This window comes from Bordetella sp. 15P40C-2, from assembly GCF_009763235.1.
Lineage (GTDB): Bacteria > Pseudomonadota > Gammaproteobacteria > Burkholderiales > Burkholderiaceae_B > Bordetella_A.
Genome location: NZ_WSJA01000017.1, coordinates 1 through 115343 on the forward strand (window position 1 = coordinate 1; position 115343 = coordinate 115343).

The following is a 115343-nucleotide window of genomic DNA, read 5'->3' on the forward strand; positions in this document are numbered from 1 at the left end:
CACTTTGACCCAGCACACCTGGCGATTGCTTACCTGCCGTTTTGATACTTCCTTGCTGATCCAGCGTCACCGAACCCGCGTTGCCACCCGTACCGCCCCGGCCGCCGATGGCCAGCGATGCCGAAAACGTCTTCAATCCAAAGGCAGCCGATCGCGCCACGGCGGATCCGCCGATGCCTCCGCCGCCCCCCACGCTCTGGATGAGCATGGCCGCGGCATGGTCTCCGGCGGTTTCCAGCTGGCCGGAATTGTGGCTCTGCACCGTGCTCCCGTCCCCGCCGCTGCCGCCGGAACGCCCCAGACCTACAGCGAGCGACGCCGAGGTGAGCGAAATAGAGATGCTGGTCGCATGCGCGGTACCGCCCGATCCCCCGCCACCGCCGATGCTCTGGGCCACCAGCGCGCGCGATCCGTCACCTTTCGTTTTGATAATTTTGTGGTTATTCGCGTCGACGCTGCCGGCATTGCCTCCTACGCCGCCCACGCCGCCGATGGCCGCGGTCGCGTTACCGGAATAGTAGGGCAGCGCGATCGTGCCCAACGCCAGTGCGTTGCCGCCGGCGCCGCCTCCTCCGCCTATGCTTTGCAGCAAGGCCCCATGCGCGTCTGTGCCGTTGGTGAGGATGTCCGCGTAGTTGTTGAAAAAAACTTTACCGCCGTGGCCGGCGCCGCCCGCGCTGCCACCGGTGCCGACCGCGACAAGGCTGATGCCGGCGGTAGTACTGTCGCCGCCCGTGCCTCCGCCGCCGCCAATGGACTGCGCGAGTACGCCGCCCGCGCCGTCGCCTTGGGTTTCAATCCGACCGCGCGTGGTGATGTCCACCGTTGAGCCATGACCGCTGGCGCCCGCTGCGCCCCCCCAGGAGGCGGCCGCGATGGAGACCAAGCCGAGAGCGCCTGCCGTGCCGCCGTCACCGCCGCCGCCGCCGATGCTTTGTGCCACGATGGCCGTGGCGTCGGCGCCTTTGGTCAGTATTGTGCTGTCATTCGTCAGAGAGATGGTGACTCTGCCGCCGTCGCCGCCGGATGCTCCCTTGCCGCCATGGGCGATCGAGGGGATGAGCGTACCGATGGCTGTCGATTGCGTAGCTTTGCCGCCGCCGCCGCCGATGCTTTGGGCATGGATCCCGTAGCCCCCGGCACCGGAAGTCGTAATACGCCCGGCGCTAGAAACATTGACGGTACCCCCGTTGCCGCTTGACTGGCCATTACCACCCAAGGAATACATACCGAAGGCGCTGCCGCCATTGCCACCGCCACCGCCGATACTCTGTGCGACGATGCCGTTGGCCGATTTTCCGCTGGCTGTGATCGTGCCGGCATTTGATACCGTCAGCGCCGCGCCGTTGGCATTCGGACTATTGGAATCGCCGTCGCCACCGATCGCACCCTGTCTAGCGCCGACGCTGGTGCCACCGTCGCCGCCGATGCTTTGTCCGAACACGCCGTGACTTGCTTCGCCTCGGGTCGTGACCGTCCCCTGATTCGTCAAGTTGACCTCGGAACTGCGACTGTTCGCGCCGCCGTGGCCGCCGACGGCCACTATCGACCGTCCCTTGCCCCCTTCGCCTGCGGCGCCGCCCAGACTGGCGGCATATAGCCCATACGCATCCGCGCCGGAGGTGTCGATTGTGGCGGCGCTGGTGAGCCGCACGCTGCCGCCGGCGCCGCCTTCGCTGCCGGCGCCACCGCTGTAAAAGACCCCACCCGCTCCACCGTTGCTGCCGCCGCCGCCCCGACTGACAGCTTGCACGCCGTGAGCTGCTTTCCCAGTGGTCGTCACGCGAACACCCCCACCCAGGGTGGCGGTGACGCTGCCGCCGTCGCCGCCTTTGCCCGCCTTGCCGCCACGGGTGATCCCGGAACCACCACCCCAGAACCCGTTGCCCCCGTCACTTTGCAGCAGCACGCCGGAGACGCCATCACCCCGCGCGGTAATCTGCACCTTGTCCATCTGGGCGGAGATATTGCCGCCAACACCCCCGGCGCCGCCGTCGGCCCCGTTGAACCAGCTCGATCCCGTCACCTGGCCACCGTCTCCGCCAGCGCTGATCAGAGAAACGCCGCTGCCGCCGCGGGCGATGATGGTCGAAGCCGCGCCATTGGATTTGCCGCTCAGCGCCGCGATGATTTCGCCGCCGTGCCCGCCCGTGCCGGCGCTGCTGCCGGCAGTCTGTATCACGCCGCCGCTGATATTGCCGCCCACCCCTCCTCTGGAGCTTGCGGTGATGCCCGAGCCGGTCGCATCGATACTGCCGCTAAAGCCCAGCGACATCTGGCCGCCGGCCCCGCCAGAACTGGCTGACCAACGGATGCCCGCCGCTTCAAAGCCGCTGCCGCCCTTGCCACCGGTGCTTCGTACCTGCAGGCCATCCGCCCCTCTACCATACGTTGTCACCGACGCATTATTTAAACTGACGCCGAGCATACCGCCGCTGCCGCCGCCCGTTCCTCCTTTCATTCGTGAGCCGCTGTTGCCGCCCGTTGCCGTGACGGCAATGCCATGACCCGTGGCAGAGGCATTGCCCTGTGTGACCGAGCCCGCCACTTCGAGCGCGATTCTTCCCACGCTGCCGCCCATGGAACCGGCGCTGTCCCAGATGATGCCATCGTGACCGTCGCCCCCCTTGCCGGCGCGGGCAGTGAGGGCGATCGCCGCGGCGACATAGCTTTGCGTATTGATTGATTGATTCGAGGCCAGGGTATAGGCCAAATCCTTGGGGGAGCCACCCCGGGTCGAGCTTCGGAACCTGCTGGCATTGCGACCCTCGGAGCCGCTGACTTCCAGGGAAACGGGCGCCACCGCCTGCTGCGCATGCCCGATCGCGGGCAGTGTCAGCCAGGCCGCGAGAGTTGCGGTGATCAGCGCCGGTGACCGTGACGACGATGCATGGGCGTCTTCGGTCAGACCGAGGGCATAGGGCGCCATGGGAGCATTTTTCTTATGGGTTTTCACGTGGATTTTCCGAATGGCAGAGAACGCGGCACCGCCCAAAAGCGGCGCACTACGACAGAAAAGGTGTGTGGATGACGGCGGTCGAAAGTGGATCGTCAGCGCTTAGAAACGCCAGCGCGCGTTTAGCGATAGACCTTGATCGCTGGTGCGTTGGCCGAATTGCCCTTGGTAGGAAACGTTCAGCGAGGCGTGCTCGCTGTGATGCCAGGTCAGGCCTGTCTGCACGGCCAAAGCGTCTCGCGCCACCGGCAGGCCCGCCGTCGTGAAGGACGCGCCCGGCTGGAAACTCATCGACGTTTTAGGCGTCGTGCCACCCAAGGCATGGATCCAACCCAGGCTTGCGTCCAACCCCAGGGTGGAACGATTCGCAAGCGTCCATTGGGTGCCTGCGCGCAGGCCCAAGGTGGTAAATCCCAGATCGAAGCTGCTGCGTTTGCCACGCAGGCCCGCAGCGCCGCTTTCATCGAAGCTGTCGGCGCGGGTGTGGACGTAGGCCAGGCTGGCAAAGGGTTCTAGCGTCGCGGCGCCGAGAGTGGCCGTCGTCGCGAGTTCGATAAACGCCTGGGCGCTGCGTGCGTCATAGTCCGCCTTGACGCGCGGTGAGCCTTCCAGGGCACTACGGCGGCTATCGATCTGATGCCAGCTGTAGGCCGCGCCATAGCGCAGATTGGCCACGCCCATGCCGCTGCTGCCGTAGGCTCCCAAGGTGTAGCTGTCTATCTTGGCGTTGGCATTGCGCGAGCTAACATCAGCGCTGGAATGGCCGAATCCGAATGCCACCCCCAGGCGCGTGTGTGGGGTGACGTCGGTGTCCACGCCAAATATCGCGCCGTTGTAGTGGTTACGCAGCCCCCCGGCATTACCGTCGCTGCTCAGATGGGCACGCGAGCCGGTATAACGGCCCCAGACATCGACGCCCGCGCCCGCTTGGGCCAGCCGGCTGCGATCGGTCAGGGCGTCTCGGGTGATCGCGGACTGTGTCGTCAGCACCCCCAATAGACTGGGATGCAGATCGCCAGAGAGGCGATCCATGGCGCGGCGCGCCGCTGCCGCGTCGGTCGACATGATCAGGTTGTCGAACACGGCGTTGCCGGCGTTTAATCCGTCCATGCCGCCGCCCACCGCGCGCTGATTGCGCGACGTCCCTACGCTGCCAAAGCCGCCTTCTTGACGATCGACCGACAGCGCCAGCGTATTGCCCAGGACGACGGTATTCAAACCGATGAAAATATAGTCATTCGGCACCTGATCGAACGCGCCCGCCACGCCGCCCTGGGTCTGAATCACGGCGAACTGCTTATCGACGGTATGCGGCGAAATGCCCTGGACCTGCAGAGTGCCGCCTTGCACCTCGGCGGTGCCGCTGACACGCAGTTGCGTACTATCGCCCTGGTCCGTGATCGAGGCCAACAGGGTAGAACCCGTGAGCTGCTGATAGTTGCCGTTGACCGTCATCGTGGCGATCGATCCATCCGCGGCCGCCGGTGCGATGGTCCCTGCCACGCGCGTGCTGCCTACCGTGCCGTTGCCGGTCAGCAGCGCATCGGGCTCTACCAGTACTGAGGAGCTGGCGATGCTGCCACTGACGCGCAGCGCACCACCCGCGATGGTCGTGTCGCCGGAATAGCTGTTATTGCCCGCCAGAGTCAGTAGCCCAGCGCCGCGCTTGGTTAAACCACCGCTGCCGCTAATGTCGCCCGACCACGTGGAATTGAAGCCTTGCGTGTTGACGTCGAATAGGGGGGCGAAGCCTTCCGCACCGAATTGGCCCGGGCCCAGGATGGCGCGGCCCAGGTCCAGTAAGCCCCGTCCGTAGGTGGCGCGGTCTGCATAGTCGCCGGCGCGGTCCGTGGTGGTTAACAGCACCTCAATCGTCTGGCTGGCCGTCAGATACGGGAACGCGCCGCGCAATACCGCGGCCGATCCCGCAATTAAGGGTGCCGCCATCGACGTGCCCGACATGACGTCGTATCCGCCGGGGACGGTGGACAGGATGCCCTCATCAACTTCATCCTCCCCGTTGCCGCCGGGCGCGGCCATGCACCATTGCCAGGCGACGCCGCAGCGATTGCTGTAGGCGGCGATCTTGCCGTCGGGGCCCACTGCGACTGCAGCGATTAACTTGTCTTGCAGATGCGAGTAATCCAGATGAGCGACGCGTGGATCGTTGTTATCCAGATAGACGAAGGTCGAGGGGTCTTTGATATCGGGTATGTTGTCTTCACCGCCCCGGATGTACTGGTAAACGCCCGAATTACGGTTTTCTGGACGGATATACGGCAGGATCGCAAGCCCCGTGGGGTTGGCGGAGGCCAAGGGTTGTTCCTGGTACTCGTTGCCGGCGGCGAACACCATCAGGACATCGGCTTCGGCCGCTGCCGCGACCGCCTCGTATTGGGGCAGATCGTCCGCGGCACCCGTATCATCATTGAAAAGCAGAATCTGATAGGGCATCAGCTGATACGTGGGGTTGAGCTGTCCTGTCTCGCGATCCCAGCGAGGGGGAATTGCGGGCGGACCATAACTGCCATTGACGACTTTCAGTTTTAGCTGCGCCGCGTACCGCAGGGCCTTGACGCTGACCGTGTCGTCGTCGTCATCCTCATCGTCGTCGTCCTCACGACCCCCGATCGCTTGCATGGCAAGCAGGGTCGAGTCGTAGGCCACGCCATACATGGGGCCCGTGTTCAAGCCGGCGCCAATGATGCCGGACACGTGCGTGCCATGGCGGCCGGGGTCCGTGACAGGTTGTCCGGGGTCTATGAAATTCATCGACCTGGGATCTACCCGCCCCCGGAAGGCGGGGTGGTGCATGTCCAGACCGGAATCGATCACGCCCACGATGATGTCCTTGCCCGTATAGCCCAAAGCATGTGCGACGTCGGCATTGACCATCTGCAAATTCCAGGGGACCTGCGCGATCGCCGGACCGCTGCCGATGGCCAGGCACAGCGCTGCGTAAATACGCGTCAATCCAAGGGGGGGGCGAGTGGGCATGCCGGACTCCTGCAATTACAAATTTCGAACGAATTTCGAAAGGTAACTGCTGCGCTGACATCCGGCGTTTAAATGCGGGGCGGGTCCGGCGAAGGATCCCGGCGAAAACTAAACATCTGTTAAACGCTCGTTACAGCTGTACAGACATGTGGCGAGCAAGGGCAGGGCAGCAGCTGCGGGCTTGCGGTGGGCGTGGACATAGGCGTACCCTTGGTTCGAGTCGAACATCGTTGGTTAGGTGTATCCCAAACATCCTTTGCGAGCCCGTCCATGACGACCACGACGCATTACCCCGGCCCTCTTCCCTCCGCGCCTGGCGCAGCTCCCGCCGACGGCCACGGCGGTCACGCCAAAGTCGCTCCCGGCGAGATCGCGGTAGGGGTCGTGGTCGGCCGCGCCTCGGAATATTTCGACTTCTTCGTGTTTGGAATCGCCTGCGTGCTGGTGTTTCCCCGCGTGTTGTTCCCGTTCGAGGGGCCGCTACAGGGCACGATCTGGTCGTTTGTTATTTTTTCTTTCGCATTTATCACCCGGCCGATTGGCACTGCGGTATCGATGGCCATCCAGCGGCGCTGGGGGCGGGCGACCAAGCTGACCATTGCCTTGTTCACCTTGGGAACCGCCACAGTCGGCATGGCGTTCGTGCCGAGCTATGACGCGATCGGGCCTTATTCCATCTTGTTGCTATCGCTCTTTCGCTGCATACAGGGGGTGGCGTTCGGCGGCTCTTGGGACGGATTGCCGTCGTTGCTCGCGTTAAATGCACCGCCGAACCGGCGCGGCTGGTACTCGATGCTCGGTCAACTGGGCGCGCCGGTCGGTTTCGCCGTCGCCAGCGCGTTGTTCCTGTTCTTGCACATCACCCTGACCGAGGCGGACTTTTTGGCCTGGGGCTGGCGTTATCCTTTCTTTGTGGCCTTTGCTATCAACGTGGTGGCGCTATTCGCGCGGCTGCGCTTGGTGGTGACGGAGGAATACACACAGCTATTGGAAGAGGGCGAGCTCGAACCCATCGGTGTGGGGGAAATGGTGCGCGAGCAGGGCTACAACATCTTTATCGGGGCATTCGCGGCCTTGGCCAGCTATGCGCTCTTTCATCTCGTGACCGTATTCCCGTTGTCTTGGATCGCGATCAAGGCCTCTCAGGAAATCCCGCAGGTGCTGATTGTGCAGATCGTGGGGGCGTTCCTCTGCATCCTAGGGGTGATCTTCTCGGGCATGCTGGCTGACCGCATTGGGCGCCGCACGACGCTGGGCGTCATGGCAGTGGCGATCAGTCTCTTTGCGTTGATGACACCGTGGCTGCTCGATGGGGGCCCCAGCGCGCAGAATGTGTTCATTCTGCTGGGGTTTGTGTTGCTGGGGCTATCGTACGGGCAGGCTTCCGGGACGGTGACGGCTAACTTTATCCGCCGCTATCGTTACACGGGCGCGGCGCTGACCACCGATATGGCGTGGCTGGTGGGCGCGGCGTTCGCGCCGCTGGTCGCGCTAGGGCTTTCCGTGCGGTTCGGCTTGGTGGCTGTAAGCGTTTACTTGCTCTCCGGGACCATCTGCACGTTGTTGGCCCTGCGTATCAACAAGGCCCTGGAAACGTCTCGGGACTGAAGCCTCACAGGGCAGGCGTGTGTGCTGGCGCTGAAGTCCGAGCGATCCGCTACGGGGTGTGACTTTTTGCTCTCACCGGCCCGGTAAAATGCTGCCGACGTGCGGTAAGCTTACGGTATCGCAATGGGGTACATGGGCAGGACACCAGATCCGCCGACAGCATCCCCAGCACTTTACGAGTCAGAAACTCCGAATCGTAGCTTCTACATTCGTTCAGTCCTGGCTATTTCGGAAATTCAGCAATTCATGTCCGCAGGGTATCTATCCGCCCCGGACGGCAGAGGAAATCGTCAATATGGCATCGGTCAATAAAGTCATTCTCGTCGGCAATTTGGGGCGCGACCCCGAAGTGCGTTACAGCCCGGATGGCGCGGCCATTTGCAACGTATCCATCGCCACCACTTCGCAATGGAAGGACAAGGCCAGCGGCGAGCGCCGCGAGGAAACGGAATGGCATCGCGTGGTCATGTATAACCGGCTGGCCGAAATCGCTGGCGAATATCTGAAGAAAGGCCGCTCGGTCTACATCGAAGGCCGTTTGAAAACCCGCAAGTGGCAGGATAAAGACACGGGCGCTGATCGTTACAGCACCGAAATCGTCGCGGACCAGATGCAAATGCTCGGCGGCCGCGAAGGCGGCGAGGGCGGCTACGGTGGCGGCAGCTACGACGAAGGCGCACCGCGTCAACAACAGCGCGCACCGGCGCAGCGCCCGCAGGCTCAGCGTCCGGCAGCGCCCGCGGCGGCTCCGGCGGCGAATCTGGCGGATATGGACGACGATATTCCGTTCTGACCCCCCCGGCGCGCGGTCGCTTTAGTTCGCAGCGAGCGCCCATGGTGTTGCATCAACAAAAGCCCGTCTCTTCTGAGGAGACGGGCTTTTTGATTACAGACCTGAACCCATCATCCGTAACTGCGGCGACGCACATCGCGCGTTGGCCGCCGCAGCTTGCGCGAAATGCTGATCGCGTCTTTGGCGAAAGGCATTGGCTTCGCTCAAGATCCATTCCAACAACGCGGCGATGGGAGCCGAGGCCTGGTGGTGCGTGGCAAAGAAGTACGATGCCGGCGACGGCGCGAACAGGCCGAACACATCGACCAGCCGGCCGGCCAGAACGTCCTCGAACACCACCGCCGCACGGCCGATCGCGATGCCTTGTCCAGCCATCGCGGCGCCCACCGCTAATTGAGACAAATTAAAGCGCTGGCCCTGATGCAGATCGGGCAGCGCCACGCCGGCATGTCCCAGCCACGTTCGCCATTCGACGTGGGCGGGAGCCCCTTGCCAGGCGGCGTCGTCGTGCAGCAGGATGCCGGGGCGCAGGTCCTGAGGGCGTTGGATCTCCGGATGCATCGCGAGGAAGTCAGGGCTGGCGACCGGAAATATCCATTCATCCAGCACCTTCGCGCTCGTGCCGGGCGCCGCCTGCTCGGGGACGAAACTGATGATCGCATCCACGTTCTTGCCTGATGGCGCTGTGTAATCCAGCGACTGCACCTCGGCCTGTATGCGCAGGGGGATATCGGGATGGCAGCGAAAAAACTCGCCCATGCGCGGCATCAGCCACCGCATGGCGAACGAGGGGGCGCAAATCATCTCCATCGGGGCCACTACGCGCCGATGCCGGATCTCGTCGATGACGGCGTCCATGCCGTGAAACGCGTCGCTCACTACCTGCCGCAAGCGTTCGCCGTCGGAGGTGAGCGCGATATCGCGTGGCAGACGCTTTAGCAGCGCAACGTCGAGCCAGCCTTCGAGCTGTTTGATCTGCTGACTGACCGCGCCCTGCGTGATATGCAACTCCTGCGCGGCGCGGGTAAAGCTGCCACAACGCGCGACCGCTTCGAAGCAGCGTAGCCAGGTTAATAGCGAGGGAGAGAAGCGCGTCTTCATGTTTTTACAGGCGGGTTGATACGTTGATCCCCAGTCTGGTGCGGATTGGTATAAGTCGGTGCACGAAAAACCCTCATGGCGGTGCACAAACTCGCTAAGCGGCTAGTCTGCCGGTTTTTTAACCGTGGAATTAGCGACGCTAATAGTGCCGGCAAGTATAAGTCGTTTGTTTGCCGATTTAATCGCGGCGACTATAGCGCCATCACCGACCAATTCAGGTCGACGTCACGGAGATAAGGATGGCACGGCATATCACGATAGGCGCGGCGCAACTTGGCCCAATCGCCAAAGACGAAAGCAGGCAAGCAGTGGTGGAGCGATTGATCGCATTACTGCGCCAGGCCAAAACGCGCGGTTGCGAATTTGTGGTGTTTCCGGAGCTCGCGCTGACGACGTTCTTTCCGCGTTGGCTGATCGAGGAAGGTCCAGAGCTAGATAAGTGGTATGAAACCGAAATGCCCAATGCGGCCACGCAGCCCTTGTTCGACGAGGCCCGCAGCCTGGGCATTGGGTTTTACATTGGCTACGCCGAATTAACGATCGAAGACGGTCAGAAGCACTACTACAACACCTCGATTCTGGTGGGCGCCGATGGGGAAATCATCGGCAAATATCGCAAGGTCCATTTGCCTGGCCATAAAGAGCCACAGCCTGGACGCGACAGCCAGCATCTGGAAAAGCGCTATTTCGAGCCGGGCAATCTGGGCTTTCCCGTGTGGGATGCATTCGGTGGCGTGGTCGGCATGTGCCTGTGCAATGACCGCCGCTGGCCGGAGACCTACCGCGTCATGGCGCTGCAAGGTGCCGAACTGATCGTTCTGGGTTACAACACCCCGAACGATCATACCGGTGACGGCGCGGTGGATTGCCTGAGCAATTTCCATAACCATCTGGCCATGCAGGCCGGCGCCTATCAAAACAGCACGTGGGTGGTCGGCGTGGCCAAGTGCGGCCTGGAAGAGGGCTCGCTCATGATCGGCCAGAGCGCCATCATCGCACCGTCTGGCGAAATCGTTGCTATGGCAACCACGCTGGAAGACGAACTCGTCACCGCACGCTGCGATCTGGACATGAGCAAGGTCTACCGCGAAACGTTCTTCGATTTCGCGCGCCACCGCGAGCCGCAGCACTATGGCTTGATTGTCGAGCGTAAAGGCGTAGGTCCGGCGCTGAACAAAAAGCCGGCCTGAGCGGATATGACGATGAGCGCACACAGCTCGAATTCATCGACCGCCAGGCGCTCGCATGCGCCCCTGGATGTCTGCGTCAAGGGCATGCCGGGTTCGATCGGCACGCTACCGATCGAAGACATCGCCAAGCAGGGCTGGAATGTTTTGCGCGAGGACCTGCCGCTGCCGCTGGCGATCATCCGCGAGGATGCCTTGCGGCACAACAGCGACTGGATGCGCCGGTTCCTGCAAGAGCGCGGATCGATCTTCGCGCCCCATGGCAAGACGACCATGAGCCCGCAGTTGTTTGATTTGCAGCTCGCCGACGGTGCCTGGGGCATCACGCTGGCGACCTGCCATCAGGTGCAGGTGGCGCGCGCGTTCGGCATCAAGCGCATCGTATTGGCCAATCAGTTAGTGGGCAAGCAGGCCGTCGCCTTCATCCTGCAGGCGCTGCGCGAGGATGCCGAGTTCGATTTCTATTGTCTGGTCGATGATGCCTCGCAGGTCAGGGCGCTGGCGCAGGCGGTGCAGGCCAGCGGCATTGACCGGCCGCTACAGGTGCTGTTGGAAGTCGGCTATGCCGGGGGTCGCACAGGCTGCCGTGACGATGCGAGCGTGCAGGCAGTCATGGAAGCGTTAAAGCAAGCCTCGCCTTATCTGGCGTTGCGCGGCGTGGAAGGGTTCGAGGGACTGATCAAGCCGCGACCCGATCAGGATATCGAAACGCAAGTCGCTGCCTTCCTGCAGCGGATGGTGGCCACCGTGCAAGCTTGCGAGAGCGCCGGCATATTCGCCGACGGCCCGGTGCTGCTCAGCGCCGGGGGATCGTCTTTTTATGATCTGGTCACGCAGCATTTTTCTGCGCTGAATCTGTCGCGCGAACATCTGGTGTTGACGCGCAGCGGTTGCTATCTGACCCATGACGCGCATCTGTATAAGCAGGCGTTCGCGCGCCTGCAGGAACGCAGCCCTGATGTGCGCGAGCTGGGCGATGGGCTCATGCCCGCCCTGGAAGTCTGGGCTTATGTACAGTCGCGCCCGGAACCCGGCAAGCTCATTGCCAATTTGGGCAAGCGTGATATTTCGCCAGACCATATGCCGCCGGTGACAGCATGGTTTCGCCCATCGGCCGATGCGGGCTCGCCCGACGTCTCTCGGGTGGCTGCCTTGCCGGCCGGCCACATCGTCACGCAGTTGGACGATCAGCACTGCCATATGACCGTCCCGACCGATTCGCCGTTGCAGGTGGGCGATATGGTGTGTTTTGGCATCTCGCATCCTTGCCTGACCTTCGATAAGTGGGAAGCCATCATGATGGTGAATCGCCACTACGACATCGTAGGCGCGGTACGTACATATTTCTGAGCAGTAATCATTCGTTTGATACAAGGGGAATAAAGCATGGCAAAACCGCATTCGATGACTCTGCATGCGCTGCGCGTGGCGCTGATGGCGGGTACCGCGCTGGGCGCGGGCGTCTTCGCACCGGTACAGGCGCAGACCGTTACGGCCGTGATGCATGCCGGCTTGCGTTCGCTCGATCCCGTCATCACGACGGGCTATATCGTGCGCAACCACGGCTACATGGTGTATGACACGCTGTTCTCGCTGGACGCGGATAACAAGATCCAGCCACAGATGCTGGAATCCTGGCAAGCATCCGACGATGGCAAGACCTATACGTTCGTGTTGCGCGATGGACTGAAATGGCACGATGGCGCGCCGGTCACCGCGGCCGATTGCGTGGCCTCGATCAAGCGCTGGGCATCGCAAGACAAGATGGGCCAGATGATGGCCGCCATGATGTCCGGGATCGAAGCCGTCGATGGCAAGACGTTCAAGATGACGTTTAACGAGCCCACCGATATCGCCATCCGCGCTCTGGCCAAACCCAGCGCGATCCCCGCTTTTATGATGCCCGAACGCGTGGCCAACACCCCGGGTTCGCAAGCCATCAAGGAAACCATCGGCTCCGGCCCCTTCCGCTTCGTGACCGAAGAGTACAAGCCCGGTGTGCAAGTGGTGTATGAGAAGAACACCGACTACGTGCCCCGCAAGGAACCGGCCAGTGGTCTGGCGGGCGGCAAGGTCGTGAAGGTCGACAAGGTCAAATGGGTGACCATGCCCGATCAGATGACGGCCGTGAACGCCCTCATCAACAACGAAATCGACTTCATCGAGCAGACGCCGTATGACCTGCTGCCCATGTTGGAAAACAATGAAGACATCACGCTGAATGTGATGCCTTCCCAAGGTGGCCAATCGGAAATCCGCTTCAATTTCGAACAGCCCCCGTTCAACAACAAGCTGATCCGTCAGGCCGCGCTCCTGGCCGTCGATCAAAAGGAAGTGCTGCAGGCGCAGATCGGTAATCCCAAGTACTTCCAGACGTGCCCGGCCGTGTTTGGTTGCGGTGGTCCGTACGAAAGCGATATCGGTGGCGACAAGCTCGTCAAGGGCAATCCGGAAAAAGCCGCCGCGCTGCTCAAGGAAGCCGGCTACGACGGCACCCCGGTCGTGATCCTGATGCCCTCGGATAACCCGACCACGGCGCCCATCATGCAGGTCACGGCGCAGCAGCTGCGCAAGGCAGGCTTCAAGGTCGATCTGCAAGCCATGGATTGGCAGACCGTACTGAACCGCCGTGCCTCGCACGAGCCGGCATCCAAGGGCGGCTGGAACATCTTCGGCACGTTTACTGTCGTGCCTGACATCCGGGATCCGCTGTCCTTCATGGGCGTGGCCGCTAATGGCACTAAGGCCTGGTTCGGCTGGCCCGATGTGCCGGAGATCGAAAAGCGCCGTGCCGAGTTCGCGCGTACGAATGACCCGGCAACGCTGAAGCGCCTGGCCAATGAGATCCAGGAACTGGTGATCGACGAAGGCGTCATCGTGCCGTTGGGTCAGTTCTCGAACCTCAACGCCACTGGCAAGCAGATCAAAGGCGTGATCAATGGTCCAGTTCCGGTGTTCTGGAATCTTGAGAAAACCGGTAAGTAAGTGAGTCCGCGATGCCCAGATTTCTATTAAAACGCCTGCTTTCCGCCATCCCCGTGCTGGTGATGGTTGCCATCATCGTGTTTGCGATGTTGCGTCTGACGCCCGGAGATCCCGCCACCATTATCGCGGGTGACGGGGCAACCTCAGCGCAGATCGACGAGATCCGCAAAGCCATGGGCCTGGATAAGTCCATCCTGGATCAATTCGTGATCTGGGTGGGTCAACTGGCGCAGGGAAATCTGGGCACGTCCTTGATATCAGATGCGCCGGTATCGAGCCTGATCGCCGATCGCATGGGGCCGTCCATCGCGTTGGCGCTCTCGACCATCGTGTTCACCGTGCTGGTGGCGATTCCCCTCGGTGTCGTCGCGGCTTGGCGGCAGGGCAAGCTGCTCGATCGCGCCATCATGGCCGGGTCGGTTGTCGGGTTCTCGGTGCCGGTGTTCATCATCGGGTATGTGTTGATCCTGGTGTTCTCCATGCAGTTGGGCTGGTTTCCCGTTCAAGGCTATAAGCCGCTATCCGAAGGACTCTGGCCGTTCGCGCAGCGGCTAATCCTGCCCACGCTTGCGCTGAGCACCGTGTATGTCGCGTTGATCGCCCGCATCGTGCGCACCAGCGTCATCGAGGTCATGCAGGAAGACTTCATCCGCACGGCACGCGCCAAGGGCTTGCGCGAAAGCGGCGTGTTGCTGCGACACGCCCTAGGCAATGCAGCCGTGCCCATCGTCACCATCATCGGGGTGAGTATCGCGATGCTCATCGGTGGCGTGGTGGTCACCGAATCCGTATTCAACATTCCGGGTCTAGGCCGTCTGGTTGTCGATGCCGTGCTAGCGCGCGACTATCCCGTGATCCAGGCCATGATTCTGCTGTTTTCGCTGGTCTATGTCGGTATCAATCTGGTGATTGACCTGTCCTACACCATTCTTGATCCGCGCATTCGTTATTAAAGGGGCGACCAACATGTCTGCTACGACTTCCACGCTGCCGCCGCCCGCGGGCGCCGCGGTTGAGGCGGCCCCCGGTTCCTCGGTGCTGGGGCAGTTAAAGACCACCATGTCGGCCTGGCCGGCGATGCTGGCCATCGTTCTGCTGAGCCTCATTGTGTTTGGCGCGATCTTCGCCCCATGGCTGGGAACGGTCGATCCGACCTTGATGGACCCGGCAATGCGCCTGAAAAAGATGTCAGCCGAGCATTGGCTGGGTACAGACGCGTTTGGGCGCGATGTGTATTCGCGCACGCTGTATGGCGCTCGCGTATCGCTGATCGTCGGGCTGGGTGCCGTTGTGGCCAGTCTGGTGGTGGGCCTGGCGCTAGGCGTGGTGGCGGGATACTTCCGCCGGGCCGATGCGCTCATCATGCGTGTCCTGGATGGTGTGATGGCGATCCCCGGCATCCTGCTCGCGATTGCGCTCGTGTCCCTGTCTGGCGCGAGTCTGTTTACCGTCTTGGTGGCGATCTCCATCCCGGAAATCCCACGGGTGGCGCGGATGGTGCGCAGTGTGATTCTGTCGGTGCGAAATGAACCCTATGTCGAGGCCGCCATCTCGATGGGCACGCGCGTGCCAGTGCTGATGGTGCGTCATATGTTGCCCAACACCTATGCGCCGCTCATCGTGCAAGGCACCTATATTTTTGCGGCTGCGATTCTGACTGAGTCGATTCTCAGCTTCCTGGGCGCCGGTATTCCTCCGGAGATTCCGTCATGGGGCAACGTGATGTCCGAGGGCCGCAAATACTTTCAGATGCTGCCTGGCCTGATTCTGTACCCCGGCCTGCTGCTGTCCTTTACCGTGCTGAGTGTGAACATCCTGGGCGACGCCCTGCGTGATGCGCTCGACCCGCGTTTTTCGCGCCGTATGTGATCGTCTGAAAGGAGTCGCATCATGACAACCCAAACCTCTGACCATCACAAGAACGACACCGCACCCGCATTGAAGATATCCGGCCTGACCGTGCAGGCGGGCAGTGGTGCCTCGCGCCGCAACGTGGTGGAAAATATCTCCTTCGAAGTCTATCCCGGCGAAACCTTGTGCGTGGTGGGCGAGTCCGGATCGGGCAAGTCCGTGACCTCTCTGGCCTCGATGGGCTTGCTGCCCAAAGGGGTGTTGAAAGCGACGGGCGGCAGCATCATGCTGGGTCCCGACGATGTATTGAAAGCCTCGCCCGAGCAACTGCGCGCGATGCGGGCATCGCGCATCGCCATGGTGTTCCAGGAACCCATGACGGCGTTGAATCCGGTGCAAAAGGTCGGCAAGCAGATCGATGAGGTACTGCGTCTGCATAGCCGCCTGAGTGCGGCCGAGCGGCGCAAGCAGGTGCTGGATATGATGCAGGCCGTGCACTTGCCGGACATCGAGCGCGTCTACAACTCCTATCCGCACCAGTTGTCTGGCGGACAGCGTCAGCGCATCGTGATCGCCATGGCCTTGATCATGAAGCCACAGGTCTTGATCGCCGATGAACCCACCACGGCGCTGGATGTCACGACGCAAAAACAGATTCTTTCGTTGATTCGCGAACTGCAGCAGCGTCAGCGAACGGCTGTCGTTTTCATCACCCATGACTTTGGCGTGGTGTCCGAAATCGCTGACCGTATCGTGGTGATGAATCGGGGCAGCGTGGTCGAGACCGGCACGCGGGATCTGATTCTCGCGCAGCCCACACAGGCGTATACGCGTATGCTGGTGTCGTCGGTACCGAGTCTGGTGCCACAGCAACGACCCGCGCCCGATGGCGAAAAAGTGCTGGAAATTATCGGTCTGGACAAGACCTATCAGGAAAAGCCGTTATTCGGCGCTGGCCGCATCGTCGCCGCTGCCAGCAATGTGGCGCTGACCGTGCGGCGCGGCGAGATCACCGGTGTGGTGGGCGAATCCGGATCCGGAAAATCGACCGTGGCCCGCTGCGTGGTGCGATTGATCCAGCCGACGGGCGGATCCATTTTCTTGAATGACGAAGACATTGTGCGCATTTCCGAGACCGAAATGCGCCAGCGCCGCACACGGGTGCAGATGATCTTCCAGGACCCGTACCGTTCATTGAACCCGAGGCGTCCCGTGGGCGAATCGCTGACCGAAGGGTTGATCAATTTTGGCGTGCCGGTGTCCGAGGCGCGCCATCGCGCGGCCGAGGCGCTGGAACTCGTTGGCCTGAGCCGCGATGTGATGCAACGCTATCCCCATCAGTTCTCCGGTGGTCAGCGTCAGCGCCTGTGCATTGCGCGCGCCGTCGTGATGGAGCCGGACCTGCTGGTGGCGGACGAAGCGGTTTCGGCGCTCGATGTGTCCGTTCAGGATCAGGTGCTCAAACTGCTGGAGGAAATCCGTGTGCGAACGGGCGTGGGCATCCTTTTCATTACCCACGACTTGCGCGTGGCTGCGCAAATCTGCGACAGCATTGTGGTGATGCAGAAGGGACGCGTGGTCGAGTCAGGTCCTGCTTCACAAGTGTTGACCGCACCGCAGCAGCCGTATACCCGCGCGCTGATCGAGGCGGCGCCGGGACGCGACTGGGATTTCCGCAATTTCTGCGCGTTGCGGGCGGCTTAACGGCCAGCGATGCTGCGTGGATGCCTTGCCAATGCTTTATCGCTCACGCGGGGCGCGTGGGTCGGTTTCTGGTGAATCTTGACAGTATAGGAGCGCGAGATGCGCATAGTGGTCGGTGGTTTCCAGCATGAAACGAATACGTTTGCGCCGAGTAAAGCGGACTTTCGCGCGTTTGAACTCGGTGGTGGCTGGCCAGGCATCGTGCGCGGGCCGGCAATTTTGCCCGCACTGAAAGGCGCCAACATTCCTGCCGCGGGCTTTATCGCAGCCGCGCAGGCGCTCGGCTATACCATCGTGCCAGCGGTGTGGGGCGCAGCGAGTCCGTCGGCGCACGTCACGCGTGAGGCATTTGAACGCATCATGGCCATGATGCTCGAAGACATCGCCGCTGCGTTGCCGGTCGACGGTGTCTATCTGGACCTGCATGGCGCCATGGTCGCCGAGCATTATGACGATGGTGAGGGCGAAGTGCTGCGTCGCGTGCGCGCGTTGATCGGTCCGGACGTGCCCTTGGTCGCCAGCTTGGATCTGCATGCGAACGTCACCCAGCAGATGATTCGCGAAGCCGACGCCTTGGTGGCCTATCGTACGTATCCGCACGTGGATATGGCCGATACCGGCGCGCGCGCTTGTGCCTTTATGGGCCGGCGCCTTCGGGGCATGCCGCGACCGCCGGTTGCCGTACGCCAGATATCGTATCTGTTGCCCACTTGCTGGCAAAGCACGATGGCGATGCCGGCCAAAGGTCTTTACGAGCGCCTGGAAGCGTTGGAATCCGCGCCGGAAGTTTCGAGCATGTCTTTCTGCATGGGCTTTCCCGCAGCGGACTTCCCCGATTGCGGTGCGCTGGTATGGGCGTATGCGGACACGCAGGCTGCCGCTGATGCCGCCGCGGATGCGCTGGCCGCCGATGTCGAAGCCGCTGAAGCCGCTTTCGCCGGTAAGCTCTATTCGCCTGACGAGGCCGTGTTGCGCGCCGTTGAACTGGCCGCTGGCGCCGACCGGCCCATCGTGATTGCCGATGCGCAAGACAATCCTGGCGCGGGTGGCGATTCCGATACGACCGCCATTTTGCGCGCGCTGGTGCGCTATAACGTCCCACGCAGTGCATTGGGGTTGATGGTCGATCCGGCCGCTGCGGAATTGGTGCATCAGGCAGGCGAGGGTGCCACCGTGCGTTTGGCGTTGGGCGGGCATTCTGGTGTTCCGGGTGATGCGCCGTTCGAGGCGGACTTCGTGGTGGAACGTCTGTCCGATGGCAAGCTGACCGCCACTGGTCCATACCTCCTGGGTGTGCGCATGGACTTGGGCCCGAGCGCTTGTTTGCGTATCGGCGAAGTGCGTGTCGTGCTCTCTTCTTACAAGGCGCAGATGGCCGATCAGGCGATGTTCCGTTACGTCGGCATCGAGCCGACCGAGCAAGATGTGTTGGTGCTCAAGAGCTCCACGCATTTTCGCGCGGACTTCACGCCCATCGCCGCGGATATCTTGATCTGTGCGGCGCCAGGCCCTATGCCGATGGATCCGATGGAACTGCCGTGGACCAACTTGCGCGAAGACGTGCACATGTGTCCGGGTGGTCCGACGTTCGCGCAGTTCAAGGCGGCGAGGGCGGTTGTAGGAAGTGATTGATTGTGAAGCCAGGTCCTGGGCGTCGATGACATGACGCTTATGGCTTAGTGCTTCTTATGACGGCGGCCCATATAAAAACTAGATGGTCGCCGCTTGAATATCGCCGAGCCTGCGCTGCGGGCGAAAAGCCGCTCCATCATCTGCACGCTTCTCGTGCCTTGTTTCCCATTTCCCTCCTTCTGATTTTTTTCCATCGCTTTGGCAAGTGGATAGGAGTCAATCTCTAGGCCTCGCGCCTAAAGAACGCGGTGTGATCGAACTTTCGAAGGTGATCCAGTTCTCCTGCTTCATCCCATTGGCTAGGCGGGCAATCGCAATGCTGCGTGGGGTCACCGTCGGAGAAGTAACGCGGAATCAGTGACGGATTTGTCTCTGCGTAAGACTCATCCGATTGTTGAAAAAAGAAAAGCATCCCACAATCCTTCCACAGTTTGGGGCGTCCGAATCGTGCGCCGATGGGTGTAGTCCAGCCCGTTATCAAAGACGTTTGTTTTCCTGGTCCGTAGTGCCCCGCAACTGCGGTGTCAGCCCATCAACGCGGGAATAAAGGTTGAATCATGAGCGATACCCAAGAAATCGTTGAGCAATTGAAACGTATTGAGGCGAGCGTTTCAGCAAGGCAGGAAATTGAGGAGCTTACTTCGGCAGAACTTGATGAGATATCGGGTGCTCGACGCGATTGGTTTGTTAAGGCCAACTGGCCACGGGCATTCTAATAAATCGGTGCAATGAGATGGGCGGTAGCGGGTCACATCCTCGTGGCCGCCCTCGCTGAGGAGGGTACGGAAGTGCGACATGTAGAGATAATTCTCAAGGTTGCCGAACGATGCAATCTGAACTGCACCTATTGTTATTTCTTCAACAAAGAAAATCGAGACTACGAAAACAATCCAGCGCTGATTTCGATCGAGACGATCAAAAAGACTGTGCTTTTCTTACGCTCCGCCGGAGATCTTTCGGACACGGTATTCCAGATCGATATACATGGAGGCGAGCCGCTTCTACTAGGACCAAAGCGCTTCGCGGAAATGGTAGGAACAATCAAAGAAGGCCTTCGGGAGGCGAGGGAAGTCAACTTCACAGTGCAGACGAACGCCGTGCTATTGAACCGGACGTGGATCGATGTATTGGCGCAGCATAGGGTTCACGTTGGAATAAGCGTGGATGGGCCGAAGAAAAAGCATGACGAAAATCGTATCGATCGCCGAGGACGAGGCACCTACGACAGGATGGTGCCAAATATCCATGCTGTTCGCGATGCCGTGGCGCACGGTACCCTTCCGAGTTTCGGCGCAATTTGCGTACTTAGCCCCGATACGGATGCTCGTGCTACCTATGATTGCCTGACGCACGAGTTAGGTTTCTCCCGTATCAGATTCTTGTTTCCGGACGATACGCATGATTCGGTAAATCGGGAGGATCTCGATCAGTACGCGCGCATCGCTGGCGAGCTCTTTGACTGCTGGGAAAAAGACGATCGGAAGATCGTGCGCGTTCAGATTTTCAATCAGGCCTTACAGGCGCTGCTCGCGCGAGAAGACGAGTCTCATGAGGCTGTCGATACGTTTCTTTCAAGTTCGGGAATGGCTTTCACAATCTCAAGCTCGGGCGACCTAGGTCACGACGACACGCTCCGGAACGTGGTCCCGGCCCTGTTTCGTTCGGGTATGAACGTGGCAGATGTGGGATTTTCGGAATTTTGCGATTGGTACAACCGAACTAACGTTGCGCTGGCTCCGCGCGCACCTGTGGCGACGTGTGCTTCGTGTCCTTGGAGCAAGGTGTGCAGGCAAGTTACTAAAGCTGACACCGCTCTGCATTGGATGAAAAACGGCATTGTCGACAGCCCATCCATATATTGCAGTGCCCTAAAGACAATCTATATGAAGAGCGCCGAGTATCTTGTGAAGCGCGCCATATCCGTCGCCGAAGTGTCGCGAAATCTGAATTCATCAAGCTCGAAGCAGAACCATGATGCCTTGTAGAAACTTCGTCGTTTGGATGGTCGCGGCCTGCGCCTCGCTCGGTCTAGTAACAGAAGCCTATAGCGGCTGCGGCTCCGAATGGGTTCAGGGATCTCCACTATTTAGCGCCCCTATCGAATACGATGATCCGCATAGAAAATCGAATCCCACCGTTCGTGTATTCGTCGATGGGAGCGCGGTCAAGATGATGCTCGATACAGGAGCTTCCTCCAGCCTATTATGGGACGCTTCAATAGTGAAAGATGTGCCCGAGCCTGATTCGAATCGCGTAGATTCTCACGTTGGTTCTTCCGAGGCAAAACGAGTCGGTGCTACGCTGGCCGACCATTCTGGCCACGCTCTCTCCCAGGAATTCTTTCTGGTGTCAGATTCGGTGCTTTCTCAGTATGGTTACTCAGGCATCTTAAGCCCTCAGCAACTCGCAGGGGATAACCGGTTGGTGGTTGACCTGCTCAATGACTGTTTAATAGTGGCACGGTCGTTCGATGTTCACTCGGACACTCGGTTCGCGCTATTTCCAGGTCGGACACTTGCAAATTCATACGGCGTGATGGCAATTCCTCTGGAAATCGCAGGGGGACGGATACCGGTGATCGTAGATACCGGTGCTTCGGTAAGCTCTCTCCTCGCTTCCTTGGTGAAAAATAGGCCTCAAGGGGCTGAGGCCCCAAGAGCAATGGACGTATTTGGATCCATCATGCCCACGCAGCGGATGCGTCTTGTCAATCTGAAGATCAACGGGAAAGAGTTCAGATCGCATCCTGTGATTCCTAGGCCGACAGTGGATGATCGGGGGATCACGGACTTTGGCTATATCGGGATGGATATTTTGAAGAATCTAGTGATCTATCACGATGGAGCTCGCGGCGATTTCAGTTTGCTCGTCCCGAGGAACGACCATAAACGTGGTGCTTCATCACGCATGTTGAGATCTATTCAGAGGTCAGCGCACGATGTTTCGGCCGGCAGCCATTGAGGCACGTCGAACCGCGTCTTGGGGCGACGTTATCACGTCACGGCCGCCGTCCTTAAAACTCTGCGTCGCGCTCTCCTCGACGTGCGCCTGTGCCTTGCTCGCCATCTTCACCCTGGGAAGCTTTACTCAGCGGGTCACCGTAATGGGGCGCTTGATGCCTGAAGGCGGGATTGCGAAAGTTACCTCGCCCATATCGGGAACGATCAAGGAGAAACGTTTCCTCGACGGCCAGAGGGTTGCGGCCGGAGATACGCTTTACGTCGTCTCAGGTGAACGTCACGATGCCAATGGCGAGGCCACGTCGACGGCGCTGATCAAACACATTTCGGACCGCCGCGAACATCTTATGCAGGACTTGCTTGCACTGGATCAGTCTCACGATCGCCAATTGCGCCATTGGCGACAACGGCTTTCGGCACAGTTGCGGGAAATAGAGAAGTATGGCGAGCTAATCGCGGAGCACCGGAAACTAGTGGAATTGACCCGCACCAGCGCAAGCCGATATGCGCGATTGAGATCACTGGCAGCCGCCTCTGCGCATGAGGCCGACAGCGCACAAATCGCGCTTCACGAGGAAACGAGCCGATTACATGCCCTGGAGCGCGATCTTCTGCTAGCTACACAGGCTCGGGATGAAACGGAGCATACGCTGGCCGATCTGCCCTCTAAGCACCAACGCGAGACAACCCGCCTGAGAAATGAACTCTCCGAGCTTTCGCAACAGCTTGTTGAGCATACCTCCGCTCGCGAGGTGGCCGTTGTGTCACCCATCTCCGGTACCGCGACCGCAGTGGTGGCGAACGTCGGCGAGCACGTCGTCCCAACTAAACTGCTAGTGTCAATTGTCCCAGACGATCAAGCGCTGGAAGCGCATCTTTATGTGCAGAGCCATGCCGTGGGTCGTTTGATGCCGGATGCATTGGTTAGACTGCGCTATCACGCGTTCCCCTACCAGGAGTATGGCCTGCACACGGGTCACGTCATGTCGGTATCGGAAACTGCCGTTCCACAGGAGGAACTCTCGGACATTCATCTCTACCGTGAAGGTGCCGGCGTACCGCTGTATCTTGTGAAGGTCCGTCCGGCGCTTCAATCCGTTCATGGATCGAAAGGAGAAACCCATCGCCTTAAGGCAGGTATGTTGCTCGAAGCCAGTCTGGAGCGGGAGACTCGACGTTTGTACGAATGGGCATTTGTTCCCTTGCACCGTGTACGGGACAAGCTTTGAAATCCGCAGCATTTAGCCGCGATCTTCCTCGGATCACTTTTCATCGCGCTCGCCGTCTCGAAACCGTTCTACAAACGGAGGCCGCAGAATGTGGGCTTGCCTGCGTGGCGATGGTGGCGGGCTACCATGGCTACCGGGTAGGGCTGACACAGCTGCGTAGGCGCTTTTCAATTTCTCAGAAAGGCGGAAATTTGACCGCGTTAATGCGGACCAGCGCAGAGTTGGGGCTTGCAGGACGTGCGGTCAAGCTCGATCTCCCAGCACTAGAGGCGTTGAAAACACCGTGTATCTTGCATTGGGAGTTCAACCATTTTGTGGTGCTAGAACGCGTATCGTCAGGCTTGGCATATATACATGATCCCGCGCAAGGCTTTCGTAGGGTGCGTATGGAGGAGGTATCGCGTAAGTTTACCGGCGTAGCGCTGGAGCTTTGGCCGACTGACACGTTTGAAAAGCGCGATACCTATGAAAAAGTATCCTTATCGCGGTTGGTCGGATCGCTAAGGGGGCTGCGCGGTGCCTTTCTTCAGATCCTTGTTTTCTCGGTCTCGCTTGAAGTGTTCGTGCTTGCCGCCCCCTTTTACGTGCAATGGACCGTGGACCATGCGCTCGCCTCGGCGGACCTCGATCTGGTCTCCTTGCTAGCCATGAGTTTCGGCGTACTCGTGGTGTGTCAGAACTTGACCTCCGCCCTGCGATCCTGGCTCTTGATGCATGTAAGCATGCTGTGGAATATGCGGTGGCGATCCGATATGTTCTCGCACCTGATTCGCCTTCCGCTAGACTTTTTTATCAGACGTCATCTTGGTGACCTGCTGTCGAAATTCGGTGCGGTAGACGAGATTCAACGCACCTTTACCACATCGTTTCTGGAAGGAACGCTGGATGGCGCGATGACGTTGCTGACGCTGGGTCTGATGGTTTGCTATAGTCCGAGGCTCGCAGCGATTGTCGCGCTGACCGCTGTGGTTTGCTGCTGCGTCCGGGCGCTGTGGTTTAAACCCCTACGTGCCGCGGCAAGCGAACATCTGATTCACGCGGCGAAGCAGGATAGCCACTTTCTTGAGACGCTGCGCGGCATGCGGGCGATCAAGCTGTTTTCGCGAGAAGAGGGCAGGCGGCAAGCCTGGCTTGCTCTGATGGTCGACCAGCTTAACGCGGATACCCGGGTTCGAAGGTTGACCTTGCTACACAGGCACTGCAATGCGTTGGTCTGCGGCCTGGAGAATATCGCGGTGGTTTGGCTAGGGGCGATATATGTCATCGACGGCGCGCTTTCCGTCGGAGCACTTATGGCGTTCATCGCTTACAAGACGCTGTTTCAATCCCGCATAAGCGGGCTCACCGAGAAGGTCGCGGAGTTTCGAATGCTTACCGTGCAAGCGGACAGGCTCGCGGATATCGCGCTGGCCGAGGAGGAGCGTGTTGACGACGGCTTCTCTGCGGATCTTATAGAGCCCATCGAGCCATACCGGGCAGCACAGGTAGATGTAGCAGGACTCAGTTTTCGCTACGACCGGTCCGAGCCATGGGTGCTTCACGATGTCAGTTTCACGATCTACCCTGGCGAGTCCGTGGCCATCACTGGAGAGTCGGGATGCGGCAAATCGACCCTGGCGCATGTATTGCTCGGGATTCTGGCACCGACGGCCGGCACGGTGATATTACGGGAATCGGGCGCACAACATCGTGGGGCCGGATCATTGCGCCGTGCGTTCGGCACAGTGATGCAGGACGACATGCTATTGGCCGGCTCTTTGTTCGACAATATCAGCTTCTTCGATTCGCAAGCCGATCCAGCGTGGGTTATTGCCTGCGCCAAGATGGCATGTATCCACGATGAAATCGAGGCGCTTCTCATGCGGTACGACACGCTTGCTGGTGATATGGGTAGCGCGTTGTCTGGAGGGCAGAAGCAACGTGTCTTGCTGGCCAGGGCGCTTTATAAAAAGCCCGCGTGCCTACTGCTGGATGAGGCGACCAGCCATCTGGATGTCGATTGCGAGCGCAGGGTAAACGCGGCGATACGAGCCCTCAAGATGACCCGCATCATTATTGCGCATCGGCCGGAAACCATCGCCAGCGCAGACCGCGTGTTACGACTCCAGGGAGGAAGGCTGATCCCCGCGGAGTAGGCTAAAGTTGCTCCTTTACCGCTTTAACGCTCACAAGGAACACGATCTTGGCCGAGACCACAAGTCTGCCCGCCGCCGATACCCCCGCCGATCCCGCACCCACTGGATTGCGCCGCACGCTCGCCGCCCGTCACCTGACCATGATCGCCGTCGGCGGATCGATTGGCACGGGTCTGTTCGTGGCCTCGGGCAGCACCATCGCCCAGGCCGGTCCCGGTGGCGCGCTACTGGGTTATGCCTTCATCGGCTTGATGGTGTATTTCCTCATGACCAGCTTGGGCGAGCTGGCGGCGGCGATGCCGGTGTCGGGCTCGTTTGCCAGCTATGGCGCCCGTTATGTGGAGCCCGGTTTTGGCTTCGCCCTGGGATGGAATTATTGGTACAACTGGGCGGTGACGGTCGCGGTCGATCTGGTTGCCGCGCAGCTGGTGATGGCGTATTGGTTGCCGGATGTGCCAGGGGTTTATTGGAGCGCGCTGTTTTTGCTGGTGATCGTGGGGCTCAATGCCTTATCGGCACGCGGCTTTGGCGAAGCGGAGTTCTGGTTTGCCTTGATCAAGGTGATTGCCGTCATTGCATTTATCGCTATGGGCATATTGATGCTGCTCGGGATCATCCGGGGCGGCGAGACCGGAGGCTGGCATAACTGGACAATTGGCGAGGCCCCCTTTGCCGGGGGCTTTGCCGCATTGATTGGCGTGGCCATGGTGGTGGGATTTTCGTTTCAAGGAACGGAGCTCATCGGCATCGCTGCCGGCGAATCGAAAGACCCCGCGCGCAATCTGCCGCGCGCGGTGCGCAGTGTGTTCTGGCGCATCCTGCTGTTTTACGTGTTGGCCATCGGCGTGATCGGCTTGCTGATTCCCTATACCGACCCGCAACTCTTGCGTAACGATGTTTCCGATATCAGTGTCAGCCCGTTCGCGTTGATATTCGAGCGTGCAGGATTGCTAGCGGCGGCATCGATCATGAATGCCGTGGTATTGACCTCGGTGTTGTCTGCCGGGAACTCGGGCATGTATGCGGCTACACGCATGCTGTACGCCTTGGCGAGCGAAGGCAAGGCTCCGCGCATATTCAGCCGGGTGGCCGTCAATGGCGTGCCAGTGCTGGCCTTGTTGGCCACGACCGCAGTGGCGGCGTTGTGTTTCTTGTCATTTCTGTTCAGCCCGAAGGCGGTGTATATCTGGCTATTGAACACCTCCGGCATGACGGGGTTTATCGCCTGGCTGGGGATTGCAATTAGTCATTATCGATTTCGGCGGGGCTATGTCGCGCAAGGCGGCAAGCTTAGCGACTTGCCTTATGTGTCGCCGTTTTTCCCATTCGGCCCGATCTTTGCCTTTGTCGTGTGTTTGATCATCACGCTGGGACAGAATTACGAGGCGTTCCTTTCCGATCACATCGAATGGAGTAGCGTCGCGGCGACTTATATTGGCATCCCACTGTTTCTGCTGATTTGGGCGGGATATCGTGTATTGCAGAAATCGCGTTTCGTGCGGTATGCCGATATGACGTTTCCGCTGCGAAAGCGGGGCTGATCTGCCCCCCCGGCGCGCAACCGTCCGCGCCGTCATGGCGGCATTTAGGGGACTGTCCACATAGGACCCGCCTGATTTGTAGTGCGTTGTCGAGACGGCGCGCGTTCCGGGAGGCTACGAGCTGTAGCCTCCCGGAACGGCTAGTGGAAGGGCTGATTCGTCACCCGGTTTCGCGCCACGGCCATCAACGGTATCGCCACTTTTCCAAGTGCGCGGTGATTTTTGGTCGTGTACGGATTCAGACTGGGATGCTTCTCTCATTCTCTGCGGACAAGCTGCGCCATCGACATCTGTGGTGGCTGATGGCCGTCATCGCCATCGCGATTGTCACCGCTATGACGCTACGAACGTTTCGCCCGCTAAGCGAAAGCGCGGGTGACGATAGCAGCAACGGGCCGCCGCCGGTTCCTGTCCGAGTCATCCCGGTGGTCTCCGGGGCGGTGCAGTCCGAAATGTACGCCGTCGGCACCGTCACGCCGCTTGCCAGGGTGGACATACGCGCCCAGGTTGACGGCGATCTGGTGCGGCTGCATTTTCAAGAGGGCCAGCAGGTGTCGGTCGGCGATCTGCTTGCCGAAATCGATGACAGGCCCTATCGAATACGTCTGAACGCTGCGGAAGGCGAGCTGCAGGAAATCCAAGCGCAATGGAATAACGCGGCAGCGGATCTAAAGCGATACGAACGTCTGGATAAGCAGGACTCGGTCGCCGCCAAGCGTCTGGATGCCGCACGCGCCAAGGAGCAGCAGGAGGCCGCGCGTCTGCGCCGGGCGGAAGCCAAGGTCAAAGAGGCGCGGCTGCAGTTGGCGCATACTCGTATCACGGCACCGGTGACGGGGCGTGTCGGCATGCGAGGCATAGATAGGGGAAACCATATCCGCGCAGCCGACCACCGGGCGCTCGCGACGCTCGTGCAGACAGCGCCCACCTCGGTGCTATTCACCATCCCCGCGACACGGTTGAAATGGCTGCAGCAAGCCTGGGAGGCCGAGGAGGATGCAACCGTCGAGGTACAGGCCTGGGATGCCGAGGAACGCCGCCTGCTGGCGCGCGGCACGCTGACCAGCCTGGACAACCGTATCGATACCCGCAGCGCCACGCTGCAGCTACGCGCGTACTTCGACAATGCCGACGAGACGCTGTTTCCGAATCAGTTCGTCAATATCCGCATGGTGCGGGCCCGCCCGATACAGTCGCTGGTCATCCCCGCGGCGGCCGTGCAGCAGGGCCCGCATGGCGCGTACGTTTTTGTCGTGGGCACAGACAATCGTGCGCAGAAGCGGTCCATCGCACTGGGGCCGGATAATGCCTCGCGTGTCTGCGTGGAATCGGGCTTGCAAGCCGGTGAAAACGTGGTGCTCGAGGGGATCGAGGAGCTGGATGAGGGACGCGAGGTATTGATCGTTGCGCCTTCGTATTAAGGGCCGTCGGTGAATCTGTCTCGTCCGTTTATCCTGCGGCCCGTCGCCACGACGTTCTTGATGCTCGCCATCATGCTCTCGGGCTTGCTCGCCTGGCGGCTACTCCCCGTGGCAGCGTTGCCGCAGGTGGATTTCCCGGTCATTCAGGTCAGCACGCAGTACCCCGGCGCGAATCCCAGCGTGATGGCCCGGGCAGTCACCGCGCCGCTGGAGCGGCTATTTGGCAGGATCTCCGGTCTGAAGCAAATGTCTTCGACCAGCGCGAGCGGATTGTCGCTCATCACTTTGCAGTTCTCGCTCGATGTGCCGCTGAGCGTGGCGGAACAAGAAGTGCAGGCCGCGATCAGCGCGGGCGCTGCATCGCTGCCGCCAGATCTGCCCGCGCCGCCGGTGTATCGCAAGGTCAATCCCGCGGATGTGCCCATCATCACCCTGGCGGTGAGTTCGGATACCTTGCCTGTCCCGCGGGTGTACGACCTGGTCGATACGCGTATGGCACAGCGCCTGGCGCAGTTGAGCGGCGTCGGCATGGTCAGTTTGGCGGGCGGACAGCGGCCGGCGTTGCGAATACAGGTGAATCCGATGGCTCTGACGGCGTATCAGCTGTCCCTGCCGGATTTGCATGCGGCCATTCGCAAGACCAATTCCAATCTGCCCGTCGGAGGCTTCGACGGCGCATTGCGCACGTTGTCACTGGAACTGAACGACCAACTCCAAAGCGCGGACGAGTACCGCGACCTGATCGTGGCGTGGCGGGGCGGTGCTCCGGTCAGGCTCGGCCAAGTGGCGCAGATCGAGGAGGGCGCGCAAGATCGCTATCTGGCGGCTTGGGTGAACGATAAACCCGCTGTGCTCATCAATATCCAACGGCAGCCGGGCGCCAACGTGATTGAGGTGACGGACCGCGTCAAGGCATTGCTGCCCGAGCTGACGGCCAGCATGCCAGCATCGGTCGACGTGACTGTCTTGACCGATCGCACGCAAAGCATCCGCGCCTCGGTCAAGGGCGTGCAACGCGAATTAATACTCGCCGTGGCGCTCGTGGTGATTGTGACCTGGGCGTTTCTAAAGAAGCTGTCGCTCACTTTGATTCCGAGTGTCGCGGTGCCGTTGTCGCTGATAGGCACATTCGGCGTCATGTATATGGTGGGCTATTCGGCAAATAACCTGACGCTCATGGCGCTCACGATAGGCGCGGGCTTTGTGGTGGATGATGCGATTGTGATGCTCGAGAATATCGCGCGCTATCGCGAACAGGGACATAGCCGTTTGCAGGCAGCGTTGTTAGGTGCCGGGCAAATTGGATTTACCTTGGTGTCGTTGACCGTGTCGCTGATCGCGGTGCTGATACCGTTGCTGTTCATGCAAGACATCGTCGGCCGGCTGTTTCGCGAGTTCGCGGTGAGTCTGGCCGTGGCGATTCTGATCTCGCTGTCCGTATCGTTAACGCTCACGCCCATGCTGTGCGCGCGTTGGATGCCGCCGATGGGGGAGCATGGCGCTGCCGCGACTGCGACGGCGGGGTGGATGCGCCGTCTGGTGCATGGATATGAGCGCCTCTTGGACCTGACCTTGCGGCATCAACGCCTGACCTTGACGGTGATGCTTGCCACCATTGGCGTGACCGCGCTGCTTTACTGGATCATTCCAAAAGGCTTCTTTCCCAATGAGGACAATGGCCTATTGCAGGCGGTCGTACAGACGTCCGACGATGCCGCGTTCGCGACGGTGGCGCAGCGTCAACAGGCGATCGGGCGCGCACTGCTGGAAGATCCATCGGTACAAAGCCTCGTATCATTTATCGGCGTAGACGGTGTCAACACCACGCTCAACAGTGGCCGCATGATGATCAATCTCGTGCCCTTCGAGTCGCGTGACGCGCCGCTGGATGTCATCATGGCCAGACTGGTATCGCGTGCCGCGACGGTTGCCCATACCAGCTTGTTTTTGCAGCCCGTACAGGAGTTCAATCTCGAGGACAGGGTGAGTCGGGGGCAATACCAGTTCACGTTATTCGCGCCTGACACTGCCCTGTTGCACGGGTGGGCAGACGCGTTGGTGACCGACTTACGGCAACAGTCCGCTATGGCAGACGTGGCCCTCGATGCGCAGCGCGAGGGCCGGCAGGTTTTTCTGTCGGTGCAGCGCGATGTTGCGGCCAGCCTGGGTGTCAGCATGGACGAGATTGTTCAAACGCTCTACAGCGCCTTTGCTCAACGCCAGATTTCCACGTTCTTTACCCAATCGAATCAGTATCGCGTGGTGTTGGAGATCGACGCCCGGCATGCGCCTGACCCCCATGTATTGGACCGCTTGACCGTGCGCTCTTCGCGTGGAGACTTAGTGCCCTTGTCCGCGATGGCGACCCTGAGCGAACGCAGCTCACCCTTGGCCATTCATCAGGTGGCCCAGTTTCCTTCCGTGAACGTATCGTTCAACCTCGCGCCGGGTCATTCGTTAAGCGAGGCGGCGCGTGTCATCGAAGACGCGCGTACGCGGATCGGATTGCCCGCGAGCATTGCCCTGCGATTGCAAGGCGCGGCAGCCGGGTTCGAGGCCTCGCTGCACCACACGCTTTGGCTGATGCTGGCTTCCGTGATCACGATGTATCTGGTGCTCGGCATGTTGTACGAAAGTACGATCCATCCCATCACGATCCTGTCCACGCTGCCCTCGGCCGCGATGGGGGCGTTGCTGGCATTGTGGCTGACGGGGCGACCCCTGGACCTGATCGCCGTCATTGGCATTATTTTGCTGATCGGTCTGGTCAAAAAGAACGGCATCATGCTGGTCGATTTCGCATTGGAGGCCGAACGCACGCGCGGTGTGTCGCCCGAACAAGCCATCCGCGAGGCGGCCCTGCTACGCCTGCGACCCATATTGATGACGACGCTTGCCGCGGTGATCGGCGCGATCCCGCTGATGCTGGCTACCGGTATGGGAGCGCAGTGGCGTCAGCCTTTAGGTTGGGTGATGGTGGGCGGATTGCTGGTCAGTCAGCTGCTGACGCTGTTCACGACACCGGCCGTGTATCTGTTCTTTAGCCGATTAAGCGCGCGCCGCAAGGGTTCTGTGACGCGCGTGCTATCTGAATCGGGCATCGGTTGATGCTACGCACGTGTGTACGCAGACCAGTGGCCTGCACCTGTTTTGCGGTAGCGCTCTTTTTGATCGGCGCCTTAGCGTGGTGCTTGCTCCCTGTCGCGGCCTTGCCTCAGGTGGAGCTCCCGCTCATCCAGGTCAGCGCGAGTCTGCCGGGCGCGAGCCCGGAAAGCATGGCCAAAACGGTGGCGGCGCCGCTAGAGCGGGCCCTGAGCAGCGTGTCCGGTGTGACAGACATGGTGTCGTACAGCACGCAGGGCGCGAGCCAGATCGAATTGCTGTTCGAGGCAGATCGCGATGTGAACGACGCGGCGCGCGCGGTCCAGGCAGCGATCAATATCGCGCAAGCCGAATTGCCGGCGGGGATGCCTGAGAGCCCGACTTATTCGAAGCGCAGCTCCGCGCGTGCCTCGATCATGGCGATTTCACTCAGTTCGTCGACATTGCCATTGCCCGCGCTCTACGAGATAGCGGCCACGGTGCTGGCACCAAGATTGTCGCAGGTCCAGGGAGTAGGTGGCGTAGAGGTGCAGGGCAGCTCCATGCCTGCGCTGCGCGTACAGATGAATCCCAAGGCCCTGACGCATTATGGCGTTGCTCTGGATCAGCTGCGAGACGTCCTGGTCCGGGCCGTGCCACTGGCGCCCTCGGGAGCGGTGCAGTCTGATCACCAACGTTGGGAGCTGGATCTGCACGACGAAGGCCCCGTCCGTGCGTCTGACCTGGAGCAATTGACGTTAAAGCATGAGCAGGGCGCGTCGCTGCGCCTCGGTCACGTCGCGCGCATCAGTAAATCCGTCGAGGACCGCTATACCGCGGGCTTTCATAACTCGCAGCCTGCCGTGATCATGGTGGTGACCCGGCAGGTAGAGGCAAACATTATCGAGACCATCGATGCGCTGTATGAGGTCTTGCCAGCGTTGCGCGCCATGCTGCCGGGGGAGGCAAACCTGACCGTGGTAACGGACCGATCGCCGGGCATACGCGCAGCAATGCGGGAGGCGCATCTGACCTTGGGTATCGCCACGGTGCTAGTGGTTCTAGTGGTGTGGTTCTTTGTCGGTCAGATCCGCGTTGCCGTCATTTCGTGTGTGGCCATCGTGGTGTCCTTGGTCGCGACATTCGCGGTGATGTATCTGTGCGGATTCTCGCTGAACAACCTGTCCCTGATGGCGTTGATCGTCTCGGCGGGTCTGGTCGTTGATGATGCCATCGTGGTGCAGGAAAACATCGCGCGGCATCTGGAGCGCGGGCTCAGTCCGCCACGCGCGGCATTTCGGGGCGCGAGCGAGGTCGGCTTTACCCTGGTGGCCATGACGGTCTCGCTGGCGATCGTATTCGTGTCGGTGCTCTTCATGGGAGGCATGGCCGCGCGGCTTTTCAAGGAGTTCTCCATCACGCTGATAGCGGCGACGCTGATCTCGCTCGTGGTGTGTTTGACTGTCATTCCGAGCCTGTGTGCGCGATGGCTGCGCGCACACCCGAGGATGCGGCACGAGCACCATGCCCAGCGACTCAGCGGCGCGTTACAGCGGGCGTATGGCAACACGCTGAGCTTCGCATTACGTCACCCTTGGCTCATGCTGGCCGTGCTGGCGTCAATGATCTGCGCGAACGTGGCTTTGTATATCGTCGCGCCGAAGGGCTTTCTGCCCTCTCAGGATACGGGTCACATCATGGGCTTTGTTAAAGGCGAAGGAGGCGCATCGTTTGCGCTGATGCAGCCCAAGATCGACACGTTTCGCCATTTGGTGCAAGACGATCCCGCCGTGCAGGACGTGGTGGGCTATAACGGCGGCAGCTTTGGTGTGGGCAACGCGTTCTTTATGATACGGCTCAAGCCACTAGCCGAGCGTGGCGTCTCTGCGGAGTCGGTGATCGCGCGACTGCAGTCGAACATGCCACAGGTGCCAGGCGCGACGTTGTATCTCACGCCGGTCCAGGATTTGATAACGACGATCGAAATTGGCGCCTCGGGCAGCTATGGTCTGCGAGTGCTGGCCAGCGATGTATCGCTGTTGCGAGAGTGGACGCAGCGCATCGCGAGCGCCTTGCGAGCGTTGCCGGAGATCAGCGGTGTCGTCACCTCGGGCGATGAGTCGGCGCGGCGGGTAAGGGTGCAACTCGACCGCGAGGTCGCCGCACGGTTGGGCGTGGACGTGAATATGGTGGCGGCGGTGCTTAGCAACTCGTTCAGCCAGCGCCAGATCGCGACGCTATACGACCACACGCAGCCTTACCGGATCGTGTTGGAACTCGACGGCGAACGCGCCCGGAATGCCGACATGTTGGAACAGGTTGAGGTCATCGCGGCCGATGGCCGTCGTGTGCCCTTGAGCGCGCTGGCGACCTACGAGCAGGATTTCGCCAACGACTATGTGATGCACATTGGCTTGTTTGCCGCGACCAATGTGGGATTCACGTTGGCCGAGGGCGTGTCGCTCGAACGCGGCTTGCAGGCTGTGGACCAGACACTGGATGGATTGATGCTGCCCACCGATATTCAGGCGCGCTTAGGTAATGGCGCCGACGATTTTCTGACTGCCGTGCAAGCTCAGCCGACCTTGATCCTGGGTGCGCTCGTTGCTATCTATCTGGTGCTGGGTATGTTGTACGAAAGCCCCTGGCATCCGTTGACGATCTTGTCCACCTTGCCCTCGGTGGGGATAGGCGCGCTGCTAGCGCTGCGTGTGGCGGGGATGGAATTCACGCTCATCGCCTTGCTTGGTCTGTTCCTGCTGTTTGGTGTGGTCATGAAAAACGCGATTCTGATGGTGGATTTCGCGCGCGTGCTGCAACGCCGCAAAACGATATCTGCCGTAGAGGCCATCCATCAGGCGGCGGTACTGCGTCTGAGGCCCATCCTGATGACGAATCTGGCGGCCTTGCTGGGTGCGCTACCGCTAGTTCTGGACGGCGGTGATGGAGGGGAGTTGCGCCGACCCTTGGGCCTCGCTATCGTGGGTGGGTTGCTAGTGAGTCAATTTCTCACCTTGTACACCACACCTGTGGTGTACTTGATGCTTAGCCGCTTGCGCGGCGATAACAAAAACAACGGTTAGTCAGCACATCTGGAGAGCTGGGTTTCGGTCGGCGGCCACGTCGCACCGAAGGCAGGATTCTTTGCGGTGACACAACTTGTGAGGAGATCAAAGCATGAAGGGATTCAAGGCGAGTTTGGCCTCGGCGGTAAAACTGAGCGCGATAGGAGCCGCCGTGGCGGTGTGCCTGTCGCCCGGCGCCTATGCGCAGGGCACGTACCCGGTTAAACCGATTACGCTGATCGTGGGCTCTTCGCCCGGCGGATCGAACGATGTGTTTGCCCGTGCGCTTGCCAAGCATATGGGCGATGCGCTCAAGCAATCCGTGGTCGTCGAAAACCGCCCGTCCGGCGGCGGCGTGTTGGCGAATTCGCTGGTGTCCAAGGCCGACCCCGATGGCTATACGCTGGGCATGGTGTCCTCGACCTTTACCACCGGTGCGGCGATCCGGGACAACCTGGGCTATGACGCGGTAAAGAGCTTCACCCCCGTGGCCATGATCGCCAAAGGCCCGCTGCTGGTCACCGTCAACAAGGACCAGCCCTTCAAAACGATTCAGGAACTGGTCCAATACGCCCAAGCCAATCCCGGCAAACTGAACTACGGGACCTCGGGCATCGGCAGCATCAACCAGTTTGCGACGGAGGTGTTTCTCCAATCCGCCGACGTCAAGATGACCCACGTGCCGTACAAGGGCATGGGCCCGGCGACCAACGATTTGATCGGTGGCCAGATCCAGGTGCTGGTGGCCAGTGCGCCCTCGATCGGTGGGCAGGTCAAAAGCGGTCATGTCCGTGCGCTTGCCGTGACGACGGGACAGCGCTCGCCTGTGGCGCCGGATCTGACTTCACTGGAGGAAGCCGGCTATAAAGGCAGTACGGCGGACTTGTGGTGGGGCGTGATCGGTCCGGCGGGCATGCCCTCCGATGTCACGGCCAAGCTGAATCAGGTCATCAACAATGCGCTTGCCAGTGACGAGATGAAGGCGTTCCTGATCAAGGAAGGCGCCGAGGCCGCACCGATGAGTTCGGCCGCATTTGGCAAGGTCATCGCCGACGAACTGGCCAATTGGAAGGCCGTGGCCGAGAAGTCCGGCATCAAGCCGGAATAGGTCGCGCGTCCTGGCGTTCTTCAGAGGCATCAGGGCCCTCTTAATTCCGAGGGCCCTGATGCGCCGCCTGTCAGCCCTCAAGCCAGATGACGGGCGAACGTCGCCGGGTCGGTGTTGGTGCCACACAGCAGTACGCCCACGCGTTTGCCCGCGAGTTCATCCTTTAGCGGGCCCACCAAGGCGGCCGTGGCGGCCGCACATGCCGGCTCGGTCGCCAGCTTGAGCTGGTCGAAAAGCAAGCGCATGGCGCCGCGCAACGCGTCGTCCGTCACGCTGACCAAGCGATCCACGTTCTTGCGACACAGATCGAGGCTGTATTGCTCGGTATGCGGCGCGCTCAGACTATCGGCGATGCTGTGCATCGGCCCCATTTTGACCGGGCCGTTCGCCGCGAAGCTGCGATGCATGACATCGGCACCTTCGGGTTCCACGCCGATGACCTGGCATTGCGGCTGGATGAGTTTGATCGCTGCGCTGACGCCCGCCATCAGACCGCCGCCGCCAATGGGCACGATCACGGCGTCCAGTTCGCCCGCCTGACGCAGCCATTCATAGCCCAGCGTCGCGGTGCCGAGCACCGTACGGTAGCCGTTAAAGGGGTGAACAAAGAACTTGCCTTCCTCGCTCTCGATACGGCGCACCGTTTCAAAAGCGGATGCGCCGTCTTCGGCCAGCACGACCTCAGCGCCATACTGCCGGCATAGCGCAACGCGTGCCGGGCTGGCGGTTTTGATCATGACGACCTTGGCAGGGATCTGCAGCCGCATCGCCGCATACGCCACCGCCACGGCATGATTGCCCGCCGACACGCAGGTCACTCCCGCGCGCCGCTGCGCGTCGTTCAAGGCGAACAAGTTGGAAAACGCGCCGCGGGCCTTGAATGTGCCGCTGGCCTGCAACAGTTCGAGTTTAAAGAAAATTTCCGTGCCTGGTACTGGGTCGAAATCCGACTTCGCCATCATGGGCGTCGTGCGTATCCAGTGCTGGAGCTCCGCGTGCAAGGCTTCAATCGCGGCAAGGTCCGGAACAGGGAAGGTATTGGCAGGCGAGGTCATGAGGTTTCCCTTCAGAATGCAAACTCAACGGTCAACGCAGGTTCAGGCGGCTACGGATGACCAGCAGCGATATCAAGCTGACTACCGCCGCGAAAATCACGTAGAAGCTGGGAGCCAAAATGTTCCCGCTGGTCGAAACCAGCCATGCCATGATGAACGGCGCGAATCCACCAAATATCGTGACGGCGATGTTATAGCCAAGCGACATACCGGTCGTGCGCGTTTGAGTGGGGAATAGGTCCGTCAGCAAGGCTGGCAGTACACCGAAGTAGCTGGCCAGCATCACGCCCAACACGAGCTGCACCAACATCATGGTGGCGAACGTCGGCGAGGCCTTCAGCAGCAGGAATAGCGGGTACATCACGATGATGAACAGCACGGCGGCGGTCATCATGATGCCGGTGCGACCGTGGCGATCCGACCAATGACCCACGATGGGGGCAATGATGAACTGCACGATACCGGTGATGAGAATCGCGGCAAAGGCAGCCGAAGACGGGATGCCCAATTGCTTGACGGCATAGGTCGGCATGTAAAGCACGAGATAGGTAGCCACTGTACCCAGCACGACGGCGCCGATCGCCAGCACCAGACGCATGCGATGGTGGGTAAACGTATCGGCCAGGGGGGTTTCGGTGCGCTCGGCGGCGAGAAACTCGGGCGTCTCGTCGATCCTCGTGCGGATGTAATAGGCCACCGGCCCAATTAACAGACCGAAGAAAAACGGCACACGCCATCCCCATGATTCGAGTTGCTCGGTGGTGAGCCAGGCGCTCAAACCCGCGCCAAAGCCGGCCGCAAGCAGCGTGGTGAGCCCTTGGCTGGCCACCTGCCAACTGGCGAAGAAGCCGCGACGGTTGGGGCTATGCTCGGCCAGGAACGCCGTGGCGCTGCCGAATTCACCGCCCGCCGAAAAGCCCTGGATCAGGCGCGCGACGACGATGCCGATGGGCGCCCAGATACCGATGCTGGCATAAGTCGGCATGACTGCGATCATCAGCGTGCCCAGCATCATCAGCATGATCGCCAACGTCAGCGTGGCGCGTCGCCCCACACGGTCGGCGTATACCCCAAGCACCAGCGCACCCAGCGGACGCATAAAGAAAGATACGCCGAACGTCCCCAGCGTAATGAGCAAGGAGACCGTTTCGTTTTCGTTCGGAAAAAACAGGCGCGAGATCGTGGCGGCGAAAAAACCATACACCACCAGATCGAACCATTCCAGCGCGTTGCCGATCGAGGCCGCCGCGATGAGACGTTTCGCCGAAGGCGCTAATTTTTCAGGAGAAGATGGTGCGGGAGTCGCTATTGTTGCCATGGGAAATCCGGTTTAAGCAAACGTTGATAAGAAGAGCGGCCAAGCCCAAGGCTGCAAGAACGCAACGTCATTGGGCCTGGAAAAATCAGCATAGATGCTGGTCAGCCCTCGTCATCGCCGATCTGAGCAATCGCTTCGATCTCGACTAACGCCCCAGGCAACATCAAATCGGCGCGCACGGTCGAGCGCGCGGGCAGCTTCGTCGTGCCGAAGAACTCGCCATAGGCGGCATCGAACGCGGTGAAGTCATCGACGCGCGTGAGCCATACCGTAGTCTTGACGATGTGTGCCGCGGTGAGGCTCACGGTTTGCAGGTGCCGCTCGATGTTCTCCAGGCACACGCGTGTCTGCGTACTGACATCATCGCCCACGATACGAAAGCCCTCGTCAAACGCCATTTGGCCCGACACGAACACCAGGTTGCCGGCGCGTCGCACCATGGAGAATTTGGGTTGACGTCGCGTCGGCGCGGAGGAAGGCGTGGAGCTTTGCATGACGGTTTCCGTGTGAGGTTGGGGCGCGGGCCGCTATGTCGGCAGGCCGGGCGCCGTGGCAAAACGACGGACAACATTATGCTTTGATAACGCCGATCACGCACGAAAGCCCCTATACGTGAGGCTCAATCGTCGTGGAACACCGTGAAGCTGTCGACCTCGACACGCGAGGGACGATAGCGGTTTACCAAGGCATCGGGATCACGATAGCCGATCGATATACCGCAGATCACCACCTGGTTATCAGAGAGCCCGAGGTGTTCTCTGACGATGTCGGGGTAGTTGGCCAACGCCGCTTGTGGGCAGGTATCGAGCCCCAGGCCTCGCGCCATCACCATGATGTTCTGCAAGAACATGCCGTAGTCCAGCCAGCTGCCCGTTCCCATGTCGTCATCGATGGTGAACATCATCACACAAGGCGCGCCAAAGAACGCATAGTTGTGCCCGCGCTGCTCGTCTGCGGCCTCACGGTCGCCCTTTCCTATCCCCAGCCATTGGTATAAACCCCAACCTGTTTCGCGGCGTCGTTGCAGATAGGGTTCGCGCCATTCTGCCGGGTAATACTGATATCCACGGCGCTCTGGCTCTTTCGCACGATGCGCGTTCAGCAGAGCCTGCGATAGCGCATCGCGGCGTTTCCCGGTGAGCACATGCACCTGCCAGGGTTGAATATTGCTGCCGCTGGGTGCGCACGTGGCGGCCTCGAGAATGCGGCGAATGATGGCTGGCGGCACGGGGTCTGGCAGAAAGCTGCGGATGCTCTGGCGCGAGCGAATTGCTTGTTCAACTGCGTTCATGGAATCATGCATAAAGGGTGGCTCCGTGATGCGCCGTCAAAGCGGTGCAGTTGGCTTCAGATGGCTGATGTTCAGACGGTCACGCGGTGGCTTATGTGCTCGTCCCGGCGCTTACGGCGGGCGCATTCGCCTCTACGCGCGGGCGGCCGTGTTTAAACGAGCCTTGCGCCGTGGCGATCACGCGACCATCCGGCGTGCGCACTTCGGCTTGCGAGAAATAGATCTTGCGCCCGCGTCCGGTCACCGTGCCGATGGCCAGCACATGGCCGCTCTTGACCGAACCGATGAAGTTGATCGCCAGCGAGATCGTGACCGAGTTGCTGCGTTCAGGGTTGTCCTGCTCGATTCCGGCATAACCGCACGCAGCATCCAGCAAGGCACTGACCACGCCGCCTTGCAGCGCGCCCTGACGATTGAGATGGTTCGGTTGCACCGGCAAGTGCAGGACGACGCGGCCGTCGCCCCAGCTCTCGATCGAGGCGCCTAGTGAATGCAGAAACGGGTTGTCTTCGAAACGGCTCATAAGGGAATAGCGATGGAGGTTAAGGCAAGCGCACGCGCTCGCGACCATCGATATTACCGTTGTTGGACCGATCTGTCGGAGGCATCATGGGCGGCGCGGCTGGCCACGCCGCGCCAGCGCATGGGCATATCGGATCTACCCGGTTAAAACGCCACGCTGGCGCTGAGGCTGAACGTTCTGGGATCGCCGGCCTTGATGTAGTTCTCCGACTGATAAAGCCAATAGCGTTTATCGGTCAGATTGTTGATCGCCGCTCGCAGTGTCGTGTTGTACCCATAGATGCGCGTGTCATACGTCGCCCCGATATTAAAGATGGTGTAGTTATCCACCTCGATCTGGTTCGACGCGTCCAGCATGACGTTACCGGTGTATTTCGCATCGGCCCGCAGCCGTAAACCCGGGACCTGTGGCACATCGTAGGCCAGCTGCGCGGCGGCAATGAATCGCGGTGCGCCCGCGACTCGGTTGCCGGTGTGATCGGCGCCTTTCTTATATTCGGTGTCGAGCAACATGACGCTCGCGCCCGCATGCCACTGCCGCGCGATTCGCGCGGCAGTGGCCAACTCCAGGCCTTGATAGATCGACTTGCCATCCTGCACGAGTTCACGTCCGCCGGATTCGAGCTCGCGCCCATATTCCGACTTTCTTTCGATGCGAAACAGCGCGGCGGTGGCGGACCAGTCTTCGCGTTCGGTCTTGATGCCCAGCTCGTACTGCTTGCTCTTTAACGGACTGAGCAAAGCGCCTCGGTTTTCATAGGTGTTGCCCACCACAGAGCCCGGCTCGAGCGATTCGATGTAGCTGGCATAGGCCATGGTCTGCGGCGTGAAGTTGAACATCAACGCCACGGTAGGGGTCAGTACACCGTTTTTCTTATACGTGGGCGCGGCCTCGTCGCCGCTGGGCAGAAAGCTTCTCTGCTCGTAATCGGTATAACGCAGCCCGGCCAGAACGGACCAGCCATGGGTCAGATCCACGGTATCGCTGGCGAAAATCGCTTTCTGCGTGATGTCCGCGGAGCGATAGAGCGACAGCTGGCCTACGCTGTAATAGGTGTTGGGATTGGGTTCGTAAAGGTTGCCCGTGCCCTCTAGCTGATAAATGCTGTTGGCGCTGAGATCGGTTTTTTGTTTTTGCCACGACGCGCCGAAAACGACTTGGTGCTTGAGCGGGCCGGTATCGAAACGGCCTTCGGCCGCGGTTTCCCACTGGTTATACGAGTGCGCTTCACCGTAATCCGATCGATAGTCGTCGTAGTTCCCGCTGCTGTCGGTTAGTGCCAAGACGCTTTCATTGCGACGCGTGCGCGTGGTGTTGTAGGTGTAGTGCGACCGCAAGCTCCATTGATCATTGAGTTGGTATTTCAGGCCCGTGGAATAAAAGCGAAACGCGTTATCGGCATACAAGCCTTCGCCTTGCAGATTGTGATTGTCGGCCCGCACAGGCGAGGGCAACGACGTTCCCGACATGCCGGAGGTCGTGATGGTGGCATCCATCCCAATCGCGTTACGGTCCTGGTAGATCGATTGAAAATCCCAGGTGAGCTTATCGGTCAGCCGCGCGTCCAAAGCCAGCGAGACGGAGTCGCGATACAGCGAGCCGTCGTTATAGGTCTTGCCTTCTTCATGGGTCGCATTGAGCCGATAGCCAAACCGCTCGTCCTCGCCCACGCGTGCGCCGAGATCGACCGATTCACGCCACAGGCTCTTGGAGGTATAGCCCAGCGTGAAGCCGCGCACTGGCTCGCTGGGCGGTTTCTTCGTCACGTAGTTCAGCATGCCGCCCGGCGCGCCGAAGCCGTACATAAATCCCGATGCCCCTTTTAACAGGTCGATCCGTTCCATCTGCTCGTAGGGCAGGGTAGTGACATAGCTGACAAAGGGCTTGCCATCGATGCGATAAGAGTTGCGCCAATCCAGCGCCAGTCCGCGCACGGTGAGGTAACTGGACCATGCGCCATTGGCGGCGCTGTTGTCCGATACGGAAGCATCGAGGGCGAACACATCGCCGAGCTTATTGATCTGCCGGCTCTCGATATCTTGCGCAGTCACGACCGTGCTGGAAAAGGGCGTCTCGATGGCGCTGCGACTGCCCAGCGCACCCATATCGACCGGCAGTTCCAGATGCTGCAGCGTGGATTCCAAAGGCTCGGCCTGAACAGTGACCGACGGCATCTGCGCGACATCGGATGATGACGTCGTGTCCGTAGCAACTGTCTGTGCATGCACGAGGGGCGACCCCAGCGCCGGTAAGCCCACCAGCAGGGCGGGCAGGTAGCATGGCAGCGCGCGATGTCGCGTGACACGCCGCGCGCAATAGTAGGGATAGCCGAAACGAGCCACTCGCGTCTCCAGGAGCAGGGGGAAAGCCTGAAGTTGTATTGGAAATGCGAGTGATTCGCAATTACTGTTTCGCTTCGAAAGATTTGCACAAAGTGCGTCGCAACGGCCCTTTGGCTGGGATGCCAGGCTGGCGGCATCTTATGTACCGCCAACGTGGCCGCGTTTTTAGCGTGTTGAAAGGCGTCGATGTCAGCCCTGACTTGGGTCGATCAAGAACTTTTCACCCGTGGCCTTGCGTTCAATCGCGCGTAGAACGTCTGGCCGCAGTATCTCCGCCAGACCCACGGTGCGCGTGTAATGGCTGGCAAAGGTCGTGGTCAATTCCCTGACCACGCGCTGGCGCAATCCCTGCACGACCTCGGGTTCGAACGTGGCCAGTTTGTTGAACAACAGCCATCCCGATACGCTCCATCCAAAGCCCAGGGTGCTGCGGTCCAGCACACTCGGTGAGAGGTCCAGGCGGCCGTAGACGTACACCTGCTTGAACACGTTGCTACCGTATTGGTTATACGTGGTCGAGGTACGGGCCGCAGCGCGTTCCATGGCGTTCAGAATGTCGCTGCCGAGGGTGCCGCCGCCAATCGCATCAAAGGCAATGGTGGCCCCGGTCTCTGCGATCGCCTCGGTGAGCTGCTCGTGAAAGGCCTCGTCCTTGCTATTCAAAACATGGCTTGCCCCGATGTAGCGCAGCAGCGCTGCTTGTTCCTCGGAGCGCACGATGTTGATCAACGGGATGCCATCGGCCAGGCAAATCCGTTGCAGCATCTGGCCCAGGTTCGATGCCGCTGCCGTATGGATGATGGCCTTATGCCCTTCGCGGCGGGCCGTCTCGACAAAGCCCAACGCTGTCAGCGGGTTGATGAACATCGACGCGCCCGCTGCGGCACTGACACCGTCGGGCAATGGGATGACATCCTTGGCAGCGATCTTGCGGTAATCGGCATACATAGCGCCGCCGACCATGCCGACTCGCTTGCCCTGAAGCGCGCTCACGTTTTTACCTGCCGCAATGACGGTGCCGGCGCCTTCGTTGCCGACGGCCAATGGTTGGCCGATCCGGCCGGCGACCGCAGCCATTCTTGCGGATGGTACCGACACCGTCAGCCGCGGGCCGTCGGCCGCATCGATGGTGTCGATGGTCGCGAGGTCTGCCGGCCCCAACAGCATGCCGATATCGCTCGGGTTGACGGGCGTCGCCTCAATGCGCACCACCACTTCGTCATCCCCAGGTTCCGTGATCTCGATGGGGTTCAGTGACAGCGTCAGCGTGCCCTGTTTGTCGATCGTGGAGCGTAATTGTCGTCCGGTCCAGGCCATGTCTTTCTCCGTTCGCATGTGTGCAGACTTAGGCTAGCACGGAGTGATCCGGCTCCGATAACGAGATGAAAAAGGCCCCTCTCGGGGCCGTTGTGCTGCGGCATCGGAGGATCAACGGGCGGCTTTATAGGCCTGCCGATACTTGTGCAGCAGAGGTTCCGTATAGCCGTTTGGCTGCTCCAGCCCTTCAAAGATCAGCGCGCTGGCTGCCTGGAATGCGATCGATTGTTGGAAGTCATCGGCCATCGGGCGATACAGCGCATCGCCCGCATTTTGTTTGTCGACCACTCGCGCCATGCGTTCCAACGTGGACTGCACTTGCTCGCGGGTGACAATGCCGTGCAGCAGCCAGTTGGCGATGTGCTGGCTCGAAATACGCAGCGTGGCGCGGTCCTCCATGAGGCCGATGTCGTTGATATCGGGAACCTTGGAGCAACCCACGCCTTGATCGATCCAGCGCACCACATAGCCCAGGATGCCCTGCGCATTGTTGTCCAGTTCGCGTTGGATGTCGTCGGGCGACCATTGCGCGGGATCGCCCACCGGGATCGTGAGGAGACCTTGTAGCAGGGCGTCCTGCTCAGTGGTCAGTGGCGTGCTCTCCAGGGCTTGCTGGACGGACGCGACATCGACTTGGTGATAATGCAGCGCATGCAGCGTCGCGGCGGTGGGCGAGGGCACCCAGGCGGTGTTTGCCCCGGCCTTGGGATGGGCGATTTTCTGTTCGATCATGGCTGCCATCAGATCCGGCATGGCCCACATGCCCTTGCCGATCTGCGCACGCCCGCGCAGGCCGCAGTTCAAGCCCACCAGCACATTGCTGCGTTCGTAGGCGGCGATCCAGGCACTGGATTTCATATCGCCCTTGCGCAGCATCGGGCCGGCTTGCATCACGGTGTGCATTTCGTCGCCGGTGCGATCCAAAAAGCCCGTATTGATGAATGCGACGCGTCCGGAGGCGGCCTGAATGCACGCCTTCAGGTTGACGCTGGTACGACGCTCTTCGTCCATGATGCCCATCTTGATCGTATGACGGGGCAGACCCAGCAGGTCTTCGACGCGATCAAACAGTTCGTTGGCAAAGGCGGCTTCCGCCGGGCCGTGCATCTTCGGTTTGACGATATAGATCGAGCCCGTGCGCGAGTTGCATTGACGCTTGCGGTCGGGCAGGGCGGTCAGCGTCGTCATCACCGCGTCCAGAACGCCCTCGGGGATTTCCGCGCCTTGGGCGTCCAGGATGGCCGGGTTGGTCATCAGATGACCCACGTTGCGCACGAACAGCAGCGAGCGCCCGTGCAAGGTCAGCGTGCCGCCATCGGGGGTACGGTATTCGCGATCCGGATTCATGCGGCGCGTGAAGGTCTTGCCGTTCTTGGTGACCTGTTCCGTGAGATCACCCTGCATCAGCCCCAGCCAGTTGCGATACAGCAGGACTTTGTCTTCCGCATCGACAGCGGCCACCGAGTCTTCGCAGTCCATGATGGTGGTCAGCGCTGCCTCGACCACCACGTCTTTCACGCCGGCGGCATCGGTGGCGCCGATGCTGTGCGTGCGATCGATCTGGATTTCGATATGCAGGCCGTTATGCTTGAGCAGGATGGCTTGCGGGGCGTCGGCTTGGCCTACATAGCCCACGAATTGCGCGGGATCCTTCAAGGCGAGCTTGCCCTGTGCCGAGGCGATAACCAGTTGACCGTTTTCGACCGCATAGCCCGTGGCGTCGGCATGCGAGCCCTGCGCGAGCGGAGCGGCTTGATCCAGCACCTCGCGCGCCCGCGCGATAACCGCCTTGCCGCGTTCCGGGTTGTAGCCCGTGCCGGTATCGCCCGGGGTGGGCGGGATCGCATCGGTGCCGTACAACGCGTCATACAGGCTGCCCCAGCGCGCATTGGCGGCGTTCAAGGCATAGCGTGCGTTGGACATCGGCACGACCAACTGGGGGCCGGCCTGTTCGGCGATTTCCGCATCGACATTGGCGGTCGTGACGCGCACGTCCTCAGGGATGGGCTGCAGATAGCCGATTTGCTCCAGGAATGCGCGGTAGGCGTTCATGTCCTGAATAGGGCCTGGGTGTGCGCGATGCCAGGTGTCCAGCTCCGCCTGCAAACGGTCACGCTCGGCGAGCAGCTCGCGATTCTTGGGAGTCAGATCGCTGACCAACGCAGCAAAGCCGGGCCAGAAATCCTGCGGCGCGATGCCGGCTGCCGGCAAGGCCTCGCTCTCGATGAATTGATGGAGCACGGTCGCGACTCGCAGACCGTTTTGCTCAATACGTTGTGTCATACCTGTCTCGCCTGATTCTCTGACTGGCGCCATGCGCGCTACGGTCCTACATCATGGCCGCTAAGTCCGTCGTCTGTCCAGCCTTGAGACTACTGGTCATACCAGTTTGTGCAGTGCCGCGAGGTGAATAGCATGAGTTTTCGGTAGGATATTCAATTACTTGGCGCGAGGCCTTGGTTCGCGGCGTATACACTGACTGACTGGTCATACCAGTAGGTCGCGCGGCCCGTAGGCGCAAACCACGCGACCCACATGTACGCACGCATGCCCCTTCATAGACGAGAGCAAAGAATGGAACCCGAGGTCGCCTCCCCTGGCCAACAGATCGCTGACAGCGTCGCCGCCCGAATCGAGCGGCTGATCATGGATGGCGTTTTAAAGGCCGGGCAGGTGCTGCCATCCGAACGGCGGCTCACGGAAAAACTCAACGTATCGCGCAGCGCATTGCGGGAGGGATTAAGGATCTTGCGCGCGCGGGGCATCATTCATACCGCGCAGGGCAAGGGTTCTTTCGTCGCACCGATATCGCAAGTCGATGCCGGGCCGCTCGTTCACTTGTTTCATTCACAGCCGCGCACGCTGTATGACCTGTTGGAAGTCCGCGCGCTGCTCGAAGGCGAGGCGGCACGCCTGGCCGCGATCCGTGGCACCGACGCGGATTTCATTCTGATCCGTCGGCGTTATCAGGCCATGGTGGATGCGCAGGCGCGCGACACCGACGCCGCGACCCATGCTCATCTGGATCACGCTTTTCACCTGGCCGTGTGCGAGGCCTCGCATAATCCGGTGTTGACGCACACGCTGCAATCGCTGACGGATCTGATGCTGGGGTCCGTGTTTGCGTGTGTGAATAACCTCTATCACCGCCAGCCGCACAAGCAGCAGATCGACCGGCAACACGAGGCGGTCTACGACGCCGTGATTGCGCGCTTGCCCGATGAGGCGCATCAAGCGGCGACGGCGCACGTCAATAGCGTGCGCCAGAGTCTGCGCGAGATCGAACAAGAAGAGCAGCGTCTGGTGCGCGCGACGTTAAGGCTGGAAGGCTGGACATAACCCGCGCTCGGATCGGGTCCGCGCGCCTGCCCGACGCTATTGCAGCAGTTCGGCTTGGGCGGCGCTGAGTTCGGCGCGGGCTTCTTGCAGTTTGCGCTGCGCGCGCTTGATTTTTTCTTCACTGCCCCGATCGCGGGCCTCGGCGAGTTCTTCTTCGCGCTCGGCGACTTTGGCCTGGGCTTCCTCGATCGCCTTCTGGCGGTCGGCTTCCAGCGTTTCGTCGGTGCAGGCTTGCCGGGCCTTGGCCAATGCGCGGCGCAAGCCTTTTTCCTGGGGCGCGTTGCCATTGGCCTGCGCGGCGGCGATCCTGTTCTCGATATGGCAGAACTTCGCCGCACATCCAAGTTTCGCGCTGCAGTCTCGCAGCGCGGATGGTGGGGGCTCTGTCGCGATCGCCGATCCCGTGAGCAGGGTGCCAGCGAGGATCAGTACGAGTCGGGGCGTTCGGATCATATCGGCTCCTGGGTGCTACGCCCGCGCCAGGGCGTTAAATGAGCGTACCGGCCAGCGCGGCCGCGATCAGCAGTACGCCAGTCCAAAGATTGGCGCGAAACAGCATGAAGCTGCGTTCAGGCCGCTGCAAATCAAAGATGTAAAGCTGCCAGGCCAGGTGCAGCGCGACAGCGGCGACACCGACCTGATAGGCCCAGTGCAGGCCCATGGCATAGCCACCCCAGGACCAGAGCACGATGGTGGCGACATAGAATCCGCCTATCCAGGCTTTGCCTCGGTCCCCAAAGCGCAACGCCGTCGAGCGCAGGCCCAGTTGTTTATCGTCGCGTACATCGGTGTAGGCATAGATGCTGTCATAGCCCACCTGCCACATCACCGCGCCCAGCCACATCGCGATTGCGCTCAGCGGCAAGACGTTCTGCGTATCCGACCAGGCCATCAGCATGCCCCAGTTAAAGCAGATGCCCAGGACGACCTGCGGCCAATAGGTGATGCGTTTGCACAGCGGATAGATGAAGACGAAGGGCAGCACCGCCAGCGCCAGCCAGCGGCTCATTTCGTTAATGAAAAACAGCAGCGATCCGCAGACCAGCAATTGCCCGAGCAAGAACCACCAAGCCTGTCGCATGCTCAACTGACCGCTGGTCAGCGGCCGGAATCGCGTGCGCTCGACGTGTTTGTCGATATCCCGGTCGCACATGTCGTTGACGGTGCAACCAATACCGCGCATCAATAGCGCGCCCAACGAAAACACGATCAGGCGGTCCAAGTCGGGCAAGCCGCCCGCCGCCTGGATCAACGCGGCGATACAAGGCAGCAGCGTCAGCCACGTCCCGATCGGCCGGTCGAGCCGGCACAGGCGCGCGTAGGGGCGCCATGATTTGGGTAACCACCGCTCTACCCAGTCGGTAAAGACGATGTCGCTGAGATCGGGGGAAGAGGTCTGCTGCGCGCTCACCATAAGGACAATGCGATGGGTAGGCGGGAGTGGAAAAGGAACGGGCGGCGGCGCGATGCCGCCGCCCGCGATGGGACCGTCAGGCGTATTGCTTGATCAGCTTGCCCAGGATGGCGACGCCCGCGCGAATCTTTTCCTCGGGCACCGTGACAAAGCTCAGACGCAGGGTGTTGGTCTGCGCCTTGCCGGCATAGAACGGCGCACCCGGCACAAAGGCAACGTTCTGCTCGATGGCCTGCGCCAGCAGCTTGGTGCTGTCGATATGGTCGGGCAGCGTCACCCACAGGAACATGCCGCCTTCGGGCACGGTCCATTTGACGGTATCGGGGAATTCGCGGGCCAGCGCATCCAGCATGCAACGGCCTTGCACGCGATAGAGTTCGCGCACGGTCGGCAGGTGCGTGGTCAGAAAGCCGTCCTTGACGACCTCGTACACGGCCATCTGCGTGAGCGTGGGGGTGTGCAGGTCGGTGGCTTGCTTGGCCTGGACGAGCTTGTCGATGATGCTGCGATGAGCGGCGATATAACCGAGGCGCAGGCCCGGGGCCAGCACCTTGGAGAACGAACCCAGGCGGATGACATTGGCGCCACAGTCTTTACCCAGCGCCAGCAACCCGGGCTGGGGCTCACCGGCGTAACGCAGTTCGCCGTAGGGATCGTCCTCGACAATGGGCAGGCCCAGTTCGGCGGCGCGTTGCACCAGGGCTTTGCGGCGCTCCAGGCTCAGCGTGCGGCCCGTGGGGTTCTGGAAGTTGGGCAGCGCGTACAAAAAGCGCGCGCCAGCGGCCAGTTCCGGCGTGATGGCTTCGGGCACCAGGCCGCCATCGTCGGTCGGCACTGGCACGAATGTGGGTTGATACAGGCTGAACGACTGCAACGCGCCGAGATAGCTGGGGTCTTCGACCAGGACCTTGCTGCCGTCATCGATGAGCACCTTGCCCAGCAAATCCAGCGCCTGCTGCGAACCCGAGACGATCAGGATCTGATCGGGCGTGACATTAGCGCCAGCGTGGTTCAGGTCTTCGGCCACCCATTTGCGCAAGGGCCCGTAGCCCTCGGTGGGGCCATATTGCAGCGCAGCACGACCATTCTCGGCCAACACCTTATCGAACGCGGCGCGTACGACCTCTACCGGGAATCCGCTGGGCGCGGGCAGGCCGCCTGCGAAGGAGATGACCTCGGGACGCTCGGTGACTTTGAGGATCTCGCGGATCGCGGAGCTGGTGAGTTGTTGAGCACGCTGGGAGAACGTGCACACGGGTTGCAGAGGTTGGTCCATGGAAAGCTTTGCCAGAAAGAACGTAAGAAAGAACAATTATTGTCCCACAACGCCGGGTTGTCGCCGCGTCCGGCCATGCCTCGGCCTAAAATCTTTTTGTTTACGAGATTCAGAGACACTTTTTCCCCATGTTCACCGCCGTAGAACTCCCTACCGACGACAAACCGCGCTTTTATGCCGAGCTGGCCGCGCAGGCGCGCGCGCTGTTGTCGGGCGAGACGGATCGCATCGCCAACGCCGCCAACCTCGCCGCCCTGGCGTATCAGGCGCTGCCCACGATCAACTGGGCGGGGTTTTACTTTTATGACGGCCGCGAGCTGGTCCTGGGTCCGTTTCAAGGCAAACCGGCCTGCGTGCGCATCGCGCTGGACCGTGGCGTCTGCGGCGCGGCCGCCAGCCAGCGGCGCACGCAGGTGGTGGCCGACGTACATGCGTTTCCCGGTCATATCGCCTGTGACGCCGCCTCGCGCTCCGAGGTGGTGGTGCCGCTGGTGCGAGACGGTCAATTGATCGGCGTCTGGGACGTCGATAGCCCCGAGCCGGGCCGTTTCGACGAGGAAGATCGTCAGGGCATGGAGGCGTTGTGCGCGGTGTTCCTGGAAAGTCTGGGAGCCGCCTGATCGGCCATCTGCTCGCCGCGTCGGTTGACAGCCTGATGCGCGGCCAGTAGATTTTCAGTTCCTGCGGCTCGCGCCGTTTGTCATCCGGTCACGACCGGCACCTTTACTGTTTTATGCCCTCAGCCATACGCTCCGTCGTCGATCACCGCGCTACGTGCGCGGCGACGTCCTGCGTGTGCCTGAAATCCAAAAAACAGCCGCTCATCTGACCGGAGCTGCTGTTCCGTCAGATGGGCGACGGAACAGCGGCCAAAGCCGGGCCCCGATGCGCGGCGACACTCCCTCTTGACATCCCAGCTCCTCTGCACGGTTCCTTTCACGGTCTGACTGCATCAGGAGAGCATCATGTCGGAAACTTCATCAACCGGTTTTCAAGGCGTCTGGATCCCGCTGGTCACGCCGTTTCGCGATGGATATGTGGACGAGGCCGCGCTGCGCGGTCTGGTCCGGCATTACGTGGAGCAGGGCGTAGATGGATTCGTGGCCTGCGGCAGCACGGGCGAGGCCGCCTCGCTCGATCAAGACGAGCAACTGACCGTGCTGGACACCGTGCTGGCGGAATGCGGAGGCATTCCAGTCGTCATGGGCTTGGCCGGTAATCACCAAGGGCATGTGCTGCGTCGGCTGGCGTCGTTAGGCACGCGCCCATTGGCCGGCGTACTCACGCCCGCGCCGTATTACGTGCGGCCGGGGCAGGCAGGCGCGCTGAGCTATTTCCAGACGTTGGCGGACGCATCGCGTGTGCCGCTCATTTTGTACGACATTCCGTATCGCACGGGTGCGACGCTCGAGACCGGAACGCTGCTCGCCTTGGCGCGTCACGACAACATTGCCGCGATCAAGGACTGTGGCGGTTCGCTGGACAAGACGGTTGCGTTGATCGCAGACGGCGGCTTGCGGGTGATGGCGGGCGAGGATCTGCAGGCCCTGTCTACGTTGTGTCTGGGCGGCAGCGGCATGATCGCGGCGGCTGCGCACATTCGGCCGGATCTCTTTGTTGCGATGCACCGGGCGGTGCAAGCGCAGCAGATCACGTACGCGCGCCAGCTGTTTCACGCGTTGGCGCCCGTGATTCGTTTATTGTTTGCCGAGCCAAATCCCGGTCCGGTCAAGGCGATGCTGGCGCGGCAAGGGCTGATCTCGGCGGAACTGCGCGCCCCGATGCCAGCGGCAAGCGCGACCCTCGAGGCGCAGCTGCATGCCTGCCTCTCGGTTTTGAACGAAAACTTTGCCCGAGAGCGCATGATGATCGCCGCCTGACGCTTGCTGCCGGGCGCATATTGCTATGATGCGCCCATCCTGGATCGCCCGTATCAGGCTGATGGAAGTTCCATGGCACAAACCTTTGAGTCCTTGTCAGTGTGGCAGGTCATCGTCGCGGGTCTGCTGTTCTTTGGCGGGATCTATCTGTTGTTCGGCGCGGTCACTTGGCTGTTGACGCGCTATGTGCTGCCGGCCCTGGGCATAGGCGCGGTGCTGGACCCGCGCCCGTTGCGCCCCGGGCAACTGCGCCATGAGTTCATGCAGTCTGGCGTATCGATCCTGATCTTCGGAGTCGGCATGGTGTTCCCATGGGGACTCGTCAAGCTAGGATGGGCGCGGCTGGATTCGGATGCCGGGGCCGTGCAGATCCTCTTGGAAATCCTGTTCCTGCTCGTCTGGAACGATGTCCATTTCTGGATCAATCACCGGCTCTTGCATACGCGCTGGTTGCGGCGGTTTCATCTGCCGCATCATCGATCCGTGGTGACCACTCCGTTTTCCACGTATAGCTTTCATCCCATCGAAGCGCTGATGCTGGGCAACGTCATTCTGTTGCCCATGGTGCTGCACGAGTTCAGTTTCTGGTCATTGTTCGCGGTGCCGTTATTCAGTTTGTTTTTCAACTGTGTCGGGCATGCGAACTACGACTTCTTTCCTCGCGTGTCGTATGCGCATTGGTTTGCGGCGAGCCGGCGGCATCATTTGCATCATGCGTGCTACCACGGCAATTACGGTTTCCAGTTCACCTTCATGGACCGGTTGTTTCGCACCCGCCTGAAGGCCGATGCGGCAGCGGCGCAGCTGGATGCCGGTGCCCGCCGCGTCGGCGTCGCGGTACGGGCGTCGTCATGATGGGCGTAACCGGGGCTGCCCGGTGCGTATCGCGCCTCAAGGGCAGGATAGGATTGCCTGCGCTACATAACTGGCGAGACGTGCAAAGCCTGGCCTATATGGCCGCCTTGCCGGGTTTGATGGCCTGGCAATGGGTATACGGGTTGAACTGGCTGCTCTATGGTTTGACGCTGTTTTTAACGCTGGGCATCGGTGTGGTGCATCACAATCACACGCATCGGCGTATGTGGCGGCATCGCAGGGCCAATCGCGTAACAGATATGTGCTTGACGTTGCTGCAGGGTCATCCTACTTTTGTGTTCTTTCCCGCGCATATGGGTAACCACCATCGGCATACCCATGGACGGCGGGATCTGGCGCGGACGTACCGGTATGGTGGGGGCGATACCAATCACCTCGCGGGCTATCTCTGGCATCCGTTTCAGGCGGTGGGGAGCTTGTACCCTTTATTCTGGCGGTGGCTCGCAAGGCTGCGGCGTTATCGGCCTGGCGCGGCGCGCTACTGTTATGCGCAGTATGCGGCGTGGTTGAGTCTGTGGGGAGGCCTGCTGGTGATCGATCCCGTCAAAGCGTTCGTCCTCGTGATCTTGCCGCAACTGCATGGCCTGCATTGGCTGCTCGCGACGAACTATCTTCAGCATGCTCATGCGGATGGAGGGCCTCATCGTCGCGCCCGCCTTACCTACGCACGCAACTTCGAAGGTTGGGTCAACCCGTTGCTCTTTAACATCGGCCTGCATACCGCTCATCACGAGCACGGTCGTGTGCACTGGTCCGAGCTTAAGAGCTTGCACAGGAATCTTTACCGTGACCGCATCGACCCGCGCCTGATCGAGCCTGGCCTGGTGTCGTATATGCTTCGCGTGTTTGTGTTGTCGTTGATCTGGTCACGATACCGTAGCGAATCCTTCATGGAGCCGCAGCACATTGTTTAAAAAGAGCCGAGGAGTCGCTTTTCATGCCAGTTGCCTTTGATCGCGTGTATGTGCAAAGCGCCGGGTACTTCATGCCGGGCGAGGCCGTGACCAATGAAGACATGGATCGCTATATCGCCCCCCTGAACCGTATATCGGGGAGGATCAAGCAACGCATCCTTGCCGAGAACGGCATCAGGCAGCGCTATTACGCCATTGACGAGGCGGGCAACACACGGTGGACCAACGCTGCGCAAGCCGCGCATGCGATAGGCGATTGCCTGCGGCGTCAAGATCGGCCGCTGGCTGATGTGACGATGCTGGCTTGTGGATCATCGGGCGGCGATGTGTTGATGCCTGGGTTTGCCAACATGATCCAGGGCGAGCTTGCCGCGCCGCCCATGGAAACGCTGTCCGTGCACGGTATCTGCGCGGCCGGCGTAGCGGCCATTCAGGCAGTCGCGCAAGGGATTGAGCTCGGCGCCCATCAACGCGCGCTGGCAGTTGCCAGCGAGATGCCGTCACGATTATTCAAGCGCTCGCGTTTTTCCTCGCGTGCTTATGACGCGGATTTTGACGCGCACTTTTTGCGATGGATGCTCTCCGATGGGGCAGGTGCCTTGTTGCTGGGCAATAGCGGTGAAGCATTGCCCGGGCCATCGTCCGGCGTGCGGCTGCGCTTGAAATGGATACACCAACGCGCGTTTTCCGGTGACTACCCCGTCTGTATGCAGCTGGGCCTGCCGGCCGAAGGCGGGCAAGGGCATCTGGATTACGCCTCGTGGACCGAGGCCGAGGAAGCCGGCGCGCTATCTCTGCGGCAGAACATCCGCTTATTGCCCCATCTGTTCGATATCGGCATACACGAGTATGTAGCGCTGGTGCGCGATGGCTGGGTGCATCCGGATCGGGTCGATCATTTTCTGTGTCATTACTCGTCCGAAAAATTCATGCCCATCGTGGCGGATTTGATGGAAAAAGCGGGCCTGGCGATTCCGCGCGAGCGCTGGTTCAGCAATCTGGCCTGGCGCGGCAATACCGGCGCGGCGTCGATTCTGATCATGCTCGCGGAATTTCTGGAGACGCATACGCTCGAGCCTGGTCAACAAGTGTTCTGCTATATCCCCGAATCGGGGCGCTTTATGACGGCGTATATGCTGTTCGAAGCCGAGGCGGTGGGCGCGCCATCGTCCGTTGCGGTAGCCGCGGCGACGCCAGCGGCGAGCGACGCCACCGCACCCGTGGTCGCCTCGGTGCATAGCGAGGATGCCGACACGCTCGCGCCGCCGCACGATCCGGATCTGGCCCCGCAGGGTTTGCGGCCGCTATTAGTGGAGCTCGCGTCGATCTGGCATGCCTATCGATCACGTGTCTGGCGCACCGCAGTGGTGCGCCGCTTGCGCGAGGGTTGCTTCACCACGGCCGACTATCTTCAGTGGATGGAGAACTGGATTCCTCAGGTGCGCGAGGGCAGCAAATGGATGCGCGAAGGCGCGGCGTCGCTAAGCGGCCCCTATCTGGCCCTGGCCGATCTGATCGGCCTGCACGCCAGCGAAGAGCAGAACGACTTTCAGATTCTGTTCGAGGACTACCGTAATGCGGGTGGCACCATCAGCGACATCGAGTCCTTGCGCCGCAATCCTGGCGGCGAGGCATTGAACGCCTATCTGCATGCGTTGGCTGCGACGCCGAATCCCATAGGCTTGTTGGGCGCCATCTACATTATCGAAGGCACCGGCCAGCGTATTGTGCCGGCGCTTTTGCCGCTGTTGAAAGCCAGTCTGCATTTGCCGCCCGATCGTTTTCGGTTCCTGGAGTATCACGGTCATAACGACCAGAATCACCTCGCCCGCTGGCTGATGGCGGTGGAAATGGCGCTAGACGTCGATGATCGGGGCACTGCCGAGCGGCAGATCGTCGACACCGCGCGCCGCACGGCGGCGCTGTATCTGATGCAGTTCCATCATGTGATGGAGTCGGAATAATGGCGTCTGAACGCACGCCCGAGTTTTTGACTCGGGAGCATGATCCAGCCGACCCGAGCCCCTGGCTCGCCCTGTACTTGGATCGCAGTACGCCATTGCCCGATGCGGTCAAGGCCGCATGGCTGGCCGATTCCAGTTGCGCATCGCGGCAGTATCTGTTGCCCTTTCTGAGGCCATTGGCACGCGCATTCATCATCCTGATTCAGGTGATCAAGACGTTCCTGCCGCGCAAGTGGTCGCACTCGAAATTCCTGCACCGCTTCCTGGCCTGGGGCCTCGAGCACTTCGTCTCGCCCGAGGCCAATTGGCTGATCCTGCGTCACTTTCATCTCGGGGCGCAGGTGCTCGCCTTCATCGGTCGCAACGCGCCCGTTCGCGTCGAGACCACGCCGCTCACGCCGCGCTGTATTGCGGACCTGAAGGACGAGATGTTCGTCAAGCATGACCTCAACCTGTTTAACTTCGTGATTCGGTTAAACGGCGCATTGCGCGCGGCGGGCGTCGACATGCAGGCCCCTGAACGCGTCGACTTTTCAATGATCCGCGATCCCGGGCTGCGTCTGGAGGATATGCCGCAACGCAAGCGCAACTTCCTCGATTTGCAAAGCGCCATCGAGTTGTTCACGCCGCTCTATCAGCTGCTGCTGACCGATAACGATTTCTGGCGCGCGGCCAATTCACTGCAGCTCGATGAGACGATCGGTATTTACGCCGCGCAGATACTCGGCGCGCCTCAGCATCTGATTCTGGTCAACAATAAGCATCCCTTGGTACCCATGTCGACCTTGCGCGCCGGGTATCGGTTGGTGCTGCATGGTTTGTCCACCGAGATGTTGCATAGTCTCTTGATGCAGCTAAAGGCCGAGTCGCAAGCGCAGGCCGCTGCCGAGGCCGCGATTATCTGATCATGGCGGGTTATAGTTCAGATCGTTTTTCTTGAGCGCGTCGTTTAACCGACGCGCTGCTTCGTTCTCAGGTCCTGTTTATGCCACATACCACTGAGGTTTTGGCCACCATTTTGTTCGCGGTGGCGGTGATTCATACGTTCTCCGTCTCTTTCTTTGCGCGTCTGGCGCATCGCAATGGCCCGCACGCGGGCGTCTGGCACATGTTGTCCGAGGTGGAGGCGGTGTTTGGCGTGTGGGCGTTCGTGCTGATCGCCTGTATGGCGCTCATGAGCGGCGGTGGGACGGCGATCGAGTATGTGGATTCGCGCAACTTCACCGAGCCGCTATTCGTATTTGCCATCATGGTGGTGGCCGCGAGCCGGCCGATACTCGAACTGGTGGGCATGGTGGTGCGCGCGATTGCACGGATACTGCCCATGAGCCGAGAAGTGGCGACCTTCTTCGTCGTGATGTCCTTGGTGCCCTTGGCCGGCTCATTTATCACCGAACCGGCGGCCATGACCCTGGCGGCCATCCTGCTGCGCGATGGTTATTTCCGTCAGGCGGGCAATACGCGCTTTAAGTACCTGACGCTCGGCGTGCTGTTCGTCAATGTGTCGATTGGCGGCGTACTGACGGCCTACGCCGCTCCGCCGGTGCTGATGGTGGCCTCGACGTTTGGCTGGGATTCGGCCTTTATGGCGACGCACTTTGGCTGGCGCGCCATGGTGGCGGTGTTCCTCAATGCCGCCGTACTGACCTGGATCTGCCGCGATGCGTTAAAGAGCCGCAGCGTGGGCACCGGCGGCGGCGTCAATGCTGCGGAGGACGAGGCCTCGCGTCGTCCGCCCGTGCCGTGGCCCGTCATTATTGTGCATATGCTCTGTCTGGTGGGCGTTGTGCTGACCGCGCACCATCCCGCCGTGTTCCTGGGCATTCTGATGATGTTCATCGGTTTCGCGCATGCCTATGAGCGTCACCAGAACCGTCTGCTGATCCGCGAGGGTCTGATGGTCGGCTTCTTCCTGGCGGGGCTGGTCGTGCTGGGCGGGCTACAAAAATGGTGGCTGCAGGATCTGCTGGGGGGACTGGAGCCCACCGTTCTGTTCTTCGGCGCGACCGCTCTGACCGCGGTGACGGATAACGCGGCGCTGACCTATCTGGGTTCGCTGGTCGAGGGCTCCAGCGCGGCCTGGCAATACATGCTGGTGGCCGGCGCGGTGACCGGCGGCGGTCTGACCGTGATCGCCAACGCGCCTAACCCGGCGGGTTACGCAATCTTGCGGCCGTTCTTTCCGGATCAGGCCATTTCGGCGGGCAAGCTGTTGATATCCGCACTGGTGCCCACCGCGGTCGCGGCGGCGATGTTCCTGTTGCCGGTGGGTTGATTCGCTGGGCGCGGGGGCGACGGCGGGTGACCCCGGCGGGCGCCCCGTCTCTCGTCAGCAAAACCCGCTAAAATTCAATACTTTCCCGTATTGGATCCGGCGCCGCCAGGCAGCCGCCCGCTTTAGCCGGGTGGCGAGACGGCGGTTTTTGATGCCGGTGTGCCTGGAAGTTCCCAACCATGCCTATCTATGCTTACCGATGCAGCGCCTGCGGCCATGCCCAGGACGTGCTGCAAAAAATGTCTGACGCGCCGCTGACGGTTTGCCCCGAATGCGGCCAATCCACGTATACCAAGCAGGTCACTGCGGCTGGATTTCAGCTCAAGGGCTCTGGCTGGTACGTGACGGATTTCCGCAATAACGGCTCGAGCGGTGGCGCTTCGTCGTCCTCGGGCACTAGCGCACCGACCACGGCCGCCAAGACCGAGAGTACGCCCGCCGCCGCTCCGGCTGCCCCGGCTACGACAAGTTGAGCGGCGTACCCGCGATGAGCATGCGCGTCATCAAGAAGTTTTTCATCACCGGCCTGCTCATCTGGGTACCGCTGGCGATCACCGTCTGGGTGCTCGGGCTGCTGGTGGCCACGCTCGAGGGCTTTGTGCCCAGCTTCTTGTCGTCGCAGGCGCTCTTTGGCGTCTATATCCCTGGCTTTCGCTTTGTGCTGGTGATCACGGTCGTCTTGCTGACGGGCGTGTTCGCCGCGAATCTTTTGGGCCGCTCGTTGCTCGAGCAGTGGGAATCCCTGCTCGGGCGCATTCCGCTGGTGCGTTCCATCTACAATTCGGTCAAGCAAGTCAGCGACACCGTGCTCGCGCCCAACGGACAGGCGTTTCGCCAGGCCGTGCTGGTGCAGTATCCGCGCGCCGGGTCATGGACCATTGCGTTTCTGACGGGCGCGCCGGGCGGCGAGGTGGCGGCACATCTGCCGGGCGAACACGTCAGTGTGTATGTTCCGACCACGCCGAACCCGACCTCGGGCTTTTTCTTGATGATGCCGCGTGACCACGTGATCGAACTGCAAATGAGCGTGGACGCGGCATTGAAGTACATCGTATCCATGGGCGTGGTGGCGCCGCCGGCTCCGAATGCCGCCTCCGCCACCCCCATCCCGGCGGCCCCAGCCGCCGATCTGTAAACTTTTTACGCTGACACACAGCACCTAGGAGTCATCCCGCAATGCGTACCTGCTACACCGGCGAGGTTTGCCGTGACCATCTCGGCCAGACTGTCACCTTGTACGGCTGGGTGAACCGCCGCCGCGACCACGGCGGGGTCATCTTTATCGACCTGCGTGACCGCGCGGGGCTGGCCCAGATCGTGTTCGATCCGGACAATGCCGCCTTTGCCACCGCCGAACGTCTGCGCAATGAATTCTGCATCCGCGTGACCGGCCTGGTGCGCCTGCGTCCGGAAGGCACGGCCAATCCGGAACTGGCTTCGGGTGAAATCGAAGTGCTGTGCAAGGAAGTCGAAATCCTGAACGCGTCGGTCACTCCGCCGTTCCAGCTCGATGACGACAACCTGTCGGAAACCACGCGCCTGACGCACCGGGTGCTGGATCTGCGTCGTCCGCAGATGCAGCGCAACCTGATGCTGCGCTATCGTGTCTCGATCGAGGTGCGCAAGTTCCTCGATCAGCTCGGGTTTATCGATATCGAAACGCCGATGCTGACCAAGAGCACGCCCGAGGGCGCGCGCGACTATCTGGTGCCTTCGCGCGTTCACGACGGCCATTTCTTCGCGCTGCCACAATCGCCCCAGCTCTTCAAGCAGATGCTGATGGTCTCCGGTTTCGACCGCTACTATCAGATCACCAAGTGCTTCCGCGACGAGGATCTGCGCGCCGACCGTCAGCCCGAATTCACCCAGATCGATTGCGAAACCTCGTTCCTGACCGAATTCGAAATCCGCGAGATCTTCGAAAACATGATTCGTCATGTCTTCAAGACCGTGCAAAACGTCGAACTGCCGGCGCCGTTCCCGCAAATGACCTGGACCGAAGCCATGCAGCGCTTTGGTTCGGACAAGCCTGACCTGCGCGTGAACCTGGAATTCACCGACGTCGCCGACATCATGCGTGATGTGGACTTCAAGGTGTTCGCCAGCGCCGCCACCACGGCCGGCAGCCGCGTCGTGGCACTGCGCGTGCCTCATGGCGGCGAACTCTCGCGCAGCGAGATCGACGCGTACACGCAATTCGTCGGCATCTATGGCGCCAAGGGCTTGGCCTATATCAAGGTCAACGAAGTCGCCAAGGGTCGCGAAGGCCTGCAATCGCCCATCGTCAAGAACCTGCACGACGCCGCGCTGACCGAGCTGGTCAAGCGCACGGGCGCGCAAGACGGCGACATCATCTTCTTTGGCGCCGATCGCGCCAAGGTGGTCAATGATGCGCTGGGCGCGCTGCGCGTGAAGATCGGTCACAGCGAATTCGGCAAGAAGCACGGCCTGGCCTCCAGCGACTGGAAGCCGCTGTGGGTGGTCGATTTCCCGATGTTCGAATACGACGAGGAAGAAGGCCGCTACACCGCTGCTCACCACCCGTTCACCAGCCCCAAGGACGGTCACGAGGACTTCCTCGAAACCGACCCGAGCAAGGCCTACGCCAAGGCCTACGACATGGTGCTCAACGGTTGGGAAATCGGCGGCGGCTCGGTCCGTATTCACCGCGAAGAGGTCCAGAGCAAGGTATTCCGCGCGCTGAAGATCGGCGCGGAAGAGGCCCGTGAGAAGTTCGGCTTCCTGCTCGATGCGCTGCAGTATGGTGCGCCTCCGCACGGTGGTATCGCTTTCGGGCTGGACCGTATCGTCACCATGATGACGGGTGCCGAATCGATCCGCGACGTGATCGCCTTCCCCAAGACGCAGCGTGCGCAGTGTCTGCTGACCCAGGCGCCGTCCACCGTCGACGAGAAGCAATTGCGCGAGCTGCACATCCGCCTGCGCAACGTTGAAGTGAAATGAAGTAAGCTGCGGCAGAGGGTGGCGTGCGTTGCGGTTAGACGCCTGCCACGGATCCGTCAGCCAGGAGGAGGGCAGCTTTAGGCTGCCCTTGTCCGTTGCATAGAGGGGCGTCATTCGGTTCATGTCGCTAATCCGCGTCGTCAGCTACAACATCCACAAGGGACGCTCGTCCCTGGGACATCGTGAATCGCTCAATGGTTTGCGATTGGGTCTGTACGGGTTGCGCCCCGACCTGGTGTTTCTGCAGGAAGTACAGGGCCGCAACGACCAGCGTTCCATGCTCGATGCACAGCATGAGTCCCTGGCCGCAGCCCTGCATTTGAATGTCGCCTATGGCTGTAATGCCGTGCGCGACCGTACCGAGCACGGCAACGCCTTGCTGTCGCGGTACGACATTCTGGACCACGAAAATCAGGACATCTCCGATCATCGCCTGGAGCAGCGCGGGTTGCTGCATGCGCGCGTGCGCATTCAGGATCGCGATGTGCATTGCTTTGTCGTGCACCTCGGGCTCTTTGCCGGGAGTCGCACGCGGCAAATCTCCGCCCTGACAGAGCGCATTTCGCGTCTGGTGCCCGATGGCGATCCGATTCTGATCGCCGGCGACTTCAACGATTGGAACGACAGGCTTGCCCCCTTGTTCGTGCAGCAGTTGGGGGTGGTGGAGGTTTTTGCCAACGCTCCCCGTAGTCATGGCGGCGACCTGCCGAAACTGCGCGACTCCGTGCGGCGCCTGAGCAATGCGCTGCGCGGCGTGCCCAATGCCTTTGCCGTGCAAGAGCGCAGCAATCAGCTGGGTATGGATGGCGCGGTGTGCGCGTTGGCGCCGCCACCTCGCACCTTTCCCGCCTTGTTCCCCTGGTTCCGCCTGGATCGCATCTACCAACGCGGTTTCGCCGTGCGTAGTGCGCGCGTGCTGCGTGGACGTCAGTGGGCGCGCCTGTCGGATCACGCGCCGCTGCTTGCGGAGCTCGAGCTGCCGTGAAGGGCGATATCGTCAGGCTGGACTGGACCGACGATAACGTCATCGAGCTGCTGCAAAACGGCGCCGACTTTTTTCCGGCGCTCTGTCAGGCAATCGATGCCGCGCGCGTCAGTGTGCACCTGGAAACCTATATCTTTGTGCTGGATCGAACCGGCGTAAAGGTCATGCAAAGCCTGGAGCAGGCGGCGCGTCGTGGGGTGAAGGTGCGTGTGGTGCTCGATGGCTTTGGCTGCGCCGATTCGGCGCAGGCCGTGCACGACCGGTTGCGTGCGGCCGGTGCGTATTGCCGTGTTTTTCGTCCCGAGCCACCGTGGTATCGACGGCTGGTTCCCTCGCGCAGCCGACTGCGGCGTCTGCACCGCAAGGTGACGGTGGTCGATGGCGAGGTGGCCTTCGTGGGCGGTATCAATGTGGTCGATGACTACGACGATCTGGACCCAGACGATGGCATCGCCACGCCGCGCTTTGACTTTGCCGTGCGAATCAGAGGGTCGTTGGTCGCCCGGGCCGTGCATGCCCAAGAACTCCTGTGGGTGCGTTTGAACTGGGCACGCCTGCGCCGGCATCCGCGTGAATGGGGCAGGTTTCGGCTGGGCGTACCCGCCAGGAAGCCCCCGGTCGCCGCAGTGGGCGCTCAGCGTGCCGCACTCGTGCTGCGTGACAACGTGCGGTATCGGCAGACTTTCGAGCGCGCGTATCTCTATGGCATCGAGCATGCGACACGCGAGATCTTGATTGCCAACGCTTACTTCTTTCCCGGCGGTCAGTTTCGTCGCGCACTGCTTGACGCGGTCAAGCGGGGAGTGCGCGTACGACTATTGCTGCAGGGCAAGGTCGAATACCACTTGCAGTACCACGCCACGCGGTCACTGTACGATCAGCTGCTTGAGGGCGGCGTCGAGATCTATGAGTACATGCCGAGCTATCTGCATGCCAAGGTAGCGGTGATCGACGACGTGGCGACGGTGGGCTCGTCCAACCTGGATCCGTTTAGCTTGCTGCTCGCGCGCGAGGCCAATGTCGTGGTGGACGATGCAGCGTTCGCGCACGAACTGCAAGAACGCTTGGAGACCGCTATTCGCGATGGAGGCCGCCTTGTGCGCCGTTCGGACTATGACAAGCGCGGATGGGGCAAACGCTGTGTGGATGCGGTGGCTTATCGGATGCTGCGTATTGGTGTGGCATTGACGGGGCGCGCTGGCGACTATTGATCGCCGCGAATTCCCTGAGGGGTGGCACCGTTACTCGCTGCGCGTGGTTGTGTTGGGCTTGGCCTCTCGCTTGGCGCCGCCGATTAAACCCAACGCGAGGGCTGTGCCCAGCATGATCACGCAGGCGCCCGCCAGAATCGAAGGCGTCACGCTTTCGTTAAGCAGCCACACGCCCCACAACACCCCGAATACCGGCACCAGCAAAGTCACGCTGACCGCGGCCGTCGGGCCAATGCGGCTGATGAGACGAAAGAACAGGATATAGGCGAAGCCGGTGGAGCCCACGGCCAGCGCCAGCGTCGCCAGCCATGCCTGGCCTGACACCGGCGTCTGCGGCCAGTGCAAGACGGCGAAAGGCGAAAGAATCAGAGCTGCCGCCAGCATGGACCCCGTGGCGCTCGAAAGCGCATCGACATGGCTCAGGAATCGTTTGGTCCAGTTGGCCGCGATGCCATAGCAAAGCGGCGCGCCAATAGCGGCCAGAATCGCGGTTCCCCCGGCATCGCCGCCGCGAAAATCCAGTTTGTCCCAGACCAGAACGACGATGCCCACCACCGCGATACCCAGGCCGATCGTACGCGACATCGGCAGGCGATCTTTGAACCATATCCATCCGATGACCGCGCCCCAGACGGGCGTGACGGCATTGGCCACCGATAGAAAGCCCGCTCCCAACGACTGCGCGGCATAGGTGTACAGGATGAAGGGAATCGCTGAGTTGAGCGCGCCCACGCCCAGAATGGCTTTCCAATGTCGCGCAATGACGGGCAGCCGGCCGCGCATCAGAGCGATGGGCAGCAGCGTCAAGGCACCGAAACTTACCCTCAGAGCCGCAAGCGGGCCAGGACCGAATTCGGGTACCGCGACACGCATGAATAAAAAAGACGCGCCAAACAAGGCGGCCAACGTGATCAGGTCCAGCAGATCGCGACGTCGCATGGCGGGCTCAGGCGTTGCGACGTGCGGCCTGACGGGTCAACACGTTTTTCATTTTCACGCGATGCGCGAGATAGGCGCAGATCAACGCCAGCACGGCGGAAAACACCAAGCCCATGCGCACGCCATCGAGCACCGAACTGCGAGCGATGGCGATGCCCACCAATGCCGTGCCGGCGGCGCTGCCAATGGCCCGCGTCGTCTGCACCAGCGCGGACGCCACACCCACATCGCGCCGTTCGCTCAGCATCTGCATGAATAGCGTCAGGTTAGGCAACAAGAATCCCAATGCTGTGCCATTGACGAAAAACGCCGCCAGGATCCAGATCACGGGCGAGTCGGCATTGAAGGTCAGCACCATCAATGAACCCACGGCCAACAAGCAGCCGCCAAACACCATGAGCCGTTGCGGCTCGGTCTGTTTCGGAAACAGATAGCCGCTGACGATACTGCCCACCGGAATCGCCGCGACCAGCGGCGTCAGGAGCAGCCCCGCCTCGCTGGGCGTATAGCCCATCTGCGTCTGCAGCAGCAGGGGACTGAAGAAGATCAAAATAAACATCACCGCACCGACGGCCAGTGACGCGATGTTCAGCAACTGCGGCTCAGGCTGCGCGATGACGCGTAATGGGAATATCGGCCACGCAATACGCCGTTCATACGGGATCAAACACGCGATGGCCGCGATCCCCGCGACGGCCAAGGCCAGTGCCGCCATGGGATGCGCATGTCCGCCAGGAGCAAAGCCTAATTCCATCGCGGCCAGCGGTGCACTGACCGCGATGACCAACAACAAAGCGCCGAGCCAATCAATGCGCTGTCCGCCGCTTTGTGCGCCGGCTGGCCGCATGCGAGGGAAATAACGCACCAGCAAGAACATCGCCACGATCGCGGCGCAAGGCGAAATAAAGAATGCCGCCCGCCAGCCCAGCGCCTGGGTCGCGGCCCCGCCAAGCAAGGGTCCGATGCCACTGGCCATCGCGAAGGTGGCCGACACCAGCGCCAGCCAGCGCACGCGTTCCTTGGCATCAGGAAACAGGTCGGCGGGCGCGGCGAACGCCGTGGCGATCATCATGCCGCCGCCTACGCCTTGTAGCGTCCGAAACGCGATGAGCTGCTCCATCGACTGCGATAGCCCACAGGAAATCGAGCCTAGCGCGATAATGGCGATGGATAGCAGCATCCACGGTTTGCGACCGAAGAGGTCGCCCAGCCGTCCAAAGATCAAAATTGACGCGGCCGTGGCGAGCAGATATCCCGTACCCACCCACGCGTAGAGCGCCATCCCATTGAGCGCCTCGGCCACGCGTGGCAATGTGGTGCTCACAATGGTGGAATCAAACGCAGCCAGTACCACGGTCGCCGACACGCCCGCCATGGCCATCAGCAGATCTCGTTTAGTTCGAGGCGGTTCGGCGGGCGATTCGGCGGGAGGCGTGGCGGCTGCGTTCATTGCACCAAGGATATCATTGACCGATCAGAGAATTAAACATCATTAGCGTGCCCGGTGCCATGGCATCGCACGTATCGCGTCCGAAAAGGCAAGGTGCGCGGTTTATTTGAAAAACGCGTGGTACCCCACGAGCGCCACCACCACGGCGATGACAATCGCCCAAGACCAGCGCGACGCCGCCAGCCCGCGCTCGGGTGGGTCGGCAGGCGCGGGAGGGGGCGCGGTGCGCGGCAACTTGGCCATGTGGTCGATAAAAGCGGCGAAAAATTGCGACACCACTTTGTTGCCGGCCTTTAGCAATAGCGGTTCACCGACTTTCGCGAGGCTGCCACCGGCCATGGCGGCTACGGTATAGGCCAGCCGCGTGCCATCGTCTTTGTCGGCAAGCTGGATCTGTGCCGTGCCAATGGCCAGGCTCGCGGTTTCGCTTTTGCCCTCGAACGCCAGTGAGCAGCTATGGGGCGGGTTTAATTCCGAGAGCAAGACTTCGCCTTCATATCGGGACTCCACGCCGCCCACCTGGCTTTGCAGGCATAACGCGTACTCCGTCGGTGAACGTCGCTCGATGTGGACGCACCCCGGTAAGCACTTTTGCAGCACGGCGGGATCCATCAACGCATCCCAGGTCTGATGCGGGGTGGAGGGAATCCATTGGGCATCGGCAATGCGCATGGCGGTCTCCTCGATCTATGGGATAGATCCATTGTGGACCTGGCCGTGGCGCTTGTCACTGATTCGAGGTCGGTGCCGCCCGGGTGACGCCCTGGTGCGACATCTCAAGCCGTTCGCCACTGGTAGCCAAACGGCATAATTAGATGCAGGTAAACTGCGCATACACCCAATATCATCAGCGGCTAGTATTGGGTCTGGCCTGTATGGATGGAGTCATTTTGCTATTGTCGAATTTGAGTTGGGCCGCAGTCCCCATGCGCGCGTGCGCGGGGCTATTTCTTTTGCCGGCCGTCGTCCAGCAGACGGCGCTGCGTGGCTTTCGCAATCCGATGCAAACTGTCGAGGTTGAACCGATGCGCTCGCGCGCGGTCCGACGCGAGTCATTGTGAAACCGGGCAGTCTTGGGCCGTATGTCTTCCTATTCCTATTCCCCCGCCTATCGTCCTGATATCGACGGGTTGCGGGCGCTGGCCGTTTTAGCGGTAATGCTCTTTCATGCCGGGGTGGCCGGTTTTGCCGGGGGCTATGTCGGTGTCGATGTTTTCTTTGTCATCACAGGCTATCTGCTGACTGCAAGCTTGTTGTCGAGCCTGTACCAAGGCGATTTCTCGTTCTTGGCATTCTATGCGCGGCGGGCACGGCGGGTCGTGCCCATTTTGACGGTCGTGCTGGTGGGTACGCTGGTGGCAGGGTTTTATGGCCTGATGCCAGACGCTTTCAGTGCTGCGGGCCAGGCGGCACAGCACGCGGCTTATTTTGCCGCCAATTTCTTTTTCTGGGACGGTGCCAACAACTATTGGCAGCAGGTATCGCTGGCGACTCAGCCCCTATTGCTGACGTGGTCAGTGGCGGTTGCCGCGCAATTCGTCGTGTTGCTGCCATGTCTCTTGGTATTGATTTTCCGCGGTTGTCGGCGCAGCGCCGCCCACGCTAGCGATACCGCCCCGCCCATGTGGGTCATCGCGGGTTTGTTGGCGGGTCTTCTGCTGGTGTCGTTAGGCGTCAGTGGTATACAGCTGAGCAGCGATCCCGCCGGGGCGTTTTATCTGTTGAGCAGCAGGGCGTGGGAATTCCTCGCGGGTGGGCTGATCGCGTCTTTAGCTGGCTCGCGGCTGGGCCAGCCACCGCGCTGGTTGGGTGACATTGTCTCGGTAGTGGGTTTGGTTTGCGTGCTATGGGGCGTATTGACCTACGATGCCACGACCCCTTATCCGGCCGAACATGCTCTGGCGCCCGTTATTGGCACGGCGTTGTTGTTGCTTGGCGGCTGCGTGCCCGAACGCACGCTGTTAGCGAGGGCCTTGTCATGGCGTCCGCTGGTGTGGATCGGCGCCATGTCCTTTTCGCTTTACCTGTGGCATTGGCCATTGCTGGTATTGACGCGGTCACCGGTGTGGACGGTGCATGGATGGCCAGAGATTCCGGGTTGGATGACCCTGATCGTGACCTTTGCCTTGTCCTGGCTGACATGGTGGGCCGTCGAACGTCCCTTCCAGGGTAATCGCGGCCGCACGCGTCGACCTATTCTTATCCTGACAGGCGCATTGATACTGACCGCGCTTTCTCTGGTGGCCGGCACCTATGCCGTGCATGCCGGCCGGAGCGATCGGCAGCAGTTGCCGCCCGTATTGACGCAACTCGAACAGGATACGAGCGTCCCGCCAGGATTGGATTGCGAAGGCAAACCTGACCTTGGCCTGATCCGTGCCGGACAATCCGGATGCCAGCTGGGAGAGCCGCCCAAGCCCGATGCCGTGCCTGACTACGTCCTCATGGGCGACTCGCATGCGCGGATGTGGGTCAGTGCATTTGACTCCGTGTCGCGCGATTTGGGTATTCATGGCGTGGCGATGACTTACGCGAATTGTGTGCCGCTGCGTGGCGCGGTCTCTGCCGTTCGGCCGGAATGCGCGCAGATCACACAAGAAGCGATGGACTACGTTGTGCGTTCGCCGATTCAGCAAGTGATCTTGGCGGGCTACTGGATAGGCGCGGCCGAATCGCCGGCCGCACCGACGGACTCCAATCTGGTGTCTACCCCTTTGACGGATTTCAGCAGCTCGTTGCGTGACACCATTCGCTATTTGCAGCAGGCCGGCAAAGCGGTGACGGTGATTCTGGATGTGCCCGAGTTAGAGAGCGACGACGCGCCGCGCGAATTGGCTTTATTGAGCGTGAGCCAGCAGGGTGCGGATGTTTTTGGGCCAACGCTTGCGCAGCATCGCGCACGGCAAGCACCGGTGATCAAGGCTATCGAAGAGGTATGGCCGAAGGTCAAACCGTTCGGGATCGTGGATCCTGTCGTCGATCTATGCGCCGGTGACCACTGCCTCGCGGCGCGCCAGGGGCGCACGTGGTATAGCAGCAAACATCAGCTCACCGATGATGCCGCGCTGGGGTTGAAAGCGGTTTTTGTCCCCTTGTTGCGATCGGTGTCCGCTCCCCGATGACGCACGGATATCACACCTTGTCCGTCATGAAGCGGTGGTTTGTTGTAAATTGCCAGAATTCTGGTTCGGGACCGGGCCGCAGCAGGCCCGGATTACCCCGCAAATAACGCGCGAAGGCCTGCTGGGTTTTTGCATAAATACACCCCGAAGGTTTCTGCTAGTAATTAATGGCAACTCGCATTCTTATCGTTCGCACGTCATCGCTTGGCGATCTCGTGCACATGCTGCCGGCGATTTCCGACATAGCGCGCCACGTCCCCGATGCGGTCATCGACTGGGTGGCGGAGGAAGCGTTCGCGGAAATTCCTAGCTGGCACCCGGCCGTGCATGAGGTGATCAAGGTCGCCCATCGCCGCTGGCGCAAGGCATGGTGGTCGCCCTCGGTGAAAGCCGAGCGCCACGCGCTGGCCGAGCGGCTGCGCGCGGTGCAGTACGACGTGGTGCTCGACATGCAGGCACTGATGAAGTCCGCCTGGCTGGTGCGTCAGACGCGCGGCGTGCGTCATGGGCTGGATTGGCGGTCCGCGCGCGAACCGCTGGCGTCCTTGTTTTATCAGGTGCGCCATCGCGTGGAATTCTGGCAGCCTGCCGTGACCCGGCAGCGTGAGCTGGCCGCCCAGGCTTTTGGCTATAGCTATAGCGGCGCGCCGGACTTTGGACTACAGGCGTTCGTGGAACAGGCTCAGGCCGAGGCTCAGTCGTGCGTCGCCGCCGAGTGCTGCGCGCGTCCGCATCACCATGTGAATAACGATCGCGGCTATGCCGTCATCATGCCGTCGGCGAGCCGCGAGGATAAGCTGTGGCCCGCGGAAGACTGGCGCGCTGTATTTACCCGGCTGCGCGAGGTGGGATGCACGCTGCGTCTGCTGGCCGGCAATGCCCAGGAAACGGAACGCGCGCAAGCGCTGGTGCAAGGATTCGATGGGGTAGAAGTGCTGCCGCGGATGGACCTGACGGCGATTGCCCGCCAGCTTGCCGGGGCGCGCATTATGGTGGGATTAGATAGCGGATTGACCCATTTGTCGGCGGCTTTGGGGCGGCCCACGATCGGGATTTATCGTGCTTCGACGCCGGTGCGCACGCCGCTGGTCGGGTCCAGTTTCACCGCCAGCCTGGGCGATCGTGGCGCGCCGCCTTCGCGGGCGGCGGTGCTGGCTTCGGTCGATCAAGCCCTCGCGGCTGGCTAGATATAGGAACCTGCTGACATGCGGCGCGGTACTTACACGCTGGCGTTGTATGTTCTCGCGCCCTTGATCTGGCTGTGGATGCTCAAGCGTGCGCGCCGCGCGGGCGGCGAGTGGGGTATTTGGTCGCCGGCGCGGTTCGGGCGGCCGGTTGCCCAGGACGATATTACCTTTAGCGAGTCGCCAGTGTGGGTCCACGCGGTCAGTCTGGGGGAAACGCGCGCGGCCCAATCGCTCATCCAGGCATTGCTCGACCGGGGACTGCCGGTGCTGCTCACCCACACCACAGCGACCGGCCGTGCGGAAGGGGCGCGCTTATTTTCCCAGGCGATTCAGACGGGCCAATTGCGCCAAACTTGGTTACCGTATGACTTTCCCGGGGCGGTGCGTCGGTTCTTTTCCCACGTCCGCCCGCGTTGCGGCTTGTTGATCGAGCGTGAAGTCTGGCCGAATTTGCTGGCCGAGGCTCGGCGTCAGGGCATACGCATGGCGCTTGTGAGTGCAAGGTTTTCCGAGTCGTCGTTGCGGGAGGCGAGGTGGCTTGGGCGTGCGTTGCGCGAGGCGCTGGGGGGGCTGGATGCCGTGCTGGCGCAGACGTCCGAGGATGCAGAGCGACTGCGGCAAGCGGGTGCGCGGGCGGTCACGGTGACGGGCAACTTGAAGTTCGATATGCGCCTGCCCGAGGATCAGCTTCGGGCGGGTCGGGCGTTTAGGCGGGCGTTAGCGCGGCCGGTGGTGGTGATCGCCAGTACCCGTGAAGGCGAGGATGCGCTGTTTGCGCGGGCGATACGAGGTTGCTTGGATGTGGCAAACCCGCAATCAGCGCCTCGCGCGGGGTCGGGCTCAAAAGCCTCTGCATCTATTCTCTTTATATTGATTCCGCGTCATCCGCAGCGCTTCTCTGCGGCCGCTATCGCGTTAGATGAGATGGGCCTGACGTATCATCGTCGCTCGCAAATGGTCATGTCTGCTCAGGCGCGCAAGAGAGGGCCTTCTCCCGTGGCTGAAACTCTCTTTGTGCCTGATGAGGACGGCTCCCGGCCAGATTCACCGGTCTCTGTATTACTGGGCGATTCATTGGGTGAGATGGCGTTCTACTACGGTGCAGCGGATGTCGCCATCGTAGGCGGAAGCTTCCTGCCGTTCGGTGGGCAGAATCTAATCGAAGCCTGCGCGGCCGGTGTGCCCACGATCGTCGGGCCGCATACTTTTAACTTCAAGCAGGCCGCGCAGGATGCGATTGCGGCCGGTGGTGTGTGTCGGGCGGGCAAGGCGTCCGCTGCGTTGCAATTGGCTCTGGCATTAGTGGATGATGAGCCGCGTCGGGCAAAGATGGGTAGGGCGGCCGCCTCCTGGGCGGCCGGGCATGCCGGTGCCACCGAGCGCACACTGGGGGCACTTCGAGACTGGGATCACTAGCTGCATCCAGCGGCCCAGTGTGGAAGGCTGAATATTTCTGCAATATTGTGCTAGATTTTGACGGCTACCTTTTTAATAAAATGCCGCAATTGTTAATGAGGGAGGGTGCTACGTCGCGTGGGCGATACACCCCATCCGCGTGGTAAAGCGGACGCAAACGTTGACAAGAAAGCATCAAGCAGATCTCTCCTGAAACACTTAACTCGAACACCGGCCTATACAATCCGCTTGGGCCTGCCCTCCGGCGGTTCCTCACAAGCTACGCTATGCAATATCTGTTGATCGCTTTTCTTACTTCGTTGGTGCTCACAGCGTTGATCGTCCGGTTCCGAACCTTCGGGCATATCCTGGATTCCGAGCTGGACAGTGTTCAGAAGTTTCATGCCAAGCCGGTCCCTCGGGTGGGAGGCGTGTCCCTAGTGGGCGCCATGCTGGCCATCTGTATGGTGGCAGCTTTTCGTGAGACCGAAGAGCTGCCTGAACTGTTGTTATTGTTGATTTCAGCCATGCCGGCGTTTTTGGGGGGGCTGTTCGAAGATCTGACCAAGAGCGTCCGGGTAGTCACCCGGCTGGCTCTCGCCATGGCTTCGGGAGCACTTGCCTACTTTTTACTTGGCGCGGCAGTCGTGCGCGTGGATATCATCGGGCTGGATTGGTTGCTGCAGTACAGCGCTATCTCGTTCTTCTTTACGGTGTTTGCGATCGCTGGAGCTGCCAACGCGCTAAATATCATCGATGGCTATAACGGTCTGGCTGCGGTGGTGTCAGCGATGATTTTTGCCGGCTTTGCCTATGTTTGCTTCTACCTGGGCGATCGCATGTTGCTGATCGTGGCCCTGGGCATGCTAGGCAGTGTGATCGGTTTCCTTTTCTGGAATTACCCGCGCGGCCATATCTTCCTAGGTGATGGCGGGGCGTATTTCCTGGGGTTCATGATTGGGGAGCTGTCGGTATTGCTGCTGGTGCGCCATCCAGAGGTGTCTGCCTGGTTCCCATTGCTGTTGTGCATCTATCCCGTATTCGAGACGCTATTTTCTATTTATCGGAAACGGTGGCTGCGCGGTCATTCTCCGGGCGCGCCGGACGGCGTGCATCTGCATATGCTGATCTACAAGCGTGTCGTACGATGGGTGGTGGGGTCGCGGGAAGCGCATCATCTGACCTGGCGCAATTCGCTGACATCGCCGTATTTGTGGTTACTGTCGTCGCTGGGCGTGATCCCCGCTGTGCTGTTCTGGCAAATGCCGGTTGTATTGATGGTGTGCGTGCTCGCATTCGCCATGGGATACGTCATGCTCTATCGAAAACTAGTGCTGTTCCGTATTCCCAAGTGGATGATTGTTAAGAAGAAAAAACACGGACGTTGACCGTTGATTCGTACATAGGGCAGCAGGTTTTCTGCCCTGGCGGACTGCCAACGGCGCAAGATAACTCCAGACTACTATTGTTCATCAGTCTGTCATCGGGATCCGGCCTTCAGAAGTAGCCGTCATTCCCTTTAAACGCTAAAAGGCATTTTCATGCTGATCTCTGTTGTGCTGTCTGGCGGGGCGGGTACCCGCCTCTGGCCCGTCTCTCGCGAGGGTTATCCCAAGCCATTCATGAAGCTGCCGGATGGCGAAAGCCTGCTGCTAAAAACTTATCGGCGTGCGGCGGCCGTGGGCGCCAACGACATTCTCACAGTCACCAATCGCGACTACTACTTTATGAGCAAGGATGAGTTGGCGCAGACGCAGCTTGATGTGTCTACCCAATTCCTGCTTGAGCCCGCTGGCCGTAATACGGCACCCGCCGTGGCGATGGCCGCGCATTTCGTGGCAGACCGTTACGGTCCCGACGCCCTCATGCTGGTGCTGCCTGCTGATCATCTCGTGCGGGACCAGGCTAGTTTTGCAGTTGCGGTATCTCGCGCCCGGACATTGGCCGAACAAGGCAAACTGGTCACGTTCGGCATCATTCCTACCGGGCCAGAAACCGGTTTTGGTTATATCGAAACTGGCGCCGACGTAGGCGATGGTAAGCAGGTAGTGCGTTTTGTAGAAAAGCCCTCGCTGGACAAGGCTCGAGAATATGTAGACTCGGGGCGTTTTGTCTGGAATTCCGGGATGTTTTGCTTTAAGGCGGGCGTCATTCTCAATGAACTCGCGCAGCATGCCACCGATGTTGACCTCGCGACGCGTGCTTGCTGGGCTGACATATGTGGGGCTCGCGGGCACGACTCCTCGACGACCGAGATTCCCGCCAAAACATTTACCAAAGTGCCGGACATTTCCATCGACTACGCGGTGATGGAGCGATCATCTAACGTGGCCGTTGTTCCTGGCGATTTTGGTTGGAGCGATATCGGCTCATGGCTTGCGGTACGCGATTTGACTGCACCAGACGAAGATGAAAATCGCGCGACCTGCGACGCAATGTTTATTGATAGTCATAATGTTTACGTGCAGGGAAAGGATCGTTTGATTGCTGCCGTAGGTGTACAGGACTTGCTGGTTATCGATACTCCCGACGCGGTGCTGCTCGCGCATCCTGATCGGGCGCAAGAAGTTAAACAAGTCGTAAATCGGCTGAAGTCCGAAGGTCACGATGCTTACCGGCTTCATCGTACGGTAACGCGCCCATGGGGCACTTATACCGTCCTCGAAGAGGGGCCTCGTTTCAAGATCAAGCGTATCGTGGTCAGGCCGGGTGCCAGCTTGAGTTTACAGATGCACCACCATCGGAGTGAACACTGGATCGTTGTCAGCGGTATGGCTCGGGTCATTAACGGTGACGGAGAGTTCTTTGTACGTCCGAATGAGTCCACGTACATTCCGGCCGGCTGCAAACATCGCTTGGAAAACCCGGGAGTGCTCGACCTGGTGATGATCGAAGTGCAGAGTGGCGACTATTTGGGCGAGGACGACATCGTACGTTTTTCAGTCTACGACATGGCGTAGGGCGAAGATTACGGGGGCCGCCGCCACTTCATCAATAGCGAAAGCGATCAGAAAGAAAATATAGAACGGATTATGAATCAGACGTTGGCCAGTTCGATATCCATCGTACTAAATATTCACCGTGAAGGTGACCTGTTACCGATTACTTTAGCCTCGTTAGATGCCGCAGTCGCCGATGTGCAGGCGCGAGGCGTCCATGTTGAAATTATCGCCGTGCTAGACAATGCCGACGAGATAACCCGTCGCGCCATGACGCAGTATCCACTCAGGCGTTATGACGCGCATAAAGTGATTGAGGTGTCGAACGGATCGCTTGGGCTATCCCGAAATGATGGCATCGCATTGGCGCGAGGAGACTACATCTTCCTCGCGGATGCAGACGATCTGATATCGACTAATTATTTCTCAGCCACTCTGATTGAAGCAGCGGAATCATCAGAAAAAACGATCTTTTTTCCCGAGTTTCTTTTCGCCTTCGGAGATAACTATCACATTACGCATTACTCGGATCTCGATCGCGTTGGGATTCTTGCGTTTTTGAAGCATCATCCGTACATATCCCGCGTGTGCGCACATCGCTCACTGTTCGATCAGGTGAAATTTTCCGATTCTCGGCTGTCTCAAGGCCATGCATATGAGGACTGGCATTTCAACTGTGAAGCGGTGGCTGCCGGTTATGACGTTAAAACCGTAAAGGGCACCATTTTATTTTATCGCCAGCGAGCGGGAAGTTTATTGCGTAGTGCTGATGCGTTGTCGTCACGCCAAATTGCGCCATCGAAATTGTTCGAGCCGGCGCGTTTTATTCAGCTACATCGGGAGTGGGAGGCTCGTCACGGTCGTGTTGCCGTTAGCGATATGTCTGCCTCTGAACTACGTGATGACACCCTCAAGCGTAGTGATATTCAGGCGGAATTCGAGCTTGCGGGAAGATTAGAGCCGGAGATCACCCTTGCGAAGTTTAAGGGTGTTCCTTTCTGGTTCAATCACCAGAACGGTACTGCTGCCGGGCAGGTATACCTAGACGCAGCAACAATTATCGACGGTTGCAATTTTAGTGACGTATTCTTCTTCCCTTTTTTATCGAAGGGGGGAGCAGAAAAATATGTTTTACAGGTAATAAGGGCGATCGTTCAGTTAAACCCTCGTGCAGAGATTTTGCTTATCTGTGGCGAAAACTATAACGGAGTGTCCGCGGAGGGGGATCTGCCGGTAAATGTGACGGTGCTTAACCTGCCTGTACTCGACCCCTATCTTTCGATGGATGATCGATGTCTGGTCGCCTTGAAAGCGATCGAACGGCTGGCTCCTACGGCGCGTTTGCATTTCCTGAGTTCGGTCTTTGGGGTTACGTTGGTTCAACGGTATTCCCAATTACTCAAGCCGTATCGGTGTTTTTTCTATCGATTCAACAATGTAGAAAAAGTAAAGGATGGGCGCCTCGTAGTAACCTATTCGCCGCTCGATTTTATCAAGACCTATATCGATATATTCGAGGGGATTATTTGTGACAGCACGGTAATGCGGGACCGCGATTTAGCGGTCGTCCCACAATACGCACACAAATGGCATGTTCTCCATGCACACGTACCATTAATCAGCAGGGGCTCAAGGAATACGGGTACGCATGCTACGGTGCGTGTCCTGTGGGCATCACGATTCGATGAACAAAAGCGGCCCGAATTGCTTCCCTTGATTGCTGCAGAACTGCGCAATCGGTCGTTAGATATCCAGATCGATGCGTTCGGCTTCTCCGTGTTCACGGAGGCGTCACAACCAGACCAGAGTCTTGAGCCTGAGTTGACGTATCGTGGGCCATTCCATGGCTTTTTCAACCTGCCGCTGGAAAGCTACGATGTATTCCTGTACACGAGCTGGAATGACGGCGTCCCAAATGTCATTCTCGAGGCCGGTGCGGCTGGCTTGCCGATTATTGCCCCAGATGTCGGCGGCATTTCGGAAGTCATTGTTAACGGTGAAACAGGCATATTACTGTCCTCACTAGAAAACGATCAGGACATGGCCACATCGTATGTGAATGCGCTACAGCAGATGGTCGAAGAACCAGCCCTTGCGCCACGCTTGACGGCTGGTCTTACTTCGTTGCTGCAGGCTACCTATGGACAGAATAGTCACGAAGAGGGTGTGCAGCGAATCTTCGGTTTGAATCGAACCACAAACGATGCGGGCACGCTCAGCCAATACTATTTAGTACGTGGATCAGCGCTAAGACGCCAATACGTTTTGGAGAAAAGCTTCCTGGCGAAACAACGAGAGCCACATTTTGTATCGGCGGCGGGCGAGTATTCACGTGCTCATGCGCTAGCGGAGCGTTACATCCGTTTTGCACAAGGCGATTCGTTAGGCGCCAAGATACTCGCGTTCGCAAAGCAGTTGGTTCGTCCGATTTGGCGTCGCCTACGTCGATAGCGCGAGCATGTCCTTGTCAAATGGCAGGATCATCGGGCACATCCTCCGACGCTACAATAGCGGCCTGGAACGCCGCCTCCGCAGCGTAACTTTTAGCGGAGTTCCAACACGTTTTTCTAGAATCCATTGAATGGCTAATATAAATACTGCATTAGACGACCTCGTCGCAGCCTATCGACGTAGAGAGCTGGCCGGAATGCTCGGTTGGCAAGACGTCAAACAACGCTATCGTCGATCAAAAATCGGTCCGTTTTGGCTGACCATCAGCATGGGTGTGACCGTAGCCACGATCGGTATTGTTTTTGGAAGCATCTTCGGCTCTCCAATGCAGGAGTACCTGCCTTTTCTAGCATGCGGGTTAATCCTGTGGGGATTTATCTCCTCAACACTGACCGACGGATGCCATGGTTTTATCGGCGCTGATGCTGTCATTAAGCAGTTACCCATCCCGCTCGCGACTCATATTTGTAGGGTGATGTGGCGCAATATTATTATGCTCGGCCACAATATCGTCATCCTTCCTGTCGTATTCCTGGTGTTCCTGAAACCTCCCAGCTGGTCGATATTTTTAGTCGTACCTGGCTTGCTTTTGCTGTTCGCCAATTTGGCTTGGGTATGCCTGGTGCTTGCAACCTTTTGCGCCCGTTACCGCGATATTCCGCAAATCATCTCCAGTGTTCTGCAGGTTTGCTTTTACGTCACGCCTATCATGTGGATGCCAAGTCAGATGAAGCATCCGACCGCAGCTGCGTTCATGGAGCTAAATCCGATCTTTCACTTGCTTGAGATCGTACGTGCACCGATATTGGGGACGCTGCCTACGCTCACAAACTGGGGTGTCGCGTTGGGCCTCGCTTGCGTGGGATGGATTGCCACGCTTGCGTTCTTCGGCCGCTATAAACACCGCATTGCATACTGGCTCTAGGGAAATAAATCGGTTATGGCATTTATTCATATGAAGTCGGTATCTATCGACTTTCCTGTTTATAACGTAAGTGGACGTTCCCTGAAGAAAAGGCTATTACAGGTTGCAACCGGTGGCCAACTCGGCGCTGGCAAAGATGGTAATAGCGTTGTCGTAAGAGCCTTGGACAACCTGAACTTCAGGATAGACGACGGCGAGCGTGTCGCCTTGCTGGGACATAATGGTGCCGGTAAAAGTACGATGCTTCGACTGTTGAGTGGCGTCTATCACCCATCTTCAGGCGTGTATGAACGCGAGGGCCAGATTGGGTCTTTAATCGATATCTCTTTCGGCATCGACCCCGAAGCAAGCGGCCGGGAAAATATCTATCTTCGCGGCGCATTGCTAGGCATCGATAAAGCCGAATTAGAGTCGCAGGTGGACGCGATTATTGAATTTTCGCAGCTGGGTGACTTTATAGACATCCCGACGCGGACCTACTCGTCGGGCATGCATCTGAGACTAGCCTTCGCCGTATCCACTATCATCCGTCCGCAAATACTGCTGATGGATGAATGGCTTTCTGTCGGCGATGAAGGCTTCAAATACAGTGCCGAAAAACGTCTGACTGATCTGGTCGAGTCGACAAACATTCTCGTGATTGCCAGTCATTCGAAAGAGCTGGTCTCCCGCGTTTGTACGCGTGGTTTATGGATGGAGCATGGAAAAGTACGGATGGATGGGCCCATTGACGAAGTCGTCAGTGCTTACTTTGGGTAAGTGCCCGCAAGCCGGATCCAGAATCGCAGCCATGAGTTGGGGCAAGCCATGAGCCTTAAGCACCTAGGTATTTTCAATCAGTATGGCCTAAGCGCCCATCTCACACGCACCCCGGAAGCGCAAGTTGCTGACCCCACGACTGTACTAGTCGGCGAGCTCGCTACTGCAGCACTGCTGCGTCATTTAAACGATGCGCACATTCGTTGCGCCTATCTGATAGGCAGATGGGATGTCTGTGAAGCAGACGGTATTGCGCAACGGCAAATCGTCAACAATATCGATGACTTCAGTGACTGGTATCTGCGTCTTGATACCTGGGCATGGGCGCCGCAGTCGATTACGGAGTTGCCCGGGACAACAGTCGCGTTTGGCTCCCAAGTGGTAGGGCGTGACGGCACACAAGATTCCACGCCAGCACAGTCCGACGCTGCGGTATTAACCTGGCCTCTGTTGCTCGATATGAGCGATCCTCGGCCAATGCTGAGATTTTTGAAGAAATTCGCATTAGAAGGCAATGCCTGCTGGATAATCGATCAAGATCGTTGGAGCTCCCTCCCAGCGGGTCAGAACGCGCAGCTGTGGTTGGAACAACATGGGTTCTCCGTGCAGACAAGCCCTCTCGATGAGGGATATACACTGTATCGCTGTACCATCAGCACGGATGGCTACGCCAACTACCTTCGAACGTTAGGCGTTGACGCCGATATGATCAACGTCAAGAAGTTGTTGATCACAACGGAAGACGCGGATGTACATCCCACGGGTGGAATTGGTACATACATAAAAAATGTGCGGGCCTTAAATCCCAATTCGGGCACGCTACTGTGCCATTTGCACGCCCCGCAAGCGCAAATGCCTGCCCGTACGGTGAGCCCACAACTGTTCGTCGAAAACATAACGGAAGAGTCGTATTTCGAAGGGCTGGGTTTGGTGGATACTGCCCAGGCATTGCTATGCCTGTTTCCTGGCCTGGAAGCATTCGAATTTCAAGACTATCGTTCAATCGGCTATCGGCTCGTGCAGAGCAAATGCACTGGTCGACTACCGCGCTGGTTGCATCTCGCTGTGATCCTGCATGGATCGGTCGATTACGTTAAATTTGGTATAGGTGATGAGACTGCTGTCAACTATGGCATCCATGAACTGAAGTACGGCATCAAGGACGCCTATATTTTTCAGCACGTTGATGAGTGCATCGCACCCTCCAGATATTTGGCGCAGCGGTTGTTGTCCGAGGAGTTTGGGTATCAGCTCCATAATCCGCGATATGTGCGCCTGCCATTTGACCTTAAGTTACTGCCGGCTAACGCGAATCGGGACTTTCAACACGTCAAGCGGCTTATCTACATCGGTAAATACAATCGACTGAAAGGCTGGGAAGATTTTCTGCAGGCGATCGAGCGGCTCGCCTCAACTGGCAAGCTCGCGAACATCACCGAAATTGTTTCGCTCGCTCCCACCGCACCATCTCGCGAACAACGTTCTCGCATCGAAAAGATTTCGCCCTATCGGCCTCTGCACTTAACGCATACCGAGTTACTGCAATTCCTGGCCGAGCATCGCCATGACTCTTTGGTAGTCATTCCATCCCGGGGCGAAAATTATCCCTTCGTCATCTTAGAGCAACTGCTCCTTGGTACGTTTTTTGTCGCCTATGACGCGGGTGGCGCACCGGAAGTTGTTGGTGTACCTGAATTTGTAAAGACCTTCTTCTGTGCACCCAATGCGTCTGCGCTTAGCAAGAAAATAGCGGAAATGTTGGCCAGTGCGCCGGCACAGTATGCGCCAACGATTATCGAATCGAACGTGAGGGCGTTGCGCCGTCAGGAAGAAATTAATCAGCACTGGTCATGCTCATCGGCACGGCTACCCGAGTCTGAACAGCCCGCTACCGCATCGACCGCTTATGACATCGCGGTCGAGAATGCGGGTAGGGCCCTTCCTCCGGTTGCGGTCGCGATCCCCGTCTACAACACGTCCCTGACGTTCGTGGCGGAGTTGTTCGAAAGCCTCTTGCATTCAAAACTGAAGCCTTCAAGAGTCCTGATCGTCGATGACGGCAGCGAATCAGACTACCACGAGGCATTGCGCCAGCTGGCGCACGAGAAGCTGGATCGTTCGATTCCTTGGAAGCTGCACGCTCAGGAAAATGTTGGCCTCGCTGGTGCTCGCAATGCGGCGTTGAAACTCTTGGACGAGCCGTTCATTTTCTTCCTGGACAGCGATGATTGCTTGCTCCCGCATACGCTGCAGGATGCTTTGTTCGCGCTGTTATTGGATAAACAGCGCGTTGCGGCAACGGGTTTTGCCGTTTATCTGAGAGCGTCCGAGCCAATGGTGTCTGGAGATACGTTAAAGAAAGCCGATTTCTGGATGCCATTAGGGACAGAAAAGGCGCGAGCGCTGGCGCTATTTGAAAATCAGTTTTTGACGGCAAATGCGATGGTGCGCGCGGATGTCTACCGCGACGTAGGAGGATGGGACGCTCGCGATCGTTCTATGTGGGAAGATTGGGCGCTCTATACCCGATTGGCTTGGTCAGGTTACGAGTTTTCGCTGATCCCTTCGCCGGGTTATCTTTATCGCACCTCGGCTGGCAGTATGTCCAAAACCTATAGTCGTTATGGTGGACGGCGCCGGTTGATAAGAAATCTGCCATTTGCTACGCCTCTTGATGCGAATGTTATTTATAGCTTGGTAAATGGCGCGGGCAGCGAACGATCCTTGCTTAAAGGGCCGGCTTTATCCGAACGTGAGGCGGAACTTATTCTGTTTATCCGCTCGTTGCTACATAAGCCGAGACTGCGAGCAACCATATTGAAGCTTTACAACTTCTACTCGCGAATCAGGCGGAAAGGGTGATGTGCACGGCCGCTACAAATGCTGGCGGGTCTGCAACAGCATTCTCGCTATTAATGGCCGTATACGCAGGTGATCGCGCCTGCGATCTTATTGCGGCACTAAATAGCGTAGCCCGATCGTCACTTTTACCGGATCAGATAGTCCTCGTCCAAGATGGTCCAGTCGGGCCCGGCCTGATCGCCGCCATCTCGCAATTCCAACACACTCTAAATATAGAGCGCGTTGTTTTGCCCGAGAATCGCGGACTTGGACCGGCACTGCAAACGGGGCTCTTAAGATGTACCAATGCGCTGGTTGCGCGCTTCGATTCAGACGACATTCTCGTCCCGTCGCGCTTTCATGACCAGGTATCGTACTTCAAAGCGCACCCAACAACCTCGGTATTAGGCGGGTGGATTGCCGAATTCGACAGCAATCCGGACGACATTCTGACGATTAGACAAGTGCCGCTCACCACCGCGGCAATTGTAAAGTACGCAAAAAAACGAAACCCGATGAATCACATGACGGTGATGTTTCGGAAAGAAGATGTCCTGGCGTCAGGAGGATATCGAGATGACCCTGGTTTTGAGGACTACTCTCTCTGGGCACGAATGCTGCAGAAAGGTTTTGTCTTTGCCAATGTTTCAAAAGTCACAGTGTTGGCGAGAACCGGAACGTCGATGATCCGTAGGCGTGGCGGGTGGCGCTATGTTCGCTTAGAATTTCTGCTCCAGGCGACACTCTATCGGGCAGGGATTGTTGGTCCGATAGGCGTGCTTCGAAATCTTATGTTGCGTATTCCCGCCAGATTGGTTCCGGCCAAGGTTAGATCATTTATATATAAGCACGCACTTCGTCGCAAAATAGAGAGTTTACATGAATAAACGATTGTTGGTTACAGGCGGGGCGGGCTACATTGGTACGCATACGCTGGTAGAACTGATTGAAAATGGATTTTCGCCTGTCGTTCTCGACAATTTTTCCAACAGTTGTCCGGAGAGTATCAGGCGTGTTGAGGAAATTACCGGCTCAAAAATAGAGGTCTTTGAGGGCGACATATGTTCTTCTAGCGACCTTGCAGCAGTATTTGATCATGCCAAGGCCACGGGGGAAATTTTTGACGCAGTGATTCACTTCGCCGGGCTCAAAGCTGTCGGTGAATCCGTCGCGCAGCCTCTGCGGTATTACGAGACGAATGTGGGCGGCACCCTTGCGCTGCTCAAGGCGATGGACACGTATGGTGTTCGCAACATCGTGTTCAGTTCCTCCGCGACTGTATATGGGGTACCGATCCGCCTTCCCTATGACGAGGGGCATCCCATTTCGCCTACCAATCCCTACGGTTGGACGAAAGCCATATCCGAACGAGTTTTAGAAGATTGGGCGAATACCGGCGAAGGCCGAAGCGCAGTGTGCTTACGTTACTTCAATCCCATTGGTGCCCATCCCAGTGGGCGGATCGGTGAAGATCCCCGAGATACGCCCAATAACTTGTTCCCCTTCATCACGCAGGTTGCAGTAGGAAAACGACCTTTCTTGTCGGTTTTCGGGAATGATTACGACACGGTGGACGGTACAGGCGTGCGTGATTATGTCCATGTCGTCGATCTGGCTTGTGGTCACGTCAAGGCGGTTGAGTTTGGGTTTACGAGTGAGGGATTCTCAGCATTCAATCTGGGCACAGGAAAGGGAACCAGTGTATTGGAGCTAAAGCACGCATTTGAACAGGCGACACAAGCTGCAGTTCGCCATGAGTTTAAAGCGCGAAGACCCGGCGACATTGCTGCGGCTTTTGCTTCGGTGCAGCTTGCAGAGCAATCGCTCGGCTGGCGGGCCAAAAAGTCGATCGATGACATGTGTATCGACGGGTGGCGCTGGCAGTCAAGCAATCCTGATGGCTATACCGCCTTCGCAGAATCTGCGGATCAGAGAAACACATGATCGTATAAGCGTTCATGTGCTGAGCATGTTGAGTCATTCCGATGAGCAATTCTGCATCGGAATGACCTGTCCGTTACTTCGTATCCATCAAGCGTTAATCCGTGGTGGTAGGGCACATTGGAATTAATAGCATAGTTTCAGCAAAGCATCATCCCGGGTCCAAATATCTGCAAAGCGAGAGTTTTTCTTATAAGTGTTATCGTGGAGCTCGCAGGGTATTCCCATCAAAAGTGCCAGAATATGTGCATGCAATCTGTCAGTCACGACAACCGATGCCTGGCTAAACAACTTCACGGCGCGCAAGAAGTGGCGCAGGGATTCCAGGTCACGATAGTCGTCTATTAGATGACCTAGCCCATTCGACAGGATTGCTGCATCACATTCCATGTCGCTCAGCACGCCTTTTATTTTTGATTCATCAACCCAGTCGATTACCGTAGCATCGTTGGGAATATGCTCAAAGCCTACCGTTGACTCACGGTCTCTACGGATAAGATAAAGTGGTTTGGCGCGTGCAGCAGAGAAATATCCAAGCAGTCTGGGAAAGTAAGGTTGCAAGGCAAATGCAGAGTCAATGCCTAATAATATAGTAGAGTGATCAAGAAGTGATCGGCCCACCGCGTAACTTTGCGCATCCCGCGTGAATAATGTAATGTTTTCATGCGTCGCCAGCGCTCTATGCGAGGCGCTTTGATTTTCGTCAGAACTATAAAAAATAGACTGAGGTAGGAAGATAATCGTATTAGCAGGGTAAGCGTTCGCGATATCTTCTCTAAATTTCTGATGATGAGGATAGAGGTCACCAAAATTACCGCCACCTTGACAGAGGATTACCAAATTATCCTGATTCAACATGGATAAGTCGACATCACTGTACGACGATTGGTAAATGATGTCTGTCCCGATGAAGTCCTTCAAAATAACCTTTTGGCCGAGCCAAATTAGATGATCCCCGACGTTAGCGTACGAAGGCCAATCGAGTAGGACGCACGGTCTGCCAGCAATGAGATTGGATAGCGCCTGAGCAAGCTGACTTACAGCGTTGCTGGCGCTTGAACACGTTCTATTTGAAGAAAAATCCATATTACCTAATTTCGACGCGCGATATACTGCACAGCAGAGTTAAACGGATTTTCCGAGTTTGCGTAGAATATAACGCTTTAACGCAGCAACGAAACGCCTAGGGCTCACAAAATTCAGGACGGTGTGCTCGACGCTGCTCAGTCTTGCTTCGATCGAAGTGGCTCGTTCAACCAGATGCGCATGCGATGAAGAAATGTCGTCCATTCTTGGGTCGAAATTTAAATCCTGGGCTTTTTTTACTGACCCTTCTATGGCTTCGATACGGTCAACGATCGCATCGAGTTGACTTTGAAATCTATTAAGATAATTCAAGGATCCGTAGAAATCATTCAACCTGATTTCGATTTCACTAATACGGTTTTTCGCTATGTGTGGAGCGTCAGGCATTTCTCTGAAATCTGCAAGTTGCTGCTCCACAGTTTCTATGCGATTAGTGATCTGTCGAATCGATGCGGTGGTCAAGGTCAACGAAGTACGAATCGTTTCGAGCTCTCGCAAAATATCCTGTGTGGCGAGGGAGGGCGTGCTGTCGACAGGCATATCCTGAAGTTGGATGTCATTGATTGAGCTTATGATGCTGGCTACCAGACGCTCCAACGAGACAAGGCGCATGTCTATAGTGTTGCGTCCGAGATCCACCGCCTCGTTGTGGCCGTTGTCCGACTGCTCGCTTGTGCTCGGGCTTGTGTAGTTCGACATTTACTTTCAGTCCAAATCTGATTCAATAAGGCGCTTACGCGATTGCGATCACGTCGTGTCGCTGAGTCAATGATTTTTTGCCTCAGCAACCTTTAGCGTGACGCTGTCTGAGCGGTATAGCCAGCCTACGCTATCCAACCAGAAATCGATTTCTAGGATGTACGTTCCTGCAGGCATATCTACGTCGAGATTTGCATACTGAAATGCGCATTCGTCAATGTCATTGATCATCGAAGTCAAAGATTCGTGAGTGCGCTCCAGATTTTCCCCGGTTGAATGTCGTTTAACTTTGACGCCCAGAGCTATCCGGTGCTTCGCATTTATCACGCCGATCTTGGTTGGGGGGGATGCTCTCGTAATTACGGGGATGGTGAGTTGATCGCCGACGCACGCTTCAATGTGCTTATTTGGGGTCGGAATCTCGATTGAAAGGGACTTGATGTCCACCAAGGTATCAAGATTGAATTCCGTCACAGGCCACTTGGGCGGGCTCGCGTCGGGTTTTTCATTTAGGAAATGAACCTTGCCCCGGTTAGAAAATAATGCATTAACACTTTCAGTGCTGCTCGGCCCACGTACTGAAATTGTGCTGCCCTCTCCGAAGCTGGCGCTGACATACGAGGGATTAGGCAAAACCCCGGCACGCGAAAGAAATTCCTCTAACGTCGAAGAACGAGTATGAATCGCTTCCCCCTGTGTCAGCAGATGGAACCCGACCGGGGAGTTGAAATAATGATCGATATTCCATTTTTGGCCCAGTAGCCGCCAACCCTCTTGACGGTTTCGTTGGCTGGCATACTGGTTATCGTGCGGATGATGATGATACGCGATCAAACTAGGCAGATATGCCACTCTGACGTCTGTGTTGAACTTTAAGTTCAGATAGAAATCTTCGTGTTCGCCATTACAAATGAATCGTTCATCCCAACGGGCGCCACGAGCAAAAATATTTGTCCGCATGACTGCCCAATTCATGACCGCATCGCAGTGAAAATAAGGCTGAGCACCTGTTCCAAGTTTTATGGGATAAATATCGTCGATCGCTATGCTGATCAGCGTTTTGCTACGGTCGTCAAGAGTAAATAATCTTTCCCATCGCCTTACGAAAAACTTCGAAAAATCAAGGTCGCCGTAGATGTCGTACAAGCATCCACCCAGAATGTCGACTGAGTTCGTGCTGTCCAATATGCGCAACGGCGCTGAAAGGTTGAGTTCTGGGCCCATAATGAAATCGTCGTCTGCAAGAAGGATATAGTCCGTCTCGACTAGAGCGACAGCAGCATTGCGCGCGCGCGATACACCCGCGTTCGATGGTAGCGTTACTGACCGGACATTATTGGACGCGTAGAATTTTTTAAGTGGGCTTTCACCGTCGTACTGCTCGGCAACGATAATGGGCATTTCCGGGTGCAGTAAACGGATACTCTTTATCAGGCGTTGCACACAGTGGGGACGAGATACCGTTGCAAAACATAGCGTGATTTTTTTGGCGAGGTCCTGCATTTTATCGTCCGATTACCATGTTTCGCATGCCAAGCGCGTATCCGAGATTCGATGCCAGTTCGCAGCTGTGCTCCACTGAAGGCGAATTTGCCGGGTCTAAGATCGACTCCCAGTCCTGCACGGAGGACGGAAGTTTCACGTTCTGATAATACTCAGGTTTCCGTCCCTGTTTGACATCGTGGTCTGCGCAAACCGACGCTGTAATGCCTTGCCAAAACGATCTACGCATAAACCACTCGACTGTCGTACGATTGGCGGGAATAAAATGTTCGACCAATATGTTTGGATCAAAATAGGCCGTGTAGCCATCTGCGAAAATTTGATCATTCACATAATTTTCGCCTGACAATAAAATATCGCCCTTTCTACCCAGCGACTCCGGGAACCCCGAATATTTTTTTATTACTTCGGTTCGATAGCAGCAATTTACCTCGCACACCCATTCGCTGGCACGCATTAGCCGTGGAACGGTGTCCCATCCTAGCCTCGCAGACAGTGGTCGGAGCAAAGGGTCCGTCAGCCAAGCTGGTCGCTGCTGTTCCCAAATAGGAATGATTTCTCCGGCGAGTACAGCTACGTTCGCTGGAAGTTCTTCGAAACGAGCGAGCATTTTTTCAACCCAGTCGGGTTGGGGAATCGCATCATCATCTGTAAATGCGGCAAGTGGCGTATTGGTCAGTTCTAGCCCGGTATTTCTCGCTCTAGCCAGCCCCAGCCTTGATTCTAGGTGGTAACGGAAGTTTGAAAAGTTCTTGCAGTATTCATTTGCAATTGTTGCAGTTTCGTCAGCGCTGGCGTTATCAATGATTAGGACGTCGAATTTTTTTTGGTCTGCGGTTTGTGCCGCTAGACTGTCTAAGCACTTTTTAAGAAGGGCTTGACGGTTATGGGTACAAAGGATTACAGTAACTGTTAGCGAATTTTTCTGTGTCATAAGTCAGTAGATCGGCGCGTGAGGTCTGCATCCACGGAAGGTTCGTGCGCCCATCGAGCGGATGCCAATAAGGTTTATACGCTGGGCTGGTCCCGGAATGGAGAGCCTGGCGTGGGTCAGGGGGTGGGTGCGCGAGTCATCAGCGCCTACAGTAGAAAGCGATGGCGCTGGCGGCCGCAGCCGGCTAAAGCTGCGTATGGTCGTTTTTCATAGTATCTACGCTCCGGTTATGAATGACGCCGTGTCGGTTCGCGTAACTGAACAAAGTTGCGCGGGGCTAAGGGCCGACGCGGATGCGTTCCACATTCAATTCCTGGCCGACTCTATATCGATCTCGACCAGCATCTTCGGGCCGAGCGCCGATCCAACCCTGTCCCAGCGCATACGCCCAGGCGTTGGCGGCGACAATCAGCAGAAAAAGCACGCGCATAGGGCTCGCTCACAGGGATAGAGAGTCGGGGCGGGACGCGATCTGCGCCAGACCGTCGAGGACGGGCCGGTCCAGATAGCAGGGGGTGGCTACTGGATCTATCGTACCACCTGCCTGCGCCAGCAGGCGTTGCGTTTCGTGTTCAACCTCGGGCCAACCGCCGCCTGCGACATAGAGCGCAGCAGGCCGTCCATAGCGTTGGCAGGCTGCCAGCCACTGCCGCACGACCGCGCCCGCTTGTGCTGCGGCGATGCCGGAGGCAATGGCTTGGTGCGTATCGGTAGGAAACTCGGTGATTGACCCATCGGCCAAGGGCAAATTGGCGGTGCCGCGAGCGAGCGAACTGCGCATCAAAGCCGGGCCAGGCAGAATCAAGCCGCCGATAAAAGTGTCATCAGGCCCCACTGTGTCGATAGTCGTAGCCGTGCCGAACGACGCCAGCACGAACGGAGCATGTCGAGCCGCCAATCGGCTACGCACCCCCAGCAGTGATACCAGGCGGTCGGCACCGAGCTGTGTGGGCTGGGTGTATCCATTTTTCAAATGCAGCAGTTGCGCGGCCGAGGTGACCCAAGTCACGGGACAGTTGTGGCGCGCCAGCGCTTCGCGAATGCCGGCTCCTCGTTCCTCACCCGCAACATTGACGCCCAAGGCCGAGACCGGTTTATGGGTCAGTGTGCCGAGCCAGTCTCCCAGAGCGTGCGGGTCGAGATTATCAAAAGCGATGGCGGCGGGCTCGCGAGAGCCCGGGGCGGCCGTCGCGCTGGTGAGATGCGATGCGTCGCCTGGCGGTACGGTGCTGCCAGCCATGGATGCGCATTGAGCTTCGTCCGAGGCGCCAGTCTCTGTGGACGGGCGCAGCCACCCGACCTTCAGACGGCTGTTGCCTGAGTCGATCAGCAGGATCATGGTGCTTGTTCCGTGGTGCGTGGACGAATGGAGATTTCGCCTACCGATACGGAGACGAGCCCCTGAGGGGCCTGCACCAGGAGCCGGCCATGTTCGTCCAGGCCTTGCGCCGTGCCGCTGAACAGGACAGCGCCTTGGTCGATGACATTGACTTCGCGGCCAGCCAGGGCGTCGATGGCGCTGAATCGCGGGCGAAAGGCGTCAAATCCATCGGTTGCCAATTCCTGGACAGCCTGGCGCCAGGCGTTTGCCGAGGCGCATACGATATCGGCCACGCTGACGGCGAAACTGCCTGTTTGCTGCATGATGGTTGTCCAGTCAGCAACGGAACGGCCAAGGCTCTGCGATAACCGATCCCCATCCTTCAAATTCAATCCCATGCCGATGACGATCGTGTACGTCTCCGGCCTCACCAGGTTACGCGTCGATTCCACCAGAATACCGGCTAATTTCGCGTCATGCCATTGCAAATCGTTAGGCCACTTGACTCGCAGGGCGTTGGGTTCAATTCGATCGGAGCGATCGTCAGCGACAGTCACCAAGCCGCGCAGCGCTTCTCCCGCGGCCAGACCGGCCAGGGGCGAGAGCGACGGCAACTGCACCGTCGGCAGCTGCACAGGAAAGGCGCAAGAGAACATCAAGGTCGCGCCTGCGCGATTCTGCCAAGGGCGTCCCGCGCGGCCCCGGCCCGCATCCTGTTGATGCGCGCCGAGCAACATAGGGCCGCTACAGTGGCGCGCCTGCGCGAGCAGATCGGCGTTGGTCGAGCCAGTGTTGGCCGTCCAGGCGATATTCTCAAAGCCGTCCAACCGCGCGGACAGCTCGCGGGCCAGCGCGTCGGGCGCGGGCAATTCAGGTGGGCGGGCGTCGATAAGCATGGCGGCGATTGTAGGGCATGCGCAAGGGCCTTCGAAGACTTCGCGAGAGGTTGTTAACATGCAGGCTGCTTGTTTTTACTGCATACGCTCATGTCCGCTCGCACCGAAATCCAAGGCTTTGCCGGCCAAGCCGGTCGTATTGATTGCGCCATCGACTGGCCGGCGGACACGCCGCGCGGCTGGGCACTGGTGCTGCATCCCCATCCTTTGCAAGGCGGCGCGCGCGATAACAAGGTCGTGACCACGATCTCGCGCGCTTGCGTGCAACATGGCCTGGTGGCCGTGCGGCCTAATTTCCGCGGTGTGGGCGCCTCCGAAGGCGAGTTCGACCGCGCACGGGGTGAAACCCAAGACATGCTCGCGCTGGTCGAACAGATCCGCGCACAGTATCCGGAGTGGGCCAACGCCGCGTGGGCGCTGGCCGGCTTTTCGTTTGGCACCGCTGTGGCCGCGCGCACCTATGCCGGCCTGGCGGACGCGGGTGATACCGCGCTGCCGTCGGCGCTGATGCTGATGGGCGCGGCCGTTCAACGCTTTCAGGACAGCGAGGTCGCCGTGCCCGCCGATACGCTGATGGTGCATGGCGAACAAGACGAAGTCGTGCCGCTTTCCGAAACGCTGGATTGGGCGCGCCCGCGCGATGTGCCCGTGGTCGTCGTGCCCGGCGCTTCGCATTTCTTCCATGGCAAATTACTGGTGCTGCGCGCGCTCGTTCAGGCGCGCTTGAAGGTTGCGCTGGATTGATGGGTGTGGCGTTCCTATTTGCTCCACGCGGAACGTTTGCGTTCGCGCGTGGTCTTATCGCCTGCCTATAATGATGCAGCTCTCTACGAGGCCGTGCGCTGGCCGACCCGCCTGGGCTGCCCCAGCAGCCCAGTGAACCGTATCCGGCCCGCCCGTATGGGCTGCTTTTGATTGTGGACCCTATTTGCTGATGAAACTCACTCGCTCCTTCTCGCTTTCCCCTGCGTGTTCCCGCCGTGTACTGGCCGGCGCTTTGTCGGCTGTATTAATGGCGTCCACGCCCGTGTGGGCGCAGCAGCAATCGGCGGCGCCCGCTGCCGCGACCAGCACGGCCGCCTCGGCCGTCTTGCCGCAGCTGGCGGAACTCTCATCGGTGCCGGCGCCGACCATCGCCGCCCGCGCGTGGATCACCATCGACGTCAACAGCGGCCAGGTGCTCGCCGCGAACAACGCCGATATGCAGATCGAGCCGGCGTCGCTGACCAAGATCATGACGGCCTATGTGGTGTTCAATGCCCTGAAGGAAAAGCGCATCACGCTGGATCAGCAGGTGCCCGTGTCCGAGCAGGCGTGGCGCACGGGAGGCTCGCGCATGTTCATCGAGCCGCGCAAGCCCGTGACCGTCAATGAACTGATCCAGGGCGTCATCGTGCAATCGGGTAACGACGCCTCGGTCGCGCTGGCCGAGGCCGTTGGCGGAACCGAGGAATCGTTCGCCACGCTGATGAATCAGGAAGCCGAACGCCTGGGGATGACCAGGACGCATTTCAAGAACGCCACCGGTCTGCCCGACCCCCAGCACGTAACCACCGTGCGGGATCTGGCCAAGCTTGCCGTGGCCTTGATCGACGATCATCCCGACTATTTCCACTACTACAAGCAGAAAGAGTTCTCCTATAACAAGATCACGCAACCGAATCGCAATCGCTTGTTGTGGGCAGATCCTTCAGTCGATGGCATGAAGACCGGGCATACCGATGCCGCCGGTTATTGCCTCGTCTCCACCGCGATGCGCGGTGACCGACGCGTGTTGAGCGTCCTGGCGGGCGCTGATAGCGAGGCCACCCGCGCCGAGGAAAGCCTGAAGCTGCTGAACTGGAGCTTCCAGAATTTCGATTCGGTGAAGCTTTACGATCAAAGCCAGCCCGGCCTGGAAGCGCGCGTCTGGGAAGGCGCCGTCGAAACCGTGAAACTGGGCCCGCCCGCGCCGATCTGGGTAGCCGTCCCGCGTGGCAAGGCAGCCGAAATCAAACCCGTCGCGCAGCGCACCGACCCGCTGGTCGCCCCGCTGGCCAAGGGTCAGGACGTGGGCACTTTGAACGTCACGCTCGACGCCAAGGTCCTGCGCACCGCGCCGTTGGTCGTGCAGGAGTCGGTCGAGCGCGCTGGCTTCTTCGGCCGTATGATCGATCTGGTCAAACGGCAGTTCCAATAGGATATTTTGAAATGGCGGACAGGGACATTGCGCATCGCATTGCCGCGGTGCCTGTCTGCCCACGTCGCAGGCACAGCGAAAAAGGCGCTCAGAACGCGCCCGTGCTGTGCCTGATTGCTATCTAGCACTCTCTACAGCTTACTCAGGAGTTATCCCATGATCCCCGGCATGCCAGGTGAAAGCCAGGTCTATCTGAACGGTGAATTCACCAGGGCGGACGAGGCCAAAATCTCGGTACTGGATCGCGGCTTTATCTTTGGCGACGGTATTTACGAGGTCGTGCCGGTCTACAACGGCAAACCGTTTCGTATGACCGAACACCTGAACCGCCTGGACCGCAGTCTGAAGGCCTTGAGCATCCCGCAGCCCAAGTCGCGCGCGCAATGGGAAGCGTTGGTCGATGAACTCAGCCGCCGCTCGGGGCTTTCCGATTGCCTGGTCTATCTGCAGGTCACGCGAGGTGTTTACAAGCGCGACCATGCATTTCCGAAAACCGCGATCGAGCCCACCGTATTCGGTATGGCCACCGAGTTCAAACGCCCCGGCAGCCAGGTGCGCGAGCACGGCATGCGCACCATCAGCATCGTCGATGAACGTTGGTTGCACTGCGAAATCAAATCCACTTCCTTGCTAGGCAATGTGCTGGCGCGGCAGCGTGCCGTCGAAGCGGGCGTTGATGAAGTCGTGCAATTTCGCGATGGTTTTCTCACCGAGGGCTCGTCGAGCAATATCTGGGTCGTGTCGGGCGGCAAGCTGATGGCCCCGCCAAAGAACAACCTGATCCTGGAAGGCGTGCGCTATGGCTTTATGGCCGAGCTCGCCGAGGAAATCGGTATTCCGTTCGAGTCGCGTCGCATTACGCAGGACGAGGTTGTGCAGGCCGATGAACTCCTGTTGACCTCCGCGAGCAAAGAAGTCCTGCCGATCGTGGAAATGGATGGCCGCGCGATTGGCGCGGGTGTTCCGGGTCCGATTTATGCCAAATTGCGGGCGGCGTATGATGCCCGTATTGCGGCGTTATAAACCGGTAACGCCTTTGGCCTACGGTAGATTGCTATGAAGACGATTGCACCCGAAGACTCTCTGATCGAATACCCCTCGGACTTTCCCATCAAGGTGATGGGCAAACATCATCCGGAACTTGCCCAGATCCTCACCGAGGTCGTGCTGCAGTTCGATCCGGAATTCGATCCGGCGACCGTTGAGATGCGGCCGAGCAAGGGCGGCAACTATCTCGGCTTGACGTTCACCGTGAGGGCGACCTCGCGTGAACAGCTCGACGCGCTATATCGCGCGCTGCATGGCCACGACATGGTGTCGATCGTTCTCTAAAAGCCGGCGGTTTGTTAGCAACATGATCAAATGGCTGCCCCGTCCTGCCGATTACGGTACTACTTGGCAGGACATGCGTGCGTTTACCGCGGCGCGCGATGCGACGACGGCCGATGAGATCTGGCTGTGCGAGCATGCCCCGGTGTATACGCTGGGGCAGGCCGGCAAAACGGAACACCTGCTCAACCCCGGCGCGATTCCGGTCGTGTCCTGTGACCGGGGCGGGCAGGTGACGTATCACGGCCCGGGTCAGGTCGTCGCCTATACCTTGTTTGATTTGCGCCGTGCCGGTTTGTACGTGCGCGATTATGTCCGCCTGTTGGAAGATGCCGCTCTGGACACCTTGCGCCATTTCGGCATCGATAACGCGTGCCGCCAGCCAGGGGCGCCCGGGGTTTATGTCCCCTACGGAAACGCGGGCCAATTGGCCAAGATTTCCGCCTTGGGCATCAAGATCCGTAATGGATGCGCCTATCATGGATTGGCGCTGAATGTGGACATGGATCTTTCCCCGTTTCTGGGCATTAATCCCTGTGGCTACGAGGGTCTGGCGACCGTGGACATGGTCACCTGTGGCGCCTCCTGTGACCTGCCCGAGGTGGGCGAGGTCCTGGCCGGCCGCCTGGCGGCCCTGCTGGCCGCGCGGGCCGCACAGCCGTTGGAAGTGTGACACGTTAAAATGCAGGTTTTCTCTCCCCGTCCCGCGCGCCTGGCCGCGCCGCGCGTCGGTCATGATGAAGGGTAATGTATGTCTACGCTTGAGCCTACCGCTGGATCCACCGACGTGACAGCGGCGGCGCCCGCTTCGGCGCCTTACGACGCCACCCAAAAGCAAAAATCCCAAGCCAAGACCGCCCGCATTCCGATCAAGGTGGTACCTGCAGAACGCCTGAAAAAGCCGGAATGGATCCGTGTCCGGGCCGCTGCGCCGGGTTCGCGTTTCTACGACATCAAACGTATCCTGCGCGAGCACAACCTGCATACCGTCTGCGAGGAAGCTTCTTGCCCCAACATCGGCGAATGTTTCGGCAAGGGCACGGCGACCTTCATGATCATGGGCGACAAGTGCACGCGCCGTTGCCCGTTCTGTGATGTTGGCCATGGCCGCCCCGATCCGCTCGACGCGAACGAGCCCGAAAATCTGGCACGCACCATCGCCGCGATGAAGCTGTCGTACGTCGTCATCACCTCGGTGGACCGCGATGACCTGCGCGACGGGGGTGCTGCGCATTTCGTGGACTGCATCTCGCGTATCCGCGCCTTGTCGCCCTCGACGCGCATCGAGATCCTGGTGCCCGATTTTCGTGGCCGTCTGGAGCGCGCGCTGGCGATTCTGAACGCCGGGCCTCCCGATGTGATGAACCACAACCTGGAGACCGTGCCGCGTTTGTACAAGCAGGCGCGCCCGGGTTCGGATTACGCTCACTCGCTGAAGCTTTTGGCCGAATTCAAGCAGCTGCATCCCGAGGTGCCGACCAAGTCCGGGCTGATGCTGGGCTTGGGCGAAACGGACGAAGAGATCCTGCAAGTCATGCGCGATATGCGCGCGCATGGGGTGGACATGATTACCATCGGCCAGTATCTGCAGCCGTCAGAGCATCACCTGCCGGTGCTGCGCTATGTGCATCCGGATACCTTTGCGATGTTCGAGCGCGAGGCCTACGACATGGGCTTCACCCACGCCGCCGTGGGCGCGATGGTGCGGTCTTCCTATCATGCGGATGAGCAGGCGCACGCGGCGGGTGTGAATTAAGCTGCCGGTTTGACCCGGGAGTGGGGGCTGGTCCAGAACACATCCGGCACGTCTTGCGCCTGATTCAGCGCGCGCGCCAGGACAAACATCAGATCGGACAAGCGATTCAAGTATTGCTGGACCGATCGATTTACGGTGTCGTGCCGCCCCAGGCTCACCACCGAGCGTTCCGCCCGCCGGGCGACCGTGCGGGCCAGATGCGCCAGCGCGGCCTGACGGCTGCCGCCGGGGAGGATGAATTCGCGCAACGGCGGCAGGCTGGCGTTGTAATGCGTCAGCCGCTCATCGAGGAACGCGATACGTGCATCCGCCAACGCGGTATGGCCGGGGATGCACAGTTCCGCGCCCAAGTCGAAGAGGTCGTGCTGGATCGCCTTCAAATCGGCTTGAACGCTGTCTGGAAGCGACTCGGTGCGCAGCAGGCCGATGACGGTATTGAGCTCGTCCACATCGCCCATCGCGGCGATGCGCGGTTCGTCTTTAGCCAACCGGCGGCCATCGCCCAACCCGGTCGTGCCGTCGTCGCCCGTACGGGTGGCGATCACGGATAGTCGGTTACCCATAGGTATGTGTTCTCGTGGTGCTGAAATGCCCGCTAGTGTAGTGCGCGCGAGCCGGAAGCCAGAAAGCGTTATTCTGTACCTTACGCTAAGCCGGGATTGCCCAATGGGCCCCCGGAGGCAGGAATCAGGAGTTGCTGTATGAAAGGGATAGGAAAACTGGCTCGGCAGACAATCGTAGCGGCCAGTCTGATTGGGGCGGTCGGATTAATCACGAGCGCATCCGCGCAGGCAGCCGATAGCACGGCTGGCGGCAACGCCACCACGTCCGCCGCGCGCGATGCCACCGCCACGGCCAGTGGCGAGGTCCGCCGCGTGGACAAGACTGCTGGCAAAGTGGCCCTCAAGCATGACGAGATCACAGCGCTGGAATTGCCCGCGATGACGCTGGTGTATCTGGCCACGCCCGCCATGCTGGTCGATATCGAGCCGGGCGACCGTGTCAGGTTCACAGCCGCCCGGCGTTCGGGTCAATATATCTTGCTGGAAATCGGCAAGTAGCGCCCGAGGGTTTATAGGACGTAGCGCGCCAGATCCTGGCTCGCCGCCGTCTCCGACAGCTGCGCGTCCACGTACGCCGCGTCGATCTTGACCGTCTTGCTGCCCGCGGACGCAGCGTCGAACGACAGCTCGTCCAGGAGCTTTTCCATGACCGTGTACAGACGGCGCGCGCCGATATTCTCGGTGCGCTCGTTGACCGAAAAGGCCAGCTCGGCCAGGCGCTCGATGCCGTCGGTCGTGAATTCGAGCTCCACATCCTCGGTCGCCAGCAAGGCCGAGTACTGCTTGATCAGCGAAGCGTCCGTATCGGACAGAATGCGCACGAAATCCTGTGCCGACAGCGATTCCAGTTCCACGCGGATCGGGAAACGGCCCTGCAGTTCTGGGATCAGATCCGACGGACGCGACAGGTGGAATGCGCCAGAGGCGATAAACAGGATGTGATCGGTGCGAACCATGCCGTAGCGCGTATTCACCGTGGTGCCTTCAACCAGCGGCAGCAGATCGCGCTGCACGCCCTGACGCGACACATCGGCGCCACCGCTTTCCTGACGGGCGGCGATCTTGTCGATTTCGTCCAGGAAAACGATGCCGTTCTGCTCGACGTTCGCGATTGCTGCCGTCCGCAGATCGTCTTCGTTAATGCGCTTGGCGGCTTCTTCCTCGACGATGAGCTTGAAGGCTTCTTTCACCTTCATTTTCTTGGGCTTTTTCTTGTCGCGCGCCAGGCCGGCGAACATGCCGCGCAGCTGCTCGGCCATTTCTTCCATGCCGGGCGGCGTCATGACATCCATCTGCGGCACGGCCTGGGAGACTTCGATCTCGATCTCCAGATCGTCGATCTTGCCTTCGCGCAAACGCTTGCGGAACGTCTGACGGGCGCTGCTGTCATCGTTGCGCTCGGGCTCGCCAGAGGCATTGCGGGCAGGCGGCACCAGTGCGTCGAGAATGCGATCCTCGGCTGCGTCTTCGGCCTGGGTGCGCACGCGGCGCATTTCCTGTTCGCGGGTCTGCTTGATCGAGTATTCGGTCAGGTCGCGAATGATGGTGTCCACATCGCGGCCGACGTAGCCGACTTCGGTGAACTTGGTCGCTTCGATCTTGATGAAGGGCGCGTTGGCCAGCTTGGCCAGGCGGCGGGCGATTTCGGTTTTACCGACGCCCGTGGGCCCGATCATCAGAATGTTCTTGGGGTGAATCTCATGGCGCAGGGGCTCGGGCACCTGCTGGCGGCGCCAGCGGTTACGCAGCGCCACGGCGACCGCGCGCTTGGCGCGCTGCTGGCCGATGATGTATTTGTCGAGCTCGGAGACAATCTCTCCGGGGGTCATGGAGGATGCGGACATTAGCGAAATCCTTCTGCAGTCGGCCGAAGAGGGCGGTTACTCGCCCAGCGTTTCGATGACGTGATTCTGATTGGTGTAGATGCACAGGTCGCCGGCGATTTCCAGCGACTGTTTGACGATGGCTTCGGGCGCGAGCTCGGTATTGCGCAACAGCGCGAGCGCTGCCGATTGCGCGTAGGCGCCACCGGAGCCGATGGCGGCCAGGCCATGCTCGGGCTCGAGCACGTCGCCATTGCCGGTCAGCACCAGCGTGTGTTCGGCATCCGCCACGATCAGCATGGCTTCCAGGCGGCGCAGCACGCGATCCGTGCGCCAGTCGCGCGTCAGTTCGACAGCGGCGCGCATCAGGTGACCCTGGTGTTTTTCCAGCTTGGCTTCGAAACGCTCTTGCAGCGTAAAGGCGTCGGCCGTGGCGCCGGCAAAACCCGCCAGGATTTTGTCGTGATACAGGCGACGGATCTTGCGCGCGGTGCCTTTGATGACGATATTGCCTAGCGTGACTTGGCCATCGCCGCCGAGGGCGACCCGGTTGCCGCGACGCACGCAGACGATGGTAGTGGCGTGAAATTGTTCCATGCGTTCCTTCCTATGAAGGGATGATATGGGGTCGCCTCTCACGGTTTCAAGGTGGAGCGCGAGCAAAACATTATCCGTCCCGGTTCAAGAGGACGCTATCGGACAAGCGTCGCGCACGCATGAAAAAGGGCCGTGGCGGAGATCGCCACGACCCTGCAAGACCAACAATCCAGAACGGATCAGTCGCCGTAGAGCTTCTGACGCATTTCGCGGCGCTCCTGCGCTTCCAGCGACAGGGTAGCGGTGGGGCGCGCGAGCAGGCGAGGAATACCGATGGGCTCGCCCGTTTCTTCACACCAGCCGTATTCGCCGGAATCGATGCGAGCAATCGATTGTTGCACCTTTTTCAAGAGCTTGCGTTCGCGGTCGCGCGTGCGCAGCTCGAGCGCGTGCTCTTCCTCGATGGTGGCGCGATCGGCCGGGTCGGGCACGAACTGCGTTTCGCGCAGGTGCTCGGTGGTCTCGCCAGCGTTAGCCAGGATGTCCTGTTCGAGTTGCTTGAGCCGCTCTTTGAAGAAAGCCAGCTGGCGATCATTCATATATTCGGACTCGGGCATGGCCAGCAATTCTTCTTCGCTGGGCAGATCAATCGCCGTATCGCTCGCCGACTGGTTTAATTGTTTGGTTGCTGCCTTGGTAGCCATGAAAACACTCCACTATGAATCGATCCTGGCGCGACACGCGCGTCGGGACGGGATGTCAACCCGCCAGGCACTGCTCTAGACCCCGGGTAAAAATCTCCTGGGGTAGTTTGCGGCCGATGAAAACCATCTTGGTGGATGGTTTCTCGGCTGCGGTCCACGGTTTGCCGGGTTCGGCGCCCATCATCATGTGCACGCCCTGGAACAACATGCGGCGGTTCAGGCCTTTCATGTACAGGATGCCCTTGTAACGCATCAAATCAGGGCCGTAGACCTGCACCACGCCGCCCAGGAATTCTTCCAGGCGCGCGGGGTCGAACGGCTTGTTCGAGCGAAACACGAACGCGCCGATCTCGTCGTCGTGGTGCTTGTGATGATGGTGATGATGTTCGTGATGGCAATGCGCCCCGCATTCGCCTTCATGGTCATGATCGTGGTCGTGACCATGTCCATGGTCGTGATCATGATCGTGCGCGGCGTCGGGGTGCTCATCGGCCAGGAATTCCGGGTCGATGTCCAGAATGGCATTCAGGTTAAAGCCGCTGATGTCGATGATGGACTTCAGATCGACTTCGCCAAAGTTCACGGGCGTGATCGGCGCGCGCGGATTCATGCGCACCAGACGGGCGCGCAGCGCCTCGTAATCGGCATCGTTGACCAGATCGCGCTTGGAAATCAGGATGCGATCGGCGAAGCCGACTTGTTTCTGCGCCTCGCTCTGGGCGTCCAGCGTCGCCATGCCGTGCTTGGCGTCAACCACCGTGACGACCGCGTCCAGGCGGTAGTACTCGGCGATTTCATCGTCCATGAAGAACGTCTGGCACACCGGGCCGGGGTTGGCCATGCCGGTCGTCTCCAGAATCACGCGTTCGAAATTCAGCTTGCCCGCCTGGCGCTTGGCGCGCAGATCGGCCAGCGTGCGCATCAGGTCGCCACGGACCGTGCAGCAAACGCAGCCATTGCTGAGTTCGACGATTTCTTCTTCGCTATCTTGCACCAGCAGATCGTTGTCGATGCTTTCCGGTCCGAATTCGTTTTCGATCACGGCGACGCGTCGACCGTGGAATTCGGTGAGGATGCGCTTGAGCAGGGTGGTCTTGCCCGCACCGAGAAAGCCGGTGAGGATGGTGACGGGAACCATTTTGTCCAAACTGCGCTGGGTATTCATGGCAAGGCGATCAGCTAAATGCTTCAGGCGCGCGAGGCGCTTGACGCGGAAAATATGGGCGGTCGAGGTTGCGACCGGACGCAGGATTACAGCACAGTCGGCCCAGGGGGGCAAACTCGGGACAACCCCTGAATCTTTCTAGTGTTACGCAATGCAACTCTAGGCCCTGGACCGCGTGGAGCAACTATATGGAGGCTTCAAAGCAATTTTCAAGCCCAGGGATGAATCCCAGACTCGGCCCGCGTTGGCGGGGATGCGCGGCCGCGCTAGTGCTCATGCGGGTGCGAGGAACCCTCGGTTGCGTGAGCAGACGATTTTTTCTGACATTGGGGGCAGAGCGCACGGATTTCCATCTCGTGCGTGGCCAGGGCGAATCCGGTACGCGCCACGCGCTCGGCCAGTTGCCGGCTCATCGCCGGGTCGCTGACCTCGGCCACCGCGCCACAGCCGGTACACACCACCAGCAGATCGTGGGGCTCGCCCCCGGCGTCATGGCAGGCGGTCCAGGCGTTGACGGCATCGAGGCGGTGAATCAGACCTTCGTCCACCAGAAAATCGAGCGCCCGATAGACGGTGGGGGGCGCCGCGCCAGGGTGTTCAGCCCGCATCGCGTCCAGCAGTTCATAGGCCTTCAGGCTGCGGCCATGGCGTAGCAACAACTCCAGCACCTTGCGGCGGATTGGCGTGAGCCTGCGGCCGCGCTCTTCGCAAAGCGAATCGGCGATGGTGAGTTGTTCGTCCACGGAATTCGGACGGGGTGTACGCGACGAAGTGTGCATTGAAACGGGGGGCAGCCAAAAAGCGGCGGGCAGGCAATGCTGCGAAGGTATCAGAAAACGGCGTTCTCGGGAGCAAAGGCGGACGCTAAGCCTACGCCAATTGGGAATACATCCTGCAATTGAAATGTTATATCATTCCCATTCTTTGAAACGATATAACATTACATTCACAAGACGATGAACCCGACGCCATCCGCTCTGTGCCTTGCCCTGTCCTGCATGCTCGGGCACACCGCCCCATCGTTCGCCGAGACCGACGAACGTCCTGATGCCGAATCCGCAGCAACCCTGAGCCCGATCCGGGTGGCCGCCAACCCGCTGGGCTTGACCAGTGACCTCATGGCGCTGCCCGCGCTGGTGCTGGATGGGCAACAACTCCTTATCCGTCGCCAAGGAACATTGGGCGACACCTTGAACGGTCTGCCCGGCGTGCATGCGGATACCTTTGGCGGCGGCGCCAGCCGTCCGGTGATCCGGGGCCAGACGGCGCCGCGCGTCAAAGTGGTTTCGGACGGATCGGATCTGATGGACGCCTCGGCCATATCGCCAGACCACGCGATCACGATTGAACCGCTGCTGGCGGATCGCATCGAAGTGTTGCGAGGGCCATCGACGCTTTTATTTGGGGGCGGGGCCATAGGCGGGGTGGTAAACGTGCTCGACCGTCGCATTCCCACAGCCATCCCGGAGCGCGGCGTCGAGGCCGACGCCGAAATACGTGGCGCGACTGGCACGGGCGAGCGCTCCGGCACCGTGGGCATCACCGCCGGCGCAGGCGAACTGGCGGTGCGGGTCGAAGGTTTGAGGCGACGCACCGACGACTATCGTGTGCCGGACTGGAGCAGCAAAACTCTGGCGGGCTCGTATAGCGAATCCTCGCAGGGCAGTCTGGGCTTGTCATGGGTGACGCCGCGAGGTTACGTGGGCGCGGCCTTTACCTATCTGGACAGCAAGTATGGGCTGCCCGGTCATAGCCACGAGTACGAGGATTGCCATCCGCACGGCTCGCATCTGCATTGCGGGGGGCATCATGATCACGACGAGGAGCATGACCATGGGCATGAGCACGAACATGGCGATGATCAAGCTCCCTACGTCAAATTGCGCAGTCAGCGCGTCGATGTCCGCGCGGGTTACACCGATCCGTTCGCGGGCGTCGAGGAGATCCGGTTTCGGGGTGGGCTGACTGACTACCAGCACCAGGAAATAGAACATGGTGAAGTCGCCACGACGTTCAAGAACCGAGGGTACGACGCGCGCCTGGAATTGGTTCACAAGCCGCTATACGGATGGCACGGCGTGATCGGGTTACAGAATTCGTTCAGCGACTTTCGCGCCGACGGTGAGGAAGCCTTCTTGCCGCGTAGTGATACGCGCGCCACCGGTCTGTTTGTGCTCGAAGAATATCGGTGGCGCGACTGGCGATTCGAATTGGGCGCACGCCATGATTGGCAACGCATCTCTCCGGAAGGCGGCAACCCGAGCACGCATCAATCAGGCACGTCTTTGTCGGCGGCAGCGATCTGGGACTTCGCGCCCGCCTACTCCATTGCGCTGTCCCTGGCTCGCTCGCAGCGTTTGCCCACGGCGCAGGAGCTGTATGCCGACGGCGTGCATCTGGCGACCAACACGTATGAGATCGGCAATGCTTCCTTGGGAAAAGAGACCTCGCACAATATCGATCTGACCTTGCGCAAGCATGAAGGGGACACGACCTTCAGCGTCAGTGCATTCCATAACCGGATCCATGACTACATCTACGCCCGCACGCTGGACCGGTTCGAGGATTTCCGCCTGATCGAGTATGCGCAGCATGATGCGGAGTTCACCGGGATCGAGGGCGAGGTCAATCATCAATTCACCAGCGTGTGGTCCGCCGGCGTATACGGCGACTACGTGCGGGGAAAACTCAGCTCTGGTGATGGCAACCTGCCGCGCATCCCGGCGGCGCGGCTCGGGGTGCGGGTCAACGCCAAATGGCAGGCGTGGGCGGCGGGGGTGGAATACGCCCACGTGTTTCGCCAGAGCCAAAACGCGGATGATGAATCCAGTACCGCGGGGTATGACATGCTCAATGCCATGGTGAGCTATCGCGGACGGTGGGATTCCGACGTAGGGTACGAGGTGTATCTGCGCGGCACCAATCTGTTAGACCGGCTGGCGTATAACCATGCCTCGTTTCTCGCCACCAGCGCACCGCTCGCGGGCCGCAGTGTCTTGCTGGGCGCGCGCGTCATGTACTAGAGCTAGGACTTACGCCCGGCTCTCGGGTGTGCTTGGTCGTAGACCTGCGCCAGGTGCTGGAAATCCAGGCGGGTATAGATCTGCGTCGTGGAAATGTTGGCATGACCCAGCATTTCCTGCACGGCGCGCAGGTCTTGGGCCGATTGCAGCACGTGGCTGGCGAAACTGTGGCGCAGCACGTGGGGATGCACGTGGGTAGGCAGGCCCGCGGCCTGGGCCAGCTGCGCCAACTGCGCGCGTACGACGCGGGGGTTGATGCGTCGTCCTTGCTTGCCGATGAATAGCGCATACCGATCGCTCACCGTGGCGTGGGCAGCGCAGAGCTGCGCGCGGACTTCCATCCAGCTACGCACGGCGAGCAGGGCGGCCTGGCCCACCGGCACCGTGCGGCGTTTGCCGCCTTTGCCCAGCACGATGACTTCGGCTTCGTCGAAATGGATCCAGCCCATCGACTCGTAGTCTGTCGAGCGGGTGTATTGCAGGTCCAGACCGGTCAGCTCGGATAAGCGCAATCCGCTCGAATACAACAACTCGAACATGGCGATGTCGCGCAACCCAGCGGGGTCATTGGTCAGGCGCGCCGGGGCGTAGTCTAAGAGGGCCTGCGTTTGCTCCACGGACAACGCTTTAGGCAGGCCGCGAGGCGCCTTTGGCGCGCGTACCCCGGCCACCGGGTTAGCGGTCAGGCCGACAATCGGCGCCCACCATTGATAAAAGCCGCGCCAGGCGGCCAAGGTGCGAGCCAGGGTGCGCGGCCCGGCGCCTTGCGCGTGCAGCTTGGCCACGAATTGCCGGACATGGGTATGGCCTAGTGTTTCGAGCGTCAGATTCGCGGACTGGACAAGGGAGTTCAGTTGGCGCAGATCGCGCCGGTAGGCGTCCAACGTACGCGGCGAATAACGTTTATGCGCGCGCAGATGCTCCAGCCAGTCCTTCAGCGACCCGGACAGCGTCGTATCGGGGGCGGATGCCGGCTCGACCATGTGCGCGGCAGATTCAGACCGCAGGAACCGTCAGGCGGCGCAGCGCCGCCGAAGCGAGACGGCCGATGGCTTCGAGAAATACGGTGCCCATTTCCGGATTGAAGCGCGTGGGGTCGTCAGAGCCCAGTACCAGCAGGCCGACGCTCGGCCCATCGGCCTCCAGCCGCAATGGGACGAGGGCCAGGGACTGCGGTTTGGCGTCGAGCCAGCTGACGGCTTCGAACGAGGTCTCGTTGCCGCAATATGGCGTTTTCAGACTATCGGTAAAGTCGCGCACATCCTGCGACACCGCTGCGCCATAACCGGTGGCGGGCTGACCGGGCAGATTCCACAGCCGCAGGCCCACATGGTTCAACTCGAACTGTTCCGCCAGGCCCAGGGCGATCTCGCCCGGCAGACGCTGAGGATCGCTTTCCCCGAGCAGCCGCGCACACCATTTGGATACATGGTCGCCGATGGTCTCGTTCGAATTCGCCTGATTGATGAGCTCATTGAGCTGCCATTCGAGCGCGCGATTGCGTTCGCGCAAGGTCAGGACTTGTCGCTCGCCCAACGAAATGGCCCGGCTGGCGTGGGGGTGCGGCACATGCAGCGCGGCGAAGACCTCGGCGTGCTGATCGAAGAACTCCGGATGGTTCTGCAGGAAATCGGCGATCTCCTGGGCGGTGTAAGCAGGTGCGGTCATGGTTCAGCTATCGGCCCAGGGCCATGGAGAAAACCAGCTTGTCGATATCGACCTGGCCGTTATAGACAGAAGTGGCGGGCCCGGTCATGCGCAGACGTTCGCCATTCCAATCGATGGTCAGCACGCCTCCCCGCGTATGCACCCGCACGGGCGTATCCAAGAGGCCGCGACGAATGCCCGCCGCCACGGCCGCGCATGCGCCGGTGCCGCAGGCCAGCGTTTCGCCGGCGCCGCGTTCATACACGCGCAGGCGGATCGTGTGGCGGTCCACGACTTGCATGAAGCCGGCGTTCACGCGCCGCGCGAAGCGTGGATGACTTTCCACCAAGGGGCCAACGATGGAGACTGGCGCCGTGTCCACGTCTGCCACTTGCTGCACTGCATGCGGGTTGGAAATCGCCACCGCCGACACCAGCACGCTGCGAGCAACGCCGTCGGGCGCGCCGGGCAGATCCAGCTCCCAGAGCGTGTCTTCGCCTTGGCGCTGCGATGCCAGCCCCTGCACGTCAAACGGCAGCGCCGACGGATCGAAACTGGTCACGCCCATGTCCACGGTGACTTGCTCGTCCGCGCCTTCGTCCAGCACGATCACGCCCGTGGCGATCTCCGCGCGCAGCGGGTTACGCGCTGACAGGCCTTGTTCATGCACGAAGCGCACGAAGCAGCGCGCACCGTTGCCGCAGTGTTCGACTTCGGAGCCATCGGCGTTGAAGATGCGGTAGCGGAAATCCGCGTCGGCACGCGTGGCGGGTTCGACCAGCAGAATCTGATCCGCGCCGATGCCGAAGTGCCGATCGGCCAGCGCACGGGCGCGTTCGGCCGTGAGTTCGATGGTTTGGCGCACGCCGTCGAGCACGACAAAGTCGTTGCCCGCGCCGTGCATTTTGGTGAAGTTCCAGATCATCCGGGGATTATCGCCCATTACGCGCGCGGCGTGGGCGAGCCCCTGCCGGCGTTAATAGTATTTCTTCTCGCCCAACGGACGCGTTTTAAAACGACGGTGCACCCAGTAGTACTGGCTGGGGCAGCGGCGCACCCAACTCTCGATATGCAGATTGAGCCGGGCGGTGGCTTCTTCCAACGACCCTTCGCCGGGGAAGTCGGCCAAGGGCGGCATGACCTCGACATGGTACTTGCCGGTGGCGGGATCCCAGAAGTCGATCACCGGCAGTACCGCCGCGTCCCATTTGCGCGCCAACTGCGCGGTGGCTTCGAGTGTCGCGGCCGGAATGCCGAAAAACGGCACAAATACCGCGCCTTGACGACCAAAATCCATGTCCGGCAGGTAATACACCGGGCGCGGGGCGCGCAGATGCCGGATCAGATCGCGCACGCCATCCTTGCGGCTAACCAGGAACACTTCATTGAAACGGCCGCGACCGCGCCGCACGACCTCGTCAACGGCCGGGTCGCTCTGCGGCGTGTACATGGTGGCGCTGCTGGGCACCTCCATGGTCAACCGGGTCGCGGCGGCATCCAGCGCGACAAAGTGGGGTGCGAGCAAGAGGACGCGTCGCCCCTCGGCAATCAACGCATTGATGCGCTCGCTGCCTTCGGCCGTCACCATCTCGCGAATGGCCTCGGGTGTGCCATACCAAAGCACGCCACGGTCCACGATGGTTTGCGCCAGGGCGCGAAAGTGCGCGCGCATCAGGGATTCACGTTCGGCCTCGCTCAGTTCGGGAAAACAGAGCTTCAGATTCAGCCGAACGATACGCACGCGCGAGCGCGCCAGGTGACGTGTCAACCATCCCAAGGTCGCGCCGATGCGCTGCCGTGTCGCGGGACGCACGCGGCCAAACCACGCGAATAGCGCGTTGAGCAGCTTGAACTTCAGATCTGTCATGGGGTGTCGGTTCCGGTCGGCGTTTGCCCGGCCGTCATGTTGTCCGGCATGGGTGGGGCAGGCGGTGCGCCGCGCGGGGTTTTGTAGCGGTTGTAGCTCCACAGGTACTGCTCTGGCATCTGCCGGATCAGCTTTTCCATGGCGGCGTTAAACAGGGTGGCCTGAGCTTGTGAATCGTCTGGCAGTGGCTCGGGCACGCGGGAGAAATGGATGCGCCAGCCCCGGCCGCGGGGCAGACGTTCGCCGGCCAGCACGATGACTGCCACGCCGGTCTGCGCGGCCAGCTTGCCGGCCAGCGTCATGGTGTAGGCCATGCGGCCGAAAAAGGGCGCCCAGACGCCGTCGCCTTCGCCCGGCGCCTGATCGGGCAATAAGCCCACCGTGCCGCCTCGGCGCAGCGTGCGCACGAACTCTCGCACGCCTTGCCTGTTGGCTGGCACCGCCTGAAGCCCCGGCGTGTTGCGCGCCGTGTCCAAGAGCGGCGCGAACGCCGCCATACGCGGCGGGCGGAACATCACTGTCACGGGGATATGACGCGCGATGGCGACATAGCGCGCCGTGATCTCAAAACATCCCAGGTGCGGCGTCAGAAACAGGATGCCGCGATTCTCGGCCAACGCCTGCTCGACTACGTGGAAATCGTCGCTGACGGTCTTGGCCAGGCTCTCCTCGGGTCGAAACCAGACCTTGGGCATCTCCATCATCATCGCGCCCGTCTCGGCGGCAGCCCGGCGCGCGAAAGACGGATCCGGGTAGCCCGCCTGAGCCGCATTGGCGCGCAGACGTTGCCGATAACGCCCAGGAAACGCATAGACCACACGGCCCAGGAATCGCCCCAGCACGTGCAACACGGGCAAAGGCAGCAGGGCGATGAAGCGAAACAGAGCTAGCAGCATGCGGGTCCGGGCAGGATCGCAGCAAGCGGCTGCGACAGGGCCAAAGATAAGCGTATGAATTTATGCAATAAGCATTGACCCGACATTTTCGCCTAAAATGGGTTCTGTCGCCGAGTTAACCGACAACTTGCGGGGCGACGTCCGTGACGCAGTTCGTGTCTCTGACAAAATCCGCTAAAGCGTCGCGCCCCGATCGTTCTTCATTCAGGTTCAGATCTGGCGCTACGCGCCTCGTAACCTGTGTTCCGGCTTTGCCGGTTTCGTAAGGACGTATCCGTGGCCAGTAACGATTTTCTTTTTACCTCTGAATCCGTCTCCGAAGGGCACCCGGACAAGGTCGCAGACCAGATTTCCGACGCCATTCTTGACGCCATTTTCACGCAAGACCCCAATGCCCGCGTGGCAGCCGAGACCTTGTGCAACACCGGCCTCGTGGTCTTGGCCGGTGAAATCACCACGACCGCCAACGTCGACTACATTCAGGTCGCGCGCGATACGATCCGTCGTATTGGCTATGACAATACGGAATACGGTATCGACTACAAAGGCTGCGCGGTGCTGGTGGCCTATGACAAGCAGTCTCCCGATATCGCTCAGGGCGTCGATCGCACCTCGGACGATTACCTGAATCAGGGCGCTGGCGACCAAGGCCTGATGTTCGGCTACGCCTGCGACGAAACGCCGGACCTGATGCCCGCACCGATCTGGTATGCGCACCGCCTGGTGCAGCGCCAGAGCGAGCTGCGCAAAGACGGCCGTCTGCCGTGGTTGCGTCCGGATGCCAAGTCGCAAGTGACCTTCCGTTATATCGATGGCCGCCCGGCCGAAGTCGATACGGTGGTGTTGTCGACCCAGCACGCGCCGGAAATCTCGCAGTCGGCGATCCGCGAGGCGGTGATCGAAGACATCATCAAGCCCAGCTTCCCCGAGGGCCTCATCACGCCCAAGACGAAATTCCTGGTCAACCCGACCGGCCGTTTCGTCATTGGCGGCCCGCAAGGCGACTGCGGCCTGACCGGTCGCAAGATCATCGTCGACACCTACGGCGGCGCTTGCCCGCACGGCGGCGGCGCGTTCTCGGGCAAGGATCCGTCCAAGGTGGACCGTTCGGCCGCTTACGCCGCGCGCTATGTGGCCAAGAACATCGTCGCGGCCGGTCTGGCCCGTCAGTGCCAGGTGCAGGTGAGCTACGCCATCGGGGTAGCCGAGCCGATCAACATCACGGTGTACACCGAAGGCACCGGCGTCATTCCTGACGACCAGATCGCCAAGCTCGTGCGTGAGCACTTCGACCTGCGTCCGAAGGGCATCGTCAACATGCTGAATCTGCTGCGTCCCATTTATTCCAAGACCGCGGCCTACGGTCACTTTGGCCGCGCCGAGCCGGAATTCTCGTGGGAAGCCATCGACAAGGCGCAGGATCTGAAAAAGAGCGTCTGATCGCACTCAGACACTGATCGGCCCGGGCGACTCATAAAGCCTCCCGGGCCGGCAGATGGATTGATAATCCGTCTCGCGTGATACGCCACGGGCCGCACTAGCGCGCCGCGTGGCGTTTTTATTTGGGGCGCCGCGGATATCCCTGGGCGCGGATCCGCGTCCAGACGATTTGTTTTTCTTCCTCGGTCATAAAGACCCAGTTGGACACTTCCATGGCGCTGCGACCGCAGCCGCGGCAGATTTCGTCGAACAGGGTCGAGCAGATTGCCACGCACGGAGAGTCGGTCGCGACAAAGGCTTTTTGGGTCGAATCGGGTTCGCTCGCGGCGGGGGCGTCGCCGACGGGGGGTGAAGAAGGGCTGTTACGCATTTGCCGCAGCTTAGCATCTCGCTTGCGTCCCCGATTGCATAGCCCTGGCGTAGCGTCGGATATCCGGGCTTCTCACGCGGTGCCGAATAGCCGGTGCGCCTCTTCGATGATCAGTTCGGGAACCTCCTCGGCCAGATAATGTGCGCCGGGTAGTGCTCGCCCGTCGACATCGTCCGCGATGGCACGCCACAATTCCAGCACATCGAAATTGCGCCCGACCGCGCCGCGCTCGCCCCAGAACACGCGCAGCGGCATGCGTAGGCGCTCGCCCCGCGCACGGCCTTCGCGGTCGTGGTCCAAATCGATCGTGGCGGCGGCGCGATAGTCTTCGCAAATGCCGGTGGCCGTACCGGGCAGGGCCGCGCATCGCTCATATTCCGCCAAGGCTCGCGGGTCGAACAGCGCCAGTCCGCCCGGCCGTCCGCCCATGATGGAACGCACATAGAACTTGGGGTCGTACGCGATCATCGTTTCCGGTCCGGGTGCGGGTTGAATGAGCCAGAACCAGTGATAGTAGGCTTGGGCAAAGGCGCGGGTCGTGCCTTCATACATGTCCAGCGTGGGTGCGATATCCAGCAGCATCATGCGGCGTACGCGTGACGCATGATCAAGCGCCAGACGATGCGCTACGCGCGCGCCACGATCATGCGCGAGCACATCGAATTGCGCATGGCCCAACGCCGTCATCAGTTCTGCCATATCGCGCGCCATGTCGCGTTTGGAATACGGCGCGTGGTCCGGCGTGGCCGCTGGTTTGTCGCTATCGCCATAGCCGCGCAGGTCCGCCGCCACGCAGGTGTGGTGGCGGGTCAGCTCGGGCCACACGCGATGCCAGATCACATGCGTTTGCGGATGTCCGTGCAACAGCAGCAGTGGTGGGCCATCGCCCGCTACCCGTGCTGCGATTTGCACGCCGTTGACGGTGTGTTTCTGGAGAGGCAGATCGAAAAGGCTCGGGCTCATGTCGGCTCCTGGGTGGTGGCTTATGGTAGCGTCCAAGGAATAGAGGCGTCACCTGCCCCCCGGCTCCTGGCCGCGCAACGACCGCGTACCAGCCACGCGCGGGGCCTTGCCAGCGCACACGTAGATTGGATATTCACGGGCCTTCGGCTTGCGCAGTTTCATCCAACCGGTACAATTCATTTCAGTCCTGAGGAGCGCTGCGACGATCCCCGGCTGCCCTTTGCGGGCGCCAGGCGGGTTGCCAGGCTCAGGAATCTCACCAGACGTCGCCAGAGGCGGCGTCCAGCAACGGCGCTCACCTTTGTCGCGGCAGGCGGTAAAGGCGGGCGCCTTTTTCATGATCAGGTGTTCCGTACGGCTGTCCGCGGCATGCGTTGCCGTTGATATTTTGGAGCACTGATTACATGACTACCACCACTGATTATCTCGTTGCGGATCTCTCGTTGGCCGGCTGGGGCCGCCGCGAACTGGCGATCGCCGAAACCGAAATGCCCGGCCTGATGGCCATCCGCGAGGAATTCGCCGCCAGCCAGCCGCTCAAGGGCGCGCGCATCGCCGGCAGCCTGCACATGACCATTCAAACCGGCGTGCTGATCGAAACGCTGGTTGCGCTGGGCGCCGAAGTCCGCTGGGCTTCGTGCAATATTTTCTCGACGCAGGATCACGCAGCGGCCGCCATCGCCGAGGCCGGCATCCCCGTGTTCGCCGTCAAGGGTGAGACGCTCGAAGAATACTGGCAGTACACGCACCGCATTTTCGAATGGCCCGAAGGCCGTCACGCCAACATGATCCTGGATGACGGCGGCGACGCCACGCTGCTGCTGCACCTGGGCGCCCGCGCCGAGAAAGACGCGTCCGTGCTGGACAAGCCGGGCAGCGAAGAAGAGCGCGTGCTGTTTGCGGCCATTAAGGCCACGCTGGCGCGCGATCCCAAGTGGTATTCCACGCGTCTGGCCGAGATCAAGGGCGTGACCGAGGAAACCACCACCGGTGTTCATCGCCTCTACCAGATGTCGCAAAAGGGCGAGCTCGCCTTTGCCGCCATCAACGTCAACGATTCGGTCACCAAGTCCAAGTTCGACAACCTGTACGGTTGCCGTGAATCGCTGGTCGACGGCATCAAGCGCGCGACCGACGTGATGGTCGCCGGCAAGATCGCCGTGGTGGCGGGCTATGGCGACGTGGGCAAGGGCTGCGCGCAGGCGCTGGCCGCGCTGCGCGCCCAAGTCTGGGTCACCGAAGTCGACCCGATCTGCGCGCTGCAAGCCGCGATGGAAGGCTACAAGGTCGTCACGATGGAAGAAGCCGCGCCCATGGCCGACATCTTCGTCACGGCGACCGGCAACTATCACGTCATCACGCGCCAACACATGGAGGCCATGAAAGACCAGGCCATCGTGTGCAATATCGGTCACTTCGATAACGAGATCGACGTCGCCAGCATCGAAGACCTGCAATGGGAAGAGATCAAGCCCCAGGTCGATCACGTGGTGTTCCCCGACGGCAAGCGCATCATCCTGTTGGCCAAGGGCCGTCTCGTGAACCTGGGCTGCGCCACCGGCCACCCCTCGTTCGTGATGTCCTCGTCCTTTGCCAACCAGACCATCGCGCAAATCGAGCTCTTTACGCGCAACGACGCATACGAGCGCGGCCAGGTCTATGTGCTGCCCAAGCATCTGGACGAGAAAGTCGCGCGCTTGCACTTGAAGAAACTCGGCGCCAACCTGACCACGTTGCGTCAGGATCAGGCCGACTACATCAACGTGCCGGTCGAAGGCCCCTTCAAGCCTGCGCACTATCGCTATTGATCGTGTAGCACAATAGGTGGATGCTTAAGGCTGTGCCGTGTCATCGTGGGGTGCTCTCGCGGGTCCCATGATCATGGCACGGCGCCGTTCCATCTGGCCGTTGTACCTGAGGGTGTAATGGGTTCTGCCTGCCAGGGCGTTTTACCGGAGAGACCACGATGACTTTGATCTTAGTTTGGCTGTTGAATGCGGTAGCGTTGCTGATTGTGGCGTACCTGTTGCCCGGCATCACTGTGGTGGGCTTCGGGTCGGCGTTGATCGCGGCCCTGGTGTTGGGCTTGTTGAACATGTTGGTCAAGCCGGTGCTGGTCTTGCTGACCTTGCCCATCACGATTGTCACGCTAGGCCTGTTCTTGCTGGTGCTCAACGCGCTGCTGTTCTGGCTGGCGGGGTCGATCTTGAAGGGTTTTCAGGTCAATGGATTCTGGTGGGCGGTGGCCGGCGCGTTGTTGTATAGCATCATCTCGGGCCTGCTCTCGCGCCTGATTCCCTGATTTGATATTCCTTTTTGATTTCTGATGACTGGACCTAATACTGCGGCTCTGAGCCTGGAGTTTTTCCCCCCGCGCGATATCGCCGCTCAAGAGCGGTTGGTACGCACGGCCAAGCAGCTGCTGGCGATTCAGCCACGTTATGTGAGTGTGACGTTCGGCGCGGGCGGGTCCACCCGCGCCGGCACGGCCGATACGGTGCGCATGCTGCAAAACCTCGGTTGCGATGCTGCGCCGCATTTGTCTTGCATTGGTTCGACCCGGCAGGATCTGCGCGAGATTCTGACGGCCTATCGTGATCAGGGCGTGCGTCGGCTGGTGGCGTTGCGTGGGGATCTGCCCTCGGGAATGGGGGGCGATGCGGGCGAGCTGCGTTATGCGGCGGATCTGGTCGCGTTTATTCGTCAGGAAATGGGCGATGCGTTTCACATCGAGGTTGCCGCCTATCCGGAAATGCACCCTCAGGCTTCGAGCCCGCAGGCGGATCTGGATCACTTCGTGACCAAGGTGAACGCCGGCGCGAATGCGGCGATCACGCAGTACTTCTTTAACGCGGATGCGTATTTTGATTTTGTTGATCGCGCGCAGAGTAAAGGAGTGACGATCCCAATCGTGCCGGGGATTATGCCGATTACCAACCATACGCAGTTGGTGCGGTTCTCGGAGATGTGCGGGGCGGAGATTCCGCGCTGGATTCGGCTGCGGTTGGCGGAGTTTGGTGATGACAAGGCGTCTATCCGCGCGTTTGGCGTGGATGTGGTCAGCCAGCTTTGCCAGAATTTGCTGGATAACGGGGCGCCGGGCTTGCATTTTTATACGCTGAATCAGGCGGATGCGGCGTTGGCGATCTGGCGGGAATTGGATTTGTAATCGCGTGAGTGGTTTGGGCTCGGGGGTGTCCTCCGGGCTTGGTTCTTTAGACGCCGCTGACCGGGGTGCGTGGGCCGCGCGGGCCAGATCGCCACGGCTCGGCCCACGAGCAGGGGCCTCGGCCTCGCTGCGCGAGGCTTCCCGTGGCTCAACAGGCCCGCGCGGCCCACGCACCCCGGTCAGCGGCTCGCAGCGTGGAAAACCCTCATGCACTAACGCAGCATGAACGAGCCTATGACGCCGCCGGTCGGCGCGCTCGGTCCTAACAAGGGTGGCTCGGGTACCCATCCATCTGGGGTCAATATCGCGTCCAGACGTTCATCATGGGCGGCCGGAACGTACTCGTCTTCCAAAAAGCCCTCATTCCATGCAATACCGATACTGGTGAAGGCGTGTCCGGTCTGGCGCAGATCCGCCAGCGTGCGGTCATAGTATCCGCCGCCATAGCCGAGGCGATCCGCCTGCAGTGTGTACCCCAGCGTGGGCACCAGCACGACGTCGGGACGCACGACGGGGCGATCGGGCGAGGGTTCTTGTACGCCCATCGCGCCACGCTGCAGCGCGTCGCCGGGCACCCAGGCGCGAAATTCCAGCGGCGCATCCGGTTCACGGATGGCGGGCAGCGCGACAGAGATGCCGGCTTCGGCCCATTGCTTCAGTAAGGGCCGCAAATCCGGTTCTCCCGTCAGGGGCCAGAACGCCGCCACGGTGGCGGGGGCCGCGTTGCCTTGTTTGCTGGCCTGCTCGCGCACCGCGTTCAGCCAGGTAAAGAGGCGACCGCGCATCAAGAGCGCGCCCCGGCTGCGCTGCGCCTCCGGGATCTCGGTGCGGGCCTGGCGTAATCGCGTCCGTAACGCGACTGCGTTATTCTGTGCAGTATTTTGATCGTTCATGCGGGTCGGTGATGCAGCAGTGGCTTGAATCCAGACGTTATCAGAAATCGGCGACCGCGGAGTCTCGTCGCGCGCTGACCGCAGGCACGGGGGATCGGCGTTTCAGGCGGTGGTTGCCTGCGCTGGCCTTGATCACCGTGGCCTGTTCCTCTGTCGACGCGCAACAAAAGCAAGTGTCGGCCGCTGGGCCCGCACAGACCTCGTCGGCCAGGCTGCATGTGCCGCCTGTCAAACTGGCGGGCTTGCCGCCGACGGCGCAAACACCCGCGTTCCAGGCCGTGATGGCGGCGCGCGAGGCGTACGAGCGCAAGCAATGGTCCGCGCTAGGCATGGTGGCGCCGCAGGCGCGCGGCGATGTGCTGGCCGATTATCCGCAGTTCTGGCTCTTGAATTACCAGGTTTGGAACGCGCCGGCGGCGCAGTTTCCCAAAGCCGAGGTGCAGCAGTTCCTGCGAGAAAAACAGAATACGTATCTTGGTGAGCGCCTGCGTGGCAATTGGATACTCGCCGCCACGCGCCGGGGTGATTTCGAAACTGCGCGTGAGCTGGGCGAGGTGCCCGAGGCCGGTTCGCAGACGCAATGCGCCATGCTCGAAGCCCGGCATATGACGGGCCAGCGCGCAAAGCCGCACGAGGCGCTCGCCGTCTTCAAGCCGGGTACGGATTGTTGGAACCTCTACGATCAGCTGGTGGCCGACGGCGTGCTGGGTTGGGAGCATCTACAACCCCAGCTTCGCGCGGCCATCGAGGTCAATGAGCTCGCGCACGCGCGCAAGTTCGCAGCCTATCTTTTCGAACCCCAAGACCAGAAGACCTACGACGCATTGATGAAGAGCCCGATGAAATGGCTCACGCGTCAGGATCACCAGCGTATTGGCCGTAACGAAAAAGAGCTGGTGGCGATCGCGCTTGCACGGTTGGCGCGTCAGGATCTCGATGTGGGAGACAGCTATCTCCAGCGCGAATGGGCGTCGCACCTGACCAAGTCGGACCTGGCTTGGGTGCGCAGTCAGTTTGCGTTGATTGCTGCGCTGAATCTCGATAGCCGCGCGGATGCCTGGTATCGCCAGGCTGGCAACGCGGTGGAGCTGACCGAGTACAACGCCGCATGGCGGGTGAGGTCGGCACTGCGTCAACCCAAAATCGACTGGCGCTGGGTGGAAGACTCGATCAACCACATGCCGAAATCCCAACAAGAAGAACCCGTTTGGATCTACTGGAGAGCCCGCGCCGACGCCGCGCGCGGCCGTCATGAACAGGCGCGTCGCGGCTATGCCAGCATTGCCGATCAATACAACTTCTATGGCCAACTGGCCGCCGAAGAACTCGGCCGCAGCATCACGGTGCCGCCACGTCCGGCGCCCCTGACGGATGCCGAGATGCAAGAGGCCCGGGCCAACGCCAGCCTGCGCCGCGCGGTGCATCTGTTCCGCCTGGGGTGGCGTTCGGAGGCGGTGGGAGAGTGGAATTACGCGCTGCGTGGCATGTCCGATCGTCAGCTGCTGGCCGCCGCCGAGCTGGCCCGTGCCGAAGACATTTACGATCGAGTGGTCAACACCTCGGAGCGCACTCGCAACGAGGTCGACTTTACGCAACGGTATATCGCCCCGTTCGAGGGTCGTGTCACCGCGCAAGCCAACTCGATCGGATTGGATCCGGCATGGGTGTATGGCTTGATCCGCCAGGAATCGCGATTCATCATGGATGCGCGCTCGCATGTTGGGGCATCGGGACTGATGCAGCTGATGCCCGCCACCGCCAAGTACGTGGCCGGCCGGATTGGCATGGCAGACTTCACGCCCGCTAGCGTCAACGATTTTGACACCAACACGATATTGGGCACGAACTATCTGAATATCGTGCTGCAGGGTTTAGACGGCTCACAGGTGCTGGCCAGCGCGGGATATAACGCGGGCCCCGGGCGCCCCAAGACGTGGCGCGCCAAGCTCTCGCATCCCGTGGAAGGCGCGATATTCGCCGAGACGATTCCGTTTACGGAGACCCGTCTGTACGTTAAACACGTGCTGTCTAACGCCACCTACTACGCCGCCATGTTCTCCGGGCAACCCCAGTCTCTGAAGGCGCGCCTGGGCGAAATCGCCCCGCCTGGCGTTGTGCGGACTGCGGAGAGTCGGTGATGGTCGCGAGTTCTTCCTCCGCAGGGTCTGTGGCCGCCGCGGTACAGGGTTTAGCGCACGACGACACCGTCAGCGGCCTGCAGGTGTACATCGTGGGCGGTGCCGTGCGCGATGCGCTATTGGGTCTGCCCGCGGGCGACCGTGACTGGGTGGTGGTGGGCGCGGCCCCCGAGGAAATGACCCGTCGCGGCTTTA

94 protein-coding genes and 1 riboswitch (1 of these 95 running past the window's edge) are annotated in these 115343 nt (G+C 60.1%); of the genes, 57 read left to right on the forward strand and 37 right to left on the reverse strand.

Going from position 1 to position 115343, the window contains the following annotated elements:
• Together GOQ25_RS07215 and GOQ25_RS07220 are read right to left on the reverse strand one after the other, a co-directional pair.
• Window positions 1–2956 (reverse strand): beta strand repeat-containing protein (locus GOQ25_RS07215; RefSeq protein ID WP_370519913.1); only part of this gene is annotated, 2956 nt, incomplete at its 3' end.
• Window positions 2957–3058: 102 nt separating this feature from the next.
• The gene (locus GOQ25_RS07220) at window positions 3059–5953 is read right to left on the reverse strand and encodes an autotransporter domain-containing protein (protein WP_160349790.1); all 2895 of its coding nucleotides are present in this window, start codon (window positions 5951–5953) and stop codon (window positions 3059–3061) included.
• 270 nt (window positions 5954–6223) lie between these two features.
• Between GOQ25_RS07220 and GOQ25_RS07225 the strand changes: the two genes are divergently transcribed.
• The gene (locus tag GOQ25_RS07225) at window positions 6224–7561 is read left to right on the forward strand and encodes an MFS transporter (RefSeq protein WP_160349791.1); all 1338 of its coding nucleotides are present in this window, start codon (window positions 6224–6226) and stop codon (window positions 7559–7561) included.
• Window positions 7562–7856: 295 nt separating this feature from the next.
• On the forward strand, window positions 7857–8354 hold the full coding sequence (gene ssb, locus GOQ25_RS07230; RefSeq protein WP_160349792.1) for a single-stranded DNA-binding protein: 498 nt from the start codon (window positions 7857–7859) through the stop codon (window positions 8352–8354).
• 93 nt (window positions 8355–8447) lie between these two features.
• Here the strand turns inward: ssb and GOQ25_RS07235 are convergent, their stop codons facing one another.
• Window positions 8448–9455: a LysR family transcriptional regulator gene (locus GOQ25_RS07235; RefSeq protein WP_160349793.1), complete on the reverse strand. Its 1008-nt coding sequence runs from the start codon at window positions 9453–9455 to the stop codon at window positions 8448–8450.
• Window positions 9456–9694: 239 nt separating this feature from the next.
• On the opposite strand from GOQ25_RS07235, the gene GOQ25_RS07240 reads away from it, so the two are divergent.
• From GOQ25_RS07240 to GOQ25_RS07320, 17 genes are all read left to right on the forward strand, one after another.
• Window positions 9695–10645 carry an N-carbamoyl-D-amino-acid hydrolase gene (locus GOQ25_RS07240; protein ID WP_160349794.1) on the forward strand — a complete coding sequence of 317 codons (951 nt, stop codon included), beginning with the start codon at window positions 9695–9697 and terminating at the stop codon, window positions 10643–10645.
• A 12-nt stretch (window positions 10646–10657) separates the two neighbouring features.
• Window positions 10658–11992: an amino acid deaminase gene (locus tag GOQ25_RS07245; RefSeq protein WP_160349795.1), complete on the forward strand. Its 1335-nt coding sequence runs from the start codon at window positions 10658–10660 to the stop codon at window positions 11990–11992.
• A gap of 36 nt (window positions 11993–12028) precedes the next feature.
• Window positions 12029–13627 (forward strand): ABC transporter substrate-binding protein, encoded by a 1599-nt coding sequence (locus GOQ25_RS07250; RefSeq protein ID WP_160349796.1) that lies wholly within the window; start codon window positions 12029–12031, stop codon window positions 13625–13627.
• Between the two features lie 11 nt (window positions 13628–13638).
• Complete coding sequence (locus GOQ25_RS07255) at window positions 13639–14580, forward strand: ABC transporter permease (RefSeq protein ID WP_160349797.1); 942 nt, start codon at window positions 13639–13641, stop codon at window positions 14578–14580.
• Window positions 14581–14593: 13 nt separating this feature from the next.
• A complete protein-coding gene (locus tag GOQ25_RS07260) occupies window positions 14594–15496 on the forward strand; it encodes an ABC transporter permease (RefSeq protein ID WP_160349798.1) in 903 nt (300 codons plus the stop codon).
• A gap of 21 nt (window positions 15497–15517) precedes the next feature.
• Window positions 15518–17182 carry an ABC transporter ATP-binding protein gene (locus GOQ25_RS07265; protein WP_160349799.1) on the forward strand — a complete coding sequence of 555 codons (1665 nt, stop codon included), beginning with the start codon at window positions 15518–15520 and terminating at the stop codon, window positions 17180–17182.
• Window positions 17183–17281: 99 nt separating this feature from the next.
• Window positions 17282–18814: a M81 family metallopeptidase gene (locus tag GOQ25_RS07270; protein WP_160349800.1), complete on the forward strand. Its 1533-nt coding sequence runs from the start codon at window positions 17282–17284 to the stop codon at window positions 18812–18814.
• 557 nt (window positions 18815–19371) lie between these two features.
• Window positions 19372–19530, forward strand: a complete 159-nt coding sequence (locus tag GOQ25_RS07275; protein ID WP_160349801.1) for a hypothetical protein — start codon at window positions 19372–19374, stop codon at window positions 19528–19530.
• A gap of 42 nt (window positions 19531–19572) precedes the next feature.
• A complete protein-coding gene (locus tag GOQ25_RS07280; protein WP_160349802.1) occupies window positions 19573–20799 on the forward strand; it encodes a radical SAM protein in 1227 nt (408 codons plus the stop codon).
• Complete coding sequence (locus GOQ25_RS07285; protein WP_160349803.1) at window positions 20786–21775, forward strand: aspartyl protease family protein; 990 nt, start codon at window positions 20786–20788, stop codon at window positions 21773–21775. The genes GOQ25_RS07280 and GOQ25_RS07285 overlap by 14 nt, the downstream gene beginning before the upstream one ends.
• Before the next feature lie 94 nt (window positions 21776–21869).
• A complete protein-coding gene (locus tag GOQ25_RS07290) occupies window positions 21870–23003 on the forward strand; it encodes an HlyD family secretion protein (RefSeq protein WP_160349804.1) in 1134 nt (377 codons plus the stop codon).
• Window positions 23000–25138 (forward strand): peptidase domain-containing ABC transporter, encoded by a 2139-nt coding sequence (locus GOQ25_RS07295; protein WP_202109359.1) that lies wholly within the window; start codon window positions 23000–23002, stop codon window positions 25136–25138. The genes GOQ25_RS07290 and GOQ25_RS07295 overlap by 4 nt, the downstream gene beginning before the upstream one ends.
• 47 nt (window positions 25139–25185) lie before the next feature.
• The gene (locus GOQ25_RS07300; protein WP_370519916.1) at window positions 25186–26679 is read left to right on the forward strand and encodes an amino acid permease; all 1494 of its coding nucleotides are present in this window, start codon (window positions 25186–25188) and stop codon (window positions 26677–26679) included.
• Between the two features lie 248 nt (window positions 26680–26927).
• A complete protein-coding gene (locus GOQ25_RS07305) occupies window positions 26928–28100 on the forward strand; it encodes an efflux RND transporter periplasmic adaptor subunit (RefSeq protein WP_160349806.1) in 1173 nt (390 codons plus the stop codon).
• 9 nt (window positions 28101–28109) lie between these two features.
• Window positions 28110–31208, forward strand: a complete 3099-nt coding sequence (locus tag GOQ25_RS07310) for an efflux RND transporter permease subunit (RefSeq protein ID WP_160349807.1) — start codon at window positions 28110–28112, stop codon at window positions 31206–31208.
• On the forward strand, window positions 31208–34264 hold the full coding sequence (locus GOQ25_RS07315) for an efflux RND transporter permease subunit (RefSeq protein ID WP_160349808.1): 3057 nt from the start codon (window positions 31208–31210) through the stop codon (window positions 34262–34264). The genes GOQ25_RS07310 and GOQ25_RS07315 overlap by 1 nt, the downstream gene beginning before the upstream one ends.
• A gap of 94 nt (window positions 34265–34358) precedes the next feature.
• Window positions 34359–35354 (forward strand): tripartite tricarboxylate transporter substrate binding protein, encoded by a 996-nt coding sequence (locus tag GOQ25_RS07320; RefSeq protein ID WP_160349809.1) that lies wholly within the window; start codon window positions 34359–34361, stop codon window positions 35352–35354.
• Window positions 35355–35431: 77 nt separating this feature from the next.
• Here GOQ25_RS07320 and GOQ25_RS07325 read toward each other — a convergent pair whose 3' ends face one another.
• The 8 genes from GOQ25_RS07325 to GOQ25_RS07360 all read right to left on the reverse strand — a co-directional run bounded on the left by GOQ25_RS07325 (window position 35432) and on the right by GOQ25_RS07360 (window position 45483).
• On the reverse strand, window positions 35432–36409 hold the full coding sequence (locus GOQ25_RS07325; RefSeq protein ID WP_160349810.1) for a threonine/serine dehydratase: 978 nt from the start codon (window positions 36407–36409) through the stop codon (window positions 35432–35434).
• 31 nt (window positions 36410–36440) lie between these two features.
• The gene (locus GOQ25_RS07330) at window positions 36441–37727 is read right to left on the reverse strand and encodes an MFS transporter (protein WP_160349811.1); all 1287 of its coding nucleotides are present in this window, start codon (window positions 37725–37727) and stop codon (window positions 36441–36443) included.
• Window positions 37728–37828: 101 nt separating this feature from the next.
• On the reverse strand, window positions 37829–38221 hold the full coding sequence (locus GOQ25_RS07335) for a RidA family protein (protein ID WP_236844514.1): 393 nt from the start codon (window positions 38219–38221) through the stop codon (window positions 37829–37831).
• Between the two features lie 125 nt (window positions 38222–38346).
• Window positions 38347–39018, reverse strand: coding sequence for a nitroreductase (locus GOQ25_RS07340; protein ID WP_236844515.1), 672 nt, complete (start codon window positions 39016–39018; stop codon window positions 38347–38349).
• A gap of 91 nt (window positions 39019–39109) precedes the next feature.
• Window positions 39110–39541 carry a PaaI family thioesterase gene (locus GOQ25_RS07345; RefSeq protein ID WP_236844304.1) on the reverse strand — a complete coding sequence of 144 codons (432 nt, stop codon included), beginning with the start codon at window positions 39539–39541 and terminating at the stop codon, window positions 39110–39112.
• A 143-nt stretch (window positions 39542–39684) separates the two neighbouring features.
• Window positions 39685–41814 carry a TonB-dependent siderophore receptor gene (locus GOQ25_RS07350; RefSeq protein WP_370519921.1) on the reverse strand — a complete coding sequence of 710 codons (2130 nt, stop codon included), beginning with the start codon at window positions 41812–41814 and terminating at the stop codon, window positions 39685–39687.
• A 258-nt stretch (window positions 41815–42072) separates the two neighbouring features.
• Window positions 42073–43200: a zinc-binding dehydrogenase gene (locus tag GOQ25_RS07355; protein ID WP_160349814.1), complete on the reverse strand. Its 1128-nt coding sequence runs from the start codon at window positions 43198–43200 to the stop codon at window positions 42073–42075.
• A gap of 111 nt (window positions 43201–43311) precedes the next feature.
• Entirely contained in the window at window positions 43312–45483 is a 2172-nt protein-coding gene (locus tag GOQ25_RS07360) for a malate synthase G (RefSeq protein WP_160349815.1), read from the reverse strand.
• A gap of 291 nt (window positions 45484–45774) precedes the next feature.
• Between GOQ25_RS07360 and glcC the strand changes: the two genes are divergently transcribed.
• On the forward strand, window positions 45775–46539 hold the full coding sequence (gene glcC / locus GOQ25_RS07365; protein ID WP_160349816.1) for a transcriptional regulator GlcC: 765 nt from the start codon (window positions 45775–45777) through the stop codon (window positions 46537–46539).
• Between the two features lie 36 nt (window positions 46540–46575).
• Here glcC and GOQ25_RS07370 read toward each other — a convergent pair whose 3' ends face one another.
• From GOQ25_RS07370 to GOQ25_RS07380, 3 genes are all read right to left on the reverse strand, one after another.
• Window positions 46576–46992: a DUF1090 domain-containing protein gene (locus GOQ25_RS07370; protein WP_160349817.1), complete on the reverse strand. Its 417-nt coding sequence runs from the start codon at window positions 46990–46992 to the stop codon at window positions 46576–46578.
• A 34-nt stretch (window positions 46993–47026) separates the two neighbouring features.
• Window positions 47027–47950: a 4-hydroxybenzoate octaprenyltransferase gene (gene ubiA / locus GOQ25_RS07375; RefSeq protein WP_160349976.1), complete on the reverse strand. Its 924-nt coding sequence runs from the start codon at window positions 47948–47950 to the stop codon at window positions 47027–47029.
• A 79-nt stretch (window positions 47951–48029) separates the two neighbouring features.
• Window positions 48030–49229, reverse strand: coding sequence for a PLP-dependent aminotransferase family protein (locus GOQ25_RS07380; RefSeq protein WP_160349818.1), 1200 nt, complete (start codon window positions 49227–49229; stop codon window positions 48030–48032).
• A 128-nt stretch (window positions 49230–49357) separates the two neighbouring features.
• Between GOQ25_RS07380 and GOQ25_RS07385 the strand changes: the two genes are divergently transcribed.
• The 12 genes from GOQ25_RS07385 to clsB all read left to right on the forward strand — a co-directional run bounded on the left by GOQ25_RS07385 (window position 49358) and on the right by clsB (window position 62298).
• Complete coding sequence (locus GOQ25_RS07385) at window positions 49358–49849, forward strand: GAF domain-containing protein (protein WP_160349819.1); 492 nt, start codon at window positions 49358–49360, stop codon at window positions 49847–49849.
• 345 nt (window positions 49850–50194) lie between these two features.
• The gene (gene dapA, locus GOQ25_RS07390) at window positions 50195–51109 is read left to right on the forward strand and encodes a 4-hydroxy-tetrahydrodipicolinate synthase (protein WP_160349820.1); all 915 of its coding nucleotides are present in this window, start codon (window positions 50195–50197) and stop codon (window positions 51107–51109) included.
• A 72-nt stretch (window positions 51110–51181) separates the two neighbouring features.
• The gene (locus GOQ25_RS07395; protein WP_160349821.1) at window positions 51182–51964 is read left to right on the forward strand and encodes a sterol desaturase family protein; all 783 of its coding nucleotides are present in this window, start codon (window positions 51182–51184) and stop codon (window positions 51962–51964) included.
• A gap of 98 nt (window positions 51965–52062) precedes the next feature.
• Window positions 52063–52899: a fatty acid desaturase gene (locus GOQ25_RS07400; protein ID WP_370519922.1), complete on the forward strand. Its 837-nt coding sequence runs from the start codon at window positions 52063–52065 to the stop codon at window positions 52897–52899.
• Window positions 52900–52922: 23 nt separating this feature from the next.
• Complete coding sequence (locus GOQ25_RS07405) at window positions 52923–54863, forward strand: 3-oxoacyl-[acyl-carrier-protein] synthase III C-terminal domain-containing protein (protein ID WP_160349822.1); 1941 nt, start codon at window positions 52923–52925, stop codon at window positions 54861–54863.
• Window positions 54863–55768, forward strand: a complete 906-nt coding sequence (locus GOQ25_RS07410; RefSeq protein ID WP_160349823.1) for a hypothetical protein — start codon at window positions 54863–54865, stop codon at window positions 55766–55768. Before GOQ25_RS07405 ends, GOQ25_RS07410 begins: the two co-directional genes overlap by 1 nt.
• A gap of 80 nt (window positions 55769–55848) precedes the next feature.
• Window positions 55849–57138, forward strand: coding sequence for a putative Na+/H+ antiporter (locus GOQ25_RS07415; protein ID WP_160349824.1), 1290 nt, complete (start codon window positions 55849–55851; stop codon window positions 57136–57138).
• Between the two features lie 179 nt (window positions 57139–57317).
• Window positions 57318–57611, forward strand: a complete 294-nt coding sequence (locus GOQ25_RS07420; protein ID WP_160349825.1) for an FmdB family zinc ribbon protein — start codon at window positions 57318–57320, stop codon at window positions 57609–57611.
• 20 nt (window positions 57612–57631) lie between these two features.
• Window positions 57632–58273 (forward strand): DUF502 domain-containing protein, encoded by a 642-nt coding sequence (locus GOQ25_RS07425; RefSeq protein WP_160349978.1) that lies wholly within the window; start codon window positions 57632–57634, stop codon window positions 58271–58273.
• 41 nt (window positions 58274–58314) lie between these two features.
• Window positions 58315–60102, forward strand: a complete 1788-nt coding sequence (gene aspS / locus GOQ25_RS07430; RefSeq protein ID WP_160349826.1) for an aspartate--tRNA ligase — start codon at window positions 58315–58317, stop codon at window positions 60100–60102.
• 121 nt (window positions 60103–60223) lie between these two features.
• Entirely contained in the window at window positions 60224–61087 is an 864-nt protein-coding gene (locus GOQ25_RS07435; RefSeq protein ID WP_160349827.1) for an endonuclease/exonuclease/phosphatase family protein, read from the forward strand.
• Complete coding sequence (clsB, locus tag GOQ25_RS07440; protein WP_160349828.1) at window positions 61084–62298, forward strand: cardiolipin synthase ClsB; 1215 nt, start codon at window positions 61084–61086, stop codon at window positions 62296–62298. The genes GOQ25_RS07435 and clsB overlap by 4 nt, the downstream gene beginning before the upstream one ends.
• 30 nt (window positions 62299–62328) lie before the next feature.
• Here the strand turns inward: clsB and GOQ25_RS07445 are convergent, their stop codons facing one another.
• The 3 genes from GOQ25_RS07445 to GOQ25_RS07455 form a co-directional block, all read right to left on the reverse strand.
• Window positions 62329–63237, reverse strand: coding sequence for a DMT family transporter (locus GOQ25_RS07445; RefSeq protein WP_160349829.1), 909 nt, complete (start codon window positions 63235–63237; stop codon window positions 62329–62331).
• 7 nt (window positions 63238–63244) lie between these two features.
• On the reverse strand, window positions 63245–64687 hold the full coding sequence (locus tag GOQ25_RS07450) for an MFS transporter (protein ID WP_160349830.1): 1443 nt from the start codon (window positions 64685–64687) through the stop codon (window positions 63245–63247).
• Window positions 64688–64789: 102 nt separating this feature from the next.
• Window positions 64790–65359, reverse strand: coding sequence for a carbon monoxide dehydrogenase subunit G (locus tag GOQ25_RS07455; RefSeq protein WP_160349831.1), 570 nt, complete (start codon window positions 65357–65359; stop codon window positions 64790–64792).
• 410 nt (window positions 65360–65769) lie between these two features.
• Between GOQ25_RS07455 and GOQ25_RS07460 the strand changes: the two genes are divergently transcribed.
• The 11 genes from GOQ25_RS07460 (at window position 65770) to galE (ending at window position 82250) form a co-directional block, all read left to right on the forward strand.
• Complete coding sequence (locus GOQ25_RS07460; RefSeq protein WP_160349832.1) at window positions 65770–67809, forward strand: acyltransferase family protein; 2040 nt, start codon at window positions 65770–65772, stop codon at window positions 67807–67809.
• Window positions 67810–67976: 167 nt separating this feature from the next.
• Window positions 67977–68996 carry a lipopolysaccharide heptosyltransferase I gene (gene waaC / locus GOQ25_RS07465; RefSeq protein WP_160349833.1) on the forward strand — a complete coding sequence of 340 codons (1020 nt, stop codon included), beginning with the start codon at window positions 67977–67979 and terminating at the stop codon, window positions 68994–68996.
• A gap of 18 nt (window positions 68997–69014) precedes the next feature.
• Window positions 69015–70412: a 3-deoxy-D-manno-octulosonic acid transferase gene (locus GOQ25_RS07470; protein ID WP_160349834.1), complete on the forward strand. Its 1398-nt coding sequence runs from the start codon at window positions 69015–69017 to the stop codon at window positions 70410–70412.
• A 266-nt stretch (window positions 70413–70678) separates the two neighbouring features.
• Entirely contained in the window at window positions 70679–71779 is a 1101-nt protein-coding gene (locus tag GOQ25_RS07475; protein WP_160349835.1) for a glycosyltransferase, read from the forward strand.
• A 153-nt stretch (window positions 71780–71932) separates the two neighbouring features.
• The gene (locus tag GOQ25_RS07480) at window positions 71933–73351 is read left to right on the forward strand and encodes a mannose-1-phosphate guanylyltransferase/mannose-6-phosphate isomerase (RefSeq protein WP_160349836.1); all 1419 of its coding nucleotides are present in this window, start codon (window positions 71933–71935) and stop codon (window positions 73349–73351) included.
• Window positions 73352–73423: 72 nt separating this feature from the next.
• Window positions 73424–75781: a glycosyltransferase gene (locus GOQ25_RS07485; RefSeq protein WP_160349837.1), complete on the forward strand. Its 2358-nt coding sequence runs from the start codon at window positions 73424–73426 to the stop codon at window positions 75779–75781.
• Window positions 75782–75911: 130 nt separating this feature from the next.
• Complete coding sequence (locus GOQ25_RS07490; protein WP_160349838.1) at window positions 75912–76706, forward strand: ABC transporter permease; 795 nt, start codon at window positions 75912–75914, stop codon at window positions 76704–76706.
• 15 nt (window positions 76707–76721) lie between these two features.
• A complete protein-coding gene (locus GOQ25_RS07495) occupies window positions 76722–77465 on the forward strand; it encodes an ABC transporter ATP-binding protein (protein ID WP_160349839.1) in 744 nt (247 codons plus the stop codon).
• Window positions 77466–77513: 48 nt separating this feature from the next.
• A complete protein-coding gene (locus GOQ25_RS07500; RefSeq protein WP_160349840.1) occupies window positions 77514–80327 on the forward strand; it encodes a glycosyltransferase in 2814 nt (937 codons plus the stop codon).
• Complete coding sequence (locus tag GOQ25_RS07505; protein WP_160349841.1) at window positions 80327–81193, forward strand: glycosyltransferase; 867 nt, start codon at window positions 80327–80329, stop codon at window positions 81191–81193. The genes GOQ25_RS07500 and GOQ25_RS07505 overlap by 1 nt, the downstream gene beginning before the upstream one ends.
• Window positions 81186–82250 (forward strand): UDP-glucose 4-epimerase GalE, encoded by a 1065-nt coding sequence (galE, locus tag GOQ25_RS07510; RefSeq protein WP_160349842.1) that lies wholly within the window; start codon window positions 81186–81188, stop codon window positions 82248–82250. The genes GOQ25_RS07505 and galE overlap by 8 nt, the downstream gene beginning before the upstream one ends.
• Before the next feature lie 123 nt (window positions 82251–82373).
• Here the strand turns inward: galE and GOQ25_RS07515 are convergent, their stop codons facing one another.
• The 6 genes from GOQ25_RS07515 to GOQ25_RS07540 form a co-directional block, all read right to left on the reverse strand.
• Entirely contained in the window at window positions 82374–83333 is a 960-nt protein-coding gene (locus GOQ25_RS07515; protein ID WP_160349843.1) for a polysaccharide pyruvyl transferase family protein, read from the reverse strand.
• A 39-nt stretch (window positions 83334–83372) separates the two neighbouring features.
• Window positions 83373–84032 (reverse strand): hypothetical protein, encoded by a 660-nt coding sequence (locus GOQ25_RS07520; RefSeq protein WP_160349844.1) that lies wholly within the window; start codon window positions 84030–84032, stop codon window positions 83373–83375.
• A gap of 66 nt (window positions 84033–84098) precedes the next feature.
• The gene (locus GOQ25_RS07525; protein WP_160349845.1) at window positions 84099–85535 is read right to left on the reverse strand and encodes a glycosyltransferase family 2 protein; all 1437 of its coding nucleotides are present in this window, start codon (window positions 85533–85535) and stop codon (window positions 84099–84101) included.
• 1 nt (window position 85536) lies between these two features.
• Complete coding sequence (locus GOQ25_RS07530) at window positions 85537–86469, reverse strand: glycosyltransferase family 2 protein (RefSeq protein WP_160349846.1); 933 nt, start codon at window positions 86467–86469, stop codon at window positions 85537–85539.
• Between the two features lie 439 nt (window positions 86470–86908).
• On the reverse strand, window positions 86909–87808 hold the full coding sequence (locus GOQ25_RS07535) for a type III pantothenate kinase (protein WP_160349847.1): 900 nt from the start codon (window positions 87806–87808) through the stop codon (window positions 86909–86911).
• Window positions 87805–88686, reverse strand: a complete 882-nt coding sequence (locus tag GOQ25_RS07540) for a biotin--[acetyl-CoA-carboxylase] ligase (RefSeq protein ID WP_160349979.1) — start codon at window positions 88684–88686, stop codon at window positions 87805–87807. Before GOQ25_RS07540 ends, GOQ25_RS07535 begins: the two co-directional genes overlap by 4 nt.
• Window positions 88687–88776: 90 nt before the next feature.
• Here GOQ25_RS07540 and GOQ25_RS07545 point away from each other — a divergent pair, with 90 nt between their 5' ends.
• The 6 genes from GOQ25_RS07545 to lipA all read left to right on the forward strand — a co-directional run bounded on the left by GOQ25_RS07545 (window position 88777) and on the right by lipA (window position 93950).
• Entirely contained in the window at window positions 88777–89430 is a 654-nt protein-coding gene (locus GOQ25_RS07545) for an alpha/beta hydrolase (RefSeq protein ID WP_160349848.1), read from the forward strand.
• A 190-nt stretch (window positions 89431–89620) separates the two neighbouring features.
• Complete coding sequence (locus GOQ25_RS07550) at window positions 89621–90865, forward strand: D-alanyl-D-alanine carboxypeptidase family protein (protein ID WP_160349849.1); 1245 nt, start codon at window positions 89621–89623, stop codon at window positions 90863–90865.
• A gap of 156 nt (window positions 90866–91021) precedes the next feature.
• A complete protein-coding gene (locus GOQ25_RS07555) occupies window positions 91022–91888 on the forward strand; it encodes a D-amino acid aminotransferase (RefSeq protein WP_160349850.1) in 867 nt (288 codons plus the stop codon).
• Window positions 91889–91921: 33 nt separating this feature from the next.
• Window positions 91922–92197: a DUF493 family protein gene (locus GOQ25_RS07560; RefSeq protein ID WP_160349851.1), complete on the forward strand. Its 276-nt coding sequence runs from the start codon at window positions 91922–91924 to the stop codon at window positions 92195–92197.
• A 22-nt stretch (window positions 92198–92219) separates the two neighbouring features.
• Window positions 92220–92867, forward strand: coding sequence for a lipoyl(octanoyl) transferase LipB (gene lipB / locus GOQ25_RS07565; protein WP_160349852.1), 648 nt, complete (start codon window positions 92220–92222; stop codon window positions 92865–92867).
• A gap of 78 nt (window positions 92868–92945) precedes the next feature.
• Window positions 92946–93950 carry a lipoyl synthase gene (lipA, locus tag GOQ25_RS07570; RefSeq protein WP_160349853.1) on the forward strand — a complete coding sequence of 335 codons (1005 nt, stop codon included), beginning with the start codon at window positions 92946–92948 and terminating at the stop codon, window positions 93948–93950.
• Here lipA and GOQ25_RS07575 read toward each other — a convergent pair.
• The gene (locus tag GOQ25_RS07575) at window positions 93947–94513 is read right to left on the reverse strand and encodes a cob(I)yrinic acid a,c-diamide adenosyltransferase (protein ID WP_160349854.1); all 567 of its coding nucleotides are present in this window, start codon (window positions 94511–94513) and stop codon (window positions 93947–93949) included. The two genes, lipA and GOQ25_RS07575, sit on opposite strands and share 4 nt — an antisense overlap.
• Window positions 94514–94651: 138 nt before the next feature.
• On the opposite strand from GOQ25_RS07575, the gene GOQ25_RS07580 reads away from it, so the two are divergent.
• A complete protein-coding gene (locus tag GOQ25_RS07580; RefSeq protein ID WP_160349855.1) occupies window positions 94652–95011 on the forward strand; it encodes a copper-binding protein in 360 nt (119 codons plus the stop codon).
• Between the two features lie 11 nt (window positions 95012–95022).
• Here GOQ25_RS07580 and hslU read toward each other — a convergent pair whose 3' ends face one another.
• From hslU to GOQ25_RS07605, 5 genes are all read right to left on the reverse strand, one after another.
• Window positions 95023–96357, reverse strand: coding sequence for an ATP-dependent protease ATPase subunit HslU (gene hslU / locus GOQ25_RS07585; RefSeq protein ID WP_160349856.1), 1335 nt, complete (start codon window positions 96355–96357; stop codon window positions 95023–95025).
• Window positions 96358–96393: 36 nt separating this feature from the next.
• The gene (hslV, locus tag GOQ25_RS07590; RefSeq protein WP_160349857.1) at window positions 96394–96933 is read right to left on the reverse strand and encodes an ATP-dependent protease subunit HslV; all 540 of its coding nucleotides are present in this window, start codon (window positions 96931–96933) and stop codon (window positions 96394–96396) included.
• A gap of 179 nt (window positions 96934–97112) precedes the next feature.
• Window positions 97113–97577 (reverse strand): RNA polymerase-binding protein DksA, encoded by a 465-nt coding sequence (dksA, locus tag GOQ25_RS07595; protein WP_160349858.1) that lies wholly within the window; start codon window positions 97575–97577, stop codon window positions 97113–97115.
• A gap of 55 nt (window positions 97578–97632) precedes the next feature.
• The gene (locus GOQ25_RS07600; RefSeq protein WP_160349859.1) at window positions 97633–98742 is read right to left on the reverse strand and encodes a GTP-binding protein; all 1110 of its coding nucleotides are present in this window, start codon (window positions 98740–98742) and stop codon (window positions 97633–97635) included.
• 266 nt (window positions 98743–99008) lie between these two features.
• Entirely contained in the window at window positions 99009–99521 is a 513-nt protein-coding gene (locus GOQ25_RS07605; protein ID WP_160349860.1) for a Fur family transcriptional regulator, read from the reverse strand.
• 219 nt (window positions 99522–99740) lie between these two features.
• On the opposite strand from GOQ25_RS07605, the gene GOQ25_RS07610 reads away from it, so the two are divergent.
• Window positions 99741–101765 carry a TonB-dependent receptor domain-containing protein gene (locus GOQ25_RS07610; protein WP_236844516.1) on the forward strand — a complete coding sequence of 675 codons (2025 nt, stop codon included), beginning with the start codon at window positions 99741–99743 and terminating at the stop codon, window positions 101763–101765.
• Window positions 101766–101767: 2 nt separating this feature from the next.
• Here the strand turns inward: GOQ25_RS07610 and xerC are convergent, their stop codons facing one another.
• Genes xerC through GOQ25_RS07635 form a run of 5 tightly spaced genes read right to left on the reverse strand, consistent with a single transcriptional unit; the run spans window position 101768 to window position 106175 of the window.
• Window positions 101768–102748, reverse strand: coding sequence for a tyrosine recombinase XerC (gene xerC, locus GOQ25_RS07615; RefSeq protein WP_160349862.1), 981 nt, complete (start codon window positions 102746–102748; stop codon window positions 101768–101770).
• Window positions 102749–102761: 13 nt separating this feature from the next.
• A complete protein-coding gene (locus tag GOQ25_RS07620) occupies window positions 102762–103433 on the reverse strand; it encodes a DUF484 family protein (protein WP_160349863.1) in 672 nt (223 codons plus the stop codon).
• A 7-nt stretch (window positions 103434–103440) separates the two neighbouring features.
• Entirely contained in the window at window positions 103441–104355 is a 915-nt protein-coding gene (gene dapF, locus GOQ25_RS07625) for a diaminopimelate epimerase (RefSeq protein WP_160349864.1), read from the reverse strand.
• A gap of 33 nt (window positions 104356–104388) precedes the next feature.
• On the reverse strand, window positions 104389–105279 hold the full coding sequence (locus GOQ25_RS07630) for a lysophospholipid acyltransferase family protein (RefSeq protein ID WP_160349865.1): 891 nt from the start codon (window positions 105277–105279) through the stop codon (window positions 104389–104391).
• Window positions 105276–106175 (reverse strand): lysophospholipid acyltransferase family protein, encoded by a 900-nt coding sequence (locus tag GOQ25_RS07635; RefSeq protein WP_160349866.1) that lies wholly within the window; start codon window positions 106173–106175, stop codon window positions 105276–105278. The genes GOQ25_RS07630 and GOQ25_RS07635 overlap by 4 nt, the downstream gene beginning before the upstream one ends.
• A 276-nt stretch (window positions 106176–106451) precedes the next feature.
• Between GOQ25_RS07635 and metK the strand changes: the two genes are divergently transcribed.
• Window positions 106452–107615 (forward strand): methionine adenosyltransferase, encoded by a 1164-nt coding sequence (gene metK, locus GOQ25_RS07640; RefSeq protein ID WP_160349867.1) that lies wholly within the window; start codon window positions 106452–106454, stop codon window positions 107613–107615.
• A gap of 118 nt (window positions 107616–107733) precedes the next feature.
• On the opposite strand, the gene GOQ25_RS07645 is transcribed toward metK, so the two are convergent.
• Both GOQ25_RS07645 and GOQ25_RS07650 read right to left on the reverse strand, forming a co-directional pair.
• Window positions 107734–107985: a DUF1289 domain-containing protein gene (locus GOQ25_RS07645; RefSeq protein ID WP_160349868.1), complete on the reverse strand. Its 252-nt coding sequence runs from the start codon at window positions 107983–107985 to the stop codon at window positions 107734–107736.
• Window positions 107986–108057: 72 nt separating this feature from the next.
• On the reverse strand, window positions 108058–108948 hold the full coding sequence (locus tag GOQ25_RS07650) for an alpha/beta fold hydrolase (RefSeq protein WP_160349869.1): 891 nt from the start codon (window positions 108946–108948) through the stop codon (window positions 108058–108060).
• 183 nt (window positions 108949–109131) lie between these two features.
• A riboswitch (S-adenosyl-L-homocysteine riboswitch) is annotated at window positions 109132–109252 on the forward strand.
• 100 nt (window positions 109253–109352) lie between these two features.
• On the opposite strand from GOQ25_RS07650, the gene ahcY reads away from it, so the two are divergent.
• From ahcY to metF, 3 genes are all read left to right on the forward strand, one after another.
• Window positions 109353–110756: an adenosylhomocysteinase gene (gene ahcY / locus GOQ25_RS07655; protein ID WP_160349870.1), complete on the forward strand. Its 1404-nt coding sequence runs from the start codon at window positions 109353–109355 to the stop codon at window positions 110754–110756.
• A 158-nt stretch (window positions 110757–110914) separates the two neighbouring features.
• Window positions 110915–111250, forward strand: coding sequence for a phage holin family protein (locus GOQ25_RS07660; RefSeq protein ID WP_160349871.1), 336 nt, complete (start codon window positions 110915–110917; stop codon window positions 111248–111250).
• Window positions 111251–111274: 24 nt separating this feature from the next.
• Window positions 111275–112117 carry a methylenetetrahydrofolate reductase [NAD(P)H] gene (gene metF / locus GOQ25_RS07665; RefSeq protein WP_160349872.1) on the forward strand — a complete coding sequence of 281 codons (843 nt, stop codon included), beginning with the start codon at window positions 111275–111277 and terminating at the stop codon, window positions 112115–112117.
• Between the two features lie 212 nt (window positions 112118–112329).
• On the opposite strand, the gene GOQ25_RS07670 is transcribed toward metF, so the two are convergent.
• Complete coding sequence (locus GOQ25_RS07670; protein ID WP_160349873.1) at window positions 112330–113010, reverse strand: 5-formyltetrahydrofolate cyclo-ligase; 681 nt, start codon at window positions 113008–113010, stop codon at window positions 112330–112332.
• Between the two features lie 11 nt (window positions 113011–113021).
• Between GOQ25_RS07670 and GOQ25_RS07675 the strand changes: the two genes are divergently transcribed.
• Window positions 113022–115148 (forward strand): lytic transglycosylase domain-containing protein, encoded by a 2127-nt coding sequence (locus GOQ25_RS07675; RefSeq protein ID WP_160349874.1) that lies wholly within the window; start codon window positions 113022–113024, stop codon window positions 115146–115148.
• On the forward strand, window positions 115148–115343 hold the 5' end (the start) of the coding sequence (locus GOQ25_RS07680; RefSeq protein ID WP_160349875.1) for a CCA tRNA nucleotidyltransferase. 947 nt of this gene lie beyond the right edge of the window; the window shows 196 of its 1143 coding nt (coding positions 1–196); it begins with the start codon at window positions 115148–115150; its stop codon lies beyond the right edge, outside the window. Before GOQ25_RS07675 ends, GOQ25_RS07680 begins: the two co-directional genes overlap by 1 nt.

Coding starts and splice junctions, on each gene's coding strand:
- GOQ25_RS07220 (WP_160349790.1), bottom strand. CDS start 5,953: ATGCCCACTCGCCCCCCCCTTGGATTGACGCGTATTTACGCAGCGCTG.
- GOQ25_RS07225 (WP_160349791.1), top strand. CDS start 6,224: ATGACGACCACGACGCATTACCCCGGCCCTCTTCCCTCCGCGCCTGGC.
- ssb (WP_160349792.1), top strand. CDS start 7,857: ATGGCATCGGTCAATAAAGTCATTCTCGTCGGCAATTTGGGGCGCGAC.
- GOQ25_RS07235 (WP_160349793.1), bottom strand. CDS start 9,455: ATGAAGACGCGCTTCTCTCCCTCGCTATTAACCTGGCTACGCTGCTTC.
- GOQ25_RS07240 (WP_160349794.1), top strand. CDS start 9,695: ATGGCACGGCATATCACGATAGGCGCGGCGCAACTTGGCCCAATCGCC.
- GOQ25_RS07245 (WP_160349795.1), top strand. CDS start 10,658: ATGAGCGCACACAGCTCGAATTCATCGACCGCCAGGCGCTCGCATGCG.
- GOQ25_RS07250 (WP_160349796.1), top strand. CDS start 12,029: ATGGCAAAACCGCATTCGATGACTCTGCATGCGCTGCGCGTGGCGCTG.
- GOQ25_RS07255 (WP_160349797.1), top strand. CDS start 13,639: ATGCCCAGATTTCTATTAAAACGCCTGCTTTCCGCCATCCCCGTGCTG.
- GOQ25_RS07260 (WP_160349798.1), top strand. CDS start 14,594: ATGTCTGCTACGACTTCCACGCTGCCGCCGCCCGCGGGCGCCGCGGTT.
- GOQ25_RS07265 (WP_160349799.1), top strand. CDS start 15,518: ATGACAACCCAAACCTCTGACCATCACAAGAACGACACCGCACCCGCA.
- GOQ25_RS07270 (WP_160349800.1), top strand. CDS start 17,282: ATGCGCATAGTGGTCGGTGGTTTCCAGCATGAAACGAATACGTTTGCG.
- GOQ25_RS07275 (WP_160349801.1), top strand. CDS start 19,372: ATGAGCGATACCCAAGAAATCGTTGAGCAATTGAAACGTATTGAGGCG.
- GOQ25_RS07285 (WP_160349803.1), top strand. CDS start 20,786: ATGATGCCTTGTAGAAACTTCGTCGTTTGGATGGTCGCGGCCTGCGCC.
- GOQ25_RS07305 (WP_160349806.1), top strand. CDS start 26,928: ATGCTTCTCTCATTCTCTGCGGACAAGCTGCGCCATCGACATCTGTGG.
- GOQ25_RS07315 (WP_160349808.1), top strand. CDS start 31,208: ATGCTACGCACGTGTGTACGCAGACCAGTGGCCTGCACCTGTTTTGCG.
- GOQ25_RS07320 (WP_160349809.1), top strand. CDS start 34,359: ATGAAGGGATTCAAGGCGAGTTTGGCCTCGGCGGTAAAACTGAGCGCG.
- GOQ25_RS07325 (WP_160349810.1), bottom strand. CDS start 36,409: ATGACCTCGCCTGCCAATACCTTCCCTGTTCCGGACCTTGCCGCGATT.
- GOQ25_RS07330 (WP_160349811.1), bottom strand. CDS start 37,727: ATGGCAACAATAGCGACTCCCGCACCATCTTCTCCTGAAAAATTAGCG.
- GOQ25_RS07335 (WP_236844514.1), bottom strand. CDS start 38,221: ATGCAAAGCTCCACGCCTTCCTCCGCGCCGACGCGACGTCAACCCAAA.
- GOQ25_RS07340 (WP_236844515.1), bottom strand. CDS start 39,018: ATGAACGCAGTTGAACAAGCAATTCGCTCGCGCCAGAGCATCCGCAGC.
- GOQ25_RS07345 (WP_236844304.1), bottom strand. CDS start 39,541: ATGAGCCGTTTCGAAGACAACCCGTTTCTGCATTCACTAGGCGCCTCG.
- GOQ25_RS07355 (WP_160349814.1), bottom strand. CDS start 43,200: ATGGCCTGGACCGGACGACAATTACGCTCCACGATCGACAAACAGGGC.
- GOQ25_RS07360 (WP_160349815.1), bottom strand. CDS start 45,483: ATGACACAACGTATTGAGCAAAACGGTCTGCGAGTCGCGACCGTGCTC.
- glcC (WP_160349816.1), top strand. CDS start 45,775: ATGGAACCCGAGGTCGCCTCCCCTGGCCAACAGATCGCTGACAGCGTC.
- GOQ25_RS07370 (WP_160349817.1), bottom strand. CDS start 46,992: ATGATCCGAACGCCCCGACTCGTACTGATCCTCGCTGGCACCCTGCTC.
- GOQ25_RS07380 (WP_160349818.1), bottom strand. CDS start 49,229: ATGGACCAACCTCTGCAACCCGTGTGCACGTTCTCCCAGCGTGCTCAA.
- GOQ25_RS07385 (WP_160349819.1), top strand. CDS start 49,358: ATGTTCACCGCCGTAGAACTCCCTACCGACGACAAACCGCGCTTTTAT.
- dapA (WP_160349820.1), top strand. CDS start 50,195: ATGTCGGAAACTTCATCAACCGGTTTTCAAGGCGTCTGGATCCCGCTG.
- GOQ25_RS07395 (WP_160349821.1), top strand. CDS start 51,182: ATGGCACAAACCTTTGAGTCCTTGTCAGTGTGGCAGGTCATCGTCGCG.
- GOQ25_RS07400 (WP_370519922.1), top strand. CDS start 52,063: ATGGCCGCCTTGCCGGGTTTGATGGCCTGGCAATGGGTATACGGGTTG.
- GOQ25_RS07405 (WP_160349822.1), top strand. CDS start 52,923: ATGCCAGTTGCCTTTGATCGCGTGTATGTGCAAAGCGCCGGGTACTTC.
- GOQ25_RS07410 (WP_160349823.1), top strand. CDS start 54,863: ATGGCGTCTGAACGCACGCCCGAGTTTTTGACTCGGGAGCATGATCCA.
- GOQ25_RS07415 (WP_160349824.1), top strand. CDS start 55,849: ATGCCACATACCACTGAGGTTTTGGCCACCATTTTGTTCGCGGTGGCG.
- GOQ25_RS07420 (WP_160349825.1), top strand. CDS start 57,318: ATGCCTATCTATGCTTACCGATGCAGCGCCTGCGGCCATGCCCAGGAC.
- GOQ25_RS07425 (WP_160349978.1), top strand. CDS start 57,632: ATGCGCGTCATCAAGAAGTTTTTCATCACCGGCCTGCTCATCTGGGTA.
- aspS (WP_160349826.1), top strand. CDS start 58,315: ATGCGTACCTGCTACACCGGCGAGGTTTGCCGTGACCATCTCGGCCAG.
- GOQ25_RS07435 (WP_160349827.1), top strand. CDS start 60,224: ATGTCGCTAATCCGCGTCGTCAGCTACAACATCCACAAGGGACGCTCG.
- GOQ25_RS07445 (WP_160349829.1), bottom strand. CDS start 63,237: ATGCGACGTCGCGATCTGCTGGACCTGATCACGTTGGCCGCCTTGTTT.
- GOQ25_RS07450 (WP_160349830.1), bottom strand. CDS start 64,687: ATGAACGCAGCCGCCACGCCTCCCGCCGAATCGCCCGCCGAACCGCCT.
- GOQ25_RS07455 (WP_160349831.1), bottom strand. CDS start 65,359: ATGCGCATTGCCGATGCCCAATGGATTCCCTCCACCCCGCATCAGACC.
- GOQ25_RS07460 (WP_160349832.1), top strand. CDS start 65,770: ATGTCTTCCTATTCCTATTCCCCCGCCTATCGTCCTGATATCGACGGG.
- waaC (WP_160349833.1), top strand. CDS start 67,977: ATGGCAACTCGCATTCTTATCGTTCGCACGTCATCGCTTGGCGATCTC.
- GOQ25_RS07470 (WP_160349834.1), top strand. CDS start 69,015: ATGCGGCGCGGTACTTACACGCTGGCGTTGTATGTTCTCGCGCCCTTG.
- GOQ25_RS07475 (WP_160349835.1), top strand. CDS start 70,679: ATGCAATATCTGTTGATCGCTTTTCTTACTTCGTTGGTGCTCACAGCG.
- GOQ25_RS07480 (WP_160349836.1), top strand. CDS start 71,933: ATGCTGATCTCTGTTGTGCTGTCTGGCGGGGCGGGTACCCGCCTCTGG.
- GOQ25_RS07485 (WP_160349837.1), top strand. CDS start 73,424: ATGAATCAGACGTTGGCCAGTTCGATATCCATCGTACTAAATATTCAC.
- GOQ25_RS07490 (WP_160349838.1), top strand. CDS start 75,912: ATGGCTAATATAAATACTGCATTAGACGACCTCGTCGCAGCCTATCGA.
- GOQ25_RS07495 (WP_160349839.1), top strand. CDS start 76,722: ATGGCATTTATTCATATGAAGTCGGTATCTATCGACTTTCCTGTTTAT.
- GOQ25_RS07500 (WP_160349840.1), top strand. CDS start 77,514: ATGAGCCTTAAGCACCTAGGTATTTTCAATCAGTATGGCCTAAGCGCC.
- GOQ25_RS07505 (WP_160349841.1), top strand. CDS start 80,327: ATGTGCACGGCCGCTACAAATGCTGGCGGGTCTGCAACAGCATTCTCG.
- galE (WP_160349842.1), top strand. CDS start 81,186: ATGAATAAACGATTGTTGGTTACAGGCGGGGCGGGCTACATTGGTACG.
- GOQ25_RS07515 (WP_160349843.1), bottom strand. CDS start 83,333: ATGGATTTTTCTTCAAATAGAACGTGTTCAAGCGCCAGCAACGCTGTA.
- GOQ25_RS07520 (WP_160349844.1), bottom strand. CDS start 84,032: ATGTCGAACTACACAAGCCCGAGCACAAGCGAGCAGTCGGACAACGGC.
- GOQ25_RS07525 (WP_160349845.1), bottom strand. CDS start 85,535: ATGCAGGACCTCGCCAAAAAAATCACGCTATGTTTTGCAACGGTATCT.
- GOQ25_RS07530 (WP_160349846.1), bottom strand. CDS start 86,469: ATGACACAGAAAAATTCGCTAACAGTTACTGTAATCCTTTGTACCCAT.
- GOQ25_RS07535 (WP_160349847.1), bottom strand. CDS start 87,808: ATGATCCTGCTGATCGACTCAGGCAACAGCCGTCTGAAGGTCGGGTGG.
- GOQ25_RS07540 (WP_160349979.1), bottom strand. CDS start 88,686: ATGCTTATCGACGCCCGCCCACCTGAATTGCCCGCGCCCGACGCGCTG.
- GOQ25_RS07545 (WP_160349848.1), top strand. CDS start 88,777: ATGTCCGCTCGCACCGAAATCCAAGGCTTTGCCGGCCAAGCCGGTCGT.
- GOQ25_RS07550 (WP_160349849.1), top strand. CDS start 89,621: ATGAAACTCACTCGCTCCTTCTCGCTTTCCCCTGCGTGTTCCCGCCGT.
- GOQ25_RS07555 (WP_160349850.1), top strand. CDS start 91,022: ATGATCCCCGGCATGCCAGGTGAAAGCCAGGTCTATCTGAACGGTGAA.
- GOQ25_RS07560 (WP_160349851.1), top strand. CDS start 91,922: ATGAAGACGATTGCACCCGAAGACTCTCTGATCGAATACCCCTCGGAC.
- lipB (WP_160349852.1), top strand. CDS start 92,220: ATGATCAAATGGCTGCCCCGTCCTGCCGATTACGGTACTACTTGGCAG.
- lipA (WP_160349853.1), top strand. CDS start 92,946: ATGTCTACGCTTGAGCCTACCGCTGGATCCACCGACGTGACAGCGGCG.
- GOQ25_RS07575 (WP_160349854.1), bottom strand. CDS start 94,513: ATGGGTAACCGACTATCCGTGATCGCCACCCGTACGGGCGACGACGGC.
- GOQ25_RS07580 (WP_160349855.1), top strand. CDS start 94,652: ATGAAAGGGATAGGAAAACTGGCTCGGCAGACAATCGTAGCGGCCAGT.
- hslU (WP_160349856.1), bottom strand. CDS start 96,357: ATGTCCGCATCCTCCATGACCCCCGGAGAGATTGTCTCCGAGCTCGAC.
- hslV (WP_160349857.1), bottom strand. CDS start 96,933: ATGGAACAATTTCACGCCACTACCATCGTCTGCGTGCGTCGCGGCAAC.
- dksA (WP_160349858.1), bottom strand. CDS start 97,577: ATGGCTACCAAGGCAGCAACCAAACAATTAAACCAGTCGGCGAGCGAT.
- GOQ25_RS07600 (WP_160349859.1), bottom strand. CDS start 98,742: ATGAATACCCAGCGCAGTTTGGACAAAATGGTTCCCGTCACCATCCTC.
- GOQ25_RS07605 (WP_160349860.1), bottom strand. CDS start 99,521: ATGCACACTTCGTCGCGTACACCCCGTCCGAATTCCGTGGACGAACAA.
- GOQ25_RS07610 (WP_236844516.1), top strand. CDS start 99,741: ATGCTCGGGCACACCGCCCCATCGTTCGCCGAGACCGACGAACGTCCT.
- xerC (WP_160349862.1), bottom strand. CDS start 102,748: ATGGTCGAGCCGGCATCCGCCCCCGATACGACGCTGTCCGGGTCGCTG.
- GOQ25_RS07620 (WP_160349863.1), bottom strand. CDS start 103,433: ATGACCGCACCTGCTTACACCGCCCAGGAGATCGCCGATTTCCTGCAG.
- dapF (WP_160349864.1), bottom strand. CDS start 104,355: ATGGGCGATAATCCCCGGATGATCTGGAACTTCACCAAAATGCACGGC.
- GOQ25_RS07630 (WP_160349865.1), bottom strand. CDS start 105,279: ATGACAGATCTGAAGTTCAAGCTGCTCAACGCGCTATTCGCGTGGTTT.
- GOQ25_RS07635 (WP_160349866.1), bottom strand. CDS start 106,175: ATGCTGCTAGCTCTGTTTCGCTTCATCGCCCTGCTGCCTTTGCCCGTG.
- GOQ25_RS07645 (WP_160349868.1), bottom strand. CDS start 107,985: ATGCGTAACAGCCCTTCTTCACCCCCCGTCGGCGACGCCCCCGCCGCG.
- GOQ25_RS07650 (WP_160349869.1), bottom strand. CDS start 108,948: ATGAGCCCGAGCCTTTTCGATCTGCCTCTCCAGAAACACACCGTCAAC.
- ahcY (WP_160349870.1), top strand. CDS start 109,353: ATGACTACCACCACTGATTATCTCGTTGCGGATCTCTCGTTGGCCGGC.
- GOQ25_RS07660 (WP_160349871.1), top strand. CDS start 110,915: ATGACTTTGATCTTAGTTTGGCTGTTGAATGCGGTAGCGTTGCTGATT.
- metF (WP_160349872.1), top strand. CDS start 111,275: ATGACTGGACCTAATACTGCGGCTCTGAGCCTGGAGTTTTTCCCCCCG.
- GOQ25_RS07670 (WP_160349873.1), bottom strand. CDS start 113,010: ATGAACGATCAAAATACTGCACAGAATAACGCAGTCGCGTTACGGACG.
- GOQ25_RS07675 (WP_160349874.1), top strand. CDS start 113,022: ATGCAGCAGTGGCTTGAATCCAGACGTTATCAGAAATCGGCGACCGCG.